Below are 106,366 nucleotides of genomic sequence, written 5' to 3' on the forward strand. Positions count from 1 at the left end.
GCACCGTGCTCGGTTACCTGCTGTCGTGGGGCCTCACCTTCGCCGCAACGACGTTCGGCCTGTTGAGCTCGATGGGCATGAGCACGGGGGACGGGACGACCTCCACGCTGGCGCCCCTCGTGTCGGTCGAGGCGATCGCCGCGGCGGCCGCACACCGGCCCCGCGATCCGCACTCGGCGGCGCACCGCGACTTCTGCCGCCGCATGCTGGAGCGCATCGCCGCCCTGCCCGGCGTGGATTTTCATGCCGAGGCGGAATATTTCAGACAATGTATCGAAATTAATTCGTAAATTTGCGGCCTGTTCATACGCACCATGAAGAAGAGAATCATCCTGCTCCTGCTGGCCGCCGCAACGGCCCTCACGGCTGCGGCCAAGCCGCGGCTGATCGTGCAGATCGTCGTCGGCTCGATGCGCGCCGGCGACCTGGAGCGCTACGCCGCGAATTTCGGCGACGGCGGGTTCCGACGCCTGACCGGGGGCGGCACGGTCTATGCCGACGCCCGCTACGACTGCATGCAGACCACGACGCCCGTGTCGCTCGCGACGCTCGCAACGGGAGCCCTGCCCTCGATGCACGGCATCATCGGCCTGACGTGGAAGGACTATACGTCGAACGAGACGGTCTTCCTGACCGAAGGCAAGCGCGGCCCCGGCGCCTACCGCTTCATCGCCCCGACGCTGGCCGAGACGTTGCGCGCGCAATGTCCCGAAAGCCGCACGGTGACCGTCGCCGCCGAAGCCGAATCGGCCGTCATCCTGGCCGGGAAGGGCGGCAACGCCTTCTGGCTCGACACGGAGCGGTGCGACTGGGTCACGTCGCCCTACTATGCGGAGGAGCTGCCCGACTGGGTGCGCCGCAGCAACCGCGAACGCTACAACCTCTCCTACCTCTCGGACGAGTGGCGCACGCTGCTCGACCGCAACCTTTACCGCAACACGCGGCACTGGGACATCACCCTCGCGGCCCGCAGCCGCAAGGAGAAGGATGATGCGGGCAAGGGGCGCCTGCGCCCGGCCGATGACCTGGAGCGGCTGCGCTGCACGCCCGCGGGCAACAGCGCCCTGCTCGGCTTCGCCAAGCAGGCCATCGCGCAGTACCGCCTCGGCGCGGACGAGGTGCCCGACCTGCTGACCGTCTGCCTCGACCCCGCGCGCCGCATCATGGAGACCTATGGGCCCGAATCGGTCGAGGTCGAGGACATGTACTACCGGCTGGACCGCGATCTGGCCGACTTCCTGACCTACCTCTTCGCACAGGTGCGCGACGGCGACGCCGTCGCGGTCCTCACCTCGGACCACGGCTCCAGCCCCTCGTTCGATGCGGGCCCCACGCCCGCCGAGCGCTTCAACAGTCGGCAGTTCGAGGTGATCGTCAACGGCTTCCTGAACGTCCGCTACGGCATGGGCAACTGGGTGCTCGGCTACGACGAACGGTGCGTATGGCTCAACCACAACCTCATCTACGAACGGGGGCTCGACCTCTCGGAGGTGCAGAACGAGGTGGCGACCTTCGCCATGCAGTTCGACGGCGTGTCGCATGCGCTCTCCTCGACGGCCATGCGCACGAGCTACTTCGGCAGCGGCTACGCCCGCCTGATGCAGAACGGATTTTTCCCGCGCCGCTCGGGCGACGTGGTGCTCAACCTCATGCCGGGATGGATCGAGGAGCGCGACGGCGTGGTCTCGGCCTCCGGGTCGATGTACGGCTACGACACGCACGTGCCGCTGATCTTCTACGGCAAGGGCATCGCGCCGCAGCGCGTGCGGCGGCAGGTCGGCATGACGGCCGTGGCCCCGACGCTCGCTCGCCTGGCGGGCATCGACGCCCCGACGGCCTCCGAAGGGGAAGTGCTCGCCGAGACGGCGGAATAGGCGGTTCAACAAGAATCAAAGAACGACAAGATATGGAAAAGGACAAGGTACAGGAGGAGATCATCGACGAGTTCTCGGTCTTCGACGACTGGCTCGACAAGTACGACTACCTGATCTCGCTGAGCGACCAGCTGCCGGCCATCGCGCCGGAGCACCGCACCGAGCAGTACGTCATTCAGGGCTGCCAGTCGCGCGTGTGGGTCGACGCCCGCCTCGAAGGGGGCCGCGTCCACTACTCGGCCGACAGCGACGCCATCATCACCAAGGGCATCATCTCGCTGCTGATCCGCGTGCTGAACGGACGCACGCCGCAGGAGATACTCTCCACGGAGCTCTACTTCGTCGACGCCATCGGTCTGGCGGCCAACCTCTCGCCCACGCGGGCCAACGGGCTGGTCGCCATGATCAAGCAGATGCGCCTCTATGCGCTGGCCTTCGAGGCCAGGGAAAAGGAACAGTCACACGAATGAACGGCAACATGACACCCGAAGAGATACTGCAGGTCGAAAAGGACATCGTAGCGACCCTGAAAAACATCTACGATCCCGAGATCCCGGTCAACGTCTACGACCTGGGACTCATCTACGAAATAGACTACACGCCCGACGGCACGGCCAACATCCGCATGACGCTCACGGCGCCCAACTGCCCGATGGCCGACATGCTCGTCGAGGACGTCAACCAGCAGGTGGCCAAGGTCAAGGGGGTGAAGGCCGTGAACGTCATCCTCACGTTCGATCCCGTCTGGGACAAGAGCATGATGTCCGAGGAGGCGCTGCTGGAGCTCAACCTGCTCTGACGATGGAGAACGCGCCCGCACGCAAGCTGCTCGACCGCCTCGTGGCGGGTGCCGCCACGTGCCCGTGCGGCGGATACCTCGCGGCACAGAGCGCCCTGCAGCGCGGCGAGGTCTTCACGTCGCTGCTCTTCGACCGCCTCGGCCGCAAGATGCGCACCGTCGAGGCGCTGCACCGCGAAGCTGCCGAAAACTGGAACCAGACCTTCTACCTGCTCTACTTCCGCACGCTGGGCGACCGGCAGAACCAGCAGGCCTTTCTCGAGCTGGCGCGCCGCGTGCCCTACAAGACGGTGTTGCGCGAGCGGCTGGTGCCGCACGCCGTCGAGGCGCTGCTGCTGGGCACCTCGGGGCTGCTCGAACTCTACCCGCACGACATCTACACGCTCGATCTGAAGCGCACGTTCGCCTACCTGGCCGCCAAGTACGAAATCGCGGCGATGGAGCCCGGGGCGTGGCAGCTGGCGAACATCCGCCCGGCGAACCACCCCGTGCTGCGCATCGCGCAGGCCGCGGAGTTCTTCTCGCAGGACGAATTCATCATGGAGCGCGCCATGGCCTGCCGCACGGAGGAGGATATCCGGCGGCTCTTCTGCATCGAGGCCTCGCCCTACTGGCGCACGCACCACACGCCGGGCGCCGAGCGCGACGAGTCGCCCAAACGCATCGGCCGCTTCAAAGCCAACATCATCGGCATCAACCTCGTCTGCGTGCTGCAGTTCGCCTACGGCAGCCATACGGGCCGCGAGGCGCTGCGCGACAGCGCCCTCACGCTGCTCGAGCGTCTGCCCGCCGAGGAGAACCGCTACACGCGCCTGTGGGCCACGGCGGGCGCCGCACCCCGCAACGCCTTCGAATCGCAGGCCCTGCTGCAGCTCGCCACGGAGTACTGTGCGGCGGAGCGTTGTGCGGAATGTCCCGTCGGACGGCGCATTTTGCAGAAAATCGCCGACGGAAGGGCATAAACGGCCCCTCTTCTTGCGTTTTTACCGGAAAATCATTACTTTTGTAGGATTTACCGCCCAAACACGCAAATAACAAAACGACAATATGGACGTATTAGCAGGATTAATCAAGTTCTTCTTCGGCTCGAAAGCCGACAAGGACCGCAAGGAGATCGAGCCTTATCTCCAGAAGATCAAGGCCGTATACCCCACTATCGAGGCACTCTCGAACGACGGGCTGCGCGCCCGGAGCGAAGCGCTGAAGCAGCAGATCGCCGACTTCATCGCACCGGACGAGGCCCGCATCGTCGAACTGAAGGCCACGCTGGAGAAGCCCGAGACGTCGCTCGAAGAGAAAGAGAAGGTCTCGAAGGAGATCGACGAGACGACGAAGCGCATCGACGAGAAGATCGAGCAGAAACTCGACGAGATTCTGCCCGAGGCCTTCGCCATCATGAAGGATACGGCGCGCCGCTTCGCACAGAACGACACGGTCGTCGTCACGGCCAACGACTTCGACCGCAACCTCGCGGCCTCGAAGGATTTTGTCACCATCGAGGGCGACAAGGCCGTCTACGCCACGCACTGGCTCGCGGGCGGCAACGACGTGAAGTGGGACATGATCCACTACGACGTGCAGCTCTTCGGCGGCGTCGTGCTCCACAAGGGCAAGATCGCCGAGATGGCCACGGGTGAGGGTAAGACGCTCGTCGCCACGCTGCCCGTGTTCCTCAACGCCCTGGCCCGCAAGGGCGTACACATGGTCACGGTGAACAACTACCTGGCCAAGCGAGACTCCGAGTGGATGGGCCCGATGTACGAGTTCCACGGACTGTCGGTCGCCTGCATCGACGACACGCAGCCCAACTCCGAGGCGCGCCGCCAGGCCTACCTGGCCGACATCACCTTCGGTACGAACAACGAGTACGGCTTCGACTACCTGCGCGACAACATGGCCTCGTCGCCCCGAGACCTCGTGCAGCGCAAGCACCACTTCGCCATCGTCGACGAGGTCGACTCGGTGCTCATCGACGACGCCCGCACGCCGCTCATCATCTCGGGCCCCGTGCCCAAGGGCGACGACCAGCTCTTCGAGCAGTACCGCCCGGCCATCGAGCACCTCTACAACCTGCAGAAGAACCTCGTGACGTCGCTGCTCGCCGAGGCGCGGCAGCTCATCTCCGAGGGCAGGAACGAGGAGGGCGGCGTGAAGCTCTACCGCACGCACAAGGGTCTGCCGAAGTACAAGCCGCTGATCAAGTACCTCTCGGAGACGGGTGTCAAGGCCCTGATGCAGAAGACCGAGAACATCTACATGCAGGACAACAACCGCCGCATGCCCGAGATCACCGACGACCTCTACTTCGTCATCGACGAGAAGCTCAACTCGGTGGAGCTCACCGACAAGGGGCACGAGGCGCTCTCGAAGTTCTTTAACGAGGACGGTTTCTTCGTGCTGCCCGACATCGGCGCCGAGGTGGCCGAGCTGGAGAAGAGCGGCCTTTCGCCCGAGGAGCGGGCGCAGAAGCGCGACGAGGTAATCAACGACTACGCCATCAAGTCCGAGCGCGTGCACACGGTACACCAGCTGCTGAAGGCCTATGCGATGTTCGAGAAGGACATCGAGTACGTCGTGATGGACAACAAGGTGAAGATCGTCGACGAGCAGACGGGCCGTATCCTCGAAGGACGCCGCTACTCGGACGGCCTGCACCAGGCCATCGAGGCCAAGGAGCACGTCAAGGTCGAGGCCGCGACGCAGACCTTCGCCACGATCACGCTGCAGAACTACTTCCGCATGTACCACAAGCTGGCCGGCATGACCGGTACGGCCGAAACGGAGGCATCGGAGTTCTGGAGCATCTACAAACTCGACGTCGTGGTGATCCCGACGAACCGCCCCGTGATCCGCGACGACCGGCAGGACCTCGTCTACAAGACCAAGCGCGAGAAGTACAACGCCGTCATCGAGGAGATCGTGCGGCTGGTCAAGGAGGGCCGTCCGGTGCTCGTCGGTACGACGTCGGTCGAGATTTCCGAGCTGTTGAGCCGCATGCTCAAGTTGCGCGGCATCAAGCATAACGTCCTGAACGCCAAGCAGCACCAGCTCGAGGCACAGGTCGTTGCCGAGGCCGGACGCTCGGGCCAGGTGACCATCGCCACAAACATGGCCGGCCGCGGTACCGACATCAAGCTCACGCCCGAGGTCAAGGCCGCGGGCGGTCTGGCGATCATCGGTACGGAGCGCCACGAGAGCCGCCGCGTCGACCGCCAGCTGCGCGGCCGTGCCGGACGTCAGGGCGACCCGGGATCGTCGCAGTTCTTCGTCTCGCTCGAGGACGACCTGCTGCGCCTGTTCGGCTCGAGCCGCATCGCCTCGATGATGGACCGCATGGGCCTGAAGGAGGGCGAGGTGATCCAGGCCGGCATGATGACGCGGGCCATCGAGCGCGCCCAGAAGAAGGTCGAGGAGAACAACTTTGGCATCCGCAAGCGGCTGCTCGAATACGACGACGTGATGAACTCGCAGCGCGAGGTGATCTACACGCGCCGCCGCCACGCCCTCTACGGCGAGCGGATCGAGATCGACCTGAACAACATCATGTACGACTTCGCCGAGAACTTCGTCGAGACGACGCGCGGCGTCGACTTCGAGGAGTTCCGCTTCGAGATGATCCGCGAGGTGGCCGTCGAGCCGACCTTCGACGAGGCGACCTACTCCGACGCCAAGCCCGGGGAGCTGGTCGAACTGATCGTCAAGGACCTGCGCGAGACCTATGCACGCCGCGCCAAGGCCGTGGCCGACACGGTGCGTCCGGTCATGCAGCGCATCTACGAGGACCGCAAGGACCAGCTCGAATCCAACATCTTCTTCCCGCTGACGGACGGACACCTCGGTTACAACGTGCCGGTGAACCTGCGCAAGTGCCAGGAAACGGACGGCGCCGAGATCTACAAGGTCTTCTCGAAGGTGGTGATGTTCACGACGATCGACGACGCCTGGCGCGAGCACCTGCGCGAGATGGACGACCTGCGCCAGAGCGTGCAGAACGCCACCTACGAGCAGAAGGACCCGCTGCTGATCTACAAGTTCGAATCGTTCGGGCTCTTCTCGAAGATGCTCATCAAGATCAACCGCGAGGTGCTGGCGATCCTCAACAGGGCCTACATCCCCGTGCGCGACCAGAATGCCGAGGCGATGCAGCAGCAGCGCCGCCAGCAGGAGCGCGCCAAGGTCGACGTCAACAAACTCCAGGCTTCGCGCATGCAGGCCGCCGCACAGGCCGGACAGGGCGAGAAACAGAAACCCATGCCCATCCACGTCGAGAAGAAGGTCGGACGCAACGATCCCTGCCCCTGCGGTTCGGGCAAGAAGTACAAGAACTGCCACGGCAAGGACCTCTGACCGGGACAGCCGTCCGGTAAAAAGAGGGGTGAAAGGCAAAGCGAGGGAGGGGGGGGGCGACCCGAGATGAAAACTCCCGCGCGACCTTTCACCTCCCGCTTTCCGGCTGCGGCCGAAACCCGCTACCCTTCCACTTTTCACCTTTTACCTTTCACTTTTCACCTTTTTTCCCGTGGGCTATCAGGAAGAAAAACAACGGCAACTGGACATGCGCTACCTGCGCATGGCCCGCATCTGGGCGGAGAACTCCTACTGCGTGCGCCGCAAGGTCGGGGCGCTGATCGTCAAGGACAAGATGATCATCTCGGACGGCTATAACGGCACGCCGTCGGGTTTCGAGAACATCTGCGAGGACGAGACGGGCCACACCAAAGCCTACGTGCTGCATGCCGAGGCCAACGCCATCACGAAGGTCGCCAAGTCGGCGAACAACTGCGACGGTTCGACCCTCTACATCACCGCCGCCCCCTGCATCGAGTGTTCGAAGCTCATCATCCAGGCGGGCATCAAGCGCGTGGTCTACTGGGAGGACTACCGCTCCGAGGAGGGGCTCGACCTGCTGCGCCGCGTCGGTATCGAGTGCGTGCAGTGCACCCCGGAAGAGGCGAAATAAGGCGGCAGAGGGGGGGGGCGATAGCGGCGATAACGGCGGTACAGACGGCAATTCCCCGGAAGCGGTGCGGCAGAGAGCCGGATGCCGGATGCGGCGGAACGAACGAACGGCCGCAACAGACCATAGAGAAAAAGGAGCCTTTGCGGGCTCCTTTTTTCGTACCGGCAGCGGAAGACGCGGCATCGGACTGCGGACGCGGATTTGCTTTTTCGGAATAAAACCCGTATATTTAGGTGTAAAACCAAACCACGGATCGCCATGAAACGCATCGTCATCGTAGGCGCCACGTCGGGCATCGGGCTCGAAGTGGCACGGCTCTGCATCCGCGAAGGATGGAAAATCGGTGCCGCGGGACGCCGGGAGGAGGCACTCGCCGACCTGAAAGCCCTCGCACCCGAACAGATCGTCACCGAGGCGCTGGACGTCACGCGCGACGACGCGCCCGAGCACCTCGCACGGCTCATCGCCAAACTCGGAGGCATGGACATCTACCTCCACTCGTCAGGCATCGGCAGCCGCAACACCGACCTGCGGCCCGACATCGAGATCGCCACGCTGCGCACCAACGGCGAAGGCTTCGTGCGCATGGTGACGGCTGCCTACGGCTACTTCCGGGCCCACGGCGGCGGACACCTGGCTGTCATCAGCTCGATTGCCGGAACGCGGGGTCTGGGCTCCGCACCCGCCTACTCGGCGACCAAGCGCATGCAGAACACCTACATCGACGCCCTGGCCCAGCTCTCGTGCATGGAGGGGTGCAACATCCGCTTCACGGACATCCGCCCGGGATTCGTCGCCACACCGCTGCTCAAGAAGGAGGACCACTACCCGATGCTCATGCAGGTCGACAAGGTCGCCGCGCGCATCATGCAGGCACTGCGTCGCAAGCGGCGCCGTATGGTCATCGACCGCCGCTATGCCCTCTTTGTCTTCTTCTGGCGGCTGATCCCGCAGTGCATCTGGGAGCGGCTGAAGATAAGGGAAAAGGCAGGAAAGGTGAAAGGTGAAAGGTAAAAAGTCAAAAGTAGAAAGTAAAGGCAGGAAAAACGCCTCCGTTCCGACGGAACGGAGGCGTTTGCTTTCATCGGCCCGAAGCCGTACAACGGAATGCCGGACCCGTCAGAACGGCAGGTCATCGGGATCGTCCGCCGGCATGGCCGGAGCCGCAGGCTGCGACGCCGCGGCGGGCTGCTGGTAACCGCCCTGCGCCGGCTGCTGCTGGTAACCGCCCTGCGCGGCCGGACGGCCGTAGGAGGACGGGGCACCCGAGCCGTAGCCCGACGCAGCACCCTGCTGACCGTAGCCGCCCGACGGGGCACTGTCCGACGCGGGGTTGTCCTGCCGACGTCCCAGCAGGTTCATCGTGTCGGCCAGAATCTCGGTCGTATAGCGTTTGTTGTTGTCCTTGTCCATCCACTCGCGCGTGCGCAGGCGCCCCTCGATGTAGAGCTGCGTGCCCTTGCGCACGTAGCGGTCCACCACGTCGGCCAGTCCGCGCCACAGCGTGATCGTGTGCCACTCGGTGTGCTCCTTCGTCTCGTTCGACGCCCGGTCGAACAGCCGTTCGGTCGTCGCCAGACGCACGCGGGCCACCTTGACGCCGCTCTCGGTCGTGCGCACTTCGGGGTCGAGGCCCACGTTGCCCACCAGAATCACCTTGTTTACCATATCGCTAAAGCTCTTTGATCATCCGTTCGAAAAGGCGCTGCATGTGCACCCCGGCCTTCTTGCCCTGACGCTGCACGTCCTCGTGGTCGCCCACCTCGTCCGACAGGCCGCAGTTCGTGATGACCGAGACGCCGAAGACAGGAATCGACATGTGGCGCGCCACGATCACCTCCGGTACGGTCGACATGCCCGCGGCATCGCCGCCGATGGCCTTGAAGTAGCGGTATTCGGCCTGCGTCTCGAATGTCGGGCCCGTACCGCCGACGTAGACGCCGTACTGGAGCTTGATGCCCTCCTCTTCGGCGATGCGCGTGGCGCGGGCGATGAGCTCCTTGTCGTAGCAGTTGTGCATGTCCGGGAAGCGGGGTCCCAGTTCGGCCATGTTGGGGCCGATGAGCGGGTTGGGCATCAGGTTGATGTGGTCCGTAATGACCATCAGGTCGCCCACACGGAACGACGTGTTGATGCCGCCCGAAGCATTCGACACGAAGAGATACTTGATCCCCAGCTGCTGCATCATCCGCACGGGGAAGGTCACCTGCTGCATGCCGTAGCCCTCGTAGTAGTGGAAGCGGCCCTGCATGGCCACGACCCTGTGCCCCTCGACACGGCCGAAGATCAGACGGCCCTTGTGCCCCTCGACCGTCGAGACGGGGAAGCCCGGGATCGTCTTGTAGTCGAGTGCGTATTCCGTCTCGATGCGGTCGGCGAAGTCGCCGAGGCCCGTACCGAGGATGATGCCCACTTCGGGCGAGAAATCGTGCGTCTGCGCCTTGATCCAGGCGGCGGTCTTCTTAATTTCCTCTAACATCTTCTTCTAATTTTTGCAGAAAATCCGTTGCCGAATCCTCTATGAATGAAATATTGATCGGTAGGTAGTACAACGTGCGCCGCACTTCGGCGGGCACCTTTGCACGGTTGGTCATCTTGACGACATCCTTCTCGGTCGTGACAATAACCGAGCCGGGATGTTTTGCGAGCAGCCCTGCGAGGGCATTCATGTCGCGGACCTTGTAGACGTGGTGGTCGTCGAGCGTCATCTCCGCGACGACGTCGTAGCGCTCGTGCAGCGTCTGCAGGAAGGGGCGCGGGTTTCCGATGCCCGACAGGGCAATGACCTTCGCCCCGGGCTTGAGCGGTTCGGGGCTCGCCTCGTCCGCATAGAGCGGCTGGGGCATGAAGCTCTCGAAGCGCGTGAAGTAGACCCGCTGGTAGGCGACCTGGATGAGCACCTTGCGCAGGATGCGGCGGTCGATGGGCGCCATGCGGTCGGGGCACTTCGTCACCACGAAGTAGTGGGCGCGGTGCAGCTCCTCGGGCAGGTCGCGCAGCGTGCCCTGCGGCAGCATCTTGTCGTGCTGAACGGGGCGCGTGGCGTCGATCATCACGATGTTGACCTTCGGCTCCACGTAGCGGTGCTGGAAGCCGTCGTCCATGATGATGAGGTCCACGTCGGGGTGGTCGGCCCGGATGCGGCGGATGCCGTCGGCCCGCTTTTCGCACACGGCGACCACGATGTCGGGGAACTTGAGCTTGATCTGCAGCGGTTCGTCGCCCACCATGCGGTAGTGCGAGTCGTACTGTACCTCCAGATAGCCCTTCGTGCGGCGTCCGTAGCCGCGCGAGAGCAGCGCCACGCGGTGCATCTGCGACATGTAGGAGATGATCATCTCGGCCATCGGGGTCTTGCCCGTGCCGCCGACGGTGATGTTGCCGATGCAGATGACCGGAATGTCTAAGCGCTCGCTTTTGAGAACGCCCCAGTCGAAGAGGCGGTGACGCAACGTCACCCCCGCCTTATAGAGGAGCGCAGCAGGCGCAAGCAGACACTTCCACATCTCTCTTTTCCGGTTCAATGCTCGATTTTTCAAAGGTAGCAATAAATCTCCGGACCGCAAAACGATCGTCCCAAAACTTCGCCCATGAGGCCTTATCACACGACAAAAAGCACAAAAAACGGGCGTTTCGCCCCCGATCTGGGGCGCTTTGCAGGAAAAGGACGGTGCAGGCTGTCGTTTTTTTATTAACTTTGCCGTTGCACTATGAAACGAATCCGGACAACGATATGCGTCCTGCTGCTTGTGGCGGCAGGCGCCTGCAACCGCGGCGGCAGCAGCTCCGCGGAGAACGACGAAGCGGCCGCGCCGCAGAACCTCCTCTACGGCATCAATGCCGACGACTACCGCACCGAGAGCGGCGAAATAGGCCGCGGCGAGACTCTCGGCCAGATACTCGGCTCCTACGGCGTCACGGCCCAGGCGATCGACCGGCTGGACCGCGCATCGAAGGAGGTCTTCCCGCTGCGCAACATCCGCGCCGGGCAGAAATACACGGTCTTCATCCACGAGGATTCGCTCTACGCCCCGCACCTGGACTACCTCGCCTACGAGGTCTCGCTCACCGACTACGTGGTCTTCGGCTTCCACGACGACTCGGTCTCGATCCGCCGCGACACGAAGCCCTACACGCTGCGCCGCACGAAGAAGAGCGCGACGATCAACTCGTCGCTCTGGGGTGCGATCATGGAGCAGGAGCTGCCCTACGCCCTGGCCGCCGAGATGGAGGACATCTACCAGTGGACGGTCGACTTTTTCGGCATCCAGAAGGGCGACAACTTCACCGTGATTTACGACGAGCGCTTCATCGACGACACGATCCCCGCGGGCATCGGCCGCATCTGGGGCGCGAAATTCGCCCAGAGCGGCAAGGAGTACTACGCCATCCCGTTCCGCCAGAACGGCAAGCTGCAATACTGGGAGGCCGACGGTGCGAGCCTGCGCAAGCAGATGCTCAAGGCGCCGCTGAAATATTCGCGCATCAGTTCGCGCTTCACCTACGCGCGCAAGCACCCCATCTACAAGGTCTACCGGCCCCACACGGGTGTCGACTACGCCGCACCGAAGGGTACGCCCGTACATGCCGTGGCCGACGGTGTGGTGATCTTCAAGGGCTGGGGCGGCGGTGGCGGCAACACGCTCAAGATCAAGCACCCGGGCAACCTCATGACGGGCTACCTCCACTTGAGCGGCTACGCCAAGGGCATCAACAAGGGCACACGCGTGTCGCAGGGTCAGCTGATCGGCTACGTCGGCTCGACGGGCGCCTCGACGGGCCCCCACCTCGACTACCGCGTCTGGCGCAACGGCACGCCGATCGACCCGCTGAAGATTCCGCAGGAGCCTGCCGAACCGATCTCGAAGGAGAACCGCGCGGTCTTCGAATACGTGCGTGACCGCATCATGGCCGAACTCAACGGCGAGGTGAAGGACGAGGAGCGCATCACGCAGCTCGACTCGCTGCCGCTGCCCGCATCGGCAACGGCCGACGCCCCGGCAGCGAAGAGCGGCAAGGAGAGCGGCAAATAAACCGAAACGAGCCGACGCATGGAACCTACCGGAGTACTTATCGTGGCAGGCGGCAGCGGCCGCCGCTGCGGCGGACAGCTGCCCAAGCAGTTCCGCCTGCTGGGCGGACAGCCCGTGCTGGCCCGCACGATCAACCTTTTCGCCGAGGCGCTGCCCGGCGCCCGGATCGTCGCGATCCTCCCGGCGGAGTACGCCGCCTTCTGGCGCGACCTTGCGGCCCGCTTCGACGTCGCCGCCCACACGGTAGCCGAAGGGGGCGCCGAACGCTTCCATTCGGTCCGCAACGGCCTGGCTGCCCTGCCTGCGGAGACGGAGCTCATCGCCGTACAGGACGGCGTGCGGCCGCTGGCCAGCATCGGGATGATCCGCCGCGTGGCGGAGGCGGCGGCTGCGGCCGGTGCCGCCATTCCCGTCGTGGAGCCCGTCGATTCGTTCCGCGAGACCGACGGCCCCGACACCCCGGCTGCTGCCGCAGAAGACCCGCAGACCCCCTCGCACATCGTCGACCGGCGGCGGCTGCGCATCGTGCAGACCCCGCAGATATTCCGCGCCGGGCTGCTCCGCGCGGCCTACGAAGCGCCCTACGACACGGCCTTCACCGACGATGCGTCGGTCGTCGAGCGCGCGGGCCATGCCGTGCGGCTCGTTGCGGGCGAACGCACGAACCTGAAGCTCACCACCCCCGAGGACTTCATCGTGGCCGAGGCGCTGCTTGCGGCCCGCGAGGAGAGCGAAAAGAGCGAACCCGATGCAGACCGTCTATAAATACCACTTCGGACGCCGCACAATCTACTGGACGCTGATTCACCTGGTGGTCTTCGTCCTGCTGGGCTGGCTGCTCTACCACCTCTACGAGGGGGGCTACCTCTCGGCGTGGTTCACGTCGTTCGTCGTGGCGCTCGTGGCGCTGATGTCGCTGTCGATTCCCCGCCGCATCGTCGTCACCGACGAGAAGGTCGAAATCCGCTGCCTGCTCGACATCACCGAAATCCGCCGCGAGGAGATTGCCTCGGTGCGCCGCGTCGAGAGGCGCCGCATGCGGTGGCTGATTCCTGTTTTCGGGGGCTGCGGCTTCTTCGGCTACTACGGCCACTTCATCGACCTGCGCCGCTTCGACCGCGTGCGGCTCTACGCCTCCGAGTGGAAGAATTTTGTCGAAATCACCGACATCTACGAGGAGCGGCTCTACGTCTCGTGCACCGAGGCCGACAGGCTGGTGGCACAGCTGACACCGCCCGGCGGCAACCGTCCCGAAGAGGACGACGACGAGGAGCCGGACGAAAACGCCCCCGCCGCAGAAGAGAACGGGCCCGGGGGCTCCTCCTCCGCCGGGACGGCACAGTCGCAGCGTGAAGAACGGGCATGAATTTTGCCCGCAACACCCCGACACTCCGGCCGGAGACATCAGCCGCCGCAAGGAGACCGAGGGGTCCGCAAACCGAAAAAAACAAGGTTTCAACAACCGCAAAATCCTTATCAACAAATTCCAAACCAACAAAAAAGATGAAAAAGTACCGTTGCACCGTTTGCGACTGGGTCTATGATCCGGCGCTGGGCGACCCCGAAGGAGGCATCGCCCCCGGAACCGCATTCGAAGAGATTCCCGACGACTGGGTATGCCCGCTCTGCGGCGTCGGCAAGGACCAGTTCGAAGAGGTCGCCGAATAAGGTTCCCGCGACCCGGACTCCGGGCCGAATTGGACGAAGGGATACTGCGCACGGAGTGTCCCTTTTTCTTCGGCCGGCGCAAGACCGGCCGCACTCCGGTCGCCACAAACACCGCATACCCCGGTCGGCGCAAAACGGCCCGCAGCCCAGCTGCCACAAAAAAAGTGCGCCCGACGACATCGGGCGCACTTCGTTCAGCCACACCGCGTGCGGCCGGGATCAGTTGACGTTCGGCAGGAACGAATACTCCTTCGAGTAGCGGAGCATCTGCTGCACGTAGTCGGCCGGATAGGAGATCTTCACGTCGACGACGCGGCCGTCCTGCTCGACGAGTTCGTACTCGGGATTGACAAAGCCGCCGTAGGGCTCGATGCCGAGCGCATAGTAGCGGTCGCGCACCTCGGCGTGGAGCTCGGGATCGACCGTAACGGCATACTTCTCGACCAGCTCGCGGCCCGCCTCATAGTCACCCTCGGACTTGATGCGCTGCACCTCGCGGAGCATCTCCCCGAAGAGCGCGCGCAGCTTCTCGAAGTCGTTGACCACGACATAGCGCTTGCCCTCCTGCTCGACCCACTCGATGACGTTGTCGGCCTTGCCGCGCTCGTAGCACCACTCGCAGATGAGCTTGCGGTTGCGCATGTGCGACTCCTCGACGTTCTTGCCCGGCTCGATGCGCGCCAGCTGCGTCATCATGCCGTTGAGAATGTACTTCGCATAGCCGGCCTTGGCCACGTCGAACGACGGCACGAGCCCCAGCTCGACCATCTTCGGGTCACCCAGGTAGTAGAGGCCAAACAGGTCGGCGCGCGTCTCCTCGAGCGTCGAGCCGTAGCTGCGCAGCTCGCCGCCCTTCACACCGGGAGCCAGCTGGCCCGAGCCGTGGCCCAGACACTCGTGCAGATCGGTATGCAGGTCGTCGGCCAGCTTGCCGTAGCGATCCATCCGCTCGCGGTCCTCGGCGCGCAGCACGAACTCCTCGTTGAAGCCGTTGCCGTGGGCCGCCATGTCGTAGGCATAGGTGATGTTGTCGATCGTCACGGACTTCGAGCCGTACTCCTTGCGGATCCAGTCGGCATTGGGCAGGTTGATGCCGATGGGCGTCGAGGGGTAGCAGTCGCCGCCCAGCATCGCCACGGTGATGACCTTGGCCGAGACGCCCTTGACCCGCTCCTTGCGGTAGGCCGGATCGACGGGCGAGTGGTCCTCGAACCACTGGGCATTCTCGGAGATCACCTCCGTGCGGTGGCAGGCCTCCTTGTCCATGAAGTTGACGATGGCCTCCCACGACGCCTTGCGGCCCAGCGGATCGCCGTAGTCCTCGATGAAGCCGTTGACGAAGTCGACGTTCGAGACGGTATCCTTCACCCAGTCGATGTTGTACTCGTCAAAGCGCTTCAGGTCGCCCGTGCGGTAGTACTCGATCAGGGCGCCGATGGTCGACTTCTGCGGCTCGGCAGCCACGGCCTGCGCCTTCTCGAGCCAGTAGACGATGCGCTCGATGGCCGGCGAGTACATGCCGCCGACCTTCCACACGCGCTCGTAGATGCGGCCCGTCTTCTCCTCCTTGACCAGCTGCGAGTTCAGACCGTAGGAAACCGGCTCGGGATTGCCCGCATCGGCGGCCGCCATGTCGGCGTAGAACTTCTCGGCCTCGGCCTGCCGCACGTTGCGGTAGTAGTTGCTCGACGAGGTCCAGAGCAGGTCCTCGCCCGCCGTCTGGTTGAGCCGCGTCGGATAGAGGTCGGGGTTGAAGATCGCCTCGCAGACCAGCTCGAACATCGGCTGCAGATCGCCGGGCAGAGCAGCGGGCAGCGACGCCGCCACCTCGCGGAAATAGGCCTCGGAGAACTCCGGCACGAACTTGTCGTTGGAATAGTGGTGGTGGATGCCGTTGGCGAACCATACCTTCTTGAGATACTTCTCGAGGGCCTTCCACTCCTCCGTCGTGCGGTCGCCCGCATAGTTTTCATAGATTGCCTCCAGCGTGCGGCGCACGGGCAGGTTCACGGCGCAGTTCTGGTCGTAGAGGATGTCGCGTCCGCACTTCGCCGCCTCCGAAAGGTAGTAGATCAGCTCCTTCTGCTCGAGCGGCAGCGCCTCGAAGCCCGGAACCTCGTAACGGATGACCTTGATGTCGTCGAAGCGGTCGACGATCCACGGAGCCTGCTCCTCGTGCGGGGCATTGCCGCACGACGCAAGGGCCAAAAGGGGAAATGTCATAAGAATGGTACTTTTCATAACGGTACTGTCTGGGTTAATCCGCACGAAGATAGCAAAAAAAGCAGTGAAAATTCCGTGCCCGGCAGCTTTTTTAATTTTTAATTTTTCATTCTTAATTATCTTTTCTACCTTTGCCCCCGCACAACCCGATCGAAAAGAGATGGAAGTATTTACAAGCGTCAAGGAACTCCGCGCCCGTCTGGACGGGGTGGAGCCGTCGGGAATCGGTTTCGTCCCGACAATGGGCGCCCTGCATGCAGGACACCGTTCCCTCGTGGAGCGCGCACGCAAGGAGAATGCCACGGTCGTCGTGAGCGTCTTCGTCAACCCCACGCAGTTCAACGACAAGAACGATCTGAAACACTATCCGCGCACGCCGGAGGCCGATGCCCGCGTGCTCGAAGAGGCCGGAGCCGACTTCGTGCTCATGCCCTCCGTCGAGGAGATCTACCCCGAGCCCGATACGCGGCAGTTCGACTTCGGACTCATTGACAAGGTCATGGAGGGCGCCACGCGCCCCGGACACTTCAACGGCGTGGCGCAGGTCGTCAGCCGCCTGTTCGACATCGTGCGGCCCCGCCGCGCCTACTTCGGCGAAAAGGACTTCCAGCAGATTGCCGTGATCCGCGCCATGGTCGAGCAGCTCGGTCTCGAGGTCGAAATCGTCGAGTGCCCGATTGTCCGCGGCGAGGACGGACTGGCCCTCTCGTCGCGCAACACGCTGCTCGACGCGCCGCACCGCGCCGCCGCACCCCACATCTACGCCACGTTGCGCGCCGCCGTCGAGGCTTCGCACCGCCTCACGCCCGCCGAGCTCAAGCGCTGGGTCACCGAGCAGGTCGAGCGCAACCCGCTGCTGCGGGTGATCTACTACCAGTCGGTCGACGCCCGCACCATGCAGGAGGTCACGACGTGGGACGACGCCCCTCGCATCCAGGGCTGCATCGCCGTGCAGGCGGGCGACATCCGTTTAATCGACAACATCCGCATCCGATAATGAAATTCCAGATTGAAGTAATAAAATCGAAGATCCACCGCGTGACCGTCACGCAGGCCGACCTGAATTACGTGGGCAGCATCACCATCGACGAGGCGCTGCTCGAAGCCGCCAACATCGTCGAGGGCGAGAAGGTCCAGATCATGGACATCAACAACGGCGAACGTTTCGAGACCTACACGATCAAGGGCGAGCGCAACAGCGGCTGCATCTGCCTGAACGGCGCCGCTGCCCGCAAGGTGCAGGTGGGCGACGTGGTCATCATCGCCTCCTATGCCCTGATGGACTTCGAGCAGGCCAAGCAGTTCCGCCCCTGGATTATCTTCCCCGACACGGCAACGAACCGGCTGGTCAAGTAACACCGGGGCACAACAACAAGCCCCGGGTCAGGCAGCACCGGGGCACGATCCCGCAGCCACACGGGCCGCACCGGACCCGAAATCGAGGCCCCGCGACATCGGCGAGGAGGTCGAAATACCTATTTTTAACAGAAAATCTCCCTTTCCGGGGAGATTTTCTGTTTTTAATCGTTATATTTGCGATTGGCGATTCCGCTGCAGGAGCCCGGCCACACCCCCGACGGCCGCCGGGACGCCCCCTCCGGCCCGATCACCTGAACTTAAACGACACGAGATGGACATCACGCTTTCCGTCGCAGCCTTTCTCTTCTCGATCATCGGCACGGCCGGCTGCATCATTCCGGTGCTGCCCGGTACGGTCATGAGCTACGCCGGACTGCTGTGCGCCTACTTCACCTCCTACTCGCACATATCGACCCCGGCCGTGTGGATCTGGCTGGCCGTCTCCGTCGCGGTCTGCGCCGCCGACTACTTCCTGCCCGCCTGGATGACCCGCCGCTTCGGCGGCTCGAAGGCCGGAGCCATCGGCGCCACCGTCGGCGTCATCGCGGGTTTCTTCCTCTTCCCGCCCTTCGGCGTCATCCTCGGCCCCTTCATGGGCGCCGTGCTGGGCGAGCTGCTCCACGACAAGAGCGACCCGGCCAAGGCCCTGCTCGTCGGCTTCGGCTCGTTCCTCTCGTTCATCGTCGGTACGGGGCTCAAGCTCGCCGCCTCGGTCGGCATGTTCATCCATGTCGCCACCGACACCTATCCCGTCGTGCGGGACTGGCTTGCAACGATTTTCTAACTCAATACCCATCGCGTATGAACATGAAACGGTTTCTGATTCTGGCGGTCGTCGTGCTGTCGATGCTCGCCACGGCTTGTAGCAAGTACAAGTACGAAACGGTCAAGGGTGATCCGATGAAGACCCGCATCTACACCCTGCCCAACGGCCTGAAAGTCTACATGAGCGTCAACAAGGAGGCGCCGCGTCTGCAGACGGCCATCGCCGTGAAGGTCGGCGGCAAGAACGACCCCGCCGAGACGACCGGTCTGGCCCACTACTTCGAGCACCTGATGTTCAAGGGCACGCCCAACTACGGCACTTCGGACTATGCCGCCGAGAAGCCCATGCTCGACGAGATCGAGCAGCTCTTCGAGGTCTACCGCCAGACGGAGGACGAGGTCGAGCGCGCGGCGATCTACCACCGCATCGACTCGATCAGCTACGAGGCGTCGAAACTCGCCATTCCGAACGAGTACGACAAACTCATGTCGGCCATCGGCGCCAACGGCACGAACGCCTTTACGTCGCAGGACATGACCGTCTACGTTGAGGACATCCCCTCGAACCAGATCGAGAACTGGGCCAAAATCCAGGCCGACCGCTTCCGGAACCCCGTGATCCGCGGCTTCCACACCGAGCTGGAGACCATCTACGAGGAGAAGAACATGTCGCTCACGCAGGACAGCCGCAAGGTCTGGGAGGCGATGGACGCCGCACTCTTCCCGCACCACCCCTACGGCACGCAGACCGTGCTGGGTACGCAGGAGCACCTGAAGAACCCCTCGATTACCAACGTCAAGAACTACCACAAGACCTACTACGTGCCCAACAACATGGCCGTGTGCGTGGCCGGTGATTTCGATCCCGACGAGATGATCGCCACGATCGACAAGTACTTCGGCGACATGCAGCCCAACGAGAACCTGCCGAAGCTGGAGTTCGAGCCCGAGGCCCCGATCACCGAGCCCATCGTGCGCGAGGTCTACGGTCTGGAGGCCGAGAACGTCACGCTGGGCTGGCGTCTGCCGGGCGCCACGGACAAGTCATGGGACGTGGCCAACATCGTGGGCAGCATCATCTATAACGGACAGGCCGGTCTGATCGACCTCGACCTCGTACAGCAGCAGAAGGTCCTGATGGCCTACGGCTACGCCTCGTCGCAGCCCGACTACGGACAGTTCATCGTCGCAGGCCGCCCGAAGGCCGGGCAGACGCTCGACGAGGTGCGCGACCTGCTGCTCGCGGAGGTGGCCAAGCTGCGCACGGGCGACTTCGACGAGAAGCTCATCCAGGCAACGGTCAACAACTACAAGATGCAGCTCATGCGGCAGACCGAGGACAACAACAGCCGCGCCCTCGCCTTCGCCTACTCGTTCATCTACGGCACCGACTGGGCCGACGAGGTGCACCAGCTCGACCGTATGTCGAAGATCACGAAGCAGGATGTCGTCGACTGGGCCAACAAGTACCTGGGCGAGCAGAGCTACGCCATCGTCTACAAGCGTGAGGGCGAGGACAAGAGCGTGCAGAAGATCGCCGCTCCGAAGATCACCCCGATCGTCACGAACCGCGACAAGCAGAGCGACTTCCTGACCTCGATCCAGCAGAGCACCGTGAAGCCCATCGAGCCCGTCTTCGTGAACTACGCGACCGACATGTCGCAGTTCGACGCCATGCCGGGCGTACACGTGCTCTACAAGCAGAACGAGATGAACGACATCTTCACGCTGATCTACGTCTTCAATACCGGCACGGAGAACGATCCCGAGCTGGGCATGGCCTTCGACTACGTGAGCTACCTCGGCACCGCGGAGATGAGCGCCGAGCAGATCGCCTCGGAGATGTACGACATCGCCTGCTCGTTCTCGATGCAGGCCGGCGCCAACCAGTCGTGGATCACGATCTCGGGCCTGAGCGAGAACATGCCCAAGGCGATGGAGATCGTCGAGGGGCTGCTCACCGGAGCACAGCCCGACGAGGCGATCCTCGCCAACATGAAGGAGGACACCATGAAGAGCCGCGCCGACGGCAAGCTCAGCCAGGGCCGCAACTTCGGCGCCCTGCAGCGCTACATGATGTACGGTCCGGAGTTCATCGCCCGCACGACGCTGTCGAACGACGCCCTGAAGGCGCTGACCTCCGAGCAGCTGCTCGCAAAGGTGCGCTCGCTCATGGGCAAGCAGCACGAGGTGCTCTACTACGGCCCGCAGCCGCAGAAGGAGCTGCAGGCGACGCTCGCCGAATACCACAAGGTCGAGGGTGAGCTCGCACCGCTGGAGAAGAAGTTTACCCAGCCGCTCCTGACCGACAAGAACGAGGTGCTGCTGGCCCAGTACGACGCCAAGCAGCTCTACTACCTCCAGTACTCGAACCGCGGCGAGAAGTTCGACCTCGCGGCCGATCCCGCCATCACGCTCTACAACGAGTATTTCGGCGGCAGCATGAATGCCATCGTCTTCCAGGAGATGCGCGAGGCACGCGGTCTGGCCTACTCCGCGTCGGCATGGCTCTCGACGCCGTCGTTTGCCGACGGCAGCTACAGCTACATGGCCTTCATCGCCACGCAGAACGACAAGATGCAGCAGGCCATCGAGGCATTCGACGAGATCATCAACGACATGCCCGAGTCGGAGGCCGCCTTCCAGATCGCCAAGGAGTCGCTCATCTCTCGCCTGCGCACCGAGCGCACGGTACGCGACCAGGTGCTGTGGTCGTACATCTCGTTGCGCGACATGGGGCTGACCGAAGATCGTGACAAGCAGATCTTCGAGAAGGTCCAGACGATGACGCTCGACGACGTGAAGGCCGCACAGGAGCAGTGGGTCAAGGACCGTCCCTATGTCTACGCCATTCTGGGCGACATCAAGGACCTCGACCTGAACTACCTCAAGACGCTCGGTCCGATCAAGACCCTCTCGCAGGAGGAGATCTTCGGATATTGATCCCTGCAAGCGAAACCCGGTGACGGGGCCAGCCGGCCCCGCCGCCGGATGACCAGGAGCGGGCTGCCGTTATACCGGCAGCCCGCTCTTTTCGTATGCCCCCGTTGCGTATGCGCACGGACAGTGAACCGGGACGGATGGCTCCCTGCTCCCCATCTTTCCTGCTCCACGTCACCCCTGCTCCGGCCCACACAAAAAGCGGCGGGGTCCGTCTTTCGCCGAACCCCGCCGATCCCGGACGCGGCCGCGCCCGTCAGTCAAGCTCTATATCGCGCACACAGCGGATTACGGATGCCTCAGCGGGTTTGACAATCGTAACATGGCCGTCCCTGCAGTACCAGGAGGATTCATAGGCCTCATACTGTTTTCCGTACTGGCCGAAAGAGTAGAACGTGCTGACAAAGGTATAATGCCCGCTCCACCAGTTGCTGTTCACATCCGCGGTAATATAGTTCGACATAAGGCTGGCCTCTCGGATATTGGGAACCCGGTAACCCTCGGGACACGGGGATTCGCCGTTCTCGAGCAGGGTCTTCAACGCCGGATAATTGCTCGCATAGCTGACCTCCGGGCCCGTTTCAAATGCCGAATAGGTCCGGGAGTTGGGTGAATATTCGTCACTGGGGTCCAATTCGCCTGAAACGTCAATACTGCGGATCGATTTTTTATTGATACGGGTGAGATTAAACCGATACACCGAATTCTTGTCGTTGGTTTCATTCACGGTCTCGAAAACGACGGAAAAATCGGGCATCTTATCGGCATCGTTCAGATTGGCGACAGCCTCCTGCTCGGTTGCCGGGTCCATACCGAGATTGCGTACACACCGCACGGCATAGCGTCCCGGTTTGACATTGGCATATTGCTGATAAGCACTCGTCGACAAGCCCTCCTCCGCCCACAACATCGTGGGATAATTGCTGTAGTTGCCATCCTTGCCCCACAGGGTGCTGCTGACCACATGCAGACGCCACAGTACGGCCCCGTTCGCATTCGTTTCGTTCACGCCGTAATTATTGTACCGGTCATACAGCCACGCATCCTCATGGATTCCGCCGTCTCCGATATAGAGGGCCGTCAGCTGCTGGATCGACGCAATGTACCAACGGATCTCCGAGGGGTCGATCAAGCCGTTCCCGTTGTTGTCGCGATTGCGCATGAGACAGGTGTAACGGGCTGTCGCCAGGTCATCCTCATCCCTGAGAAAGATCAGGTTATAATCATTTTCCCGGTCATAATCGAGGTAATCGGTCCAATACCTGTAATTGAACCTACCGTAGCCGTCCGTCAACTGCCACAACCGCGCCGTATTGTACAAGCCGTTCGATCGGGAATTGTTGCCGTAATTGGGACGATAGACTGCCCCGTCCGAATATCTTTCGTTGCGGTTGTAAAACCAGAGAGTTCCTTCCGACTCGTCGATCACCTCACAACCCCAGGCCGTGTTCAGGTCGGAACGGGTGACATCGTAAACGGACTGGATAGACCGCTGGCGGATCGTCACGACGCTGCCCGTCGCCGAGCTGTCGCCGTCGGCACTGAACTGCGTATCGCACAGGATGTGCATCATGCGGTTGTCCTGATTGACAAACTCCTTCCACAACGTGGGACGCACCTCCCCCGAGATGGGGTCGCGGTCGTAATAGAACTCGTCGACGAAGATGGTCACATAAATCCGGTAACGCCAGTAGATTTCGGGATGATCGGGATACTGCTGCTTGAGCTCGGGGTCCTCCTCCTTCCGAAAATCGTTCGGCAGGTTCTGGTCGAAAAGGGTCTTCTGCTCCCGCATATACTGGCAGAACTCCAGCACATCCATCACCTCGTCGGGATGGTACGACCGGTTTCTCTTGCTGTACTGCCCCGTACTGGTGTCGATCTCGTTCACGCGGAACCACACCCACTTGTAATCAAGTCCGTTGGGAATCTCCACGCCGTTGACACGTTCGGGCATGCCCTCGCGGCCGAAGGGGGTCTTGACATACCAGGTGACATCCTCCGGCGTGATGTTTTCCTGATCGAAGACGAACACACGCTGCCCGTAGTGCGCATCGAAGGTATAGACCGACTCCTTGGCGATGTAGACGTGGCCGGCCGCACCCGACTCGTTCTCCACATCGGTCGAGACCTCAACCTGGATGCTCTCCACGCCCTTGATCGTAATCGTATAGGTGTAGTGCGTATTGCGGTTCACGCTATAATCATCCATGTCATAATCATCCATGTCGGTACCGATGTCGCCCAGATGAATGCAGTACACCACATCGGCGTTGAGCGTCTGGGCCGGAGCACCCACACCCACATCGACATCCATCGCCACCTCGCCCTTGATAATCAGATAGGTCGCCGTCTCGGGAGCATACTCCCACAGGCCGTCGGTCGTGTCGTACACCCCAGCCGCATCCTTGATCCGCCTGTCACGCAGGTGGTAGTCTCCATTTACGGACTTCTTGGCCTCGGGACGGTTCTCGTACATGTAGAACGAAAAGCCATGCTCCGCGCCATCCTCTACCTGAACGGACTGGCCACTGCTGTTGACATAGGTGAAGGTCTTTAACGTCAGGCTCTCAAAGGCCACTGCATAAGTGTCGAAGAATCCCGCATCGGCATCATGGTTCCCGGTGCCGGCACTGCGTTCAAAGAGATAACTGCCGCGCGGCAGATTCACCACCTGCCACGACTCGGGCGTGAAGCTCTTGATGCGCTGCGTGGTCTCGCCGTCCGACGTCGTGACGGAGGACTCGTTGCCGACAGCCGCACGGACACGCACCTCGATCTTGGCATCGAGGCGCTTCAGCGGAACAGAGACCGTCCCGCCCGTCGACGAGGTGATACCGTTCTGCGTGATGGTAATTCCGTTCACATCGCCCGTCATGGGGAAACGGCCCGTGCGGTCCGTCGTGTCGTGGTTCAGCGTACCGACCATCTCCATCAGTTCGTCGCGGGTCTGGATGAAACCGAACATTTCGGACGAGATGCTGAAAATATCGGTATCGAGATTGGCCACGATACAAATCTCACCTCCGGTAAGTTGCGGGACCTTCATCCGGATGGTACCGGTAGTTTTGGGCTCCGTGCTGCTCAACTGATTGTCGACCATCCAACAGTTCACATTGGCCGAAATCACGCTACTATGCGAATCCCGTTTGTTGCTGTTGTCAAAGAAATGGCCGGCAACACGATTCCCGTTCTGATCGAAAAAGAACACATAAAGGTTCGAGACACGCGACTCGGCAACCTGTCCGAGCGTCGCACGCGTCGTGATCTGCACCTCGTCGAAATCGGTATGGCCGAAATCGAGATTCACCCATACTTCACCTTCGCCGATTTGCACCTGCGAGAGGTCCGGATCCTTGACACACCCCGCCATCAGCAGTCCGCAAAGGAAAAAGCAGTATATCAATCGTTTCATATGCATCCCTGTTATCAATTGAAAGTTATGTCACCGCCGCCGGTCTTCCAGTCTTCGACGACGAACTCGAAATTACCCCGATAGGGATTATAGGTCACACCGACCTGCACACGAATGAAATCATTGCGCTTGATCTCATGCACATCGTTCGCCACACCCGTCTCGGGATCGATCGTGCGAAGAACGATATCTTCCCGCATGGAGGTCTCATGCAGCTGCTCAACCGGGAAAAGCACGAATTGCGACCACGCACCAAAGCCATTCCATCCGACGACATTGTTATTGCGGACGTTGATATAGGCGTCACCCCAATAGGTGTTCGACTTGAACAGGAAATATCCGTTGTTCGTATCGGAAACACTCACGGTAAACGTATCCGCCCGGGTCTGATACTCCTCCCATCCGACCATCTGCAACCGCGCCGACTCGACCTCCGAATAGTTGGTCCGGATTCTCTCGATGTAGTCTTCTGTCTCCACGTTGCGGATATAGTAGGACGAGCCGCTTTTTACAAGTTGCCACACATAATTGTAATATCGCTCCTTCCTGCAATTCTCAAGCACCTGTTGCGGCGTATATCCATAATCCGGAGAGGCATATACCTTGTCATTCTCCACATAGAGGTACGAGTCCATCTCATAATTGTCCTCTCCGCGGCGTCGGATAAGGAAATAGGGGCCCTCGGAGTCTATCTCCGAAAGGTAGTGTATGCGCTGACCTCCGTTTTTCTGTTCGTAATAATGATAATTGATAACATCCGCGCCGAGTTCCAGGGAATAGACATAGTTGTTGTCCAAATCGCGGCTTTCGTAGATCAGGCCGTCGAAAATCGTTGTCACGCCCATGTCTTTCGGGATAATCTGGTCCGGAACAAACGGTGTTATCGCATTGGCGTGCGTGGCAATCGGAGCGCCCTTGCCGTGATGGCCGGTCGCAATGGCATAATTTTCGTCGCTGTTAAGCCGAGAAAAGAGATAACAGGTCGACTGAGTAAAGTTATTACTGAATGTCAGGTCATTGATCTTCAGATCAATGTCGCTGTAATTACGCACGTCGATCCGGATACGGGCACTGGTATATTCCAGCTTGACCGATGTTTTGTTGACTCCGGCCACCAAATTGATGTTCTTCGAACAACTCTGCGGAATCAGCACATCACTCGGGCGCAGATACGGGAAAGACTCTCCCGCAATTTCCGGAATGCGCAACTGGATATTGTAAAAGTCTGCACAGTCCGGATTAAAATTCGCGATACCGGAATCCCGGTCAAAAGTCTCGACCAGCGTCTTGATCTGTGCCGCAACACCCGTGTTTCCAAAGGCATCCGATTCGGAATAATTGGCCACGGCAAGCAGGACATAATTGCCTCTCGCCAACTTCTCGACATCTCCGTGCTTGGGGTTGTCATAATCGAACGTCACGCGCACAACGCGGCTTTGGCCGAGAGTCTCGTCAATGGTTCCGGCATCGTTGACAAAACCGTTGGAGGCGTCAACGTCATTGTACCCCTGCGGATAGGCCGAATTATTGGGATCGAAAATATTACGGTAGGCCACAAGCCGGTTCTCGGAATAATCGATCAGAAAGAGCGAGATATGATCGATCACATTCACGTCGGCCTTCGACGCACGGGTTTCGGTCGAAGCGACAAGCGCCGAGAGGTCTGCCGTCAGCACAAGACTGGCAGGCTCGCGCACCTCCGGCTCCTTCCGGTCGCCTTCGTTCCCGGGATCGGCCTTGCAGCACCCGCCGGAAAGCGAGAGCAGCAGGGAAACAATCAGAAATATGAATATCTTACGCATGATTCCTCCGGATTAATCATATCACAATTCGATATCGTAAGAGGAGTCGCGCACGTTCCAGTCAGCCGCAGTAATCGTCAACTCCACATCCGCTTCTGTAATCTTGACCGTGTAGGTATAGCGTTTTCCGGGCTGGTACTCCTCGGAAATCACCGCTCCGCTATCGTCATACTCCGTTCCTTTGGGAAGAGTCACCCGATAGATGCCTTCTTCGGCATAGCGTGTAGTGAAACAGAATTGCAGATTGCCCGAGGAGGCCTGCGGAAGGATCAGCAGCCAACCGTTGTTCTCCGTGAACAGTCCGCCGTCCGTCGTTCCGGTCTGCGTATAGGCGAGAGCCTGTTTGACAGTCCCGGCCTGCGTATCCGTTGAAAATTCGACACCGCTGTTGTTCCAGTAATAGATACGTTCCGTCGCGGGCGGATTGTAGCCCATGCTCCAGAAAAAATCGTCCGAGACCGTCTCGGTACCGTACACCAGAATGCCGATCGACGCGAAATCCTTTGTATCGGCATTCTGAAGATAACACGAAGTCAGATAATCGGTATTGTCGAAGCTCGCTTCCACACGGAAACGCACGGCAGCCAGCGCATGCTTGAAATTCAGCGTCACGGGCCGCGACAGATCGACCTGCGGATTGGTCGTATCGACTTCGTTGTAGGCGACAAGCAGGTCCTCCTGATAGTCCGAGGTCGAGTAGGTCATGGCGAATGTCGTGGCATCGGAGGTCGAGAGCACCTGGTCGCCGAGTTCCTGCGGGAAGTAGCCGCGGAACTTGTACCGTCCGCCGACAAACCAGTAAAGGTCCGTTCCTTCGTAATTCCAGCTGTCGTAGGGGTTGCCGCCCGCCTTGTCGGCATAGATCAGGCGCGTTCCCTCGAAAAGGTTTTTCACGGTTTTCTGCATACCGTCGGCATCCCTATACGTATAGTCCGCCCAAATACCGATCGCCTCGCCTTCCCCGCCGTTTCCGACCGGTGTGCAGGCCTGTTTGATCGAAATATCGCCCATATCGGTTTGGGAGCCGATGAGCGAACGGCTGGCGACGCCGTTTTTCTCCATATCGACACTCCACACGATGGGCACGGTCCCGGATTCGGGGACCCGGGGTATTTCCGCCGTGTGCTGTTTGCCGCAACCCGCAGCAGCGAGCAGCAGCAAAAGAGAATAGAGCGTAGTATGTCGTGCGTATGTTTTCATCATCCGAATATCATTTGATGCGGTCCTCGATGATCTGCAACAGGAAATCCACGCGATCGACGCCCACCGAAAGCGTGTAGGTATAATACCGGCCGGCCTCGAGCATCGTGCCGAGGGGTTCGGTCGAGATCGTCTGCGTGATGGTCTCACCCGAGGGGGCCGGAGCTTCGAACGTCACGCTGACGGGAGCCAGCAGCTGCTGCGGAAGCATGTACAGCGTAGCACCCACGGCCTGCGACGACGTGCGCAACAGGCACTCGCCCTCGAAAAAGAGGAAGGGCTCCGTCTTCTCCCTGTCGAGTGTCCACTCCGGTGCGGGCAGCGACCGGAAACTGCCCCCGTAGCAGGCCTCATCGAGCTCGATGCGACGCACCGTGAGGGGCACGTCTTCGCCCGTCAGGCTCTTGACCCGGAAATCGACCTGCGCGAAGACCGAACGGAACGGCAGTGTCACGATGCCGCCGTTATCGGTTTTCGAGAGGTCCGCCTGCGGGTCGGTATAGCAGAGCTCCTCGCCCACGGTCCTCACATCGACCCCGTCGAAACGAACGCCCGACGCGGCATTACAACCCGTCGCCGCGCCATAGGGAGCATACCCGATGGCTGTCAGCCGCTGCCCGTCCCCGGGCCACAGCAGCGCCGTCTGCGTGCTCCACACCCCGTCCGCATAGTCGACCCGTTCATCCGCAAGGTAGGACACGGCCTCCGATGCCGCCTCCCGCCACGACCGATCCGCGGGCAGCTGCCAGACATACACCCCGAAGGGGCGCACGTCGGGATACGCCGCGGCATCGGAGCGCACGGTCGTGTGGAGGGCCGGTTCGAAGACAAGCGCCACGGAGCGCTCCGTCTCTCCCGTGCTCTTCACACAACCCGCCGCCACGAAGAGCGGAATGGCAATCCAGATCAGCCGTTTCATGCGAAGGTCATTTTTTGAAATTGGTACCTGCGAAGGGTATCACCCCTTCGCAGATTAAGCTCGGGCGCCACGCGCCCGGAAAAGTCGGAATCGGAATTACTCGATCTCGCCAGTAACCGTAACATCATCCCAGTCGGTAACCGTCGGAGCGAAGTAGATGCGATCCAGACCGATGGTGATGTCATAGATATAACGCTTGCCCATCTCCCAGTCGTCATGAGTACTTGCGCCAGCACCAGCCTCATTAAGCGTCGACAGAGCAACCGTATGGGTCTGGGTCATCGTCGCAGCCGACTCGGTGTCGATCGTATAGGTGATCTTCACCTTCACGCCGCCGTTGTGATCGAATCCCTGCGGAACCATCAGCAGCACATCGCCCTGCTGCACGTAATCGGTCGTCAACGCAGCCGAAGCCAGATTCTGAACCTCCATCGTGGTAGGATCCTGGAAATCGCTCCAACCGGCGCTGTTGCTCGCATTGTTCGTGGTAAGGTCACCCTGGTTGTAGGCCTCCAGTACCTCGATCTTCGTCACCTTGATCTCGGCACCAGTGTAATTGTCCGCAGCCTGTGCACGGAATACCAGCGCCGAAAGAGCATGCTTGAAAGTCAGCTGAATACCGTAATACTGGGTGTAGTCTTGCTCATTGGTCTGCTTCTGATTAGCTACATAGTCGCTGTACATCAGGTCATAGGAGTTTGTCTGATTGGTTACGGCATTGAAATTGTCGAAGATGAAGCCGGAATCGTTAGCCCACGAAACCGATGCAAAAACATCATCAGTATCGGCTGCCGTCGGCGAGTAGGCGGCAAACGAGAGCGTTCCCTCCTTGGGCCAATAATAGTTGCCTACAGGAACCCACGACGATTTTCCCGTTGTACTCGGCGAAGTTGCCGAATACTTCGTCGTCACATTGTCCATGTAAAGCAGGTTCTCGCCCGTGTTGTCATTCTTGTACTGGGCATACACCGAGAAGGGCACATCCGTAGGATACTCCGTACCATCGATCAGCGCACGCGTCACCGAAGATACAACGGGGTTGTCAAAGACAATCCGGTTCGAATCGGACTTCACAGCAACCTCCGATTCGGTCTTCACGCAGCCGGTGAGCGCTACGCCCGCCATTGCTGCAAAAAGGAAAAACTTTTTCATAATGAGATAAATGGGTTTTGGTGAATAAATAAATTGTTGTTAGTTGTTAAACGTATATTTCACTTATCGACGGAAAACCGTTCCGTCAGATGATAATATCGGAATTGACATCCTCCCAGTCGTCGACACCGGGTTCGAAGCCGCCCCCGCTGCCCGGTTCGTCGGGCGGCTCGGGTATCTCGATCTCGTCGTCGAGCAACAGCCACTGGTGTTCGACGGCATCCGGTTCGGAGAACTTCGGCGTGATGTCGAACTCGTGCGACAGGGCGCGCCCGTCGCGCGTGAGGAAATCGAACGACACTTCGAGTTTGTTGTCCGCGTCGGGCAGCCGGCCGAACATGCCGAACGTGGTATAGATGACGGCCGTGTCGTCCGTGCGCGACGGATCGTCGCTGCGCCGCATTTCGAAATAGAGCGTCACGGGATCGTCTTCGTTGACACCTCCGTCGTGCAGGCGTGCCGAACCGGCGATGCCCGTGAGCAGCGACACGGCGGACGACACCCACTGGATGCCCTTGACCCGGATTTGCAGGTAGTAGGACTTCACGATGCTCTGCCCCGTGAAGTAGTCGCCCGACGCCGTGCGCAACGTATCTATATAGTCGCGCAGAGGAACATTGACCCCTTCGCAGCGTGCCACGATGAGGTGGTCGGGGTCGTAGACGATGCGCTCGTCGCCGCGGCTGCCGCGGCTGGGCAGGTTGTTGAGCAGGTGCGAGGCGATCTCGTTCGTATAGGCCTCGGCTCCTGCATAGGTATACTCGTTGCGCAGGATGGACGACGTCGTACCGAAGTTATAGGCCAGCAGATTGTACCGTCCGGGCTTCACGGAGATATACCCCTCGTAATAGTTGCCGCGTTCGTCGCTGCCCCGGTCGCGCAGGTAGCGTTCGGCGACGACCCGGTCGGTTGTCGGATCACTGAGCGTCACACGCAGGACATCGGGACTTTCATACTCCGGACGCGCATGGTTCTCGTTGTAGAATCCCGTCGTGACATTCTTCAACTCCTCGTCGATATAGACCCGGACATAGTGCAGGTCGGTAAGCTCGACCAGCGGACGGCGCTCGCAGCCCGCAAAGAGCGTACAGAGCAGCAGCGGAAGCAGGAGGGAGACAAGACGTTTCATCGCAGACCTCCTTTCTTCTTATTGATGAGCAGCGGCAGGACAAGCGATACCTCGACCTTCGTGGGGCCGAAATAGTGCCACGTGCCCGACTTCGCCCGGTCGCGGATCAGCAGTTCGTAGTCGTCCGTCGGGTTGTAGTGGCGGTGCGGGATGCGCGCATAGCCCGCCGAGATCGAAAATTCGATGTTGAGCCGTTTGCTCAGGGGCATGGCGTAACCGTAGGTCAGACCCACGCTGAAGAACTCGCCCTGGTAGCAGCCCGTGCGGTCGAACTGCAGGTCGAACTTGCCGCCCATGCCGTACAGGCCGAGGAACTGGCCCATGAGAGCGTCGCGCTGCACGCGCCGCGCGCTCGCGGGACGGGTCTCCGGGATGAACCACCAGCGGAACTCCCCGCCGAAGGAGAGGAACTGGAGGCAGTATTTGTTGTTGTCGCTCAACCACCACGGGCAATGGTGCTCGTAGAGAAGCGAGAACTTCTCGTTGAAGGGCACCTCGACGGCAAAGTTGACCGCCGTGGCGGCATCGTAGAGCAGGTTGGTCTTCAGCGCGACGATCGTGCGCTTGCCGGGTTCGGGAAGCGGGACGGCCGTCAGGGTCTCGGGACGGAAGGGCGTCGTGAAGCGGGGCTGGGGGTCGATCAGATCGGGGTCCGGAGCCTGCCACACGCAGATCCACGTCGCCAGACGCAGTCGCGGCATGTGTCGCCGTATAATATATTTATAGGTATAGCCGCCGTCGAGCTGTTCGAGACGCCACTTCTTCGTGTCGTTGCCCACCGGGGCATGCAGGATGGCGAGGACCTTTTCGCGGTCGTGACGGTGGTAGTTGGCCTGCAGTTCGGCTTCGAGACCCGCCCAGTTCTCCTCCATCGGGCGCAGCAGGATATTCTTCGGATCGAGCGCCGAACTGTCGGGCATGTGGGCGAGGATGTAGCCCTTGGCCGCCTCGGCACGCCGCTGCGAGAGCCACACGTTGCGGCGGTAGGCGCCCTCGGGCGAGGCGTAGGCGTAGATCGTGATGCTGTCGATGCGCGGCGAGCGGGCCAGGTAGTCGCAGATGCGCTTCATCTGCCAGCCGTTGTCGAGGTAGTTTTCGTCCAGGTCGATGCGGTCGCGCCAGTAGTAGAGCGCGAACGACTCCTGAATCACCTGGTTTCCCCGGTCATCGACTGTCCGCAACGAATCCGCATAGGCGGGGGGGGGAATTTCACCCTCTCCGCAGCGGTTCTCCGCCTGAACAAATGTCGGAAGCATCGCACATGTCAGCGCGATGACTGCCCAATGCAGCACTCCGTATCTTTTCTTTTCAACTCTCATATACATACTACGCATACGCATAGAGACGTCTCACCTTAGCGGCTTTCCTCCCGGAAATCCGCCCTGGCGCCTGAAAATACAATATCTGTTTTTACGATATGATGCAACAAAATTAATCAAAAAAGATCGAAAAACCAAATTTTTTATAACAAAAAATCCCCCCCCCTCACAAAAAACGCCCCTACAGCGCACTGTAGGGGCGTTTTTTGAAAAGCTATACGAAAACGGCCGCAGGTGGTACCGCAGTCGGACAGATCAATACCGGTAATGATCGGCCTTGTACGGACCCTCGACCGGCACGCCGATGTAGTCGGCCTGCTTGCGGGTCAGGTGCGTCAGTTCGACGCCGAGATTGTCCAGATGCAGCCGCGCGACCTCCTCGTCGAGGTGCTTCGGCAGGCGGTAGACACCCACCTCGAGGGGCTCCTGCCACAGCTCCATCTGAGCCAGGCACTGGTTCGTAAAGGAGTTCGACATAACGAACGACGGATGGCCCGTGGCGCAGCCGAGGTTCACCAGTCGGCCCTCGGCCAGCACGAAGATCGCATGTCCGTCGGGGAAGGTGTACTTGTCGACCTGCGGCTTGATGTTCGTCTTCACGGCGTCGGACTTCTCGAGCCGCGCCATCTGGATTTCGTTGTCGAAGTGGCCGATGTTGCAGACGATGGCCTGGTCGCGCATCCGCTGCATGTGCTCGAGCGTAATGATGTCGCAGTTGCCCGTGCACGTCACGTAGATGTTGCCCTCGGCGAGCGCACTCTCGACGGTCTTGACCTCGAAGCCCTCCATGGCTGCCTGCAGGGCGCAGATCGGGTCGATCTCCGTGACGATGACCCGCGCGCCGTAGGAGCGCATCGAGCGTGCGCATCCCTTGCCGACGTCGCCGTAGCCGCAGACGACGACCACCTTGCCGGCGATCATCACGTCCGTAGCCCGCTTGATGCCGTCGGCCAGCGATTCGCGGCAGCCGTAGAGGTTGTCGAACTTCGACTTCGTGCACGAATCGTTGACGTTGATTGCCGGGACGAGCAGCTCACCCGCCGCCTGCATCTGGTAGAGGCGGTGTACGCCCGTCGTGGTCTCCTCGCTCACGCCGCGCCACTCGGCCACTGTGCGGTGCCACTTGTCACCGTCCTCGGCCAGTATCTGCCTGAGCGTCGAGAGAATCACCTCCTCCTCGTAGGACGAGGGTTCGTAGTCGAGCGTCGAGGCGTCGTTCTCGGCCTTGTAGCCCTTGTGGATCAGCAGCGTGGCATCACCGCCGTCGTCGACGATCAGCTGCGGGCCCTTGCCGCCCGGGAACGACATCGCCATGGCCGTGCACCACCAGTACTCGGGCAGCGTCTCGCCCTTCCACGCGAAGACCGGCACCCCGGCGGCGGCGATGGCCGCGGCGGCGTGGTCCTGCGTCGAGAAGATGTTGCACGAGCACCAGCGCACGTCGGCACCCAGCTCGACGAGCGTCTCGATGAGGACGGCCGTCTGGATGGTCATGTGCAGCGAGCCCATCACCCGCACCCCCTTGAGGGGCTTCTTCGGGCCGTACTTGCGGCGCACGGCCATCAGACCGGGCATCTCGTGCTCGGAAATTTCGATCTCCTTGCGTCCCCACTCGGCCAGCGACATGTCGGCGACCTTGTAGGGAAGTGTCAAATCCAGAAACATAGTTTTACTTCTATTTGAAATTCATTTTGAGATTCATGATCTGCTCCTTGTCGCGCGCGATCTGTTCGCGCAGTTCCTCCACCGTATCGAAGCGGCGTTCGTCGCGCACCTTGCGCAGCAGGACGACCCGCACCTCACGACCGTAGAGCGAGCCCTCGAAGCCGAAAAGATGGGTTTCGAGGTGGCGCGGCGCCCCGCCGACCGAAGGGTTGCTGCCGAGGTTTGACATGGCGCGGTAACGCACCCCGCCGACCTCAACCACCGAGGCATAGACGCCGTCGGCCGCTTCGAGCCCCTCGTCGACGGCCAGGTTGGCCGTCGGGAAGCCCAGCTCGCGCCCCAGGCGCCGCCCGTGCTCGACAACGCCCCGGATCACCGCCACGGGAGCCGCATCGTCAGGCGCAATGTCAGGCGCGCTATCCGCATGCATCTCCCCAGCCGCGGGGCTGGCGGCCGCAGCGGCATTTCCGGCCGCCGTTTCGCAGCCGTCCGCCGCGGAAACTTCGGCTGCCGCGAAAACTTCGGCCTTCGCAGAAACCCCGTCCGCCGCGGACCTCCTGCTCGCCGCACCACGGCTCCCGGCATCGGGACATCCGGCGGCATCGAAACCGTCCCGCATGTCCTGCACACAACGGGATTCCTGCGCAGCGCTCCGTTCCATCAGATTTTCTCGGTGAGTTTGCGCACCAGCGTGAATTGCGAGAAGAACTCCTTGGCAAAGACGCGGATGACCGTATAGGAGGGGATGGCCAGCAGCATGCCGAGGATGCCGGCGAGCGACCCGGCGATGAGAATCACCAGAAAGACCTCCAGCGGGTGGGCCTTGACCCGCTCGGAGTAGAGCGTGGGCTGGACGACGAAGTCGTCGAGCCCCTTCAGAATCAGGAGCGACCCGGCGATGACGAAGGCCGTGTGGCCGACCGTCATACCCTCGATCGGGGTGATGATTCCCACAAAGACCGAGAAGATGCCGCCGATGAGCGGCCCGGCATAGGGCACGACATTCATCACGCCCATGACCAGCCCGATGAATGCGGCGTCGGCCGCCGTCATGCCGAAGGCCATCATCACCAGCGTGACGGCCACCATGAGCATCAGGCTCTCCGAGAGGATGCCCGTAAAGTAGCGCGACAGCAGCACCGTGACCGAATCGAGCGCGCGGGTGATGTTGTCGTGGTAACGCTCCGGGAAGACGGACGTGACCATCGTGTAGAACAGCCCGTCGTCCTTGAGGAAGAAGAAGGTGATGAACGAAATCGAGAAGAGGGCGATGACCGACGAGACCACGACGCCGACGACCGACGAGAAGAGCCGGTTGATCGAGTCCATGTCGACGACCTGACGGAAAAGGGAGGCCAGCTCGTCCGAGAGCGAGAAGCTGCTCTCGGAGAGGGCAAAGAGGGTCTGCAGGTCACGCTGCACACGGGCGATGGGTTCGCCGATGCTGTTGACGACCGATGCGAAGTCGACGGTCGAGAACTGGTTGATCTTGTTGAAGACCAGCGGCACGAAGAGCGAGCCGCAGAGCGCGAAGACGGCCCAGATGACCACGAGGGTCACCAGCGCCGCAAGCCAGCGCGGCACGCGCCATCCGCGCACATGCAGCGCCGCAAGGCGCTTGACCAGCGGACGCCCCATGACGGCCAGCACGGCCGAGACGAGGATGTAGACGACGATCGACGAGAAATACCACACCAGGAAGAGCACGGCCGCGGCAACGGCCGCGCCCGCGATGAACTTCAGGAAGGTCTGGGGTGTCGCTTTCATCGCCGCAGGATCAATTTTCCGCCGCTACCGGCTTGCGCAGGCGCGCGATGGGGGTCTGCGATCCGATGGTCGGGTCGCCGATCTCGACCAGCAGCTCGCTCTCCTTGGGGATGAGCACGTCGACCCGCGAGCCGAACTTGATGAAGCCGCAGACGCTGTTCTGCTCCACGGGCTCGCCCGGCTTCATGTAGGAGACGATGCGGCGGGCGATGAGCCCCGCGATCTGGCGGAAAAGCACCGGCTGCCCCGACGCCATGCGCACGACGGTCGTCGTGCGTTCGTTCTCCGTCGAGGACTTGGGATGCCACGCCACGAGGAAGCGCCCCGGATGGTATTTGAAGTACTCCACCTTGCCGCCCACGGGGACCCAGTTCATGTGGACGTTCGTGATGGACATGAAGATCGAAATCTGGAGCATCTCCTGCTTGAGGTACTCGTTCTCCATGACGACCTCCGTGACGACCACGCGGCCGTCGCACGGGGCGAAGACCAGGTCGGCATCGTGGATGCGCACGCGGCGCGGCTCGCGGAAGAAGGCCACGATGAAGAACCAGAAGAGCAGCAGGAATACCGTACCGCCCCACAGCAGCATGTTGGCGGCGTCGTTCAGGAGCAGGCGGTAGAAGCCCCACCAGATCAGCACGCAGACAACGCCCGAAATAAAGATGATCTTGTATCCTTCCTTATTGATTCTCATAACTCGACGGAGTTTGCGGTTTCAGATTCACATGACGGACCACAGGTAGACGACCACGAAGGGAGCCGAGAGCAGCATGGCGTCGAAGCGGTCCAGGATGCCTCCGTGGCCCGGGATGAGCGCGCCGGAATCCTTGACGCCGGCCGCACGCTTGAACATCGACTCCACCAGATCACCCAGCACACCCGTGACGGAAGCGACGAGCGCCAGCCCGGTCCAGATCCACCACGCCTCGCCCAGGCAGTGCGAAGCGACGTATCCCACGATGACGGCCCCGGCCACGCCGCCGAAGAACCCCTCCCAGGACTTCTTGGGCGAGAGGCGCTCGAAGAGGCGGTGCCGCCCGAAGGTCATGCCCACGAGGTAGGCGAAGACGTCGTTGGCCCAGATGATGAAGACGAAGAAGAGCATCGCCCACGGGTTCCATTCGTAGCGCCCCACGAAGGGGATGTAGCACATGAGCGTCAGCGGCAGGGCCACGTAGCAGACACCCAGCAGCGTCAGTCCGACATTCGCCGCGGGGTTCTCGCCCTTGCGGTAGAGCTCGCAGACGAGCATCAACGGCAGCAACAGCAGCAGGAAGGCCATGCATGCGGCCATCATCGGCCGCATGGTTCCCGTCACGTCGACACTTCCCGTGAGGAAGGCGAAGTTGACCAGGAAGAGCGCCACGCCGGCAACCAGACCGATCAGCCGCTGGGGACGGTCGCCCCGCGCCTCGGCCAGCGCGTAGAATTCGTGCATGCCGCCGACGAGCAGCACCAGCAGCAGTGCGCCGAAGCTCCACTGCGACCAGACGATGGCCCCGAGGACCACCGCCGCCAGTACGATTCCGCTCAACGTGCGGACCGCGAGATTCTTCATCTTGTCTGTCATTATCAGGCAATCAGGTTAGAGGGTTGTCGCTCTTACTTCTCCCCGGCCGAGGGTGCATCCTCCGCCCGGTCGGCCGCTCCGGAGCTCTTTCCGGACGTCGTCTCCGACGCAGCGGCCGGTGCGGCAGAGGCCGCATCACCCGCCGGGACATTATCCGGCCGGCGCTCCGCCTCGGCCGTCTTCGCAGCCTTCTCCGCCTCGCGGCGCTCGCGCTCGATATCCTTCCTGCGCTTGCCGAAGATGCGCTCGACATCCTCGGTGAAGACCACCTCGCGCTCGAGCAGCAGCTCGGCCAGCTGCTTCAGTCCGTCGGCATGCTCGCGCAGCACCTTCTCGGCCATGGCGTAGGCCTTGGCGATGAGCGCCTTGGCCTCGGCGTCGATCTGCTGCGCCGTCAGTTCCGAATAGGGTTTCGTGAAGGCCATGTCGCTCTGGCCCGTCGAGTCGTAGTACGAGAGCGTGCCGACGGCCTCGCTCATGCCGTAGTAGGCGACCATGGCGTAGGCCTGCTTCGTGACGCGCTCCAGGTCGTTGAGCGCCCCGGTCGACACCTGTCCGAAGGTCAGCTGCTCCGACACGCGCCCGCCGAGCGTGGCGGCCAGCTCGTCCATGATCTGCTCGCGCGTGGTGATCTGCCGCTCCTCGGGCAAGTACCAGGCGGCGCCCAGCGCCTTGCCGCGCGGGATGATCGTCACCTTGATGAGCGGATTGGCATTCTCGAGAATCCAGCTTACCGTGGCGTGGCCCGCCTCGTGGTAGGCGATCACGCGCTTCTCCTCGTCGGAGATGATCTTGTTCTTGCGCTCCAGACCGCCGACGATGCGGTCGATCGCCGCGAGGAAGTCCTCCTTCGAGATGAACTTCTTGTTGTGGCGGGCAGCGATGAGCGCCGCCTCGTTGCAGACGTTGGCGATGTCGGCGCCCGAGAAGCCGGGGGTCTGGCGCGCCAGGAACGTGCGGTCGAGCTCCGGATCGAGCTTCAGCGGCCGCAGGTGCACCTCGAAAATCTCCTCGCGCTCCTTGACGTCGGGCAGCCCCACCTCGATCTGCCGGTCGAAGCGGCCCGCACGCATGAGCGCCTTGTCGAGGATGTCGGCGCGGTTCGTCGCCGCCAGCACGATGACACCCGTATTGGTCTGGAAGCCGTCCATCTCCGTGAGGAGCTGGTTGAGCGTATTTTCGCGTTCGTCGTTGCCGGAGAAGCCCGCATTCTTGCCGCGCGCGCGGCCGATGGCGTCGATCTCGTCGATGAAGACGATGCACGGGGCCTTCTGCTTGGCCTGCTCGAAGAGGTCGCGCACGCGCGAGGCGCCCACGCCCACGAACATCTCCACGAAGTCCGAGCCCGAGATCGAGAGGAACGGCACGTTCGCCTCGCCCGCCACGGCCTTGGCCAGCAGCGTCTTGCCCGTACCCGGAGGGCCTACGAGCAGCGCGCCCTTCGGAATCTTGGCGCCCAGCTCGCGGTACTTGTCCGCCTTGCGGAGGAAGTCGACGATCTCCATGATCTCGACCTTGGCCTCCTCCAGACCGGCCACATCCTTGAAGGTCACGCGCTTGGAATTGTCCTTGTCGAAGACCTGCGCCTTGGCCTTGCCCACGTTCATGATGCCGCCGCCCGCACCGCCTCCGGCGCCGCGCGACATCGAGCGCATGATGAAGAACCACACGCCGATGATGAGCACCCACGGCAGCAGGTTGACCAGAATATTGGTCCAGTCGCTGGTCTTGTTCTCGTAGACGACCGGGACCTGGCGGCCCGACACCTGCTCGGCGGCCTTCAGGTCCTCGCGGAACGAATCCACCGAACCGATATTGAAGACCAGCTGCACGCCCTTTTCGGGCATGCGGCGGAAGCGCTTGTCATTCGCGTCGGTACGGTATTTCTTCACGGCCTCCTTCTTGAGGTAGACCTGCGCCTGGTCGCGGTTGACGACCTCGATCTTCTCCACCTCGCCGGCCTCGACCATCTGCCCGACGGTCATCCAGTCGCTCTGCAGGGGCGTGTCGTCCGACTGCCCGAAGAGCGCCCAGCCGATAATCAGGGCGCCGAGCACGCCGTAGACCCACATGAACGAGGGCCGCGGCATATTCACTTTGGGTTTGCTGTTATTTCCTTTCGTCATCATGTTCTTCTCCTATTCTTCGTATTCGTAACGCTGCATGGGGGCGTCGGCCCACAGCTCCTCCAGGCGGTAGAAGCTGCGCAGTTCGGTCTGGAAGATGTGCACCACGACATCCACATAGTCCATGGCGATCCACAGGGCGTTCTGCTGCCCCTCGATGCGCCAGACCTTCTCGCCGAGCACCTCGAGCACCTTCTCCTCGATGCCCGCGGCGATGGCGGCCACCTGCGTCGTGGAGTCCGCATTGCAGACCACGAACTTCGAACAGATGGCGCCGTCGAATCCCGAGAGGTCCAACGATACGATGTTCTTTCCCTTCTTATCTTCAATCGCGCTGACGATCGTTTCGATCAGTTTGTCCATAAAATTCCTTTCAATACGTGTCTATAACCTTGCAAAGGTACGAAATAGAATTAAGATTTGAAAATTACACGTCAAGAAATAGCACCAAATAGCACCCGCAGCGCCGAATCTGCAAAAAAAGCGGCGTCCCGGAGTACGAGGCGCCGCATGTCGGAAGAGCCTGCCGGCCGCGGTCAGACGCCCGCCGGCGCGGCATGCGCCATGATCGTATCGGTGAGGGCCTTGATGATCGACCCCTTGACGTAGGTGCGGCGCACGGCCACGGCGATCTTGCGCGACGTGGCACCCTTGGCCAGGGTCTTGAGCCGGTCGCGCCGGTCGGCGGGGATGTACTCGATGGCCATCTCGGGAATGATCGTCAGGCACGCCGTGCAGTCGACGATGCGCATGAGCGTGTCGAGCGACCCCGACTCGAAGGAGAAGTGCGACGGCATCTCGCGCTTGGCCTGGCACAACTCGATGATCTGGTCGCGCATGCAGTTGCCGGCGCTCAAAATCACGAGGTCCTTCAGGTCGATGTCCTCGATGCGGATGTTCTGCCGCTCGTAGAGCGGGTTCTCGGGCGAGACATAGGCGTAGAAGCGGTCGTTGAAGAGCTCCTGCTCCTGGATGCCCTCGCCGCACGTGCCGCTGGCCACGAGCGCCGCGTCGATGCGGTCGCGCTTGAGTGCCGAGACGATGTCGGAGGTGATCATCTCCGAAATCTCCAGCTCGACCTTCGGGTAGTCGCGCACGAAGGCCGGGATGAACTTGTGCAGCAGGTAGGGGGCGATTGTCGGGATGACCCCGAGGCGCAGCTTGCCGGCCGTCTCGCCCTTGAGTTCGGTCACCGCCTCGCGGATGCAGTTGTAGGCCTTGAGCGTCTCGCGGGCGCGGTCGAGCACCACGACGCCCGCCTCGGTCGGAATCACGGGTTTCTTCGAGCGGTCGAGCAGCACCACGCCCAGTTCCTCCTCGAGGGCCTTGACCTGCATGCTCAACGAGGGTTGCGTCACGAAGCAGTGTTCGGCCGCCAGCGAAAAACTGCCGCAGTTGGCCACGGCCAACAGGTATTCGAGCTGGATGATTGTCATAAAAGGTAACTATTTCGGCAGACGAAAATATAAAAAATACCGATAATCGACAACTTTTTCCGCAACCGTGGCGGGATTTTCGCATGTGTTTGTGCGATTTGTACTATATTTGCCGATTATCGGAACATATTTGCATTGTACAACACAACCACACCGCATACCATGAAAAAAATCATCCTCACCGGCGACCGCCCCACGGGACGCCTCCACCTGGGCCACTACGTGGGCTCGCTGCGCCGCCGCGTCGAGTTGCAGAACTCGGGCCAGTACGACAAGATATTCATCATGATTGCCGACGCACAGGCCCTTACGGACAATGCCGACAACCCCGAAAAGGTGCGCCAGAACATCATCGAGGTGGCCCTCGACTACCTCTCGGCCGGGCTCGACCCCGCGCGTTCGACGCTCTTCATCCAGTCGCAGGTGCCGGAGTTGTGCGAGCTGGCCTTCTACTACATGAACCTCGTGACCGTGCAGCGCCTGCAGCGCAACCCGACGGTCAAGGCCGAGATTCAGCTCCGCGGCTTCTCCGAGAGCGCGGCCGAGGGCGACACGACGCAGCGCCAGGGCATCCCCGTGGGCTTCTTCACCTACCCCATCAGCCAGGCGTCGGACATCACGGCCTTCAAGGCCACGACCGTCCCGGCGGGCGAGGACCAGGAGCCGATGATCGAGCAGACGCGCGAGATCGTCCACAAGTTCAACGCCGTCTACGGGCCGACGCTCGTCGAGCCGCAGATCCTGCTGCCCGAGAACGCCGTCTGCCTGCGTCTGCCGGGTACGGACGGCAAGGCCAAGATGTCGAAGTCGCTGGGCAACTGCATCTACCTCTCGGACACGGCCGACGAGGTCAAGAAGAAGGTCATGGGCATGTACACCGACCCGGACCACCTGCGCGTCGAGGACCCGGGCAAGGTCGAGGGCAACACGGTCTTCACCTACCTGGACGCCTTCTGCACGCCGGAGCACCTGGCCAAATACGCACCCGACTACGCCACGCTCGACGACCTGAAGACCCACTACCGCCGCGGCGGCCTGGGCGACGTGAAGGTCAAGCGGCTGCTCATCGCCGTGCTGAACGAGGTGCTCGACCCGATCCGCGAACGCCGCCATTACTACGAGGCGCGCATCGAGGAGGTCTACAAGGTGCTCGAGGAGGGCTCGGCCGTGGCCCGCGCCGCAGCGGCCGAGACGCTCGCCGAAGTACGCAACGCCATGCGCATCAACTACTTCGAGGACAAGGAGCTGATCGCCGAGCAGGCACGCCACTACGCCGCCCGCCAGTAACCGACAATCCGCAGCGACGATGAGATTTCCGCGTGCCGACCGGCTCTACGCCCTGTTCCTGCGCCTGACGCGGCGCCTGTCGAACAGCCAGATGATGATGCTTCTGGCCGTCGTGGTCGGCGTGCTCGCGGGGCTGGGCACCTACTTCTTCGAAATCCTGCTCTACGCCATCAAGAACGGACTGACGCGCTGGTTCCCTGTGGACAGCGCCCACTTCCTCTACCTGATCTACCCCGTCGTGGGCATCATCCTCGCGTCGCTCTTCGTCCGCTACATCGTCCGCGACAACATCTCCGAAGGGGTGACGCGCGTGCTCTACGCCATGTCGAGCCGCAACTCGCGCATCGCCCCCCACAACTGCTGGACCTCGGTCGTCGGCGGCGCCACGACCATCGGATTCGGCGGTTCGGTGGGTCCCGAGGCCCCGATCGTGCTGACGGGCGCCGCCATCGGCTCGAACATCGGCCGGCTCGCCCGCCTCAACTACAAGCACACGACGCTGATGCTCTGCTGCGGCGCCGGCGCGGCCCTCGCCGCGATCTTCAAGGCCCCGATCACAGGCGTGGTCTTCGTGCTGGAGATTCTCATGCTCGACATCACGGCCGGGTCGGTCATCCCGCTGCTGATCTCCTCGATCACCGCCACGACGATGGCCTTCATGCTGCGGGGCTTCGACCCGATCATCGCCGTGACGCTCGCCCCCGAGGACGCCTTCGAACTGTGGCAGATTCCGCTCTTCATCCTGCTGGGCGTCTGCTGCGGACTGATGGCCTGGTACTTCACCTCGATGAACACGCGCGTCATCAACTTCTTCGGACGCTTCGACAGGCCCTACAAGAAGTGGATCGTCGGCGGCACCGTGCTGGGCATCCTGATCTTCATCTTCCCGCCCCTCTACGGCGAGGGATACGAGGGCTTCACGTCGCTCATGCACGGCAACACGCAGCAACTCTTCGACAGTTCGCTCTTCTACCGCTTCCGCGACATCGACTGGGTGGTGATCCTCTTCGTCATCGCCACGATGTTCTTCAAGGTCATCGCCATGGCTTCGACCAACGCCGCGGGCGGCGTGGGCGGTACGTTCGCGCCGTCGCTCTTCGTCGGCGCCTTTACGGGCGCGACGCTGGCGCTCGTCTGCAACGCCCTCTTCCACTGGAACGTCCCCGTCGCGTCGTTCACGCTCGTGGGCATGGCGGGCGTCATGGCCGGGGTGATGAACGCACCGCTGACGTCGATCTTCCTGATCGCCGAACTCTCGAGCGGCTACGGGCTCTTCATCCCGCTGATGATCACCGCCTGCATCTCCTTCGCCGTGAACTACTACCTCGACCCCGACTCGATCTACACCAAAAAACTGCGCGAGAAGGGCGAGCTGCTGACCCACGACAAGGACCAGTCGGTCTTCGTCTTCCTGAAGCTCGAGGAGCTCATGGAGACCGACTTCCTGCGCATCCGCGAGAACTTCACGCTGGGCGACATCATCCACATCATCTCGACGGCGCGCCGCAACATCTTCCCCGTGATCGACAACTTCGGCCGGCTGATCGGCATCGTGCAGCTGGACGACCTGCGCAAGGACATGTTCAAGCGCGAGAAGTACGGACAGCCGATCTCGGACTACATGATCCAGCCGCCCGACCGCATCCTCGAGCACGAGTCGATCCAGAGCATCCTCCCGAAGTTCGAGGACAGCCACACGTGGATGCTGCCCGTCGTCGACAAGCAGAACCATTACCTGGGCTTCATCTCCAAGTCGCGCATCCTGAACGCCTACCGCGAGCAGCTGGTGCGCATCCAGCAGTAACCGCCGGCCGGATGCCGCGGGGAGGGGCGGAGCGGCAGCCGCCGCGCAACGCCCGCCCGCGAAGGACCGGCCCGAACCCTGTTCCAACCCGCAAAACCCGAACGCCATGAATGCTTCAGACCCGACCCGACACGACCTGCCCGACTGGTGCGACGAACTCGACTGCGCCGTCACGCGCTGCGACACCGAAGGCACGGTTCTCTACCAGAATGCCCGCTCGATCGCCGTGAACGGCGACGTAAGGGGCCGTTCGCTCCTCCCCTGCCACAACGGCCGCTCGCGGGAGATCATCCGCCGCCTGATCGAGACGGGCGGACGCAACGTCTACACGATCGAGAAGTGCGGCGTGCGCAAGCTCATCTACCAGACCGCATGGCGCGAGGAGGGCGTTGTGCGCGGCCTTGTCGAGTTCTCGATGGAGCTTCCCGACGCCATGCCCCACTACGTGCGGAGCTGATTTTTTGTCGCGTTTACTTGTAATTTTGTAAAGTTTATTTTACATTTGCAGCAGCAGACGGGAGCAGTGCGCACCTCCGGCAGTCTGCATGAACCGACAAAACACCATTCGCCATGAACAAAAACCTGCTGCTGCCCCACGCCTTCAAGAAGATCGGGTGGGTGCTGTTTCTGCCGACCCTGCTGCTCGGCCTGCTGATGGCCGTCGACGGCTTCAACGGCTTCAACGGCTTCCCTTCGTTTCTGCGGACCGGCCCCTACTCGGAGAGCGCCGCGCGCATCTGGAACAACATCGTCCTCGTGGGCATCCTCCTCGGGGTGCTCTTCATCTGCTGCTCGCGCGAGCGCGTGGAGGACGAGCTCATCGGCCGCATCCGCCTCAACGCGCTGCTCGCGGCACTCTACCTGACGACCGGCATCGCCGTTGTCAGCGCCCTGCTGCTCTACGACGTGGCCTACCTCTACTTCATGATCTTCAACCTGGCGCTGCTGCCCGTGCTCTTTCTGCTGATCGAGCGGGTCATGCTGTGGCGGTTGAGAAAGGAGGTCCCGCATGAAGAATAGCCTCCGTGTCGCCCGCGCCGAGGTGCGCATGACACAGCAGCAGCTGGCCGACGCCGTCGGGGTGAGCCGCCAGACGATCAACGCCATCGAGAGCGGGAAGTTCGTCCCCTCGACGGTGCTGGCGCTGAAGATCGCCCGCTGCTTCGGCAAGGCCGTCGAGGCCATTTTCCAGCTCGAGGAGGGCGAATAGGCCGCCCGGCCCGGCAACGGGGCGAGCCCTCTGCCCGGGCGCCGCACCGCCGCATCCGAAGGCCGCGGCACAGGACCATCCGCATGCCGGGCTGTAAAATCAAGCGTCCCCGCCGCAAATGTCGCGACGGGGACGCTCTCCATTATATATAGGTTTATTGGGGGCTGATTCGGGCAGAGCCGCCTGGAAGGCGTTACTCCACGAGCCACTCCGTGCCCTTCGGGCAGGAGCGGAAGATTGTCGTGCGGTCGGCATACGATGCCGCTTCATCCGCCGTCAAGGCATGGCAGTAGGCCGACGTCGAGGCGAAGGATGCGCCGTTGCGCACAAGGCCGTACTCGCGCCATCCGGCCGTGGCCGTTGCGGCCGAGGGGTTGGGAACCGGGCTGGAGTACCACCCCTGCGACGAGAGGTGGTCGCCGACGGTGCAGTCGACGAAGACGACGTTGTCGTAGTAGTCGGCGCTGCCGCTCGACCGGGCGAAGTAGACCGCGCTGCCGTTGCTGCCGTCGGCCTCGGTCAGGTCGCAGCCGAGGAAGACGAAGCCCTTGGCCGTGCGCTCCAGACAGCGGGCCTGCACGAGGTAGCCGCCGTTCACCGAGCGGATTTCGCACGCCTCGAAGAGCACCGTGGCGGGCGATCCCCAGATGAAATCGACGTCACCGGCCACCAGGCAGTCGTAGAACCAGCCGTATCCCTTCAGGTTGAGCGTATCCTGCGCCCCGAGGATGTCGCAGCCGACGAAGACCAGGCGGCCCGTGCCGTTGTTGTCGTTGTTGTAGAGCGCCTCGGCCTGGCTGCCCGAGCCGTGCGTATTCTCAAGCGTGAGGTTCTCGAAGCGCAGCATGTCGCAGTTCTCGACGAGCATCACGGCCCGGCCGCCCGACGCCCCGATCTCGGCGCCCAATGCAGGACGCGTCGAGGTGCCGCCGCCCACGCCCGAAGCGTAGAGCTCGCAGTTGTCGTAGCGGATGACGGTCCCCTCGCGGCTCTCGCCGCGCAGCGTCACGTTGTTGTTGTTGCGCAGGTAGAGCTGCTCCTCGTAGATGCCGTTGCGGATGTCGATCACGACGGCCTGGTCGCGGCCGCATTCGTAGGCATAGTCCAGCGCCGCCTGCACGGTGCGGAAGTCGCAGCCGCTTTCGCCCACCGTCACGGCCGAGCGCGACGCGGGGGCCGACTTGGTCGTGAAGTTCCACTCGCCGGCGGCCACCCCTTCGAAGCCTTTGGCCACGATGGCGTCGGCGTCGATCACGACCGTATAGGTCGCGTCGTACTCCAGCACGCCGTAATGGGGCTTGATCGTAACGCGGTTGCCCTCGATGCGCACGGGGTCATAATGGACGATGCGGTAGCGGCCCAGCGCCGGGGTGCCGATGGCATCCATCGCCGTCGTGAAGAGCGACGTCTTGACCAGCTGCGGCACGCCGTCCGCCACGGCTGCCACATCGGCCATGTCGATGCGGTCGACCTCCGCGCCATCGGCTCCGAAGATGCGGATCAGACCCGAGGTACCAAGCGAGGGCGTCGCTGTCCTGAACTCCAGCGTAAGATAGGTGTCGCGATAAGCGCCCGTGCCGGCGGGCGCAGCCGTATAGATTTCATTCTCGACGACGGGAGGCTCCGCGGGGAGCTCGACCTCGTTGTCATCCTCGTTGTCGTCCCCGCCCCCTCCGGGCGTTACGGGGTCGTCGCCTCCGCCACAGGCGAGACACAGCGCCGCAACCATCAGCAACGGCCATTTCCAAAGGTTCTCGATTTTCATATCGGTCAGCATGTGTTGGTTTTCTCGACGCAAAATTACGCACACCACGCCGCCCGGACATGGAAAAAACGTCAAAAGTCGGGGATTATCCGCCAAAACGGCCCCGCGGGAACAAGCGCACACAAAAAATCCGGACCGGCAGACTGCTGCCGGTCCGGAGATATCAGTCCCCCCGGGAGCGGATCAGAGCTTGATATCGTAAATCTGGATCACGCCCGCCAGTTTCCCGGCGTCGTCCGTTACGAGCAGCGAGGTGACCTTGTTGCGGGTCATCATCTTCTCGGCCTCGATCAGCTTGGCGCTTGCGGCGATGCTCTTCGGGTGCGGCGTGGCGATGTCGGCAGCCTTGATGTTGAAGAACTCCGCCCGGCGGCGCTCCATCGCGCGGCGCACGTCACCGTCCGTCACGATGCCTTCGATGCGGTCGCCCTCGCAGATGATGATAAGCCCCAGCCCGCCCTTCGAGATGGCGTGGATCATATCCGTGGCCGAGCAGTCGGGCGCCACGACGGGCAGGTCGTGCGAGCGCATGACGTTGCCCACGGTCATCAGCAGGCGGCGGCCCAGACTGCCGCCCGGATGCAGGCGCGCGAAGTCGACGCTCGTGAAGCCGCGCAGCTGCATGAGCGACACGGCCAGCGCATCGCCCATGGCGATTTGCGCCGTGGTCGACGAGGTGGGTGCCAGATGCAGGATGCAGGCCTCCTCGCGCACCGCCACGTCGAGGTGCACGTCCGAGTTCTTGGCCAGCGCCGAATCGGCATGTCCCGTCATCGAGATGAGCCGGTTGCCGTTCGAATGGATGAAGGGGACGATCTTCAGGATTTCGTCCGTTTCGCCCGAATAGGAGAGCGCCAGGACGACATCCTCCTTCGAGATCATGCCCAGGTCGCCGTGGAAGGCCTCGCCCGGGTGGAGGAAGAAGCTCGGAGTACCCGTCGAGGCGAGCGTCGCGGCGATCTTGCGGCCCACGAGGCCCGACTTGCCCATGCCCGTGACGATGCACTTCCCGCGGCAGGCGAGAATCAGCTCCACGGCGGCGACGAAGCTGTCGCCGAGCGTCTCTTCGAGGTGTTTGAGCGCCAGCATCTCGGTGTGCATGGCCTTGCGGGCCACGGCGAGAATCTGCGCCTTGTTCGTATCGGTCATGATATGAGGGTTTTGATGAGGTTCTCCAGATCGTCGAGCCGCAGCATGTTCGGGCCGTCGCTCAACGCGCGGTCCGGATCGGGGTGCACTTCGAAGAAGAAAGCGTTGGCCCCGAAGGCCCGTGCGGCGAGCGCCATCGCGGGGACGAACTCGCGGTTGCCGCCCGTCTTGCCGCCCGCGGCGCCGGGACGCTGCACCGAGTGCGTGCAGTCCATCACGACCGTCTGCGCGATGCGCAGCATGTCGGGGATGTTGCGGAAATCGACCACGAGGTTGTTGTAGCCGTAGATGTTGCCCCGCTCGGTGAGCCACACCTCCGCGGCACCGGCCTCGCGCGCCTTCTCGTAAGGGTACTGCATGTCGGCCCCCGAGAGGAACTGCGCCTTCTTGATGTTGACCGTGCGGCCGGTCTTCGCCGCGGCGACGAGCAGGTCGGTCTGCCGACAGAGGAAGGCCGGAATCTGGATGACGTCGACCACCTCGCCCACGGGCGCGGCCTGCCACGACTCGTGGATGTCGGTCAGCAGCCGCAGGCCCCACTTCGCCTTCACGTCGGCGAGCATCTGCAACCCCCGCTCGAGGCCGGGGCCGCGGAACGAGGCGATCGACGTGCGGTTGGCCTTGTCGAACGAGGCCTTGAAGATGATCTGCGTGCCGAGCGTGCGGTTGATCGCAACGAGGCGTTCGGCCACGGCGTCGAGCAGCTCGGCCGACTCGATGACACAGGGTCCGGCAATGAATTTCATGGTCGTCATAGGTTGTATTCGGGATGTTGTTCGAGGAACTTCTCGGCACGCACCAGGTCCTCGGGCGTGTCGATGCCGACGGTCTCGACGTCGGTCACGCCCACGCCGATGCGGTAGCCGTTCTCGAACCAGCGCAGCTGCTCGAGCGACTCGGCCAGCTCGAGCGGCGACTGCGGCAGCGCGGTCACGGCGCGCAGCACCTCGCGGCGGAAGGCGTAGAGTCCGATGTGCTTGTAGAAGGTATGGCGCGCGAGCCACTCCTCGCGGGGCACGCCCCGCAGGTAGGGGATGACCGAGCGCGAGAAGTAGAGCGCCCGCGATGCGGCATCGAGCACCACCTTCGGCGAGTTGGGATTCTCGAGCGCCGCGAGCCCGTCCGCCGCGGCGAAGGGCTTGACGAGCGTGGCGATGTCGGTCGCCGGGTCGTCGAAGCAGCGCTTCACCGTCTCGATCTGCGAGGCGCAGATGAAGGGTTCGTCGCCCTGCACGTTGACCACGACGTCGTAGTCGCGCCCCTGCCGGCAGTAGGCCTCCCAGCAGCGGTCCGTGCCGCTGCGGTGCGCCGGCGAGGTCATCTCGGCCCTGCCGCCGAAGGCCAGCACGGCGTCGCGGATGCGCTCGTCGTCCGTCGCGACGACGGCATCGTCCAGCACGTCCGCCACCTGCCTGTAGACCCGTTCGATGACGGTCCTGCCGCCTAGCCGCGCCAGCGGCTTGCCCGGGAAGCGCGTCGAGGCGTAACGCGCCGGAATGATCGCTATGAATTTCATCGGTTTCTCCTTTTTGCGGCCCGGAGCGTTACTCCAGCGCCAGTTTCAGCACCTCGTCGTTCGTGCGCACGTAGTGGAACGTCAGCCCCTCGATGTACTCGGGCTTGATCTCGGCGATGTCCTTGCGGTTCTCCTCCGAGAGGATCAGCTCCGTGATGCCGGCGCGCTTCGCCGCGAGAATCTTCTCCTTGACCCCGCCCACGGGCATGACGCGGCCGCGCAGCGTCGTCTCGCCCGTCATGGCGATGCGCTCTTTGACCTTGCGTCCCGTGTAGGTCGAGACAATCGACGTGACCATCGTGATGCCCGCCGACGGGCCGTCCTTCGGGATGGCACCCTCGGGCACGTGGATGTTGATGTCGTTCGTCTCGAAGAGCTTGGGGTCGATCCCCAGCTCGCGGTAGTGGGCCATGACCCACTCGTGGGCAATCGTCGCCGACTCCTTCATCACGTCGCCCAGGTTGCCCGTCAGGCTCACCTTGCCCTTGCCGGGCGTCAGGCACGACTCGATGTAGAGGATGTCGCCGCCGACCTCGGTCCAGGCCAGTCCCGTGACGACGCCCGTCATGCCGCCCACCTCGTACTCCTCCTTGAGGAACTTCGGCATGCCGAGGATCTTCTCCAGATCGGCGGGGAGAATCTCCGGCGTGAAGGCCTCGTCGAAGGCGATCTGACGCGCCCGGGCCCGGGCGATCTTCGCCAGGTGCTTGTCCAGCGAGCGGACACCCGCCTCGCGCGTGTAGCCGGAGATGATCTGCTCGACGACCTCCGGCGTGAGGGTCAGTTCGTGTTCCCTGATGCCGTGGGCCTCGCGCTGCTTGGGCAGCAGGTGGTCCAGGGCGATGCGTATCTTCTCCTCGAGCAGGTAGCCCGGGATGTTGATCATCTCCATGCGGTCGCGCAGCGCCGGGGCGATGTTCGCCACGTTGTTGGCCGTGGCGATGAAGAGCACCTTCGACAGGTCGTACTCCATGTCGATGTAGTTGTCGTGGAAGGTGGTGTTCTGCTCCGGGTCGAGCACCTCGAGCAGGGCGCTCGACGGGTCGCCGTGGTTCGAGACGGTCACCTTGTCGACCTCGTCGAGGATGATGACCGGGTTCGACGAGCCGCAGCGCTTGATCGTCTGGATGATGCGGCCCGGCATGGCGCCGATGTAGGTGCGGCGGTGTCCGCGGATCTCCGACTCGTCGTGCAGACCGCCCAGCGAGATGCGGCCGAACTTGCGGCCCAGCGCCGCGGCCACGGACTTGCCCAGCGAGGTCTTGCCCACGCCCGGAGGGCCGTAGAGGCAGAGGATCGGAGATTTCAGGTCGCCCTTGAGCTTGATGACGGCCAGGTGCTCCAGAATGCGGTCCTTGACCTCGTCGAGCCCGAAGTGGTCGCGGTCGAGCTGCTCGCGGGCGCAGCGCAGGTCGAGGTTGTCCTTCGTCACGTCGTTCCACGGCAGCTCGAGCAGCAGCTGCAGGTAGGTCATCTGCACCGAATATTCGGCCACGGCGGGGTTCAGCCGCTCGACCTTCTGCAACTCCTTCTCGAAGGTTTCGCCCACCTCCTTGGGCCAGTTCTTCTTTTTGGCCTGCTCGCGCATGCGCTCGATGTCGGCATCGACGCCGTCGCCCAGCTCGTCCTGGATCGTGCGCATCTGCTGCTGGAGGTAGTAGTCGCGCTGCTGCTTGTCGATCTCCTGCTTGACGCGCTCCTGAATCTGATTCTTGAGCTCGGCCAGCTGCTGCTCGCGGATCAGTATCTCGAGCAGCTTGCGCGCCCGGGCCAGCAGCCCCGGCGCCTCGAGCAGCGACTGACGGTCCTCGTCCGAGAGCTCCATGTTCGAGCAGATGAAGTTGATGATGCCCCGCTTCGAGTCGATGTTCTTGATGGCGAAGGCCGCCTCCTTGGGCATCGACGGCGAGACGTTGATGATGCCGAGCGCCACGTCGCGGATCGAATCCACGAGGGCCTCGAACTCGATGCTCTTCATGTCGGGCGAGGTGTCGCGCAGCGCCGTGACGCGGGCCTTGAAGTAGGGCTCCACGGAGACGTACTCGCGGATTTCGATCTTCTCCAGACCGTTGAGTATCACCGTCAGGTTGCCGTTCGGCATTTCGAGTATCTTGATGATGCGCGCCGCGGTGCCGACCTTGTACATGTCGTCCGGCGCGGGGTCCTCGACCTCGCTTTCGCGCTGCAGCACGGCGCCCAGGATGCCGCCTTCGGCGTTCACGGCCCGCACGAGCGAAATGCTCTTGTCGCGGCCCACCGTGATGGGCGTGATGGCGCCCGGGAAGAGCACCGACGAGCGCAGCGTGAGGATGGGTATGATTTCGGGGACTTCGACCTCCTCCACGGGTTCGTCCCCGCCCGTTACGATGGGGATGACGCGGTGTTTGCCGTCGAGCAGCTCGGGGACAAGGTTCATGTCGTCGACCTCGACGGTTTCGATCTTATCTTTCTCGTTCATATTCCTTGCTAATACGATATATAATGTCGCAAAGGTAACGATTTTTCACGGATTTTATTTTAACTTTGACAGAATGTTGATAACTTTGCATCCCTGAATTTCCTAAGCAAAACACTACGTCCTATGCAAATCGCAGACAAATACGCGCCGCAACAGATCGAGGCGAAATGGTACGACTACTGGGTCTCGCACCGGCTTTTCCACTCGGAACCCGATGAAAGAGAGCCTTATACGATCGTTATTCCGCCCCCCAACGTCACCGGCATCCTGCACATGGGACACATGCTCAACAACACGCTGCAGGACGTGCTGATCCGCCGCGCCCGCATGTCGGGCAAGAACGCCTGCTGGGTCCCCGGCATGGACCACGCCTCGATCGCCACGGAGGCCAAGGTCGTGGCGATGCTCCGCGAAAAGGGCATCGAGAAGTCGTCGCTCTCGCGCGAGGAGTTCCTCCGCTACGCCTGGGAGTGGAAGGAGAAGTACGGCGGCGTGATCCTCAAGCAGCTGCGCAAGCTGGGCGCCTCGTGCGACTGGGAGCGCACCTGCTTCACGATGGACGACGCCCGCACCGAAGGGGTCATCCAGGTCTTCTGCGACCTCTACGAGAAGGGGCGCATCTACCGCGGCGTGCGCATGGTCAACTGGGACCCCGCGGCACAGACCGCCCTCTCGGACGAGGAGGTCGTCTTCAAGGAGTCGCACGGCAAGCTCTACTACCTGCGCTACCTGGTCGAGGGCTCCGACCGCGCGATCATCGTCGCCACGACGCGTCCCGAGACCATTCTGGGCGATACGGCGCTCTGCGTCAACCCCGAGGACGAGCGCTACCAGTGGCTGCCCGCCGACGCCCGCGTCATCGTGCCGCTCGTCGGCCGCTCGATCCCGGTGATCCGCGACACCTATGTCGACATCGAGTTCGGTACGGGCGCCCTGAAGGTGACGCCGGCCCACGACGTGAACGACTACATGCTCGGCGAGAAATACGGGCTCGAGACGATCGACATCTTCAACGACGACGGCACGATCAACGACAAGGTCGGCATGTACGTCGGCGAGGACCGCTTCGACGTGCGCCGCAAGATCGAGGGCGACCTGGCCGCCGCCGGGCTGCTCGAGAAGACCGAGGAGTACACGAACAACGTCGGCTACTCGGAGCGCACGGGCGTGGCCATCGAGCCGAAGCTCTCGATGCAGTGGTTCCTCTCGATGAAGGAACTGGCCGAACCCGCCACGAAGGCCGTCATGGAGGAGGCGATCCGCTTCGTGCCGGAGAAGTACCGCAACATCTACCGCTACTGGATGGAGAACATCAAGGACTGGTGCATCTCGCGCCAGCTCTGGTGGGGGCAGCGCATCCCGGCCTACTACCTGCCCAAGGGCGGTTTCGTCGTGGCCCCGACGGCCGAGGAGGCGCTCGCGAAGGCCCGCGCCAGGAGCGGCGACGCCTCGCTGCAGCTCTCGGACCTGCGGCAGGACGAGGACGTGCTCGACACGTGGTTCTCGTCGTGGCTCTGGCCCATCTCGGTCTTCGACGGCATCCGCCATCCGCACAACCCCGAAATCGAATACTACTACCCGACCAACGACCTGGTGACGGCTCCCGACATCATCTTCTTCTGGGTCGCCCGCATGATCATGGCCGGATACGAATACCGCGGCGAAAAGCCCTTCTCGAACGTCTACTTCACGGGCATCGTGCGCGACAAGATCGGCCGCAAGATGTCCAAGCAGCTGGGCAACTCGCCCGACCCGCTGGAGCTGATCGCCCAGTACGGCGCCGACGGCATGCGCATGGCGATGCTCATCTCCTCGTCGGCCGGCAACGACGTGATGTTCGACGAGGCGCTCTGCGAGCAGGGGCGCAACTTCTGCAACAAGATATGGAATGCCTACCGCCTCGTCAACGGCTGGAGCGTCGACGCAAACCGCAGCCAGGGCGAGACCGAGCGTTCGGCCGTCGAATGGTTCGAGCAGGCGCTCGCCCGCTCGCTGCGCCAGATCGACGAGGAGTTCCGCTCGTACCGCATCTCGGAGGCCTTCAAGGAGGCCTACCGCCTCTTCTGGGACGACTTCAGCGGCCAGTACCTCGAGATGGTCAAGCCCGCCTACGGCGAGCCGGCCGATGCGGCGACGATGGCCTCCACGCGCGCCTTCTTCGACGCGCTGATGCGGCTGCTGCACCCCTTCATGCCCTTCGTCACGGAGGAAATCTGGCAGGCGCTCGCACCCCGCGGCGAGGGCGAGTCGATCTGCGTGGCCCCGATGCCGCAGCCCGCGGAGGAGAAGCCCGGCGTGCTGGCGCGCTTCGAACTGGCGCGCGAGGTCATCACGGCGGTGCGCAGCGTCCGCAACCAGAAGAACCTCCCGCAGAAGGAGACGCTCGTCCTCGAAGTGATCCGCGACGAGAACTACCCCGAGGAGTACGCCCCGCTGATGCGCAAGATGGCCAACCTCTCGTCGATCGACTTCATCACGGAGAAGGACCCCGCGGCCGCGGCCTTCCTCGTCAAGACGACGCAGTACTTCGTGCCGATGGCCGGCAAGATCGACACCGAGGCCGAGATCAAAAAGCTCTCGGACGACCTGGCCTACTACGAAGGCTTCCTCGCCTCGGTGATGAAGAAGCTCTCGAACGAGCGCTTCGTGCAGTCGGCGCCCGAGAAGGTCGTCGCCAACGAGCGGGCCAAGCAGGCCGATGCCGAAGCCAAGATCGCGGCGCTCAAGGAGCAGATCGCGGCACTGAAATAGACGACACCGGCGAATCGGCAGGAAGCGGGAAAGGTCCGGCTTCCTGCCGGTTTCGTGCAGAGACCGACGCAAGAATGCCGACAATCACCATATACACCGACGGCTCGGCGCTGGGCAACCCCGGGCCGGGCGGCTACGGCGTGGTGCTGCTCTCGGGGCCGCACCGCAAGGAGCTCTCGCAGGGCTTCCGCCTGACGACGAACAACCGCATGGAGCTCATGGCCGTCTGCGTGGCGCTCGAGGCGCTGCGCTTCGAGGGCTCGGACGTCACGATCTACTCCGACTCGAAATACGTCGTCGACGCCGTGACCCGGGGGTGGCTCTTCGGCTGGGAGAAGAAGGGCTTTGCCGGCAAGAAAAACCCCGACCTGTGGCGCCGCTTCCTCGATGTCTACCGCCGCCACCGGGTCCGCTTCGTCTGGGTCAAGGGCCATGCCGAGACCGTCGAGAACAACCGCTGCGACCGCCTCGCCGTCGCCGCGGCCAACGACACGGCCCACCTGGCCGAAGACCGCGGATATACGCCCGGCGAGGAGTAGGCGGCACGGCCCGGGACTCCGTTTCCTGCCCGTTATGCGACCATAATTCGCCGATATTTCGCCTATTATTCTCTTTTCGCGCGATTTATTCCTATCTTTGTGCCGTCATTGCGTTAACCAACCAAACACTCCGGAATGTTCAAGACATACCTGCGGCTGCTGGGCTTCGCCCGCCCGATCGAAAAATACGCCATCCCGTACTTCTTCTACTCGCTCCTCTACGCGCTGTTCAACTCGCTGACGTTCATGCTCATCATCCCGATCCTGAACACGATGTTCGACGAGGGGTTCACGCCGGAGCCCGTGGAGACGCTGCCGCCGCTCGAACTCAATCAGGAGTACCTGGCCTCGCTGTTCAACTACGCCTACTCGCACCTGTTCGACACCTACGACCGGCAGAACGTGCTGATCCTGCTGGCCTGCGTGGCCATCTGCATCAGCCTGTTGAGCAACTTCTTCCGCTACATGGGCGCCTGGACCGTCGAGAGCATGCGCGCCAAGACCCTCCAGCGCATGCGCAACGAGATGTTCTCGAAGGTCATGGACATGAACGTCGGCTACTTCTCCGAGCAGCGCAAGGGCGACATCATCTCGAAGATCACCTCCGATGTCGGCGTCGTGCAGTTCTGCATCACCAACACGCTGCAGGTGGCCTTCCGCGAGCCGTTCCTCATCATCGGCTACATCGTCATGATGCTCGCCATCTCGTGGGAGCTGTCGGCCTTCTCGGTGCTGTTCCTGCCCGTCGTGGCGCTCATCATCGGCAACATCGTCAAGCGCCTGCGCCACCCGGCCCGCACCAACCAGAAGCGCACCGGCGAAATGGTCGCCACGCTCGACGAATCGCTCGCCGGCATCAAGGTCATCAAGAGCTACAACGCCACGCAGTACGTCAAGCAGAAGTTCTACGAGATCAGCGCCGACCTAGCGCGCCTCACCCTCTCGATGGCGCGGCGCCAGCAGCTGGCCTCGCCCATGAGCGAATTCCTCGGCATCACGGCCGTCGGGGTGATTCTCGTCTTCGGCGGCTCGCTCGTGGCCAAGGGGTCGCTCGACCCGGGCGGCTTCATCGCCTTCGTGGCGATCTTCTCGCAGATCACCCGCCCCGTGCGCACCTTCATCGACCAGTTCGCCAACATCAACCAGGGCATCGCCGCCGGCGAGCGCATCTTCTCGGTGATCGACTCGCGGCCCGAGATCGAGGACCGGCCCGGGGCCCGCGTCCTGCAGGGGCTGAAAAAGAAGATCGAGTTCCGCGACGTGCACTTCTCCTACGACGGCACGCGCGAAGTCATCGACGGCATCTCGTTCGAGATTCTCCGCGGACAGACCGTGGCGCTCGTCGGACCGTCGGGCGGCGGCAAGTCGACGCTCAGCGAGCTGATCCCGCGCTTCTACGACCCCACTTCGGGCGACATCCTCATCGACGGCGTTTCGCTGCGCGACTACACGCAGGAGAGCCTGCGCGCCCACATGAGCGTCGTGGCGCAGGACACCGTGCTCTTCAACGACACGATCGAGGGCAACATCGCCATGGGCAAACCCTCGGCCACGCACGAGGAGATCGTCGAGGCGGCCCGCATCGCCAATGCCGACAGTTTCATCGCCGAATGCGAGAAGGGCTACCAGACCAACATCGGCGACCGCGGCGTGAAGCTCTCGGGCGGACAGCGGCAGCGTCTCTCGATCGCGCGCGCCGTGCTGAAGAACCCCGACATCCTGATCCTCGACGAGGCGACCTCGGCGCTCGACACCGAGAGCGAGAAACTCGTGCAGGAGGCCCTGAACAAGCTGCTCGTGGGCCGCACGTCGGTGGTCATCGCCCACCGGCTCTCGACGATCCACAACGCCGACAAGATCATCGTCGTGGACCACGGTCGCATCGCCGAGCAGGGCACGCACAACGAGCTGATGGCCCGCAACGGCATCTATGCCAAGCTCATCGAGATGCAGTCGTTCGACTGACGCCTTCCGGCGGGACGGCCCAAACGCCCCGCCGCGGCAGCCATCCGGTGCGCCCTCCCCTTTCAGGACAAACGGCCTCACGCGCCACCTCCGCCTCCGGACAAGCGTCCGCGCACGGCACACCCGGCCTCAACAACGACTCACGGCACGCCCCCGCGGCGTGCCGTTTTGCATCGGGCGGCGCCGAAAGCGCTGTTTTTTGCAATTTTTCCAATCTTTTTTCCTATCTTTGCTGCTTGTCAGAAAACCGGCAAATAACAACCACACATACCTATGAAGTTCAAGGAGTATAAAGGTCTCGACCTGGCAGGTCTGGCCGCCAACGTGCTCGCCGAATGGGACGCGCACGACACCTTCCACAAAAGCATCACCACCCGCGAGGGACACCCCACGTTCGTCTTCTACGAGGGTCCCCCCTCGGCCAACGGCATGCCGGGCATCCACCACGTCATGGCCCGCACGATCAAGGACGTCTTCTGCCGCTACAAGACCCAGCGCGGCTACCTCGTGCACCGCAAGGCCGGATGGGACACCCACGGCCTGCCCGTGGAGCTGGGCGTCGAGAAGAAGCTCGGCATCACGAAGGAGGACATCGGCCGCCGCATCTCCATCGAGGAGTACAACCGCACGTGCCGCGAGGCCGTCATGGAGTTCACGGGCGTGTGGGAGGATCTTACGCGCAAGATGGGCTACTGGGTCAACATGGACGACCCCTACATCACCTACGACAACAAGTACATCGAGACGCTGTGGTGGCTGCTCAAGCAGCTCTACGACAAGGGGCTGCTCTACAAGGGCTATACGATCCAGCCCTACTCGCCGGCCGCCGGCACGGGCCTCTCGACCCACGAGCTGAACCAGCCGGGCTGCTACCGCGACGTCAAGGACACGACCGTCGTCGGGCAGTTCCGCATCCGCGACCCGAAGCCCGAAATGACGGGCTGGGGCACGCCCTGCTTCCTGGCCTGGACCACGACGCCGTGGACCCTGCCCTCGAACACGGCGCTCTGCGTCGGCCCGAAGATCGACTACGTGGCCGTGCGCTCGTACAACCCCTACACGGGTGAGAAGGTCACCGCCGTGCTGGCCAAGGCACTGCTCTACAACCACTTCAACAAGAAGGCCGAGGGTCTCTCGCTCGACGCCTACAAGCCGGGCGACAAGCTCGTGCCGTTCGAGGTCGTTGCCGAATACAAGGGCCCCGAACTCGAAGGCATGCACTACGAGCAGCTGCTGCCGTGGGTCAAGCCCGTGGAGACGGATGCCGACGGCAACTGGCACGACGCCTCGCAAAAGGCCTTCCGCGTAATCCTCGGCGACTACGTCACCACGGAGGACGGTACGGGCATCGTCCACATCGCCCCGACGTTCGGCGCCGACGACGCCTTCGTGGCGCGCGCCGCGGGCATCCCGTCGCTCTTCATGATCAACAAGCGCGGCGAGACCCGCCCGATGGTCGACCTCACGGGCAAGTTCTACCTGCTCGACGAGCTCGACGAGCGCTTCGTCGCCGAATGCGTCGACGTCGACCGCTACCGCGAATACGCCGGCCGCTGGGTCAAGAACGCCTACGACCCGCAGTTCACCGTCGACGGCCGCTACGACGAGCAGGCCGCGCAGGCTGCCGAGTCGCTCGACATCTACATCTGCATGAAGATGAAGGCCGCCTCGCAGGCCTTCCGCATCGAGAAGCACGTCCACAACTACCCCCACTGCTGGCGCACGGACAAACCCGTGCTCTACTACCCGCTCGACTCGTGGTTCATCCGCTCGACGGCCGCCAAGGAGCGCATGATCGAGCTCAACCGCACGATCCGCTGGAAACCCGAGTCGACCGGCACGGGACGCTTCGGCAAGTGGCTCGAGAACCTCAACGACTGGAACCTCTCGCGTTCGCGCTTCTGGGGCACGCCCCTGCCGATCTGGGCCACGGAGGACCGCTCGGAGATGAAGTGCATCGGTTCGGTCGGGGAGCTCATGGCCGAGATCGAAAAGGCGGTCGCCGCGGGCGTGATGAAGGAAAACCCCTTCCCGAAGTTCCGCGTGGGCGACATGTCGAAGGAGAACTACTCGACCGACCGCATCGACCTGCACCGCCCCTATGTCGACCAGATCGTCCTCGTCTCGTCGAAGGGCGAGCCGATGCGCCGCGAACCCGACCTGATCGACGTGTGGTTCGATTCGGGAGCCATGCCCTACGCCCAGGTACACTACCCCTTCGAGCACAAGGAGGGATTCAACGAGGTCTACCCCGCCGACTTCATCGCCGAGGGCGTCGACCAGACGCGCGGCTGGTTCTTCACGCTGCACGCCATCGCCACGATGCTCTTCGACTCGGTGGCCTTCCGCAACATCATCTCCAACGGACTGGTGCTGGACAAGAACGGCAACAAGATGTCGAAGCGCCTGGGCAACGCCGTCGACCCGTTCGAGGTGCTCGCAACCTACGGACCCGACGCCACGCGCTGGTACATGATCTCCAACTCGCAGCCGTGGGACAACCTCAAGTTCGACCGCGACGGCGTCGACGAGGTGCGCCGCAAGTTCTTCGGCACGCTCTACAACACCTACTCGTTCTTCGCCCTCTACGCCAACGTCGACGGATTCACGGGCCGCGAGGCGGAGATTCCCGTCGAAAAGCGTCCCGAGATCGACCGCTGGATCATCTCGCTGCTCAACACGCTCGTGCGTGAGGTGACGCGCTCGCTCGAGGACTACGACCCGACGCCCGCGGCCCGCGCCATTCAGGAGTTCGTCGGCGAGAACCTCTCGAACTGGTACGTGCGCCTGAACCGCAAGCGCTTCTGGGGCGGCGGCATGTCCGAGGACAAGCTCGCGGCCTACCAGACGCTCTACACCTGTCTGGAGACCGTCTCGATGCTGGCGGCACCCTTCGCCCCCTTCATCTCGGACCGCATCTTCACCGACCTGAACGCCGTGAGCGGACGACACGGCGACGAGTCCGTGCACCTGTCGACCTTCCCCGAGGCCGACGAGCGGCTCATCGACCCCGACCTCGAGGAGATGATGTCGCTCGCGCAGCGCGTCTCGTCGATGGTCCTGGCCCTGCGCCGCAAGGTCTCGATCAAGGTGCGCCAGCCGCTGACGAAGATTATCATCCCGGTGCTCGACCCCGCGATGGCGGCCCACATCTCGGCCGTGAAGAACCTCATCCTTTCGGAGGTCAACGTCAAGCAGGTGGAGCTCATCGAGGATACCACGGGCATCATCACCAAGCGCATCAAGCCCAACTTCAAGACCCTCGGCCCGCGCTACGGCAAGTACATGAAGCAGATCGCCGCCATGACCGCGGAGTTCTCGCAGGAGCGCATCGCCCAGATCGAGGCCGCACCCGAAACGGTGCTCGACCTCGGCGGAGAGCGGATCACCGTCACGCCGGCCGACTTCGAGATCACCTCGGAGGACATGCCCGGATGGCTCGTGGCATCGGAGGGCAAGCTCACCGTGGCGCTCGACATCACCGTGACGGACGAACTGCGCGCCGAGGGTGTGGCCCGCGAGCTGATCAACCGCATCCAGAACATCCGCAAGGAGTCGGGATTCGAGGTCACGGACAAGATACGCGTGGAGATCGAGGCAAAACCCGCCGTCGAGCAGGCCCTCGCCAAGTTCTCGGACTACATCGCGTCGCAGACGCTGGCCGTCGGGGTGAAGGCCGCGGCGGCTCCGTCCGGCGCCGTCGTCGTGGATTCCGATCTGGACGACGAGCCGCTGAAGATCGCCGTAACGCGGATTTAAGGTCCGCACACAATACGGAGGGGCCGGCGCACGTTATTCCCGTAAAATTTGGTATTTTCAGAATTAATACTTAATTTTACATAAAACCAAAAAAGAGAGTACCGACTATGGCAGACGAAAGAACCCGATACAGCGATGCCGAACTCGAAGAGTTCAAGCAGCTTATCCTGAAAAAGCTTGAGAACGCACGTGCGGACTACGAGCTGCTGCGCGCCACGATTACCCATACGGCAGACAACGATACGGAAGATACCTCGCCGACATTCAAGGTGCTCGAAGAGGGTGCGACGACCCTCTCCAAGGAGGAGAGCGGACGCCTGGCGGCCCATCAGATGAAGTTCATCCGCAACCTCGAGATGGCGCTCGTGCGCATCGAGAACAAGACCTACGGCATCTGCAAGACCACGGGCAAGCTCATCCCCAAGGAGCGGCTGATGAAGGTGCCCCACGCCACGGAGTGCATCGAGGCCAAGGAGCGCCGCAAGTAACCCGAAACCGGGGGGGGGAACGCCCGATCCTCCGGCTCGGGACGGGAGACAAATCCCTTCCGACGCAACCGATATGAAAAAAAGGTTCGCATGATGCGGACCTTTTTTTGTATGCAGCGTGATTCGCACAGCGTTTTTTGATACTTTTTGTCGTGAAAATGCGTTATCTTTGACGTATGTTCGCCCGAATCTGCATACTGTTCCTGCTGCTGACGACGGTCTTCCCCGCCGCCGCGCTTCCCGTGGGACCGAAAGTGCACAAACCCGAACATTTCACCCCCGACAGCGCCGGACGCTTCAACCCCGGGCGCGGCGTCAACAACCAGCGGCTCTACGACAGCATCCGCTCGAAAAGCTCGCGCCGCAAGGTGTCCAGCCTGCTCTACCGCATGATCTTCGTGCGCCCCGTGCTCGACACCACGGCGACCGGACAGGCCTTCGACGAAAGCGTGCTGCTCGAACCCTTCGCCGGCAAGACGATCGGCGAAATCGCCATCGAACGCCGGCAGGTCTTCGACCCCGACGGCAACTGGCTCGAACGCACGGCCAACAAGACGCACGCCCTGACGCGCGAACGGGTCATCCGCCGCGACCTCTTCTTCCGCAGCGGCGAAAAGCTCGACCCGCAGACGATCATCCGCAACAAACAGCTGCTGCGCTCGCGCTCCTACATCTCCGACGTCGACATCAACGTCGTGCCCGACCCCGAGGACACGACCCGCGTGAACATCGTCATCGCCACGCGCGACAGCTGGACCATCAGTGTCGACGGCGGCCTCTACTCCGAAGGGCGCACGATGGTGGGGCTCTACGACGCCAACATCTTCGGCACGGGCAACCTCCTGCGCCTGAAGACCAACTTCAACCGCGAGGACTTCTCCTACGGCGGCAACATGGTCGAATACGAGATACCCAACGTGATGGGGACCTTCTGCACGGCCGACTTCGCCGCCGGGCGCGACTTCTACAACTCGACGCTCAGCCTCGGGCTCCGCAAGGAGTTCCTCCGTCCGACGGACTACGAGATCGGACTTACCTACGGCGACATCCGCGAAAAACTCTACATGATCGAGCAGGACACGTCGCGGCTCGTCAAGCAGCGCAACCTCGACGCCTGGGGCGGCTATTCCCACCTCCTGCCCGGGATCCGGTCGAGCATCTACATCACGGGGCGCTACAACTACCGCCGCGAGAGCGAACGCCCCGCCGTGAGCCCCGACTACAACCCCATCCTGCACGACCAGGATGCCCTGCTGGCCGGCATAGGCCTCTACCGAGAACGCTTCTACACGGCCAACATGGTCTACGGATTCGGACTGCGCGAGTACCTCGCCACGGGATACAAGGCCGAGGTGGTCAGCGGCTATGTCTGGGGGGAATTCCGCGATGCGATGTACCTGGGCATCAGCGGACAGGCGGGCGGATTCCACTCCATAGGCTACCTCATGGGCGGGCTGACGCTCGGCAGTTACATCGACGCCACGAACGGCATGTGGCGTCAGAGCGCCGTGGATGTGGACCTGCGGTGGTTCTCCAACCTCTTCATGCTGCGCCGCAGCCGCATCCGCCAGTTCCTCTCGCTCAACTACACGCAGGGCTGGAACCGCCTCGCGGGGAGCGACGAAAGCATCCGCTTCACGAGCGAAAACGGCCTTCAGGCACTCAAGGAGTACGCCATCGGCACGAACCGCATGATCCTCAACACCGAGACGGTGCTCTTCTCGCCCTACCATCCGCTGGGCTTCCGCATCGCCTTCTTCGGCTTTGCGGACTTCGGGCTGATCGGCTATTCGCCCAACATCTTCAAGAACGAATTTTACACCTCGCTGGGCATCGGCGTGCGGCTGCGCAACGAGCGGCTGGTCTTCAACACAATCCAGATACGGCTCGGCATCGCCTTCGGCAAGCAGGGCCTTGTCGAGAGCGAGTATTTCCGGCTGTCGAACTCCACGCGCCTGGAGCAGGTCCGCTACCGCCCGACAAGACCCGAGATCGTCTCGTTCGAGTAAACGGACAGCCAGCCGGCTTCCTGCTTCGGGGTCCCGACTTCCGGCCTCCGGCCCCCGCCTTCGGACACCAAAAAGGAGCGGAGCGCCCGCAACAGGACACTCCGCTCCGATGAACTTTTTATCTTTTGCTTACGGATTCGTTCACTGCCCGCCGCCGGCCTGCCTCGTGGTGATTTCGATGGCTCCGTTGCGGCCCCGGCGGCCGTACTTCCGCCCGGCGCTTTCACTATTCAATACATTGATCTCCTCGATCGTCGAGACATCCAGCGCCGAGAATTTCCGGTAGGAGACCCGCTTGCCGTCAACCACGTAAAGCAGGTCCGCCTTTTTCATCTTGCCGGTGCCGACTACCACAATATCGTGCTCGCGCACGGCTGCAGCCTGCTCCGCCGTCGCGGCAGCATCCGCGGACGACGCGGAATCGGGCCCCTGCCACCCCTTCTCCAGGCTGCGCTGCGCCTCGCGCCACTCGTCACTGTCGAAATAGTCGCTCATGGCCGCCAGCTGCTCCTGCGCCACCAGCCACTCGGGGCTTTTGAAGTAATCGACCGTCGCCGCCACCTTCCGCTGCGCCTCGCGCCACTCGGCGCTCTTGAAATAGTCGCCCACGGCAGCCAGCTTCTCCTGCGCGGCCTTCCATTCCGGGCTCCGGAAATAGTCGGGAGACTCATTCATCTTCCGCTGCACCTCGGCCCACTCTTCACTCTGGAAGTAGCCGTTCGCACCGTCCAGCCTCTGCTGCACGGCCTTCCACTCCGGGCTCCGGAAATAGGCCGTCGCCTCCTCCGCCCGGCGCTGCGCCTCGCGCAACGCGATGCTGTCGGGCAGGGCTGCGCGCGTCGAGATCACCACCACCCCGTTGCGGGCCGCATCCCCGTAGCGGGCCGTGAAGGTCGAATCCTTGAGTACGGAGACCGCAGCGATCCGCTCGGCTTGAAGCCGCTGCACGCGGGCGGGGTCCGCCACCTCACCGTCGACAATATAGAGCGATGCAGGCTTCGCGTCCGGTGCGGAGAGCGCCTTACTGCCCTTCTCCGGCGCCGAAACAATCGTGCTCGAAGAGGATTCGAGCGAGGCCTCGCGCACGGAGTCCGTTCCGGACATCGTGGCCGGGAGCAGCGCCGTATCGGGCGCCTTCACGGTCGGGATTTGCAGCGTGCGGGCAAAAGCCCCCAGCGCCAGCGCCGTAAGCGGCAGGATGAGCAGCGTGCGGGCCGCCGCCCAGCGGGATGATCTTTTTTTCAGCATCATGGCAATACGTTTTTGAAGTTTACTGTGGTTGAAATTGTTGGCTGCGACAAAGGCCTGCGCGCCGACCGCCCGGCGGACCAGCAGCAGCTGGTAGGTGCGGGCATCGGCCCCGGCCTCGAGCACCGCACGGTCGGCCTCGTATTCGTGGATGGCGCACAACTCGCGCCGCAGCAGCCACATCGCCGGATTGAACCATTGCAGACAGCCGGCCATATCGGCCAAAAGCAGGTCCCACGTATGGCGCAGCCGCACATGGGCCCGTTCGTGGAGCAGGATCGCCGCGGTATCCGCCGCATCCTCCCGCTCGCCGAGCACGATCCAGCGGCCCCAGCTGAAGGGCGTAACCGGCTGCGGCGTGCGGACCAGCACCGCCCCGTCCGCAAGGCGTTCGCGGTGCCCGCTGCGGATCACCCGCACGACGGATGCAAGCGACCAACCCGTGCGGAGCAGGGCCGCGAGCACACCGGCCAGATAAAGCCCGCCCACAAGCGCCGCCCACGGGAAAGGCGCCGCAACCGAAGCCGGGACGGCAGCCGGCCGCATCTCCGCTGCACGGACCCATATTTCATAGGGTACGGGCACCTCGCGGCAGACGGTGATGACACAGAGGGGCAGGAGGAACGAGAGCGCCAGCAGCGCCAGCACGACAAGGCGGTTCAGCCGGTGAAACGTCTCGCGCCCGAGCAGCAGCCGGAAAAAGAGCCACGCCACGGCCAGGCAGGCCGCCACGCGCCACGTATAGGTCAGCAGGGCTTCCATGGTCAGCGGGTTTGGTCGGTCCGGTTCCTTTCGATGCGTTCGATCAGGGCGCGCAACTCCTCGACCGAGATTTTCTCCTCCTCGACCAGCGCCGAAACGGCCCCGAGGTAGGAATTTTCGAAATAGCGGCTGATGACGTTGCCCAGCGTGCGGCGCGAGAACTCCTCCTCGCTCACGGCGGCATGGTAGCGGTAGGTGCTGCCGTAATCCTCATGCGCGACGTAGCCTTTGGCTTCGAGCGAGCGCACCATCGTCGAAATCGTGTTGAAATGGGGCTTCGGGTCGGGGAACAGCGCCACCAACTCCCGCACGAACATCGGTCCGTGCTCCCAGAAGCGGTGCATCAGCTCCTCTTCGCGGCGTGTCAGCCGCTCCAGTGTCGTCTTGTTCTCCATGGCAGTCCGTTTTTTGGCTCCTCCATTGCGGTTCGCAGGCTTGCCGTCCGACTGGCGCTGCGATCCGGCAGGGAGGAGTGTTCACCGCAAAGGTAACTAAAAAATTTAATTGTACAACTATTTTTTATAGTTGTATCAAAAAAAAGCCCGGTCAGGGGGCGGAAAGCAAGGTCGCCGCACCCGCAAAAAGGCAGGCGCCCCCCGAAAAGAAAAAAGGAGATGCGGAACAACCCCATTCGCCGAAAAATTCCTAATTTTGGAACATGAAATGCCGGGAATCGCCAACGGGGCATCCCGTTGCACGGCAACCGACACGAACCAACCCGACACACGGAGATGGCACTCTTTTCCGAACGCGAAATCAGAGCACTGGCGGTCTTCCTGCCGCTGGCCGGACTTTTGATCCTGGGACTGACGCTGGCCCGGCCGAAGGCCGACCCCGAGGCGGCCCGCCGCGTCGAGCTCGCCATGGAACAGCGCACCGACACGGTCCGCATGCGGCCGTTCGATCCGAACACGGCCGACCGCGACGAGCTGCTCGCCCTCGGGCTGACAAACTACGAGGCGGTCAGCCTGCTGAAATACCGCGCGGCGGGCAAGGTCTTCCGCATCCCGGAGGATGTCTCGCTCTGCTACGGCATCAGCGACTCGACCTACCGGCAGCTGGAGCCCTACATCCGCATCGGACGCAAATACGCCATGGCCCCGCACGAATACCGCACCGGACGCCCGCTTCCGGAGCCGATGGCCCCCGCACCCTTCCGCATCGACACCGTCGGCGCCCAATACCTGCGCGCCATCGGGGCGCTGACGAAACGGCAGGCCGACGTGTTCATTCGCTGGCGCGACCTGCACGGCATCTACGACATGGAGGAGCTGCGCGACTGCTACGTCGTGAGCGACTCGGTGGCCGCGGCGCTCGAGCCCTATGTCATCTTCCCGGAGCGGACGCCCCACCCTATCGAGCAGCCCGTCAACCTCAACACGGCCGACTCGGCGACGCTGCGCCGCGTATGGGGCATCGGCGAGAAGACCGTCATGCGGATCATCGAATACCGCGAACGGCTCGGCGGCTTCGTCCGCACGGAGCAACTCGCAGAGATTCCGGGCATCACGGAGCGCAACTACGAGAAAATTTTGAAACAAATTTACTGCGACAGTTGTGAAATTCGGAAAATTGATATTAACTTTGCAAGCCCGAAAGAGTTGGGGCGGCATCCGTACATGGCGCCGGCAACGCTGAGGAGACTTTTGAAAGTACGCCAGTTGAAAGGAGGTTGGAGCACCGCGGAAGAGTTGATCGAACAGGACATAATGACCCGGGAGGAGGCAGCACGGCTGGCTCCGTATCTGGTGTTCGGCAAACAGAGCGGACCCGACGACGAGTAAACGGAACGAAAGGGTGAGCGGCGACGGAAGACGCAGGCTCCCGCAACAGAGGGAAGGGATATACGATTCCTCCGAAAAAAGGGACAGAACGGCAAAAGGCCAATGTCCCGCAACACGAAAGAAAACGAAAACAATAACAATAAAAAAGACAAGACCATGATTATCATGCCGGTAAAAGAGGGCGAGAACATCGAGCGCGCCCTGAAGAAGTTTAAGCGTAAATACGAGCGCACGGGCGTTCTGAAGGAGCTGCGCCGCCGCCAGTACTTCACGAAGCCCTCGATCGCCAAGCGCGAGGCCATGCAGCACGCCATTTACGTGGAGCACATGTACCGCGACGAGGAGTAATCCCCTCGCTGCGACAAGCCAAGGGCCGCATCCAGCAGGATGCGGCCCTTGCCACATAAATACACCCGATCCAGAACAGCAGGAGAAATCCGGAAAAAAGACGGGCCTGACGCACATGCGTCAGGCCCGTCTTTCCTATGCGGACAGGCAGTTGCCGCGACACGGCCGGAGCCTGCCGACCAGCCACCCTTATCGGATGAAGAGCAGCTCGCGGTACTTCGGCAGCGGCCAGATCTGGTCGTCGACGATCTCCTCCAGCTTGTCGATGTGGCGGCGGATTTCGTCGAAGCAGACGGCCACCGTGTCGTGGTAGGCAATGGCCTTTTCGCGCTGGTCCTCGATGCGGTTCGCATGCTTGCGCGCGTCGATCATCTCACCCGTCAGGCGCTGGATTGCTGCCGTGTGGTCCTGAATCTTCTTGATCAGCTCGATATCCGACGAGGCGTTCAGCCCCGGAATCTGCGACATCTTGTAGACCTTGTCCAGCAGCATCGCCTCGTACTTCGACGCGATGGGGACGATGTGGTTCATGGCCAGGTCGCCCAGCACGCGGCCCTCGATCTGAATCTTCTTCGTGTAGGTCTCCCACTTGACCTCCGTGCGGGCCTCGAGCTCCACCTTCGTGAAGACACCCATCTCGTCGAACATCCGCAGCGACGACTCGTCGAGGTACCGGTCGAAGATCAGCGGCGTGGAGGTCTCGCAGTCCAGTCCGCGGCGCTTCGCCTCGGCCTTCCACTCGTCCGAGTAGCCGTTGCCGTCGAAATGGATCGCCTTGCACTCCTTGATCATCTTCTTGAGCACCTCGTAGATGGCCTTCTCCTTCTTGACGCCGGCCTCGATCTTCGCATCCACGGCCTTGCGGAAGGCCGTCAGCTCGCTCGCCACGGCCGTATTGAGCGTAATCATCGCCTCGGCGCAGTTGTCCGACGAGCCCACGGCGCGGAACTCGAAGCGGTTGCCCGTGAAGGCGAAAGGCGAGGTGCGGTTGCGGTCCGTGTTGTCGAGCAGCAGCGTCGGGATGTGCGAGATACCGCTCATCTTGAAGACGTTTTTGGCATCGAAGCGGATCACGCCGTCGCCCTTCGAGGCGGCCAGCTTGTCCAGCACGGCCGAGACCTGCGTCCCGAGGAAAGTCGAGATAATGGCCGGGGGCGCCTCGTTGGCACCCAGACGGTGGGCGTTCGTGGCGCTCATGATCGACGCCTTGAGCAGTCCGTTGTGCTTGTAGACGGCCGACATGACGTTCACCAGGAAGGTGATGAACTGCAGGTTCTCCGACGCCGTCTTGCCCGGGCCGAGCAGGTTCACGCCCGTATCGGTGCCGAGCGACCAGTTGTTGTGCTTGCCCGAGCCGTTGATCCCCTTGAAGGGCTTTTCGTGCAGCAGCACACGGAACTTGTGGCGCCGCGCGATCTTGTCCATGACGGTCATCAGCAGCTGGTTGTGGTCGTTGGCCAGATTGGCCTCCTCGAAGACGGGAGCCAGCTCGTACTGGTTGGGCGCCACCTCGTTGTGGCGCGTCTTGACGGGAATGCCCAGCTTCAGGCACTCGTACTCGAGGTCCTTCATGAAGGCCATCACGCGCGTCGGGATCGCACCGAAATAGTGGTCCTCCAGCTGCTGGTTCTTGGCCGACTCGTGACCCATGAGTGTACGGCCCGTCAGCATCAGGTCGGGACGCACGGCCCAGAGGCTTTCGTCCACGAGGAAATACTCCTGTTCCCAACCCAGGTAGGCAAAGACGCGCTGCACGTTCTTGTCGAAGTAGCGGCACACCTCCGTGGCGGCCTTGTCCACAGCCGCAAGCGACCGCAGCAGGGGCACCTTGTAGTCGAGTGCCTCACCCGTATAGGCGATGAAGACGGTCGGGATACAGAGCGTCGTGTCGACGATGAAGGCCGGCGACGTGGGATCCCAGGCCGAATAGCCGCGCGCCTCGAACGTATTGCGGATACCGCCGTTGGGGAACGACGAGGCGTCGGGCTCCTGCTGCAGGAGCAGCTTGCCGGAGAACTCCTCCAGCACGCCGCCGTGGCCGTCGGGCTCGGCAAAGGCATCGTGCTTCTCGGCCGTACCGCCCGTCAGGGGCTGGAACCAGTGCGTGTAGTGGTCGGCGCCGTGCTCGAGCGCCCACTGGCGCATGCCCGCAGCGATCGAGTCGGCAACCTCACGCGTCAGCGGCGTGCGGTTCTCCATCGTATCGAGCAGCGCGGCGTAGGTCTTCTTGTCGAGGTACTTGCGCATGGCCGCACGGCCGAAGACCTTTTCGCCGAAATAATCCGACGGACGGCCCTCGGGCGCCTGCGCCTCGACGGCCGTGTGGTTGATGGCCGCATCGACCATCTTGAATCTGAGTAAGGATGACATAAAACTCCGTTATTGGATGACATGTTGCCGAGAAACGAAAACCGCGCGGGAAGGAGCCCGTATCTGCATCCTAACCTAACCTGAAACCCGGGGGCGGAGGGGCGTTTGCCACGCCGTCGTCCGATCCCGCGGAGCCGTGGCCCCTTCCCGGTGCGGTCCGTAATCTCTTTCGGCTGCAAATGTAATTATTTTCCCGATACGTTGTCAATTCAAATTTTGCATTTTTCCGGAAAACACCCGATTTTTTTCGCCGTTTTCCGAAAATAGGGCCTGTTTTTTCGGTATACCGCTGTTTTTTCAAGCCATTTTCCAAAAAACAGACCCGTTTTTTCACCGAAATGCAGAAAAACACCAATTTGCGCTTTTCATTATTTTAGAGAAAATAACATCCAATATTGTCCTTTTTATCCCCGACAAACAGCGTCGTTTCCATCTGCCTGCATGCCCGACCGCCCGGCCGCCCGGCCCCGTGCAGGAAAAGAAGCCGCGCACGAAGTGTTATTTTGTTAACAATTTCTTGCTGCAATCGACAATTATTTTGTAACTTTACGTGCCAATTTGAACAAAAGGAACACAACACTCATACTAATCTCTAAATAGTTATGGCAAATACCAATCGTGAAAAGCTGTTCACGGAATTCCCTCCGGTCCCGACCGAGAAGTGGGAGGAAGTGATTACGGCCGACCTGAAGGGTGCCGACTACGAGCGTAAACTCGTATGGCGCACGGGCGAAGGATTCAACGTCCGCCCCTACTACCGCGCCGAGAACCTCGAAGGCATCCAGTTCCTGAGCTCGCAGGCCGGCGAGTTCCCCTATGTAAGAGGTACGCGCGCGCACAACCGCTGGCGCGTACACCAGACCGTGACGGTCGCCTGCCCGAAGGAGGCCAACGCCGAGGCGCTCAAGCTCCTCAACTCGGGTGTCGACTCGCTCGGTTTCTCGATCGCCTCGGAGAACTTCTCGGCCGAGGAGCTCGACCAGCTGCTCGACGGAATCTCGATCCCCGCCATCGACATCGTCTTCTGCGGCGCGAAGGTGGGCCATCTGGCCGATCTCTTCCTCGCCAAGGTCGAGAAGGAGGGTATCGCCAGGGAGGAGGTGCACGCCGCCTTCTCGATCGACCCGCTCGTGCGCAACCTCTCCTCGAAGGGAGACTTCTGCTCGCCCAACGGTGAAAAGTGTTTCGCCCGCATCGCCGAGCTGATCCGCAAGACCGCCGAGTACAAGCACGTGCGCATCGTGACGGTCAACGCCCAGATCTTCGGCAATTCGGGTTCGACGATCGTCGAGGAGCTCGCATTCGCCCTTTCGGCCGGCCACGACTACCTCGTGCGGCTGATGGACGAGGGACTGACCATCGACCAGGCCGCCCGCAAGCTGCGCTTCACGTTCTCGGTTACGTCCAACTACTTCATGGAGATCGCCAAGCTGCGCGCCGCCCGCATGCTGTGGGCCAACATCGTCAAGGGCTACAACCCCGAGAAGAACTGCGCCGGCAAGATGCTGATCCACGCCGAGACTTCGCGCTGGAACCAGACCGTCTACGACCCCTACGTGAACATGCTCCGCGGCACGACCGAAGCCATGTCGGCCGCCATCGGCGGTGTCTACTCGCTCGAGGTGACGCCGTTCGACCGCGCCTTCGAGGCCCCCACGGAGTTTGCCAAGCGCATCGCCCGCAACGTCGAGCTGCTGCTCAAGCACGAGTCGCACTTCGACCAGGTCGTTGACCCGGCCGGCGGTTCGTACTATATCGAAAACCTCACGCAGTCGATCGCTGCCGAGGCGTGGAAGCTCTTTCTCGAGATCGAGCAGAAGGGCGGCTACACCGAGGCCTACAAGGCCGGCATGATCGTCGAGCGCGTGAAGGCTTCGGCCGCCGCCAAGGACAAGAACATCGCCACGCGCCGTCAGGTGCTGCTCGGCGCCAACCAGTACCCCAACTTCACGGAGGTCGCCGGCAAGGAGATCACCGCCGATGCCGTGACGCGCACGACGGCCGAGGGCAACATCCTCACGCCCTACCGCGGCGCCATGGCCTTCGAGGAGATGCGCCTGCACGTCGACCGCTCGGGCAAGAGCCCCAAGGCCTTCATGCTCACCTGCGGCAGCCTGGCCATGGCCCGCGCCCGCGCCCAGTTCTCGTGCAACTTCTTCGCCTGCGCCGGCATCCGCGTCATCGACAACACCTTCTTCAAGTCGATCGAGGAGGGCGTCGAGGCAGCCATCGCCTCGAAAGCCGAGATCGTGGTGGTCTGCTCGAGCGACGACGACTACGCAGAGGTGGCTCCGAAGGTCAAGGAGCTGCTCGCCGGCCGCGCAATCCTCGTGGTTGCCGGAGCTCCGGCCTGCACGCCCGAACTGGAGGCACAGGGCATCACGAACTTCATCAACGTGAAGTCGAACGTGCTCGAAACACTGAAGTTCTACCTTAAAGAGATGGGAATCTAATCATGAGAGCGAAATTTTCAGAACTGAAATACGATGCAGGCGCGCAGAAGAGCTGCTGCGCCTCGAAAGGCTGCGGCGAGGTGGAACCGTGGCTCACGGCCGAGCGCATTCCCGTCAAGGGCGCCTATACGGCCGAAGACCTCGAAGGCATGGAGCACCTGAACTATGCGGCAGGTATCGCCCCGTTCCTGCGCGGCCCCTACTCCACGATGTACGTCATGCGTCCGTGGACGATCCGCCAGTATGCCGGCTTCTCGACCGCCGAGGAGTCCAACGCCTTCTACCGCCGCAACCTCGCTGCCGGACAGAAGGGTCTGTCGGTGGCCTTCGACCTGGCGACGCACCGCGGCTATGACGCCGACCACCCGCGCGTGGTGGGCGACGTGGGCAAGGCCGGTGTCTCGATCTGCTCGGTCGAGGACATGAAGGTCCTCTTCAACGGCATTCCGCTCGACCGCATGTCGGTGTCGATGACCATGAACGGCGCCGTGCTGCCCGTGCTGGCCTTCTACATCGTCACGGGTCTGGAGCAGGGCTGCACGCTCGACCATCTCTCGGGTACGATCCAGAACGACATCCTCAAGGAGTTCATGGTGCGCAACACCTACATCTACCCGCCCGAGTTCTCGATGCGCATCATCGCCGACATCTTCGAGTACACGTCGAAGAACATGCCCAAGTTCAACTCGATCTCGATTTCGGGTTACCACATGCAGGAGGCGGGCGCCACGGCCGACATCGAGCTGGCCTACACGCTGGCCGACGGTCTGGAGTACCTGCGCGCAGGTATCAACGCCGGCATGTCGATCGACGCTTTCGCACCGCGTCTGTCGTTTTTCTGGGCCATCGGCATGAACCACTTTATGGAGATTGCCAAGATGCGTGCCGCCCGCATGCTGTGGGCGAAGATCGTCAAGCAGTTCAACCCGAAGAACCCCAAGTCGCTGGCACTGCGCACCCACTCGCAGACGTCGGGCTGGTCGCTCACGGAGCAGGACCCGTTCAACAACGTGGCCCGCACGGCGATCGAGGCCATGGGCGCCGCCCTCGGCCACACGCAGTCGCTGCACACCAACGCACTGGACGAGGCCATCGCCCTGCCGACGGACTTCTCGGCGCGTATTGCGCGTAACACGCAGATCTACATCCAGGAGGAGACCTCCGTATGCCGCGAGGTCGACCCGTGGGCAGGGTCCTACTACGTGGAGTCGCTGACCAACGAGATCGCACACAAGGCCTGGGAGCACATCCAGGAGATCGAGAAGCTGGGCGGCATGGCCAAGGCCATCGAGACCGGTATTCCGAAGATGCGTATCGAGGAGGCTTCGGCCCGCAAGCAGGCGCGTATCGACTCGGGCGTCGAGAAGATCATCGGCGTGAACGAGTACCGCCTGGAGAAGGAGGCGCCGATCGACATCCTCGCCGTCGACAACACGGCCGTCCGCGAGAGCCAGATCAAGCGTCTGAAGGAGCTGCGCGCCTCGCGCGACGAGGCCGCCGTGAAGAAGGCCCTCGCCGCCATCACCGAGTGTGTGAAGACCAAGCAGGGCAACCTGCTCGAGCTGGCCGTCGAGGCTGCGAAGGTCCGCGCCACGCTGGGTGAGATTTCCGACGCCTGCGAGGTGGTCGTAGGCCGCTACAAAGCCGTCATCCGTTCAATTTCAGGTGTATACAGTTCAGAAGTGAAAAACGACAAGTCTTTCGAGCACGCCAAGGAGCTGTGCGCCGAATTTGCCAAGAAGGAGGGCCGCCAACCGCGCATCATGATCGCCAAGATGGGTCAGGACGGCCACGACCGCGGTGCCAAGGTCGTAGCGACGGGTTACGCCGATATCGGCTTCGACGTCGACATGGGCCCGCTGTTCCAGACGCCGGAGGAGGCTGCCAAGCAGGCTGTCGAGAACGACGTGCACGTGGTGGGCGTATCGTCGCTGGCCGCCGGTCACCTGACGCTCGTGCCGCAGCTGATCGCCGAGCTGAAGAAGCTGGGCCGCGAGGACATCGTTGTCATCGTGGGCGGTGTGATTCCGGCTCAGGACTACGATGAGCTCTACCGCGACGGTGCCGCCGCCATCTTCGGCCCCGGCACGCCGATTGCCACGGCCGCCATCAAGATTCTCGAAATCCTGATGGCCGAGTAACGCCGAGCGTTACCGACTATGTTCGATTCCCTCCGACCCGTGTGGTCGGAGGGAATTTTTTTTGCAGTCCGGCAGCGCAGGACACCCCATCGAATCGTCCCCGGCAGTGAGCCGCTCCCGCAACGGACGACAGGGTGCGCTGCGGAGATGCGCTGCGAGCCATCCTTTCAGCCCCACCCCACCCTGACACATTGGCTGCCGCCGCAAGAGCACAAAAAAGCCGGATACCCCGCCCCGAAGGTCGGAATATCCGGCAAAAAAAATGCTTCGCGAAAGCGCCTACAGGCAGGCCTCGAGGATGCGACGCGCCATGGCACCATCGACGTTGTGCGCCTCGCCGTGATGCACGCCCGAGGCGTTGAAGCGGCGCTCCACCTCGGCAATCGAGGCCTCGCCGATTCCCTCCTCCGAGAGGTGCGTCGAGAGCCCCAGCGAGCGGAAGAAGGCCTCCGTGCGGGCAATCGCCGCGTCGATGCGCTCCTCCTCCGAACCTTCGGTGATGCCCCAGATGCGCTCGCCGTACTGCAGCAGCTTGCCGTGCTTCTGCTCGCGCAGCGTGCGCAGCGTGCCGTTGATGACGATGGCCAGCGTCGCGCCGTGCGTCAGGCCGTGCAGCGCCGTCAGTTCGTGTCCGATCATGTGCGTCGCCCAGTCCTGCGTCACACCCATGGCAATCATGTCGTTAAGCGCCAGCGTGGCCGAAAGCATGTACTCCGACATCGTGTCGTAGTCGCGCTCCTCGCCCAATGCCTTCGGGGCCACCTCGATCACCGTATGGAGGATACCTTCGGCCCAGCGGTCCATCAGGCGCGACTGTCCGGGCGTAGTCATGTACTGCTCGAGCACGTGCACGTAGGTGTCGGCCAGGCCGCAGGCGATCTGCCGCCCGGGCAGCGTGAAGAGCGTCTCGGGATCGAGCACCGAGAAGACGGGATAGTTGCCGTAGAAGGCGTACTTCTCCTGCGTTTCGTAACGCGAAATGACGGCTCCGGAATTCATCTCCGAACCCGTGGCGGCCATCGTGAGCACCGAGGCGAAGGGTACGCCGCAGGCGGCGCGGCCCTTGAGAACAATCTCCCACGGATCACCGTCATAGAGCAGGCCCGCGGCAATAAGCTTCGTGCCGTCGATCACCGAACCGCCGCCCACGGCCAGCAGGAAATCGACACCCTGCTCCTTGCCCTGCGCCACGGCCTTGCGCAGCGTCTCGACCGAGGGGTTGGGCTCGATGCCCCAGAACTCGGTCCAGGTACGCCCTTCGAGGGCGCGGACAACCTGGTCGTAAACCCCGTTGCGGCGCGCGCTGCCGCCGCCGAAGGTAATCATGATGTGTTTGTCGGCCGGAATCAGCTCGCCGAGCCGGACAATCTGTCCCTTTCCGAAGACGAGCTTCGTCGGGTTGCAATAGATAAAGTTGTTCATACGAAGAGGTATTGAAACAGTCGGTAAAATTCAATGGACTGGTCAAATTTAATAAAAAAGGGGCGTATACGCAACTGTCACGACCGTCGGGAAGAGGAAATCGGCTGACAAAACGCCCCAGAACCGTCCGAACCGTCCCGAGCCGAAAGCGAAACGGGAATCGAAGCGAACGGCGCTGTGTACGGGCTATACGGGACGTTGGAAAAAAACGATGAAGCTGCCCGAAGCAACTCCATCGTTTTTGTCAACCGGCCATCGCGGACCGTTAGAAATACTTGCCGCGCAGGTCCTGAATGTTGGCCATCTGCTGTACGGCCTGCAGGGCGTACTGCTGCGTCATGCCCTCCAGCATGGCCTGTGCACGCACCTTCTCGCCCTCGGCGGTCTGCTTGTCGGCGGTCTGGATGTCATCCACCTGGAAGACATAGACGCCCGACAACCCCTTCACGGGACCCGAAACGACACCCTGCTCGGTCGTCGAGGCGATTGCGCCGACCAGACGCGGCTCGACACCCGGGCCGTTGATATAGAAGGATGCGGCGGTCACGCCCTCGAAATCGGCCACCTCGGAACCGAGGCTTGCGGCCTTCTCGTCGAGCGTCGAACCCGAAAGGTTCTTGACGATGTATTCATACTTCTTGTCGCGCACGACCTGCGAACGCACCTGCGTCATCACCTTGTTCAGCGATGCGTAGTCGTCATCGTCGATGCCGGTCAGGATGGCGATCACATAGTCGTTGCCGACAGTGAAAATCTCCGAAACGTCGCCCACTTCGGCGCCGTAAGCCCAGCGGGCCACCTCACGCGAATCCTCCAGACCGCGGATCGTCCGCTCGCCCCGCGTCAGCGTAGCCACGCGCGGCGTGATGGCCGCAGCGGAAGCCGCCTCGGCAAAAGCCTCCGACGAACCCTTGGCATTCACCGAGAAGCTGCCGGCCTGGTTGTGCACACTGCGGCGCGTAGCCTCCGATGCACGTACCGGATAGGTAATCGAAGCCACCTGCACATGCTTCGAGGGTTTCGTTGTACGGTATACCTGCATGAGCTGAATGGCGTCACCCGAAGCGATCTTCACGATATCGCCCTGCTTGGCACCGGCCAGTGCGGAGGCGAACTCGCCCGTGAAGGCCGAGAAGGGCAGCACGCCCACTTCGCCGCCGTTGGCGGCCGTTGCATCGTAAACCGAGTACTGCGAAGCGGCCTGCGCAAAGTCACCGCCCTTGCGGAGCGCCGTCAGCAGGCTGTCCGCCAGCGCCTCTTCCGTATAGGGAAGCACAATGTGGCGGATACCCAGCGAATCGGGAACCGTCTTCGTGTCGAGCACGCGCGACATCGTCCACTCGTTGTTCTTCAGCACGGGGCCGTAGGCACGTCCGGCCATCAGCGCCGCCGACTCCTCGTCCGTAAGCTGGGCGGCCGAGACGTAGTTCTCGGCGATATGGCCGTTTCGGTTCGCACGCACGAAGGCACGCAGGTCCTCGGCCGCCACAAACCCTTCGCCGACCTCACGCGCCTGCTTCTCCAGAGCGAGCATGTCGTCGTCCGTGGGCGACACCTCGAAGACCACATACGACAGCGAACGCGACGGCGTCTGCCTGAACTGGTCCTTGTGGCTCCCGTAGTAGGCCTTCAGGTCGCTCTCCGACACGGAAACGAGCGAATCGGGCACCGAGGTGTACTTCTTGCCGGCCCACTTGCCCGCAAAGGTTTCGTTCGCCGACTTCACGCCGTTGGCCACCTCCAGCGAGTTGACATAGGCGCCGCCGCGCACCAGTCCGGCATACTTCTGCAGCAGGCGCTCCAGCCGGGCCTGCTCGTTGAGCTGCGCCCAGGCCTGCTGCGCCTCGCCCGTCGTGGCCTGCGCGAGGAACTCGCTGACGGCAGCCACGTCATACTGGCCCGTGCGGGGATCGGCAAAGGCGTTGTAGAAAGCCTGCGACATGTGCTCGCCGCTGATCATGGCCACGCGCTCGGGGTCCGTGACGCGAAGGCCTATCTTCTCGAAGCCGGGCTCCAGCACATGCTTGGCAATAAGCGACTGCCACGCGGCATTGGCCAGCATGGCCGACTGCTGCTCGTCGCTCTCCTGCGCACCGCTCTGCGCCTTGACCAGTTCGTACTGCTCGTAATACTCCGAATAGTTGATCTTGTCACCGTCGATGACACCGACCTTCGGATCGTTGCCCGAGAATCCCATCTCGGTCTTCAGAGAGAGGATGAATGCCAAGAGGGCCAGTGCGATGATAATCGACAGCACCACGCCGAACTTGGTTCGTAAAGTGTTTAAACTTGCCATATAAAAGTGAATTATTCGTATAGTTTCGAATTAGCAGTCAAAGGTAGTAAATTATTCGGAATAGACCTTATCTTGCGCACAAAAATTCTCACACCTTCCGGACGCGGGCCAGCTCGATGCGCGAGCGCGTCGTGCGGAGGATTTTCAGTTGCAGGTTTCCGATGCTGACCGTCTCGCCGGCCGTCGGAATGCCCTGGTAGTGGTAGATGATGAATCCGGCCAGCGTGTCGTACTCGCGGCTCTCCTCGATATCCAGTCCGTACTTCTCGTTCAGGTACTTCACCTCGAGGCGGCACGAAAGGACATATTCGTCCTCGCCCACCCGCTTCTCAGTCAGGTCGTCGACGTCGTGTTCGTCCTCGATTTCGCCGAAAATCTGCTCCAGCACGTCCTCGAGCGAGATGATGCCCGCCGTGCCGCCGAACTCGTCAATCACGACGGCGATGTTCGAACGGTGCTTGATGAAGTTCTCCAGCACGGCCTGCAGCGGCATGGTCTCCGCCACGTAGTTGACCTCCATCAGGACATCGGCTATCTGCTGCGGCCGGCGGAAGAGGCTCTTCGAGTTGACATACCCGATGATGTTGTCGATGTTGTTGCGCCAGACGAAGATGCGCGAGAACTTCGAATCCACGAAGCGCGCCGTGAGCTGTTCGATCGACGTGGAGTCGATGTCCACGGCTTCGACGTCGACACGCGGGACCATGCAGTCGCGCACGCGCAGGTCGGCGAAGTCCAGCGCATTCTGAAAGAGCTTCAGCTCGTTTTCGGTCTCCTGCCCCGCATCCGCATTCGACGTGTCGAGCAGCGCCGCAAGGTCATCGCGGCTGAAGTTCGGCGCGAGGTTACGCACCTCGACCCGGCGGCCGATCAGGCGCAGGATGCCGTGCGAGAGCAGCGTCGTGAAGCGCGCGACGGGATAGAGCAGCAGGTAGAAGAAGTAGATGACCGGCGCCAGCGTCCGGTAGTAGAAGTTGGGATCGCTGCGGAAGATCGACTTGGGCAGGAACTCCGCGACGAAGATGATGATGACGGTCGAAACCGCCGTATCGAGCGCCACGGAGCCGTCGCCGGCCAGGCTCTCCCACCCCAGCGCCTCGTAGACCGAACGCAACAGCAGCGACATCGAGAGCGAATAGACCACCAGCGCGATGTTGTTGCCCACGAGAATCGTCGTAAGGTACTGCCCAGGGTTGCGCGAGAAGGTCTCCGCAATGGAGTCGAACATGCGGCTCTGCTTGCGGTCGATCTCCAGCTTGAGGCGGTTCTTGCTCGTGAAGGCGATCTCCATGCCCGAAAAGAAGGCGGACAGGAGCAGCATCACGACAATCAGTATGATCGAAGTCAGCATGGTTATTCTTGAGATTGGGAGCTTTCGGTCTCCGCTTTGCGGGGTTCAGCCGCGGACTGCAAGGTCTGCATCGGCGTCATCGGCTCCATTTTCTGGGTTTTCTGCAGCTGCTGCATCTTCTGCACCTCGGAACGGGCATTTCCCGCCCGCACACCGGCCTCCTGCGGCACGGCGGCACGCCCGGCACGCATCCCGTCGGGACGAGTGTCGCTGACCGACGGTCTCACCGCCGCAGACGGCGGGACGGCACCGCGTTCTGCCCGGGCGTCGGTCTCGCGCGTACCACGCGCGGAGGGCGAATCGTGCGGAACGGACGGCACCGGATCGGCAGCTGCCGCACGGCGTCCGGAATCGGGCGGCACGGGACGCTCCCGGCGTGCCGACGCCGTCGAATCGGACGGTCCCGAGGGTTGGACATCGACCTCGAAGCGTCCCTTCGAACGGCGGAAGCGCCAGTCGGTGAGCTCCTCGTCCGACTCGAAACCCTCCCCGACGGCATCCCCGCGCCCGCCGCGCTGCACGATCTTCGAATCGACGTTCGAATAGATCCGCCGCGTCCGGGCGTTCCAGAAGAGCTGCTGCGTGTAGAGTCTCGTGCCGTCGGACTTTTCGACCACGACGTTGCCCTTGGCCTCCCAAAGCTCGAGCTTTTCGTAATAGATGGCGTAGTTGGCCGTCAGCACGGAATTGACCGTCGAGAGCGAATCATCCTTGAACGTAGTGATCTTCACTCCCTTCCGGAACTCGCGATAGGGCTCCCGGGCCTGCGTATAGCCCTCCAGCAGCGGCGTATCGAAGATGTAGGAACGACTGCCGTTCTGGGACATCACGACCGAGAGGTTCTCGCAGTACTCGGTCATCAGCGTCTCGTTCTGCGACGACGAGGTCCTGACGGCGGGATCCTCGCAGGAGAATAGCAAGATAGCACTCCCCGCAAGGGAGAGTGCTACCATAGCGTATCGGGCTACGAGTCTTTTCATGTCCGGATGCGGAAGTTGGAACTACCGCGGACGCACGACGGTCTGGATGCCGGCGGCCGTACCGCAGGTTACCGTATAGCGGCTTCCCTCCTGCAGCTCGTTGAAGAAGCACTCCTCCGAGGTCGGGAAACGGTTGCGGTAAGCGCTGAGCAGCTGCTTGGCCGAAGGCAGGTAGGTGTCGCTGTCGGGGTTGTTCGGGAGCAGCTCGACGGCCTTGGCCATGGCGTCGTAGGCAGCCCAGAAGGTTGCCTGTCCGGCAAAGCCCTCGCATGCGGCAGCCGAAGCGGCATAGCTCTGACCCAGCACGAGGTAGGGCACACCGTCCTCGGGATTCAGGTTGCGGGCCTCGCGTGCGGCGGCAGCGGCAGCCGTCGTGTTGTTGGCAACCATCTGGACAAGTGCGATGCGGACATAGAGTTTCTGACGCTGTGCGGGGTCCTGCTCGACGGCCAGCGCCTCGTTCAGATACTGGATCGCCTTGGCATAGTCGCCCTTGTTCTGGAAGGCCTGGGCAAGCGACAGTGCGGCGGCCGACGACGGGTTGACGGTATAGTACTTCTCGCTGATGGCCAAGTAGAAGTCGCTGTCGCAGTTGCCGCGCGACATCAGGGCCACGGCCTGGGCCAGCAGGGCCTCGTCCTCGGGTGCGGCCTCAAGTTTCGCCTTGAAGAGCTTTTCGAGGTTCTCGCAGCTGGCAGCGCCGCTCGTGCCGAAGAACGTATCGACCTGCTTGCGGTACTCCGAAGCCTCGGGATTCTTGTCGAAGATGGCGGCCAGGCGCTCGTACTCGGCAATCACCTCGTCGGGCATCACCTCGTCGGTGCTCTTGTAGTCATCGCAGAGGTTCGAGAAGTAGGCGACGAGCGTCTCGGGATCGGTGTTGTCACCGCCGGCAGCGATGGCCTCCTGGAAAGCCTTGCGGATGGCCGCACGGTCCGACGGCATGTAGTTGAGCACCTCGCGGGCCTTCTGGTCGAGGATGTAGGCGCGGCCGCGCTTCGGGTGGTCGCCGAAATACTGTACGCGCAGGTCGTACATGAGCAGCAGCGAGTCAACGTAAACCTTTCTCTCCTCGGCGCTCTTGGCCCGGTTGATCTTGTTCTTGTAGATGATGGCGCCACGCTGGTAGATGGACTCCTGCACGGCGGGGCAGTGGTCGATCAGCTCCTTGAGGTAGTGTGCGGCGGCGTTGTAGTCACGGTTGTCGCACGACTCCTTGAGGAAGTTGCTGTTGAGGATGTTGCGCTCCCTCTCTTCGGGAGTGTCGCCCCACTTTGCGAACTGCGGGGAGCTGAAGTCCTGAGCCATCGTTGCGGCTGCGAAGAGTGCGAAAGCCGCGGAAAGCAGAAATTTAACGTTTTTCATCGGTCAGATTAATTTTTGTTATGTTTTGTTGTAGCAGTCTGCATGCGGTTAATCGTACTTGGGGCGGGTGAACCAGTATTCGTTGTTCTCCGCAGCGCCGGCAAAGAGCGAGAAGCCCACAGCGAACTTGAAATACTGCTGGCGGACCAGCCCCAGCCGGTCGGCGATGTTGTATCCGCGCCGGCCGTACTCTACCCCCACGTCGATGGACGAGACGGCAAAGAACTTCACCGGAATGCCGATACCGGCCGTCACGGCATACTGGGCGAGCTTGTGCCCGTTGTACATCTGGTTGTAGTTGCCGTAGCGGAAGCCGGCGCGGTAGGACCAGCGCTTCAGCACGCGGCGCACGTCGTAGCGGTTGGGCGTGAACTCCACGCCGACCTTCACCGTACTCGTATTCGTATAACCCACCGTGAAGTAGGAGCCCTCCGCACCGCTCATGCCCGTGCGGACGACCGAGCTGTTGCGCCCGCCCCAGTTCTGGTAGACGTAATCCACGCCGACGGCCCACTTGGCCGTGCGGTAGAAGACGCCCGCGGCGAGCTGGTGCGGCAGCACGAGCGCCAGCTGCGTCGTATCGGAACGCACGGTCGTGTAGTTCAGGTCGGAGTTGTAGATCCGGCTCGTCACGTCGGGGCGCAGGTCGCCGCCGAAGTCGAACGCCGCACCGACGGTCAGCAGGCGTTTCTGGTTGAGGATCGGGCTCCACAGCACGCCCACCTGCCCCTTGATGCTCGAGATGCTGTAGTTGTCGGCACCGATCGTCGAGCCGTAGCTTCCGTCGCCCACGATCGACGTCGGCGTCATGACGTAGCTGCGGTCGATGCCGCCCCAGAAGTACTGTGCGGCCACGCCGACCGAGAAGTTCTTGAAGACCTCCCAGCCCAGACCGAGCTTGACCTCCGTCACGTCGCCCTCCCCCTGATAGGTGTACTGCACGGGGCCCACGTCGCCCATGATCGGGTCGTTGAAGTCCTGATAGAACTTCGTGCGGTAGCCCACCGAGCTGTAGGGCGTGAGGCTGAATCCCAGGCCGAGTTTCTTGGCCACGGGCATCTGAAAGGCGATGTCGTGGAAGTTGAACGTATTGTAGACCGAGCGTTTGGCGATGCCTTCGGCCGTCTGCGAATTGTAGTAGTTCTGGCCTTCGAGCCCGAAGCTGAACAGAAAGGTCTTCTGCGGAGTCACGCTGTACGAGGCGGGATTGAGCAGGTTGACGACGCCGGCATTGCGCACGGCCACGCCCACACCGCCCATCGAACGCATCGCGAGCGTCCCGGGCGTGTTCTGCTCCCCGATACCGTACATCGTATAGGGCGAGAACGCGTTGATGCTGCTTGTCTGTGCCGCGACCGTCACGGGAACAAGGGCCGCAGCCACGACAAGAAGTCTAATCAGGGTATTCTTCACTTGCATTGTACTCCAAAATTCTGTCCAGTCCGCAAAAGACCAGATTACAATTTGCAAATATCGTATTTTTAATTCTTTTCACAAAGTATTTCGCGTCTCCACCCGTAAAAATTACGCACAAATCGTCTATTTGCGCCCTCATCCGGCGGATATAGCCCTCGATTTCGAACGCCACGGAGTTCATCACGCCCCGTGAGACCGCCTCCTCGGTCGTAAGCCCCTGCAGGGATTCGTCGTCCGTCGGGCCGCAGAGCGGCAGCGACGCCGTATAGTCGTGCAGGGCCCGGAAACGGGTCCGCACGCCGGGCGAGATGCAGCCGCCGCGGTAGGTGGCGTCGGCCGTCACCAGATCGACGGTCACGGCCGTGCCGAAATCGACGATCAGCACGTTGCGCCCCGGGTAGAGGACCGTGGCCCCCACGGCCGCGGCCAAGCGGTCGCGTCCGAGCGTCGCGGGCGTGCGGTAGGCATTGCGGATCGGCACGGGCGTCTGCGGCGTGAAGTGCAGCAGGCTCCCGACACGCTGACGCAACATGGCGGCCGCATCGGCCGCATCGCCGCGCGTGGAGGAGAGGATCGCACGCCGGACCGGGAACTCCGCAACCAGGGCATCGACCGCCGCGGGCAGCAGCCGCTCGGCACTCCGTTCGGCCACCGGGCGCCCCGCATCGAAAACAGCCAGTTTGACCAGCGTATTGCCTATGTCGACGATCAGATTCAAATCAGAGTTCCTTGAGTGTTTTCCAAGCCTGTTCGACGTCTTTGATATTCCTAACGGTCATGGCGAGCCGATTATTGTGCTGTTTGAGCACAAATCTGTCGGGATGCTGCGTAACATGCCGCAGCATCGTCATGAAGACGTCGCTTTTATAAAAAGGAGAGTTATCCTCGCCGACGAAGTGGACGATCATCAGCCCGTTCTTGACCTTGACGCGCTCCATGCCCAGGCGGATGGCCTCCCAGCGCAGGCGCACGACGTTGAGCAGTTCTTTCGCGGCGCGCGGCAGCGGGCCGAAGCGGTCCGCAAGGCGGCTTTCGAAGGCTTCGAGGGTCTGTTCGTCCTTCGTCGAGTCGAGTTCGCGGTAGAGCTTCAGGCGCTCGGCCTGCTGCGCGACATAGCTGTCCGGGAGCGAGGCCTCGACCTCGAGTTCGATGTGCGAATCGTCGATGAAGTTCATCTGTCCGACGACCTGCTGCGCCCCCTCGTCGAGCCCGGCGACCTCCAGCCCCTCGGCGCGCAGCTCGGCGATCGCCTCGTTCATGATCTTCTGGTAGGTCTCGAAGCCGATGTCGGCGATGAAGCCGCTCTGCTCGGCGCCCAGCAGGTTGCCCGCGCCGCGGATGTCGAGGTCCTGCATGGCGATATTGAAGCCCGACCCGAGGTCCGAGAACTCCTCGATGGCACGCAGGCGCCGCCGCGCATCGGGCGAGAGCAGCTCGTCGGGCGGCGAGAGCAGGTAGCAGTAGCCCTTCTGGTTCGAGCGCCCGACGCGGCCGCGCAGCTGGTGCAGGTCGCTCAGGCCGAAATTCTGGGCGTTGTCGACGATAATCGTATTGGCGTTCGGGATGTCGATGCCGTTCTCGACGATTGTCGTCGAGAGCAGCACGTCGAACTCCCCGTAGATGAAGTCCATGATGAGTTTCTCGAGCTGCTCGGCGGGCATCTTGCCGTGCCCCACCCCCACGCGGGCCTTCGGGCAGAGGCGCGTAATCATCCCCTGGAGCGTCGGCAGGTCCTCGACGCGGTTGTGGATGAAGTAGACCTGCCCGCCGCGCGCCAGCTCCGCCTCGATGGCGTCGCGCACGATCTCCTCCGAGAAGACGTGCGACTCGGTGAGAATCGGCTGCCGGTTGGGCGGGGGCGTCGAGATGACCGAGAGGTCGCGCGAGCCCATGAGCGAGAATTGCAGCGTCCGCGGGATGGGCGTCGCCGTGAGCGTCAGCGTATCGACCGAGACGCTCATCTCGGTGAGCTTCTCCTTGGCCGCGACGCCGAACTTCTGCTCCTCGTCGATGATGAGCAGCCCCAGGTCGCGGAAGCGTATCTGCTTGCCCAGCATCTTGTGCGTGCCGATGAGGATGTCGATGCGCCCGGCGGCCAGCTCCTCGCGGATCTGCGCCACCTCGCGGGCCGTCTTCGTGCGGTTGAGGTACTCGACCCGCACGGGGAAGTCGCGCAGCCGCTCGGTGAAGGAGCGGTAGTGCTGCAACGCGAGAATCGTCGTCGGCACAAGCACGGCGACCTGCTTGCCGTCGACCGCCGCCTTGAAGGCCGCACGGATTGCCACCTCGGTCTTGCCGAAGCCCACGTCGCCGCAGACGAGCCGGTCCATCGGCTGGTCGGACTCCATGTCGCGCTTCACGGCCTGCGTCGCGGCCTGTTGGTCGGGCGTATCCTCCCAGCGGAACGACGCCTCGAGCTCGTGCTGGAGGTAGCTGTCCGGCGAGAAGGCGTAGCCCTTCGAGGCCTTGCGCTTGGCGTAGAGGGCGATGAGCTGGCGCGAGATGTCCTTGACGGCCTTCTTCGTGGCGTTCTTGAGCTTCTGCCAGGCCCCGGTGCCGAGCTTGTAGACCTTCGGCGGCTCGCCGTCGCCCGACTTGTAGCGCGAGATGCGGTGCAGCGAGTGGACGTTGACGAAGAGCACGTCGCCGTCCTTGTAGACGAGTTTGATCGCCTCGTGCGTCTTGCCGTTCTCGTTGATCTTCACCAGCCCGTCGAAGCGGCCGACCCCGTGGTCGATGTGCACGACGTAGTCGCCCGGGCGCAGCTGGTTGAGCTCCGCGACGGTCATCTGCTCGTCGCGCCGGATTTCGCCGTTGATGCGGTAGCGCTGGTAGCGGTCGAAGATCTGGTGGTCGGTATAGAGACAAATTTTCAGGTCGTTGTCGACGAATCCCTCGTGCAGCGTGACGGAGAGCGGACGGATCACGGCCTGCCCGCGTCCGATCTGGTGGAAAATGTTTTCGAGACGCTCCGTCTGCGCCTTGTTCTCCGAGAGGATGCGTGTCTCGTAGCCGCGCAGCGAGTTGCGGATCATGTCGTCGGCCAGCATCTCGAAGTTCTTGTTGAACCTGGGCTGGGGCGCCGTCGAGAAGCGCACCTTCGTGTCGGCGGGCCGCTCCGCAAGGTTGTCGCGCAGCAGGAAGAGCCGGCAGGGGGCCATGTCGGCGAGCAGGCCGTTGCGCGAGGTCATCAGCCCGTCGATCGTCTCGGGCTGCTCCATGTCCTGCAACGTGCGGCGCCGCAGGTCGTTCACGCGCCGCAGCACGTAGTCGGCGTCGTAGAACCAGCAGGCGAGCTCCGCCCCGGCGAACTGCACGAGCGAGACCCGCGCGGCGGCGGCCTGCGCGCCGTTCAGGTCGGGGATGATCTCCACGCCCTCGAGCCGATCGGCCGAGAGCTGGCTCGAGATGTTGAAGCGGCGGATCGAGTCGACCTCGTCGCCGAAGAAGTCCAGACGGTAGGGTTTGCTTTCCGAATAGGAGAAGACGTCGACGATGCCGCCGCGCACGGAGTACTGGCCGGGCTCGTAGACGAAGTCGACGCGCGTGAAGCCCGCATCGACGAGCGACCCTTCGAGCACCTCGATCGAGATGCGGTCGCCCACGCGCACCGGGATCGTCCCCCGGCGCATGGCCTCGGCGTCGGCAACCCGTTCGGCCAGCGCCTCGGGGTAGGTGCAGACGATGAGGTAGTCGCCCTTCGCGCCGCCGAACGCCCGCACGGCGCGCATCGTCGCCGTGCGCTGCACGACCCCCTGCGCATCCTCGGCGCCGTAGGCCGCCGAGCGCTTGTAGGCCGAAGGGAAGAAGCAGACGCGCGTCTCGTCGAGCAGGTTGTAGAAGTCGTTGAGCAGGTAGGCCGCGGCGTCGCGGTCCTCGGCGACGAAGAGGTGGATGCCGCCCACACGGGCCACGGCCGCGGCGGCATAGAACGAAAGGGCCCCGCCGACCAACTCTTCGAGATGGACGGTCGCCGTGTGTTTCCCGTATGCGCGGCACAGCTGCCCGAGGGGTTTCGACCCGGCGGCATACTGCGCCAGCTGTTCGCGTGCAGTCATTGTCTGCTATCGGATAAGTCCGCGTCGCCGCCGATGAGCAGCGCCGCACCGCGCGGAAGGCCGCCGGAGTCGCACACGCTCCGCGCGCTGCGCACTCTCCGCTTCCACCTCCTCCCGGCGTGCGACGCCCGCACCTGCGGCCGCGGCGTCACTTCTGGATCAGGTCGTTGTCCTTGCGGTCGTGGTAGTGCACCTCGACGATGCCGATGCTCTGGTCCTCGGCGATGCGGATGCGCACCTTGTATTTCCACTCCCAGCGGCGGCGCAGCGACCACAGCCCCTTCTTGAGGTACGAGGCCACGTAGGGGCTGACCACCAGCTTGATGTATTTGTGTCCGCGGTCCTGCGTGAGGAACGATATCTGGTTCTCAATCTTCTTGTCGAGCAGCACCGTGGGTTCGATCTTGCCCGTGCCGTTGCACGTGGGGCAGACGTCCGAGACGCTCTCCACGGCCACGGGGCGCACGCGCTGGCGCGTGATCTGCATCAGGCCGAACTTCGTGAGCGGCAGCACCGTGTGCTTGGCCTTGTCGGTGGCCATCAGGCGGACCATCTCGTCGTAGAGCGCCTGCTTGTTCTGCGCCTTGTGCAGGTCGATGAAGTCGATGATGACGATGCCGCCCAGGTCGCGCAGGCGCAACTGCCGCGCGATCTCCTTCGCCGCGGCGAGGTTCACATCCATGGCCGTCTGCTCCTGGTTGTCCTCGGCCTTCGTGCGGTTGCCCGAGTTGACGTCGATGACGTTCATGGCCTCCGTATGCTCGATGATGAGGTAGGCGCCGCGCTTGAGCGAGACGTATTTGGCGAACAACGACTTGATCTGCTTCGAGATGTCGAAGTTATCGAAGATCGGCACGTTGCCCTTGTAGAGCTTGACGATCTTCTCCTTCTCGGGTTCGATCTCCCGGATGTAGTTGCGTATCTCGTTGAACATCGCCTCGTCGTCGACGGCGATCTGCGAGAACGACCCGTTGAGCGAGTCGCGGATGATCGTGTTCGCACGGTTCATCTCGCTCATGAGCTGTGCGGGCACCGCGGCGACGTTTTTCTTGATTGCCGCGCAGGTCTTGCGCCAGCGGTCGATCTGTGTCTGGATGTCGTGTTCGATGTCCTCGTCCTTGGCCTCCATGGCCGCCGTGCGGATGATGACGCCGAAGTTCTTGGGCAGCACGGCCGCCGCAATGCGCTTCAGGCGCTTCTTCTCGTCCGCCGAGCGGATTTTCTGCGAGAGAAAGACCTTCGACGAGAAGGGTACAAGCACCACGTTGCGGCCGGCCAGCGAGATGTCGGCCGTCAGGCGGGGCCCCTTGGTCGAGATGGCCTCCTTGGCCACCTGCACCATGATCTGCTGCCCGACCTGGAGGTAGTCCCCGATCTTGCCGTTCTTCTCGACGGGCTGCTCGAGCTTCATGCTCTCGACGCGCAGGCCCCGTTTGCCGGGCTGCTGCGAGGCGACGAGCTTCTGCAGCGACGGGAACTGCGTTCCCAGATCGAGGTAGTGGATAAAGGCATCCTTTTCGTGCCCTATGTTGACGAATGCCGCGTTCAGACCCGGCATGATCTTGCGCACCTTCCCGAGGTAGATGTCCCCCACGGCGAATCCCGTCTGGCAGCGCTCCTTGTTGAGCTCGACGAGCACCTTGTCCTCGCACAGCGCGATGGATATCTCGGTCGGGTTGACGTTTACGATTAGTTCTCTGTTCATTGTATATTGCGTGTCGCACGCCGCACGGGCGCTGCGATCCTACGAAAAAAGGTTTGGGGCCGCATGTTGGGATGGAGTGGCGGCGAACTCCAATGTTTGGATGAAACGTGCCTGCGCGGGAGGCTCCGGGCACGGCGGCGGGAGGGGCGGGCGGCACCCGGCGGCTCCCGGAATCGAAAATCTTTAATAAATAGGTAAAGCTAAAAGAGCTCCGAGCCCCTTTAGCTTTACCTGTCGTTCAGCACGAAAGTGCCACCCTACTTTTTCTTGTGACGGTTCTTGCGAAGACGTTTCTTACGCTTGTGGGTAGCCATCTTGTGACGCTTATGCTTCTTTCCGTTTGGCATAATCCTTAAAATTTTAGAGGTTCTTGACTTATTTTACTTCACCTTCGCAGCAAAGCTCTTCGCGGGCTTGAAAGCGGGGATGTTGTGTTCGGGAATCGTGATGGTCGTATTCTTCGAGATGTTGCGGGCCACCTTCTTGGCGCGCTTCTTCACGATGAAGCTGCCGAAGCCGCGGAGATACACGTTGTTGTTATTGGTCAGCGACGTCTTGATGCTCTCCATGAAAGCCTCGACGATGGCCTGAACCTGCACCTTCTCGACGCCGGTGCTTTTAGCGATTTCGCTTACGATATCTGCCTTTGTCATGTCTTTATTGTATTAAAAATTAAACTCATCCACCCACTTGGGACTGCAAATATACGTTTTATTTGAATTTCCGCCAACAAACCGCAATTTTTTTTCGCGTTTTTTGGCCGGGGCCCTACGGCACAGTCACACAATGCGATAACAAATATCGGGCAAAAGCCGACCGAAAAACGCCGGATTCGCACCGCGGCGGACAGGGCCGTCCGCCGCGGCCTGCCGGTGCGGCACGCCATTGCGCTGTGGGGCAACGCCTTGCGCATTCCGCCGCAAGATATTCGCCCCGCAATCCAATAAACAGCCCGGTTTTTGCGTTTGACAATAAAAACACTATTTTTGCAAACGCTAAATCCGACAGTATGGTCAAGATACTCTGGGTCGACGACGAAGTCGAACTGCTGAAGCCCCACGTGCTGTTCCTCACGCAGAAGGGTTACGAAGTCGATACCTGCAACAACGGGTACGACGCCATCGACATGGTCTCCGGCGAGGCCTACGACCTGATTATCCTCGACGAGATGATGCCCGGCATGACGGGGCTCGAGACGCTCCCCAAGATCAAGGAGATACGTCCCACGACCCCGGTCATCATGGTCACCAAGAGCGAGGAGGAGAACATCATGAACAAGGCCATCGGTTCGAAGATCGCCGACTACCTCATCAAGCCCGTGAACCCCAACCAGGTGCTGCTCTCGATCAAGAAGAACGTCCATTCGCAGCAGCTCGTCACCGAGCAGACGACGGCCGACTACCGTTCGGAGTTCGGGCGCATCTCGGCGTCGCTGCAGATGGCCGAGACGTTCCAGGACTGGTGCTCGCTCTACCGCCGCCTGACGGCCTGGGAGATCGAGCTCGAGGACTCCACGGACCAGAGCATCAAGGAGGTGCTCGCCTACCAGAAGACCGAGGCCAACCAGGAGTTCTGCAAGTTCGTGCGCCGCAACTACTACCACTGGATCAACCGCCGTGCGGACGACACGCCCGTCATGTCGCACACGCTCATGCGGTCGAAGATCTTTCCCGTGGCGGACGAGAACCGCAAGACCACGCTGCTGCTCATCGACAACTTCCGCTACGACCAGTGGCGGTCGATCTCGTCGCTGCTGCGCGGCTACTACGACGTCGTGCAGGACGACTTCTACTGCGCCATCCTGCCCACGGCCACGCAGTACGCCCGCAACGCCATCTTCGCGGGGCTGATGCCGCTGTCGATCGACCGGCTGATGCCGGGCAAGTGGCTCAACGACAACGAGGAGGGCGGCAAGAACCAGTACGAGGAGGAGTTCCTGCGGCGGCTGTTGACCCAGAGCGGCCGGCAGTGGAAGTTCTCCTTCGACAAGCTCGTGCGCCCGGAGCAGGGCCGCAGGCTCGTGGACAACATCCAGAAGGTCTACGACGCCGACTTCTCGGTCATCGTCTACAACTTTCTGGACATCCTCTCGCACGCCCGCACCGAGACCGACATCATCCGCGAGCTGACCGAGGACGAGGCGGCCTTCCGCTCGCTCACGCGCTCGTGGTTCGAGCATTCGGACCTCTACACGATCCTCAAGCTGCTCTCCGAGCGCGGCCACACGGTGGTCATCACCTCGGACCACGGCACGATCCGCGTGGACAACCCCGTGAAGGTCACCGGCGACCGCGAGACCTCGTCGAACCTGCGCTACAAGACGGGCCGCAACCTCGCCTACAACTCGCGCGAGGTCTACGAGGTGCTCAAGCCCGAGGACATCCAGCTGCCGTCGAGCAACCTCACGTCGAGCTACATCTTCGCCTACAATTCGGACTTTCTGGTCTACAACAACGACGCCAACCGCCACATCCGCTACTACCGCAACACGTTCCAGCACGGCGGCATCTCGATGGAGGAGATGATCGTGCCGTACATCGTGCTCAAACCCAAACAGTGACAACCGAAAACACAAACCTATGAAAACCATCCATATCACCGATCAGGACGAACTGCCGCAGGTGGCCGAGGCCGTGATCGCGGCGCTGGGGCGCCGCACGGTCGTCGCCTTCCGCGGGGAGATGGGCGCGGGCAAGACCACGCTCATCCGTGAAATCGCCGCACAGCTCGGCGCCACGGACACCGTGACGAGCCCGACATTCGCCATCGTCAACCAGTACAAGGGTTCGGGCAACCGCCGCATCCACCATTTCGACTTCTACCGCATCGACGACCTGCGCGAGGCCTACGACTTCGGCTACGAGGAGTATTTCTACTCGGGCGACCTCTGCCTGGTGGAGTGGCCCGAGAAGATCGAGCCGCTGCTGCCCGAGGAGACGATGAACGTGCGCATCACGGTCGACAGCGAGACGGCCCGCACCTTCGAGATTGACTGACGCGCCGACGCCGGTAAACGGACGGGAGAGTTTCCGTATCGGAGGCTCTCCCGTCGGTTTGCATCCGGCATTGCGCCGGCCTGCGCCCTCTTCACGAAAGCGGAAGGCAACCCGCGGCGCTTCCCTTTCCGAAAACGGCATTTTCATTTGCCGCGGCACGCGACATTTCGTATCTTTGCCGCCGGGTTCCGGAGGTTCCTCCCTGCGGCCGGCCGGCGTGCGGACTTCGGACGACGGGCGTTTCTGGGCAGCACCCGAGCCCCTCACCATAGAATAAACAACTTACCTCACACCAATATGCAGGAATACATCTCCAAACAGCATCAGATTCTCCGCCCCGCGGAGCAGATTTACGCCGTCATCAGCCGCTTCGACAACCTGACGCCCGCCCTGGCGGACCGCGTCGAGGAGTGGCAGGCCACCGAGGACCGCTGCTCGTTCAAGGCCAAGGGCTTCACCGTGAAGCTCCGCATGGAGGAGCGCATCGCCCCCAAGCACGTGAAGATCGTGGGCGACGAAGGGGGCGTCCCGATGGATTTCGCCTTCTGGATCCAGCTGCACAAGGTCTCCGACACGGACACGCGCCTGCGGCTGGTGCTGCACATCGAACTGAACATGATGATGCGGATGATGATCGGCTCGAAACTGCAGGGGGCCGTCGACCAGATCGCCGAGGGCATCGCCCGGGCGATGAATGCCGCCCCGCAGTACTGATCCGCCACGCTTTCAGCCGGTCACTCCCCGACCGGAACACAAAAAAAGTGACCCGCCGCAATGACGGGTCGCTTCTTTTTTGCGGAATACGCGGCACTACGGTCCGGTGAGGGGCCGAATGCCGCCCGGGGCGCTACTCCCGCATGGCGCGGGCGACGCAGCGGATCGTCGGGAAGGCTTCGCGCACGTGCTCCGCAGCCTCGTCGGGCGTGCACCACACGACCTGCTCGATCCCCTCCTCGGTCTGGGGCCGCAGCGACGACGTCGCCTCCGTGCGCAGCTCGAACCAGTGGGTGCGCTTCAGTTCCCAGCGCGCCGTCTTCGGGAACCAGTAGGCATGCAGCGTCGCGCACAGCGGCCGCACGACGTGCGCCGCAACGCCCGTCTCCTCGGCAATCTCGCGCTCGGCGCACGTCTCAAGGCTCTCGCCCGGCTCGACATGTCCTTTGGGCAGGTCCCAGCGTCCGTTGCGGTGGATCATCAGCCAGGCGCCCCGCGCATCGACCACCACGCCGCCGGCCGCCTCCACGGCCGTGAACTCCGCGGCAAAGGCCGCAAAGGCCGCGTCGGGATCGTCCGAGACCACGGCGACGGTGTTGTTCGTTTCGAGAATTTTCCCTATCTTCGTCCGGCCGACGGGGCCGTCGGAGGCCGGGTCGACGACACGGTCGGTCCCGGCAGGTGCAGTCCGCGTGAAGATCACGGACTTGTCGGCAAAATAGACGGTATGCTCCATACCCGGAAAAATTTTGGAACAAAATTACGAATAAATGGGAAAACCTCAACGAAAATGAAAAAAATCCTCCTGATGATGGCTATTGCAGCTGTGGGACTCGGAGCCTGCGACGAGCGGCCCAAGCCCCTTACGATCGACAACGCCCTGACGTCCGAGGAGATCGCCGCCGGGCGCCTGACACCCGAAGTGATGTGGAAAATGGGCCGTGCGGGCTCGTCGTCGCTCTCGGCAGACGGCAGCCGCCTGCTCTACACCGTGACGCACTACAACATGGCCGAGAACCGCGGCGTGACGGCCGTCTACGTGCAGGAGCTGGCCTCGGGCGCCGTGCACCAGCTCACCGACTTCGCGTCGAACAACTCGTCGCCCGCCTGGTCGGCAGACGGCAGCCGCATCTACTTCCTCTCGGACCGCAGCGGCTCGTCGCAGGTCTGGGTGATGGATGCCGACGGCGGCAACGCCACGCTCGTGACGGGCAAGGGCGGCAGCGAGGGCATCCCCGACGTCGAGGGCTTCGGCGTGAGCCCCGACGGCAAGCACATCTGGTGGGTGCAGGGCGTGCAGCCGGCCGGTGTCGCCATCCGCTCGTCGGACGTCTACAAGGACATGGACAAGTCGAAGGCCCGCATCTACGATGACCTGATGGTCCGCCACTGGGACTACTGGGACGAGGGGACCTACCGCCACATCTTCGTCGGAGAACTGGGCAAGGGGCTCGTCACCTCGGGCCGCGACATCATGCCCGATGCGGCATGGGACGCCCCGCTGGCCCCCTACTTCGACATGGCCGAGATCGCCTGGAACCACGCCGGCACGCAGCTGGCCTACACCTGCAAGCCGCTGACCGGCACGGCCTATGCCGTATCGACCGACTCGGACATCTTCATCTACGACCTGGCCACGGGCCGGACGCAGAACATCTGCAAGCCGGCAAACCGACCGGCGGGTGAGACGGCCGCCGCCGGCGACATGCCCGGCTACGACAAGTATCCCGTCTGGTCGCCCGACGACTCGAAAATCGCCTTCCGCTCGATGCGCCGCGCGGGCAACGAGTCGGACAAGGAGCGGCTGTTCGTCTACGACTGCCGCACGGGCCGCATGGAGGACCTGACGGCCGAGTTCGACTACAACGCCATGAACGTCGTCTGGGAGGGCAACGACCGCCTGTGGTTCATCGCCCCGATCGAGGCCACGCACCAGATATGCCGCGTGCAGGTGCCCTCGGCGACGGCCGAGCACCCGGCGGCCGAAGTCGAGGTCCTCACCTCGGGCGACCACGACATCAACGCCTTCACGATGGGCGGCGGACGCATCGTCGCCGAGATGACCAAAATCTCGATGGCCACGGAGTTCTTCGACGTGAACCCCGAAGACGGCCGTCTGACGCAGATTTCGGCCATCAACAAGCCCATCTACGACCACATCCGCATGGGTGAGGTGCAGAAGCGCTGGGTCAGGACCACCGACGGCAAGCAGATGCTCACGTGGGTCGTGCTGCCGCCCGATTTCGATCCCGCGAAGAAGTACCCCGTGCTGCTCTACTGCCAGGGCGGCCCGCAGAGCGTCGTCTCGCAGTTCTGGAGCTACCGCTGGAACCTCGAGCTGATCGCCTCGGGCGGCTACGTCGTCGTGGCGCCCAACCGCCGCGGCCTGCCCTCGTTCGGGCAGGAGTGGCTCGACCAGATTTCGGGCGACTACTCGGGCCAGAACATCCGCGACTACCTCTCGGCCATCGACGACGTGGCGGCCGAACCGTGGGCCGACCGCGACCGCATGGGGTGCGTGGGTGCCTCCTACGGCGGCTATTCGGTCTACTTCCTGGCCGGCTGCCACGACAAGCGCTTCAAGGCCTTCATCGCCCACTGCGGCATCTTCGACTTCGACTCGATGTACGGCGAAACGGAAGAGCTGTGGTTCGTCAACAACGACTACGGAGGCCCCTATTGGGACAAGACGAACGCCACGGCCCAGCGCTCCTACGCCAACTCGCCGCACCGCTTCGTCGACCGGTGGGACACGCCGATCCTGATCGTCACCGGCGAGAAGGACTACCGCATTCCCTACACGCAGTCGCTCGAGGCCTTCACGGCAGCGCGCGTGCGCGGCATCCCGGCGCGTCTGGTCTCGTTCCAGGACGAGGCCCATCAGGTCTTCCGCCCGCAGAACTCGCTCGTCTGGAACCGCGAGTTCTTCGGCTGGCTCGACAAGTACGTCAAGCAGTAGCCGCCCTGCACTCCGGCCATCCCGCGGCCGTCCGGAACCGATCCGGACGGCCGCGGTCGTTTCCACCCTCCCCGACCGGCATGCCGCACACCCCGCAAAGGGTCCTACACGCGTGTCTACGAGGCATGTCCGAACCGTCGGAAAACACGCCGCCGGGGCCGCGACACCGCCGTTTTCGTGATAAAAAACACGGTGTTCGTTGAATTTATTTTCCCGAAACGGCCGGTATACCTATTTTTGCAGACATTCGGACAACAGCATTCAACCCTATTCCCGATATATGAAACTCTGGACAACTCTGTTCGCACTGCCCCTGCTGGCCGCCTCGTGCTCCGAAAACCCGGAGCCCGCGCCGCAACCGGAGGCAGGCACCATCCGTGTGACCGTGGGTTCCGGTCCCCGGATCGACATCTCCGCCGACACGCGCACCGCACTCGGCGACGACGGCGTGACGGTCCGCTGGACCGACGGAGACGAAATCGCCCTGTGGGGCCTCGACGCCGGAGGCGGCGAGCGCTTCTCCGCCGCACCCTTCGCGCTGTGGCACTACAACGCCTCGTTCGGCGAAGCCCGCTTCCGCGGCGACATTCCGCAGCTCGAAGCCGGGGAGTACACCTACCTGGCCGTCTCGCCCCGCCCCACAGCGGTCGAGGGAACGCGCGCCACGTATGAGATTCCGGCCGAGCAGTCCGGCGCCTTCGACGGCGCGTGCGACGTCATGGTCGCCGCGCCCGTCACGGCCGCAGCCCTCACCGAGGGCGACAACAGCGACGCCGTGCGCTTCGACTTCGCGCACAAGATGCACGTGCTGAAGATCCGCCTCGCCGAGAACCGGCTTTCCGAGCCCGTCACACGGCTCGAGATCGCCTTTCCGCAGCCCGTCACGGGCCGTCTGACGGTCGACGCCGCGGATGCGGAGGCCGCACCCGAGCTGACCGGCGGCAGCAACGTGCTGACGCTGCGCTTCCCCGAACCTTTAGAGGTCACGCCCGAAAACGAACCGGTCGTCTACGCCGTGATTGCCCCGGTCGACATCCCGGCCGAGGAGCAGATCACCCTGACGGCCTTCGGCACGGGCGAGCAGTCGAAGCCCGCGACGCTGGACGGCAAGTTCTTCGCCGAGGGCCACACGACGCCCCTTGCGCTGCACATTCCCGAAAAGGCGAAGGTCAACACGACGCTGCGTCTGCACCTGGCCGACACGGGCGAGGAGACGCTCGGCGAGCGCATCGACGCATTCACCCTCACGACCGACATCGAAGGGGTGCTCTTCGACAACGGCACGCAGAGCCGCACCTTCGCCGTCACGGGCGCGGGCGACTACGACCTGATCTTCGAGGAGTTCCCCGAGGCGCTGCAGGGACAAAACATCACCGTGGCCTACGAATCCGAGAACGCCGTGCTCTACCGCACCGTCGCGCTGCCCGCCACCCTGAACAAGGGCCAGGTCAACGAGGTGGCCACACCGCTCTCGGTGCCCTACCTGCTCGAGGAGACCTTCGACAACGTGCCGGGCTTCGACTACAACGCCGGCAACAGCACGTCGACAACCTCCAGCGGCAGCAACACCGCCAAGCAGCTCTCCGAATACGGCATGGCCGAGGGGTGGAGCGGCGCCCGCTGCGGCGTCGAGGCCGGCAAGGCGATGCGCATCTGCTGCCGCAACGAATACGCCGGATCGCTGTTCGTCTACGTCCACGGCACCTACCACGGCCGCGTCGACTCGCCGGCCCTGACGGGCATCCGCGACGGCAAGAGCCCGAACATCCGCATCACGTTCAACTACTCCTTCAACCGCGAGTGCAACACCGGCGGCACGAACCAGCCCTACCTGGCCTTCAGCATCACCGACGACGCGAACCTCAACACGGTCGGCACGTCGAGCCCCGGCAGCGAGTACTATACGTGGAACATCCCCGGTGCGCTGCTCACCGATCTGACGGGCGAGCTCTCGGGATCGTTCGACAACATTCCGCTCGGCGGCGAGAGCGCCCCGGTGCGCATCGAGGGGGCGGTCAACACGCAGCGCCTGGTCTGGGAGGTCTACATGAAGGACAAGGAGACGGGCAGCGGCTTCACCCGCAACACGATGAGCAACAACTGGGTCTACATCGACAACATCCGCGTCTCCATCGACAAATAAACGAGCAGCCATGAAACGATATTTCGCATACATCATCGCCGCGGCGGCACTCGCCGCCGGGTGCGCCGAAAAGGAGGAGGGCGCCGCAGGCAGGGGCTTCGGACGTCTCGAGATCGAGACGTCGGCCGACACGCAGATCGTCACGCGGAGCGTCCCGACGCCCCCGGCCGGCGAGTTCTCCCTGACACTCACGGGCGACGGCTACGAGGGACGCTGGGAGAGCGTCGACGCCTTCGCACAGTGCGACACGATCTTCCGCGAAGGGAACTACACGGCCCGCATCGCGTGGGGCGACTCCGCGGCCGAAGGGGCCGACAAGGTCTGCTACGCCGGTGAGCGGCAGTTCACGCTGCAGGCCCGCCGCACCAACACGGTTTCGGTCACGGCCACGGTCGCCAACTCGCAGACGCGCGTCCGCACCACGGAGCAGTTCCGCAACTACTTCCACGACGCAAGTTTCACCGTCCGCACCGGTGCGGGCAACACGTTCGATTTCGCGGCCGAGGGCGGCGAGGTGGTCTTCGTGCAGGCAGGGACGACGCTCAAGGTGAGCGGCACGGCCCGCCGCCAGAGCCAGACCGGCACGGACGAGGGACCGGAAGTGACCTTCTCGGCCACGCTCGAGGGCGTGACGAAGGCCCGCACGTGCCACACCTTCACCTTCGACGCCTCGCAGGCGGGCAGCGCGACGGTCACGATCCTGCTCGACGAGGGCGAGCAAATCATCGCACCCGTCGAGATCGAACTCAACGACGAAGCCACCGACAACGAATAATAAACACACGACGATATGAAAATCTTTACCAAGATTCTGGCAGCCATGACCATCGCGGCGATGCTCGCGACGGGCTGCGTCAAGGAGGAGCCGAACTACAGGCAAAACGGGCAGAACGGCGGACAGGGGACGGCCGAAGCCGTGGGATACCTCTCGCTGGAGGGGCTCTCGATGCGCGTCATCTACGACGCCGATACCGAAATCCGTCCGGACGACACCGGGGACGAGACGCAGCGTCCGGCCTCACGCGCCGACGGGGCGCAGCCCGCGGTGGACGACTTCCTCGTGGAGATCGCCGACGCCTCGGGCAAACCGGTGCTCACGCAGAGCTACGGCGAGCTGAAGGCCTCGTTCGCCGGAGCCGACAAGCGGCTGGAGCTGCCTGTGGGCAGCTATACGATGAAGGTGCGCTCGGAGGAGGAGACCGCCACGCCCGCCGTCGGATGGGAACACCCCGTCTACGGCACGACGGTCGACTTCGCGATCCGCAAGAACGAGGCGACGTCCGTGGGCGAGGTGGTCTGCAAGCTGCAGAGCATCAAGGTCACGGTGATGTGCTCGGCGGACCTGGCGGCCAAGCTGACCGACGACACGGCATCGACCGTCTCGCTGGGCGACGTCTCCACGGTCTTTGCACTCGATGAGACCCGCGCGGCCTACTTCCTGCCGCAGGCGGAGACCAACACGCTCGAATTCAAGCTGACGGGCAAGTTCGCCGACACGCAGGAGCCCACCGACTTCTCGAAGACCATCACGGGCGTGAAGGCCGGGCAGTGGCGCAAGATCGCGCTGGTGATCTCCCACGCCGACAAGGGCGACATCCAGCTCGACATCACCGTGGACAACTTCGTCGAGGACGAGGAGATCGTCGTCGACGGCACGGAAGATACCGAAGAACCGGGCATCGAGGAGCCCGGCACCGATCCGGAACCCGGCAACGAGGCCTCGATCGTCTGGAAAGGCTACGACATCGACAGCCAGCAGACCGTAACGGCCGACATGCAGATCGAGCTCGACGTCACCGTGCCGAAGGGCATCCGTTCGTTCGTCGTCACCATCGAATCCGCAACGCTGACGCCCCTGCTGCCGACCATCGGACTGCCGGCGCAGTTCGACCTCTGCAACATCGAGGACGAGAAGCTGCAGGCGCTGCTCGGCAATTCGATCGAAGAGGGCGGTCTGGGCTTCCCGATCAACGAGGAGGTCCGCGATCAGACCTACGTCCCCTTCTCGATCACCTATTTCGTGCAGATGCTGGTGAACATCCCCGGCGAGCACAATTTCAAACTCGACGTCACGGACAACGAGGGCGCCACGATCACCAAGACCGTGCAGCTGCTCACGCCGGCACAATAAACCCCCGCACGCCATGAAACACGCATTTTCATACGCCGCCGCGCTGTGCTGCCTGCTCGCCGCCGCTTCCTGCTCGAAGTCGGAGACCGACGATGCCGCCCGCGGCACGTGCGGCACGATGGAGCTGACCGTCGCGGGCACGCGCAGCGACGCGCAAGGCGGGGAGTACGACCCGCTGGAGCACCTGACCGTCAGCATCTACGACGACGCGGAGCAGCTGCTGCGCCGCTACACGTCGCAGGACGGCATCCCCGAACGGTACGAACTGCTGGCGGGCAGCTACCGCATCGCCGTCGAGGCGGGCGAAGAGGCGGCCGCCTCGTTCACGCTCCGCCGCTACACGGGCGAGGAGCGCTTCGCGGTCTCGTGCGGCGCCACGACCCCCGTCGAGGTGACGTGCCGCCGCACGAGCGTCGCGGCACAGGTCGCATTCGACAAAAGTGTCCCGGAGTCCTTCGGCCAGAACTATGCCGTCTGGATCGCACCGGGCGATGCGGCCGACGAGACGCAGATCGCCCAGGGCAGCCAGGCCGGACTGGAGTTCACGGCCGACGCCACGGGCTACTTCACCCTGCCCGAGGGGGTCTCGACCCTTGCCTGGAAATTCCGCGGCGAGCACGCCTCGCGCGGCGAGGTGGTCAAGGAGGGGACGCTCGACGTGAAGGCGGGCGACAACTGCACGCTGAAGTTCCGCTTCAGCCCCGACCTGCCGGGATTCATCGAGTGCTTCACGATCACGGTGGACGACTCGACAGACGACCGCGACGACACCTTCGTCTGGGCCGACATCACGATCGAGGGCGACGGCTTCGACATGGACCAGACGCAGGAGTACACCCCCGGCACGCCGAAGAGCTACCTGATCGGCAGCGCCGCATCCATCGCCACGGCGACGCTCGCCGTCGGTGAAGAGGTCCACGACCTGCTCAACGCCGCACCCGCGGGCGTCGAGGCCGTGCGGACCGACGAACGCCACCTCACGGTGACGCTCGGCGACGAGTTCTTTGCGGGACGCCCCGCCGGCGTGCTGGCGCTGACGTTCCGCGTCACGGACGCCAACGGCGGCGAACTGGAGCGCAACGCATCGTTCCAACTCCAGGGCCTGCTGCCGATCGAAAAGGGTGACTGGAGCCTGTGGAGCCGCACGCTCACGCTCCGCGCCTCGGCGGCCGATCCCGAAGCCGAAGTGCTCTTCACGCTCCGCACGACGGAGGGCGAGGAGCAGCTGCCGGGCGTGCGCGGCGAAGACGGCATCCACACGGCGACCTTCGCCCCCGGATGGACAAGCTCCGAGAACGAGAACGGCCTGACGTGCCATACGCCCGACGAAAAGGGCCTCCGCGTCGGCACGCACTACACGTGTGTGGCCACGATCAACGGCGTGGAGTATACGGCGACGCTCGACACCCCTGCGGGCGACGCGATCTCCAACGCCGGCATGGACGACTGGTCAACCTACGTCGTCGCGGGATGGTCCGTTTTGAGCGGCGAGGTGCCCTACCCGAACGCCGACAGCGGGACCGTCTTCTGGGTCGGCGGCAACAACAAGCAGACCAACGCCCTCTGCACCGGTGCGGAGATCGAGGGCAGCAACGGCCTCTGCGCCCAGCTCAAACCGATGGAGGCGGCGGGTGTCTTCGCCGCGGGCAACCTCTTCACCGGCACGTTCGAGGGAGGTCCGAACTTCCTCGACATGTACGGCCTGGCCCATTTCGGCGCGGTCTACGACTTCACGGCCCGCCCCACGGCGCTGCGCCTGCGCTACAACGCCACGATCACCAACGTGACCAACACGGGCAAGAGTTCGCTCACCACCGGGGACCTCGACCAGGGCCGCATCTTCGTCTGCATCACCGACTGGACGGCGCGCCATACCGTCAAGTCGGGCTCGAGCTTCGACGAGACGACCTTCTGGGACCCCGCCGCCACGACATCGCTCCCCGAAGGCCCGATCCTCGGCTACGGATCGCAGATGCTCACCGAGTCGACCGACGGCTGGCAGACGCTGACGATCCCCATCCTGTGGTACGACCGCAACGCCGCTCCCGCGGCCGGGAACTTCTCGCTGTCGATCTCCTGCGCCACAAGCTACAAGGGCGACTACGTGGCCGGCAGCACGAACAACCTGCTCTACGTCGAGGATTTCGAATGGGTATACTAACGATAAACCGCACGACCATGCGCAACAGAATACTTACAACGCTCGTCTCCGCGCTGTGCCTCGCCGGCACGGCCGGGACGGCACAGGCACAACAGACGGCGGAGCAGCCGGCAGCCGCGACGGCGGAATATGCCGCCGTGACCGATGCCGGAACCGCACCGGCAACCGCCTCACCGGCCCGGCGGCCCATGACCATCAACGAGATGCGCATGCGCCGCGGCCTGACCGACCGCCATACCCTCTTCGTCCCCAAGGGACAGTGGATCTTCGGCGGTACGGCCTCCTACTCGACCCACACCAACGACCGCTACCAGCTGCTCATCATCGAGGACATCAACTCCACGGGCTACACCTTCCGCGTCAGCCCGATGATAGCCTACGCCCTGCGCGACAACATGGCCATCGGTGCGCGCTTCGCCTACTCGAGGTCGCTGCTCAAGCTCGACAACGCCTCGCTGAAGTTCGGCGACGACGTCGACGCCACGGAGTTCCGCGCCCGGGACTTCTACACGCTCACGCACAGCTATACGGCCTCGGTGATCTGGCGGCAGTACATCCCGCTGGGCAACAGCAAGCGCTTCGCGCTCTTCAACGAGATGCAGCTCTCGGGCAGCGGCTCGCAGGCCAAGTTCGCGAACGACTCGCCCGTCAAGGGCACCTACCAGACCGGTTACAGCATCTCGCTTGGCTTCTCGCCCGGCATCGTGGCCTTCGCGACGAACAACATGGCCGTGGAGGTCAACGTCGGCGTGATGGGCATCTCGTACAACCACATCGACCAGGTCCACAACCAGGTGCGCGAGGGCAAGCTCGACACGAGCATGATGAACTTCAAGGTCAATATCTTCTCGATCGGCCTCGGCATGGCCTTCTACCTCTAAAACCGGTACGCACATGAAACGAATTATCCTTCTACTTCTGACGACCTGCACCGTGGCTGCGGCCCGTGCGGAGAAGCCCCGGTTTGCGGACCAGAGACAGGCGACGCCGACCACGGCCGTGACTACCGTCACGACGACCGCGACAACCGCAGCGGAGAGCGGCTCCCAGCAGCTCGACCGCGCGCGCGCCGAGCTGCGCAAGCAGCGCTTCCTGCCCACGCGCCGGCGCATGGACCGCGAGATCAACCGGCTCAAGTTCGCCTACAAGGGCGAGGTCATCATCGGACTGACGGCCTCCTACGGTACGCTCTCGAGCGACAACGCCGACGTGCTGACCATCCTGTCGAGCCTCTCGGCCGACGGCGCCATCGCCACCATCAAACCCTCGGTCGGCTATTTCTACCGCGACAACCGCTGCCTCGGCGTCCGCTTCGGCTACAACCACATGAGCGGCACGCTCGACGGCGACTACGACTTCGGCGAGAGCAACGACTTCTCGGGGTCGCTGCCCTACCTCGACATCTCGAGCAACAACTACTCGTTCGGCATCTTCCACCGCTCCTACGCCGGGCTCGATCTCCGCGGACGCTTCGGGCTCTTCGCCGAATTCGAGCTCTCGGTCTCGACCGGCTCGTCGAACGACGCCCACAAGCGCGACGGCGAAATCAAACGCATCTACGGGGACAATACGAAGCTCAAACTCGCGTTTAATCCCGGAGCGGCCGTCTACATCTTCCCGAACGTCTGCGCCACGCTCTCGTTCGGACTGGGCGGCATACAGTACACCTCGGTCACGCAGCGGGATGCCGACGGCAACAAGATCGGTACGCGCAAGGCTTCGAACATGCGCTTCCGGCTGAACATCGCCGCCATCAACTTCGGCATGACCATCCACCTGTGGGACAAGAAAAAGCAGTAAGACCATGAAGATCGCACATATCAGAACCTTTCTCGCCTGCGCGGCGGCACTCGCGCTCTCGGCCTGCATCAGGAACGACGTGCCCTACCCCGTCGTGGAGCTGCAGATCACCGACGTGCGGGGCGAAGGCTTCACCGTCGGCAAGGTGGACCTCGGCAACCGCCAGGTGACGCTCCAGCTCGACGAACAGACCGACATCCGCAACGTGCGGATCGACGACGTGACGCTCGACGCCAAAATCCACAGCGTTACGCTCGACAAGGAGCAGCTTCTCGGCAAGGTGCAGACCTCGCAGCCCCTCACGGGCACGTTCGACCTGCGCACGCCGCTCTATGTCACCCTCTCGCTCTATCAGGACTACGACTGGACAATCACGGCCGAGCAGACCATCGAACGCCGCTTCGCCGTCGAGGGGCAGATCGGCGCCACGACCTTCGATGCGGAGAACCGCATTGCCACGGCCACCGTGGGCAAGGAGACCGACCTCGCGGCGCTCACCGTCACGGAGCTGAAACTCGGACCGGCCGACATCACCACCTACTCGCCCACGCTTGAGGAGCTGTCGGGATCGAACTTCGAAACGGTGCGTTTCGTCGACGTCACCTGCCACGGCCGCACCGAGCAGTGGACGCTCGACGTGCAGCGCACGGACCAGAGCGTCACTCTGCGGCAGGCCGACGCCTGGACCCGCGTCATCTGGCTCTACGGCGAAGGCATCGCCGGCTCGACGATGGGCTTCAGCTACCGCAAGGCCGGCGACGAGCAGTGGACACGCATCGCCAGCGACGATGCCGACTCGCCCGTCGAGGTGACGGGCGGCAGCTTCACGCTCCGCCTGACCGTCGAGCCGCTGACCACCTACGAGGTCAAGGCCTTCTGCGGTGACGAGGAGAGCGCCGTCCGCACGCTCACGACCGAAGGGGAACAGCAGCTGCCCAACTGCGACCTGGAGACCTGGTCGAAGCCCAAGAACCCCTGGCTGCCCTTCGCCTCGGACGACAGCGGCAACCCGATTGACCCCTTCTGGGGCTCGGGCAACAACGGCGCCACGGTCATCAGCAGCAGCGACAACCTCACCACGCCCGTCACGGACCTCCACCCGGAAGCAACGGGCAAATACTCCGCACGGCTCGAATCGCGCTACGTCGTGATGAAGCTCGCCGCCGGCAACCTCTTCACCGGAGAGTTCGTCGGCATCCGCAGCCTCTCGCACGGCATCGTGAACTTCGGGCGTCCCTTCACGCTGCGGCCCACGGCCCTGCGGCTGTGGATGAAATACACCTGCGGCCAAATCGACAACGCCAAGGATATCGGCAGCGTACCCGTGGGCGAGAGCATCCAGGTGGGCGACTACGACACCGGCAGCATCTACATCGCACTGGGCACCTGGACCAAGGAGGAGTACGGCTACGGCAAGGACCACGAGCTCTTCGGCACGGACGAAAGCCCCGTGAGCATCGACACGCGCGACGCCTCGACCTTCTTCGACCCCAACGGCAAGGATGTCATCGGCTACGGCGGACGGTACTTCCACGAAAGTGTCGACGAGTGGACGCAGATCACCATTCCGATCGAATACAGCGCGACGGACAAGCGTCCGACGCACATCGTCGTCGTCTGCTCGGCCTCGCGCCTGGGCGACTACTTCACCGGCAGCCGCAACAGCCGCATGTGGATCGACGACATCGAACTGCTCTACGACTGATTCCCTGTCAGCAGGAGCCGGTCCCTGTACGAGAGCGGGCGGAGGTGCTGCGGCACTTCCGCCCGCTTTTGTACAAAGTGAAAAGTGAAAGGTAAAAAAGGTAATGATGCCAAAATTGGTTGGAGATATAAAATGTAACCGACTTAATATTTGGCAGTTAGGAGGATAAAACAGAGATTAGTAGAAACCGGTTTCTACTAATCTCTGTTTTTATGTCAAAAAAACGAAAAAAAC

79 protein-coding genes and 1 pseudogene are annotated in these 106,366 nt (G+C 62.7%); 42 read left to right on the forward strand and 38 right to left on the reverse strand.

Features of this window, described 5'->3' with window-relative positions; translation table 11 throughout:
* From Q1Y33_RS05560 to Q1Y33_RS05595, 8 genes and pseudogenes are all read left to right on the forward strand, one after another.
* Nucleotides 1–290 (forward strand): annotated as a pseudogene (locus tag Q1Y33_RS05560) (hypothetical protein); the annotation flags it as partial.
* 24 nt (nucleotides 291–314) lie between these two features.
* Complete coding sequence (locus Q1Y33_RS05565) at nucleotides 315–1,874, forward strand: alkaline phosphatase family protein (protein ID WP_300798754.1); 1,560 nt, start codon at nucleotides 315–317, stop codon at nucleotides 1,872–1,874.
* Between the two features lie 32 nt (nucleotides 1,875–1,906).
* Complete coding sequence (locus Q1Y33_RS05570) at nucleotides 1,907–2,344, forward strand: SufE family protein (RefSeq protein ID WP_300798755.1); 438 nt, start codon at nucleotides 1,907–1,909, stop codon at nucleotides 2,342–2,344.
* Nucleotides 2,345–2,352: 8 nt separating this feature from the next.
* On the forward strand, nucleotides 2,353–2,673 hold the full coding sequence (locus tag Q1Y33_RS05575; RefSeq protein WP_300798828.1) for an iron-sulfur cluster assembly protein: 321 nt from the start codon (nucleotides 2,353–2,355) through the stop codon (nucleotides 2,671–2,673).
* Nucleotides 2,674–2,675: 2 nt separating this feature from the next.
* A complete protein-coding gene (locus tag Q1Y33_RS05580; protein WP_300798756.1) occupies nucleotides 2,676–3,635 on the forward strand; it encodes a DUF2851 family protein in 960 nt (319 codons plus the stop codon).
* Between the two features lie 85 nt (nucleotides 3,636–3,720).
* A complete protein-coding gene (gene secA, locus Q1Y33_RS05585; RefSeq protein WP_300798757.1) occupies nucleotides 3,721–7,020 on the forward strand; it encodes a preprotein translocase subunit SecA in 3,300 nt (1,099 codons plus the stop codon).
* A 172-nt stretch (nucleotides 7,021–7,192) separates the two neighbouring features.
* Entirely contained in the window at nucleotides 7,193–7,633 is a 441-nt protein-coding gene (locus Q1Y33_RS05590) for a dCMP deaminase family protein (protein WP_300798758.1), read from the forward strand.
* 258 nt (nucleotides 7,634–7,891) lie between these two features.
* Nucleotides 7,892–8,647 carry an SDR family NAD(P)-dependent oxidoreductase gene (locus tag Q1Y33_RS05595; protein ID WP_300798759.1) on the forward strand — a complete coding sequence of 252 codons (756 nt, stop codon included), beginning with the start codon at nucleotides 7,892–7,894 and terminating at the stop codon, nucleotides 8,645–8,647.
* 105 nt (nucleotides 8,648–8,752) lie between these two features.
* Here Q1Y33_RS05595 and ssb read toward each other — a convergent pair whose 3' ends face one another.
* Genes ssb through lpxK form a run of 3 tightly spaced genes read right to left on the reverse strand, consistent with a single transcriptional unit; the run spans nucleotide 8,753 to nucleotide 11,139 of the window.
* A complete protein-coding gene (ssb, locus tag Q1Y33_RS05600) occupies nucleotides 8,753–9,301 on the reverse strand; it encodes a single-stranded DNA-binding protein (protein ID WP_300798760.1) in 549 nt (182 codons plus the stop codon).
* A 4-nt stretch (nucleotides 9,302–9,305) separates the two neighbouring features.
* The gene (locus tag Q1Y33_RS05605; protein WP_300798761.1) at nucleotides 9,306–10,112 is read right to left on the reverse strand and encodes a purine-nucleoside phosphorylase; all 807 of its coding nucleotides are present in this window, start codon (nucleotides 10,110–10,112) and stop codon (nucleotides 9,306–9,308) included.
* Complete coding sequence (gene lpxK / locus Q1Y33_RS05610) at nucleotides 10,096–11,139, reverse strand: tetraacyldisaccharide 4'-kinase (protein ID WP_300798762.1); 1,044 nt, start codon at nucleotides 11,137–11,139, stop codon at nucleotides 10,096–10,098. Before lpxK ends, Q1Y33_RS05605 begins: the two co-directional genes overlap by 17 nt.
* Nucleotides 11,140–11,343: 204 nt before the next feature.
* On the opposite strand from lpxK, the gene Q1Y33_RS05615 reads away from it, so the two are divergent.
* From Q1Y33_RS05615 to rd, 4 genes are all read left to right on the forward strand, one after another.
* Nucleotides 11,344–12,666 carry a peptidoglycan DD-metalloendopeptidase family protein gene (locus tag Q1Y33_RS05615; protein WP_300798763.1) on the forward strand — a complete coding sequence of 441 codons (1,323 nt, stop codon included), beginning with the start codon at nucleotides 11,344–11,346 and terminating at the stop codon, nucleotides 12,664–12,666.
* An 18-nt stretch (nucleotides 12,667–12,684) separates the two neighbouring features.
* Complete coding sequence (locus Q1Y33_RS05620; protein WP_300798765.1) at nucleotides 12,685–13,431, forward strand: 2-C-methyl-D-erythritol 4-phosphate cytidylyltransferase; 747 nt, start codon at nucleotides 12,685–12,687, stop codon at nucleotides 13,429–13,431.
* On the forward strand, nucleotides 13,415–14,032 hold the full coding sequence (locus Q1Y33_RS05625) for a PH domain-containing protein (protein ID WP_300798767.1): 618 nt from the start codon (nucleotides 13,415–13,417) through the stop codon (nucleotides 14,030–14,032). Before Q1Y33_RS05620 ends, Q1Y33_RS05625 begins: the two co-directional genes overlap by 17 nt.
* Nucleotides 14,033–14,169: 137 nt before the next feature.
* Complete coding sequence (gene rd / locus Q1Y33_RS05630; RefSeq protein ID WP_300798768.1) at nucleotides 14,170–14,334, forward strand: rubredoxin; 165 nt, start codon at nucleotides 14,170–14,172, stop codon at nucleotides 14,332–14,334.
* A gap of 219 nt (nucleotides 14,335–14,553) precedes the next feature.
* On the opposite strand, the gene Q1Y33_RS05635 is transcribed toward rd, so the two are convergent.
* Nucleotides 14,554–16,557 (reverse strand): dihydrofolate reductase, encoded by a 2,004-nt coding sequence (locus Q1Y33_RS05635; RefSeq protein ID WP_300798769.1) that lies wholly within the window; start codon nucleotides 16,555–16,557, stop codon nucleotides 14,554–14,556.
* Nucleotides 16,558–16,717: 160 nt separating this feature from the next.
* Between Q1Y33_RS05635 and panC the strand changes: the two genes are divergently transcribed.
* The 4 genes from panC to Q1Y33_RS05655 all read left to right on the forward strand — a co-directional run bounded on the left by panC (nucleotide 16,718) and on the right by Q1Y33_RS05655 (nucleotide 21,624).
* Nucleotides 16,718–17,554, forward strand: a complete 837-nt coding sequence (gene panC, locus Q1Y33_RS05640; protein ID WP_300798770.1) for a pantoate--beta-alanine ligase — start codon at nucleotides 16,718–16,720, stop codon at nucleotides 17,552–17,554.
* On the forward strand, nucleotides 17,554–17,913 hold the full coding sequence (gene panD, locus Q1Y33_RS05645) for an aspartate 1-decarboxylase (protein WP_295907098.1): 360 nt from the start codon (nucleotides 17,554–17,556) through the stop codon (nucleotides 17,911–17,913). Before panC ends, panD begins: the two co-directional genes overlap by 1 nt.
* 274 nt (nucleotides 17,914–18,187) lie before the next feature.
* Nucleotides 18,188–18,700 carry a DUF456 domain-containing protein gene (locus Q1Y33_RS05650; RefSeq protein ID WP_300798771.1) on the forward strand — a complete coding sequence of 171 codons (513 nt, stop codon included), beginning with the start codon at nucleotides 18,188–18,190 and terminating at the stop codon, nucleotides 18,698–18,700.
* A 23-nt stretch (nucleotides 18,701–18,723) separates the two neighbouring features.
* Nucleotides 18,724–21,624, forward strand: coding sequence for an insulinase family protein (locus tag Q1Y33_RS05655; RefSeq protein WP_300798772.1), 2,901 nt, complete (start codon nucleotides 18,724–18,726; stop codon nucleotides 21,622–21,624).
* Between the two features lie 253 nt (nucleotides 21,625–21,877).
* On the opposite strand, the gene Q1Y33_RS05660 is transcribed toward Q1Y33_RS05655, so the two are convergent.
* The 15 genes from Q1Y33_RS05660 to Q1Y33_RS05730 form a co-directional block, all read right to left on the reverse strand.
* Complete coding sequence (locus Q1Y33_RS05660) at nucleotides 21,878–25,036, reverse strand: hypothetical protein (RefSeq protein ID WP_300798773.1); 3,159 nt, start codon at nucleotides 25,034–25,036, stop codon at nucleotides 21,878–21,880.
* Nucleotides 25,037–25,050: 14 nt separating this feature from the next.
* On the reverse strand, nucleotides 25,051–26,838 hold the full coding sequence (locus Q1Y33_RS05665) for a hypothetical protein (protein ID WP_300798774.1): 1,788 nt from the start codon (nucleotides 26,836–26,838) through the stop codon (nucleotides 25,051–25,053).
* A gap of 21 nt (nucleotides 26,839–26,859) precedes the next feature.
* Complete coding sequence (locus Q1Y33_RS05670) at nucleotides 26,860–27,732, reverse strand: fimbrillin family protein (protein ID WP_363322797.1); 873 nt, start codon at nucleotides 27,730–27,732, stop codon at nucleotides 26,860–26,862.
* 316 nt (nucleotides 27,733–28,048) lie between these two features.
* Nucleotides 28,049–28,957: a fimbrillin family protein gene (locus Q1Y33_RS05675; RefSeq protein WP_300798776.1), complete on the reverse strand. Its 909-nt coding sequence runs from the start codon at nucleotides 28,955–28,957 to the stop codon at nucleotides 28,049–28,051.
* 96 nt (nucleotides 28,958–29,053) lie between these two features.
* Nucleotides 29,054–30,109 carry a fimbrillin family protein gene (locus Q1Y33_RS05680; RefSeq protein ID WP_300798777.1) on the reverse strand — a complete coding sequence of 352 codons (1,056 nt, stop codon included), beginning with the start codon at nucleotides 30,107–30,109 and terminating at the stop codon, nucleotides 29,054–29,056.
* Between the two features lie 85 nt (nucleotides 30,110–30,194).
* Nucleotides 30,195–31,238, reverse strand: coding sequence for a DUF5119 domain-containing protein (locus Q1Y33_RS05685; RefSeq protein ID WP_300798778.1), 1,044 nt, complete (start codon nucleotides 31,236–31,238; stop codon nucleotides 30,195–30,197).
* Nucleotides 31,235–32,389 (reverse strand): DUF3575 domain-containing protein, encoded by a 1,155-nt coding sequence (locus Q1Y33_RS05690; protein ID WP_300798779.1) that lies wholly within the window; start codon nucleotides 32,387–32,389, stop codon nucleotides 31,235–31,237. The genes Q1Y33_RS05685 and Q1Y33_RS05690 overlap by 4 nt, the downstream gene beginning before the upstream one ends.
* A 423-nt stretch (nucleotides 32,390–32,812) precedes the next feature.
* On the reverse strand, nucleotides 32,813–34,222 hold the full coding sequence (gene ahcY, locus Q1Y33_RS05695; protein WP_300798780.1) for an adenosylhomocysteinase: 1,410 nt from the start codon (nucleotides 34,220–34,222) through the stop codon (nucleotides 32,813–32,815).
* 10 nt (nucleotides 34,223–34,232) lie between these two features.
* Complete coding sequence (locus Q1Y33_RS05700; RefSeq protein WP_300798781.1) at nucleotides 34,233–34,652, reverse strand: riboflavin kinase; 420 nt, start codon at nucleotides 34,650–34,652, stop codon at nucleotides 34,233–34,235.
* Nucleotides 34,653–34,882: 230 nt separating this feature from the next.
* A complete protein-coding gene (locus tag Q1Y33_RS05705; protein WP_300798782.1) occupies nucleotides 34,883–35,989 on the reverse strand; it encodes an AI-2E family transporter in 1,107 nt (368 codons plus the stop codon).
* Nucleotides 35,990–35,999: 10 nt separating this feature from the next.
* Complete coding sequence (locus tag Q1Y33_RS05710) at nucleotides 36,000–36,686, reverse strand: phosphatidylserine decarboxylase family protein (RefSeq protein WP_300798783.1); 687 nt, start codon at nucleotides 36,684–36,686, stop codon at nucleotides 36,000–36,002.
* Between the two features lie 27 nt (nucleotides 36,687–36,713).
* Nucleotides 36,714–37,550 (reverse strand): phosphatidate cytidylyltransferase, encoded by an 837-nt coding sequence (locus tag Q1Y33_RS05715; protein WP_300798784.1) that lies wholly within the window; start codon nucleotides 37,548–37,550, stop codon nucleotides 36,714–36,716.
* 44 nt (nucleotides 37,551–37,594) lie between these two features.
* Nucleotides 37,595–39,688 (reverse strand): ATP-dependent zinc metalloprotease FtsH, encoded by a 2,094-nt coding sequence (ftsH, locus tag Q1Y33_RS05720; protein ID WP_300798830.1) that lies wholly within the window; start codon nucleotides 39,686–39,688, stop codon nucleotides 37,595–37,597.
* A 12-nt stretch (nucleotides 39,689–39,700) separates the two neighbouring features.
* Complete coding sequence (rsfS, locus tag Q1Y33_RS05725; RefSeq protein ID WP_300798785.1) at nucleotides 39,701–40,051, reverse strand: ribosome silencing factor; 351 nt, start codon at nucleotides 40,049–40,051, stop codon at nucleotides 39,701–39,703.
* Nucleotides 40,052–40,224: 173 nt separating this feature from the next.
* Nucleotides 40,225–41,124, reverse strand: a complete 900-nt coding sequence (locus Q1Y33_RS05730; RefSeq protein ID WP_300798786.1) for a hydrogen peroxide-inducible genes activator — start codon at nucleotides 41,122–41,124, stop codon at nucleotides 40,225–40,227.
* A gap of 162 nt (nucleotides 41,125–41,286) precedes the next feature.
* On the opposite strand from Q1Y33_RS05730, the gene trpS reads away from it, so the two are divergent.
* The 5 genes from trpS to Q1Y33_RS05755 all read left to right on the forward strand — a co-directional run bounded on the left by trpS (nucleotide 41,287) and on the right by Q1Y33_RS05755 (nucleotide 45,425).
* A complete protein-coding gene (gene trpS, locus Q1Y33_RS05735) occupies nucleotides 41,287–42,411 on the forward strand; it encodes a tryptophan--tRNA ligase (protein WP_300798787.1) in 1,125 nt (374 codons plus the stop codon).
* A gap of 19 nt (nucleotides 42,412–42,430) precedes the next feature.
* Entirely contained in the window at nucleotides 42,431–44,215 is a 1,785-nt protein-coding gene (locus Q1Y33_RS05740; RefSeq protein ID WP_300798788.1) for a chloride channel protein, read from the forward strand.
* A gap of 106 nt (nucleotides 44,216–44,321) precedes the next feature.
* On the forward strand, nucleotides 44,322–44,672 hold the full coding sequence (locus Q1Y33_RS05745) for a PAS sensor protein (protein WP_300798789.1): 351 nt from the start codon (nucleotides 44,322–44,324) through the stop codon (nucleotides 44,670–44,672).
* A 113-nt stretch (nucleotides 44,673–44,785) separates the two neighbouring features.
* Nucleotides 44,786–45,235 (forward strand): hypothetical protein, encoded by a 450-nt coding sequence (locus Q1Y33_RS05750; protein WP_300798790.1) that lies wholly within the window; start codon nucleotides 44,786–44,788, stop codon nucleotides 45,233–45,235.
* The gene (locus Q1Y33_RS05755; RefSeq protein WP_300798791.1) at nucleotides 45,225–45,425 is read left to right on the forward strand and encodes a helix-turn-helix transcriptional regulator; all 201 of its coding nucleotides are present in this window, start codon (nucleotides 45,225–45,227) and stop codon (nucleotides 45,423–45,425) included. Before Q1Y33_RS05750 ends, Q1Y33_RS05755 begins: the two co-directional genes overlap by 11 nt.
* Nucleotides 45,426–45,618: 193 nt before the next feature.
* On the opposite strand, the gene Q1Y33_RS05760 is transcribed toward Q1Y33_RS05755, so the two are convergent.
* The 5 genes from Q1Y33_RS05760 to lon all read right to left on the reverse strand — a co-directional run bounded on the left by Q1Y33_RS05760 (nucleotide 45,619) and on the right by lon (nucleotide 52,313).
* The gene (locus Q1Y33_RS05760) at nucleotides 45,619–47,190 is read right to left on the reverse strand and encodes a pectinesterase family protein (RefSeq protein ID WP_300798792.1); all 1,572 of its coding nucleotides are present in this window, start codon (nucleotides 47,188–47,190) and stop codon (nucleotides 45,619–45,621) included.
* Between the two features lie 183 nt (nucleotides 47,191–47,373).
* Nucleotides 47,374–48,339 (reverse strand): KpsF/GutQ family sugar-phosphate isomerase, encoded by a 966-nt coding sequence (locus Q1Y33_RS05765; RefSeq protein ID WP_300798793.1) that lies wholly within the window; start codon nucleotides 48,337–48,339, stop codon nucleotides 47,374–47,376.
* Nucleotides 48,336–49,085 carry a 3-deoxy-8-phosphooctulonate synthase gene (gene kdsA / locus Q1Y33_RS05770; RefSeq protein WP_300798794.1) on the reverse strand — a complete coding sequence of 250 codons (750 nt, stop codon included), beginning with the start codon at nucleotides 49,083–49,085 and terminating at the stop codon, nucleotides 48,336–48,338. The genes Q1Y33_RS05765 and kdsA overlap by 4 nt, the downstream gene beginning before the upstream one ends.
* A 5-nt stretch (nucleotides 49,086–49,090) precedes the next feature.
* Nucleotides 49,091–49,855, reverse strand: a complete 765-nt coding sequence (gene kdsB / locus Q1Y33_RS05775; RefSeq protein WP_300798795.1) for a 3-deoxy-manno-octulosonate cytidylyltransferase — start codon at nucleotides 49,853–49,855, stop codon at nucleotides 49,091–49,093.
* Between the two features lie 28 nt (nucleotides 49,856–49,883).
* Nucleotides 49,884–52,313 (reverse strand): endopeptidase La, encoded by a 2,430-nt coding sequence (gene lon / locus Q1Y33_RS05780; RefSeq protein WP_300798796.1) that lies wholly within the window; start codon nucleotides 52,311–52,313, stop codon nucleotides 49,884–49,886.
* A 123-nt stretch (nucleotides 52,314–52,436) separates the two neighbouring features.
* Here lon and Q1Y33_RS05785 point away from each other — a divergent pair, with 123 nt between their 5' ends.
* The 6 genes from Q1Y33_RS05785 to Q1Y33_RS05810 all read left to right on the forward strand — a co-directional run bounded on the left by Q1Y33_RS05785 (nucleotide 52,437) and on the right by Q1Y33_RS05810 (nucleotide 63,824).
* Nucleotides 52,437–55,064, forward strand: coding sequence for a valine--tRNA ligase (locus tag Q1Y33_RS05785; protein ID WP_300798797.1), 2,628 nt, complete (start codon nucleotides 52,437–52,439; stop codon nucleotides 55,062–55,064).
* Nucleotides 55,065–55,138: 74 nt separating this feature from the next.
* Complete coding sequence (rnhA, locus tag Q1Y33_RS05790) at nucleotides 55,139–55,603, forward strand: ribonuclease HI (RefSeq protein WP_300798798.1); 465 nt, start codon at nucleotides 55,139–55,141, stop codon at nucleotides 55,601–55,603.
* Nucleotides 55,604–55,738: 135 nt separating this feature from the next.
* Nucleotides 55,739–57,568: an ABC transporter ATP-binding protein gene (locus Q1Y33_RS05795; protein ID WP_300798799.1), complete on the forward strand. Its 1,830-nt coding sequence runs from the start codon at nucleotides 55,739–55,741 to the stop codon at nucleotides 57,566–57,568.
* Nucleotides 57,569–57,835: 267 nt separating this feature from the next.
* A complete protein-coding gene (ileS, locus tag Q1Y33_RS05800) occupies nucleotides 57,836–61,327 on the forward strand; it encodes an isoleucine--tRNA ligase (protein WP_300798831.1) in 3,492 nt (1,163 codons plus the stop codon).
* Between the two features lie 107 nt (nucleotides 61,328–61,434).
* Entirely contained in the window at nucleotides 61,435–61,815 is a 381-nt protein-coding gene (locus tag Q1Y33_RS05805; protein ID WP_087403686.1) for a TraR/DksA C4-type zinc finger protein, read from the forward strand.
* Nucleotides 61,816–61,991: 176 nt separating this feature from the next.
* A complete protein-coding gene (locus tag Q1Y33_RS05810; RefSeq protein ID WP_300798800.1) occupies nucleotides 61,992–63,824 on the forward strand; it encodes a hypothetical protein in 1,833 nt (610 codons plus the stop codon).
* A gap of 141 nt (nucleotides 63,825–63,965) precedes the next feature.
* Here Q1Y33_RS05810 and Q1Y33_RS05815 read toward each other — a convergent pair whose 3' ends face one another.
* Both Q1Y33_RS05815 and Q1Y33_RS05820 read right to left on the reverse strand, forming a co-directional pair.
* A complete protein-coding gene (locus Q1Y33_RS05815; RefSeq protein WP_300798801.1) occupies nucleotides 63,966–65,834 on the reverse strand; it encodes a M56 family metallopeptidase in 1,869 nt (622 codons plus the stop codon).
* Nucleotides 65,835–65,836: 2 nt separating this feature from the next.
* Complete coding sequence (locus Q1Y33_RS05820; RefSeq protein WP_300798832.1) at nucleotides 65,837–66,211, reverse strand: BlaI/MecI/CopY family transcriptional regulator; 375 nt, start codon at nucleotides 66,209–66,211, stop codon at nucleotides 65,837–65,839.
* A gap of 354 nt (nucleotides 66,212–66,565) precedes the next feature.
* On the opposite strand from Q1Y33_RS05820, the gene Q1Y33_RS05825 reads away from it, so the two are divergent.
* Together Q1Y33_RS05825 and rpsU are read left to right on the forward strand one after the other, a co-directional pair.
* Complete coding sequence (locus tag Q1Y33_RS05825; RefSeq protein ID WP_300798802.1) at nucleotides 66,566–67,618, forward strand: helix-hairpin-helix domain-containing protein; 1,053 nt, start codon at nucleotides 66,566–66,568, stop codon at nucleotides 67,616–67,618.
* Nucleotides 67,619–67,774: 156 nt separating this feature from the next.
* A complete protein-coding gene (rpsU, locus tag Q1Y33_RS05830) occupies nucleotides 67,775–67,966 on the forward strand; it encodes a 30S ribosomal protein S21 (protein WP_019149684.1) in 192 nt (63 codons plus the stop codon).
* A gap of 189 nt (nucleotides 67,967–68,155) precedes the next feature.
* Here rpsU and Q1Y33_RS05835 read toward each other — a convergent pair whose 3' ends face one another.
* Nucleotides 68,156–70,312 (reverse strand): glutamine synthetase III, encoded by a 2,157-nt coding sequence (locus Q1Y33_RS05835; RefSeq protein ID WP_300798833.1) that lies wholly within the window; start codon nucleotides 70,310–70,312, stop codon nucleotides 68,156–68,158.
* A 626-nt stretch (nucleotides 70,313–70,938) separates the two neighbouring features.
* Between Q1Y33_RS05835 and Q1Y33_RS05840 the strand changes: the two genes are divergently transcribed.
* Complete coding sequence (locus tag Q1Y33_RS05840) at nucleotides 70,939–72,789, forward strand: methylmalonyl-CoA mutase family protein (RefSeq protein WP_300798803.1); 1,851 nt, start codon at nucleotides 70,939–70,941, stop codon at nucleotides 72,787–72,789.
* Nucleotides 72,790–72,791: 2 nt separating this feature from the next.
* Nucleotides 72,792–74,930: a methylmalonyl-CoA mutase gene (gene scpA, locus Q1Y33_RS05845; protein WP_300798804.1), complete on the forward strand. Its 2,139-nt coding sequence runs from the start codon at nucleotides 72,792–72,794 to the stop codon at nucleotides 74,928–74,930.
* 279 nt (nucleotides 74,931–75,209) lie between these two features.
* Here the strand turns inward: scpA and Q1Y33_RS05850 are convergent, their stop codons facing one another.
* The 10 genes from Q1Y33_RS05850 to Q1Y33_RS05895 form a co-directional block, all read right to left on the reverse strand.
* Nucleotides 75,210–76,352, reverse strand: a complete 1,143-nt coding sequence (locus tag Q1Y33_RS05850) for an iron-containing alcohol dehydrogenase (RefSeq protein WP_300798805.1) — start codon at nucleotides 76,350–76,352, stop codon at nucleotides 75,210–75,212.
* Between the two features lie 265 nt (nucleotides 76,353–76,617).
* Nucleotides 76,618–78,648: a peptidylprolyl isomerase gene (locus tag Q1Y33_RS05855; RefSeq protein ID WP_300798806.1), complete on the reverse strand. Its 2,031-nt coding sequence runs from the start codon at nucleotides 78,646–78,648 to the stop codon at nucleotides 76,618–76,620.
* Between the two features lie 88 nt (nucleotides 78,649–78,736).
* Nucleotides 78,737–79,999, reverse strand: a complete 1,263-nt coding sequence (locus Q1Y33_RS05860) for a hemolysin family protein (protein WP_300798807.1) — start codon at nucleotides 79,997–79,999, stop codon at nucleotides 78,737–78,739.
* 2 nt (nucleotides 80,000–80,001) lie between these two features.
* The gene (gene lptC / locus Q1Y33_RS05865; RefSeq protein ID WP_300798808.1) at nucleotides 80,002–80,979 is read right to left on the reverse strand and encodes an LPS export ABC transporter periplasmic protein LptC; all 978 of its coding nucleotides are present in this window, start codon (nucleotides 80,977–80,979) and stop codon (nucleotides 80,002–80,004) included.
* A gap of 21 nt (nucleotides 80,980–81,000) precedes the next feature.
* On the reverse strand, nucleotides 81,001–82,344 hold the full coding sequence (locus tag Q1Y33_RS05870) for an enzyme of heme biosynthesis (RefSeq protein ID WP_300798809.1): 1,344 nt from the start codon (nucleotides 82,342–82,344) through the stop codon (nucleotides 81,001–81,003).
* 48 nt (nucleotides 82,345–82,392) lie between these two features.
* The gene (locus Q1Y33_RS05875; RefSeq protein ID WP_300798810.1) at nucleotides 82,393–83,763 is read right to left on the reverse strand and encodes a hypothetical protein; all 1,371 of its coding nucleotides are present in this window, start codon (nucleotides 83,761–83,763) and stop codon (nucleotides 82,393–82,395) included.
* On the reverse strand, nucleotides 83,738–84,478 hold the full coding sequence (locus tag Q1Y33_RS05880; protein WP_300798811.1) for a type III pantothenate kinase: 741 nt from the start codon (nucleotides 84,476–84,478) through the stop codon (nucleotides 83,738–83,740). Before Q1Y33_RS05880 ends, Q1Y33_RS05875 begins: the two co-directional genes overlap by 26 nt.
* A gap of 1 nt (nucleotide 84,479) precedes the next feature.
* Complete coding sequence (gene mfd, locus Q1Y33_RS05885) at nucleotides 84,480–87,818, reverse strand: transcription-repair coupling factor (protein ID WP_300798812.1); 3,339 nt, start codon at nucleotides 87,816–87,818, stop codon at nucleotides 84,480–84,482.
* A 148-nt stretch (nucleotides 87,819–87,966) separates the two neighbouring features.
* A complete protein-coding gene (locus tag Q1Y33_RS05890; protein ID WP_300798813.1) occupies nucleotides 87,967–89,523 on the reverse strand; it encodes an Rne/Rng family ribonuclease in 1,557 nt (518 codons plus the stop codon).
* 380 nt (nucleotides 89,524–89,903) lie between these two features.
* The gene (locus Q1Y33_RS05895; protein ID WP_295907704.1) at nucleotides 89,904–90,176 is read right to left on the reverse strand and encodes an HU family DNA-binding protein; all 273 of its coding nucleotides are present in this window, start codon (nucleotides 90,174–90,176) and stop codon (nucleotides 89,904–89,906) included.
* A gap of 356 nt (nucleotides 90,177–90,532) precedes the next feature.
* Between Q1Y33_RS05895 and Q1Y33_RS05900 the strand changes: the two genes are divergently transcribed.
* From Q1Y33_RS05900 to Q1Y33_RS05910, 3 genes are all read left to right on the forward strand, one after another.
* On the forward strand, nucleotides 90,533–92,083 hold the full coding sequence (locus Q1Y33_RS05900; RefSeq protein ID WP_300798814.1) for a response regulator: 1,551 nt from the start codon (nucleotides 90,533–90,535) through the stop codon (nucleotides 92,081–92,083).
* Nucleotides 92,084–92,102: 19 nt separating this feature from the next.
* Complete coding sequence (tsaE, locus tag Q1Y33_RS05905; RefSeq protein ID WP_300798815.1) at nucleotides 92,103–92,519, forward strand: tRNA (adenosine(37)-N6)-threonylcarbamoyltransferase complex ATPase subunit type 1 TsaE; 417 nt, start codon at nucleotides 92,103–92,105, stop codon at nucleotides 92,517–92,519.
* A 297-nt stretch (nucleotides 92,520–92,816) separates the two neighbouring features.
* Complete coding sequence (locus Q1Y33_RS05910) at nucleotides 92,817–93,233, forward strand: SRPBCC domain-containing protein (RefSeq protein WP_300798816.1); 417 nt, start codon at nucleotides 92,817–92,819, stop codon at nucleotides 93,231–93,233.
* A 133-nt stretch (nucleotides 93,234–93,366) separates the two neighbouring features.
* Here the strand turns inward: Q1Y33_RS05910 and Q1Y33_RS05915 are convergent, their stop codons facing one another.
* Nucleotides 93,367–93,969 carry an NUDIX hydrolase gene (locus tag Q1Y33_RS05915; protein WP_300798817.1) on the reverse strand — a complete coding sequence of 201 codons (603 nt, stop codon included), beginning with the start codon at nucleotides 93,967–93,969 and terminating at the stop codon, nucleotides 93,367–93,369.
* Nucleotides 93,970–94,023: 54 nt separating this feature from the next.
* Here Q1Y33_RS05915 and Q1Y33_RS05920 point away from each other — a divergent pair, with 54 nt between their 5' ends.
* The 8 genes from Q1Y33_RS05920 to Q1Y33_RS05955 all read left to right on the forward strand — a co-directional run bounded on the left by Q1Y33_RS05920 (nucleotide 94,024) and on the right by Q1Y33_RS05955 (nucleotide 106,132).
* Nucleotides 94,024–96,192 (forward strand): S9 family peptidase, encoded by a 2,169-nt coding sequence (locus Q1Y33_RS05920; RefSeq protein WP_300798818.1) that lies wholly within the window; start codon nucleotides 94,024–94,026, stop codon nucleotides 96,190–96,192.
* A 280-nt stretch (nucleotides 96,193–96,472) separates the two neighbouring features.
* Complete coding sequence (locus Q1Y33_RS05925) at nucleotides 96,473–98,335, forward strand: fimbrillin family protein (RefSeq protein WP_300798819.1); 1,863 nt, start codon at nucleotides 96,473–96,475, stop codon at nucleotides 98,333–98,335.
* Nucleotides 98,336–98,345: 10 nt separating this feature from the next.
* Nucleotides 98,346–99,110, forward strand: a complete 765-nt coding sequence (locus tag Q1Y33_RS05930; protein WP_300798820.1) for a DUF4493 domain-containing protein — start codon at nucleotides 98,346–98,348, stop codon at nucleotides 99,108–99,110.
* A gap of 15 nt (nucleotides 99,111–99,125) precedes the next feature.
* Nucleotides 99,126–100,466 carry a DUF4493 domain-containing protein gene (locus Q1Y33_RS05935; protein WP_300798822.1) on the forward strand — a complete coding sequence of 447 codons (1,341 nt, stop codon included), beginning with the start codon at nucleotides 99,126–99,128 and terminating at the stop codon, nucleotides 100,464–100,466.
* A gap of 13 nt (nucleotides 100,467–100,479) precedes the next feature.
* Nucleotides 100,480–102,627, forward strand: coding sequence for a DUF4493 domain-containing protein (locus tag Q1Y33_RS05940; protein WP_300798824.1), 2,148 nt, complete (start codon nucleotides 100,480–100,482; stop codon nucleotides 102,625–102,627).
* A gap of 17 nt (nucleotides 102,628–102,644) precedes the next feature.
* Nucleotides 102,645–103,508 carry a hypothetical protein gene (locus Q1Y33_RS05945; RefSeq protein ID WP_300798825.1) on the forward strand — a complete coding sequence of 288 codons (864 nt, stop codon included), beginning with the start codon at nucleotides 102,645–102,647 and terminating at the stop codon, nucleotides 103,506–103,508.
* A 13-nt stretch (nucleotides 103,509–103,521) separates the two neighbouring features.
* Nucleotides 103,522–104,427, forward strand: a complete 906-nt coding sequence (locus Q1Y33_RS05950; protein ID WP_300798826.1) for a hypothetical protein — start codon at nucleotides 103,522–103,524, stop codon at nucleotides 104,425–104,427.
* A gap of 4 nt (nucleotides 104,428–104,431) precedes the next feature.
* Complete coding sequence (locus Q1Y33_RS05955) at nucleotides 104,432–106,132, forward strand: PCMD domain-containing protein (RefSeq protein WP_300798827.1); 1,701 nt, start codon at nucleotides 104,432–104,434, stop codon at nucleotides 106,130–106,132.
* Nucleotides 106,133–106,366 lie beyond the last annotated feature (234 nt).

This window comes from uncultured Alistipes sp. (assembly GCF_949296715.1).
Taxonomy (GTDB): Bacteria; Bacteroidota; Bacteroidia; order Bacteroidales; family Rikenellaceae; genus Alistipes.

Coding starts and splice junctions, on each gene's coding strand:
- Q1Y33_RS05565 (WP_300798754.1), top strand. CDS start 315: ATGAAGAAGAGAATCATCCTGCTCCTGCTGGCCGCCGCAACGGCCCTC.
- Q1Y33_RS05570 (WP_300798755.1), top strand. CDS start 1,907: ATGGAAAAGGACAAGGTACAGGAGGAGATCATCGACGAGTTCTCGGTC.
- Q1Y33_RS05575 (WP_300798828.1), top strand. CDS start 2,353: ATGACACCCGAAGAGATACTGCAGGTCGAAAAGGACATCGTAGCGACC.
- Q1Y33_RS05580 (WP_300798756.1), top strand. CDS start 2,676: ATGGAGAACGCGCCCGCACGCAAGCTGCTCGACCGCCTCGTGGCGGGT.
- secA (WP_300798757.1), top strand. CDS start 3,721: ATGGACGTATTAGCAGGATTAATCAAGTTCTTCTTCGGCTCGAAAGCC.
- Q1Y33_RS05595 (WP_300798759.1), top strand. CDS start 7,892: ATGAAACGCATCGTCATCGTAGGCGCCACGTCGGGCATCGGGCTCGAA.
- ssb (WP_300798760.1), bottom strand. CDS start 9,301: ATGGTAAACAAGGTGATTCTGGTGGGCAACGTGGGCCTCGACCCCGAA.
- Q1Y33_RS05605 (WP_300798761.1), bottom strand. CDS start 10,112: ATGTTAGAGGAAATTAAGAAGACCGCCGCCTGGATCAAGGCGCAGACG.
- lpxK (WP_300798762.1), bottom strand. CDS start 11,139: ATGTGGAAGTGTCTGCTTGCGCCTGCTGCGCTCCTCTATAAGGCGGGG.
- Q1Y33_RS05615 (WP_300798763.1), top strand. CDS start 11,344: ATGAAACGAATCCGGACAACGATATGCGTCCTGCTGCTTGTGGCGGCA.
- Q1Y33_RS05620 (WP_300798765.1), top strand. CDS start 12,685: ATGGAACCTACCGGAGTACTTATCGTGGCAGGCGGCAGCGGCCGCCGC.
- Q1Y33_RS05625 (WP_300798767.1), top strand. CDS start 13,415: ATGCAGACCGTCTATAAATACCACTTCGGACGCCGCACAATCTACTGG.
- rd (WP_300798768.1), top strand. CDS start 14,170: ATGAAAAAGTACCGTTGCACCGTTTGCGACTGGGTCTATGATCCGGCG.
- Q1Y33_RS05635 (WP_300798769.1), bottom strand. CDS start 16,557: ATGACATTTCCCCTTTTGGCCCTTGCGTCGTGCGGCAATGCCCCGCAC.
- panC (WP_300798770.1), top strand. CDS start 16,718: ATGGAAGTATTTACAAGCGTCAAGGAACTCCGCGCCCGTCTGGACGGG.
- panD (WP_295907098.1), top strand. CDS start 17,554: ATGAAATTCCAGATTGAAGTAATAAAATCGAAGATCCACCGCGTGACC.
- Q1Y33_RS05650 (WP_300798771.1), top strand. CDS start 18,188: ATGGACATCACGCTTTCCGTCGCAGCCTTTCTCTTCTCGATCATCGGC.
- Q1Y33_RS05655 (WP_300798772.1), top strand. CDS start 18,724: ATGAAACGGTTTCTGATTCTGGCGGTCGTCGTGCTGTCGATGCTCGCC.
- Q1Y33_RS05660 (WP_300798773.1), bottom strand. CDS start 25,036: ATGAAACGATTGATATACTGCTTTTTCCTTTGCGGACTGCTGATGGCG.
- Q1Y33_RS05665 (WP_300798774.1), bottom strand. CDS start 26,838: ATGCGTAAGATATTCATATTTCTGATTGTTTCCCTGCTGCTCTCGCTT.
- Q1Y33_RS05675 (WP_300798776.1), bottom strand. CDS start 28,957: ATGAAACGGCTGATCTGGATTGCCATTCCGCTCTTCGTGGCGGCGGGT.
- Q1Y33_RS05680 (WP_300798777.1), bottom strand. CDS start 30,109: ATGAAAAAGTTTTTCCTTTTTGCAGCAATGGCGGGCGTAGCGCTCACC.
- Q1Y33_RS05685 (WP_300798778.1), bottom strand. CDS start 31,238: ATGAAACGTCTTGTCTCCCTCCTGCTTCCGCTGCTGCTCTGTACGCTC.
- ahcY (WP_300798780.1), bottom strand. CDS start 34,222: ATGTTTCTGGATTTGACACTTCCCTACAAGGTCGCCGACATGTCGCTG.
- Q1Y33_RS05700 (WP_300798781.1), bottom strand. CDS start 34,652: ATGCATGCGGATAGCGCGCCTGACATTGCGCCTGACGATGCGGCTCCC.
- Q1Y33_RS05705 (WP_300798782.1), bottom strand. CDS start 35,989: ATGAAAGCGACACCCCAGACCTTCCTGAAGTTCATCGCGGGCGCGGCC.
- Q1Y33_RS05710 (WP_300798783.1), bottom strand. CDS start 36,686: ATGAGAATCAATAAGGAAGGATACAAGATCATCTTTATTTCGGGCGTT.
- Q1Y33_RS05715 (WP_300798784.1), bottom strand. CDS start 37,550: ATGAAGAATCTCGCGGTCCGCACGTTGAGCGGAATCGTACTGGCGGCG.
- ftsH (WP_300798830.1), bottom strand. CDS start 39,688: ATGACGAAAGGAAATAACAGCAAACCCAAAGTGAATATGCCGCGGCCC.
- rsfS (WP_300798785.1), bottom strand. CDS start 40,051: ATGGACAAACTGATCGAAACGATCGTCAGCGCGATTGAAGATAAGAAG.
- Q1Y33_RS05730 (WP_300798786.1), bottom strand. CDS start 41,124: ATGACAATCATCCAGCTCGAATACCTGTTGGCCGTGGCCAACTGCGGC.
- trpS (WP_300798787.1), top strand. CDS start 41,287: ATGAAAAAAATCATCCTCACCGGCGACCGCCCCACGGGACGCCTCCAC.
- Q1Y33_RS05740 (WP_300798788.1), top strand. CDS start 42,431: ATGAGATTTCCGCGTGCCGACCGGCTCTACGCCCTGTTCCTGCGCCTG.
- Q1Y33_RS05745 (WP_300798789.1), top strand. CDS start 44,322: ATGAATGCTTCAGACCCGACCCGACACGACCTGCCCGACTGGTGCGAC.
- Q1Y33_RS05750 (WP_300798790.1), top strand. CDS start 44,786: ATGAACAAAAACCTGCTGCTGCCCCACGCCTTCAAGAAGATCGGGTGG.
- Q1Y33_RS05755 (WP_300798791.1), top strand. CDS start 45,225: ATGAAGAATAGCCTCCGTGTCGCCCGCGCCGAGGTGCGCATGACACAG.
- Q1Y33_RS05760 (WP_300798792.1), bottom strand. CDS start 47,190: ATGAAAATCGAGAACCTTTGGAAATGGCCGTTGCTGATGGTTGCGGCG.
- Q1Y33_RS05765 (WP_300798793.1), bottom strand. CDS start 48,339: ATGACCGATACGAACAAGGCGCAGATTCTCGCCGTGGCCCGCAAGGCC.
- kdsA (WP_300798794.1), bottom strand. CDS start 49,085: ATGAAATTCATTGCCGGACCCTGTGTCATCGAGTCGGCCGAGCTGCTC.
- kdsB (WP_300798795.1), bottom strand. CDS start 49,855: ATGAAATTCATAGCGATCATTCCGGCGCGTTACGCCTCGACGCGCTTC.
- lon (WP_300798796.1), bottom strand. CDS start 52,313: ATGAACGAGAAAGATAAGATCGAAACCGTCGAGGTCGACGACATGAAC.
- Q1Y33_RS05785 (WP_300798797.1), top strand. CDS start 52,437: ATGCAAATCGCAGACAAATACGCGCCGCAACAGATCGAGGCGAAATGG.
- rnhA (WP_300798798.1), top strand. CDS start 55,139: ATGCCGACAATCACCATATACACCGACGGCTCGGCGCTGGGCAACCCC.
- Q1Y33_RS05795 (WP_300798799.1), top strand. CDS start 55,739: ATGTTCAAGACATACCTGCGGCTGCTGGGCTTCGCCCGCCCGATCGAA.
- Q1Y33_RS05805 (WP_087403686.1), top strand. CDS start 61,435: ATGGCAGACGAAAGAACCCGATACAGCGATGCCGAACTCGAAGAGTTC.
- Q1Y33_RS05810 (WP_300798800.1), top strand. CDS start 61,992: ATGTTCGCCCGAATCTGCATACTGTTCCTGCTGCTGACGACGGTCTTC.
- Q1Y33_RS05815 (WP_300798801.1), bottom strand. CDS start 65,834: ATGGAAGCCCTGCTGACCTATACGTGGCGCGTGGCGGCCTGCCTGGCC.
- Q1Y33_RS05825 (WP_300798802.1), top strand. CDS start 66,566: ATGGCACTCTTTTCCGAACGCGAAATCAGAGCACTGGCGGTCTTCCTG.
- rpsU (WP_019149684.1), top strand. CDS start 67,775: ATGATTATCATGCCGGTAAAAGAGGGCGAGAACATCGAGCGCGCCCTG.
- Q1Y33_RS05835 (WP_300798833.1), bottom strand. CDS start 70,312: ATGGTCGATGCGGCCATCAACCACACGGCCGTCGAGGCGCAGGCGCCC.
- Q1Y33_RS05840 (WP_300798803.1), top strand. CDS start 70,939: ATGGCAAATACCAATCGTGAAAAGCTGTTCACGGAATTCCCTCCGGTC.
- scpA (WP_300798804.1), top strand. CDS start 72,792: ATGAGAGCGAAATTTTCAGAACTGAAATACGATGCAGGCGCGCAGAAG.
- Q1Y33_RS05850 (WP_300798805.1), bottom strand. CDS start 76,352: ATGAACAACTTTATCTATTGCAACCCGACGAAGCTCGTCTTCGGAAAG.
- Q1Y33_RS05855 (WP_300798806.1), bottom strand. CDS start 78,648: ATGGCAAGTTTAAACACTTTACGAACCAAGTTCGGCGTGGTGCTGTCG.
- Q1Y33_RS05860 (WP_300798807.1), bottom strand. CDS start 79,999: ATGCTGACTTCGATCATACTGATTGTCGTGATGCTGCTCCTGTCCGCC.
- lptC (WP_300798808.1), bottom strand. CDS start 80,979: ATGAAAAGACTCGTAGCCCGATACGCTATGGTAGCACTCTCCCTTGCG.
- Q1Y33_RS05870 (WP_300798809.1), bottom strand. CDS start 82,344: ATGAAAAACGTTAAATTTCTGCTTTCCGCGGCTTTCGCACTCTTCGCA.
- Q1Y33_RS05875 (WP_300798810.1), bottom strand. CDS start 83,763: ATGCAAGTGAAGAATACCCTGATTAGACTTCTTGTCGTGGCTGCGGCC.
- mfd (WP_300798812.1), bottom strand. CDS start 87,818: ATGACTGCACGCGAACAGCTGGCGCAGTATGCCGCCGGGTCGAAACCC.
- Q1Y33_RS05890 (WP_300798813.1), bottom strand. CDS start 89,523: ATGAACAGAGAACTAATCGTAAACGTCAACCCGACCGAGATATCCATC.
- Q1Y33_RS05895 (WP_295907704.1), bottom strand. CDS start 90,176: ATGACAAAGGCAGATATCGTAAGCGAAATCGCTAAAAGCACCGGCGTC.
- Q1Y33_RS05900 (WP_300798814.1), top strand. CDS start 90,533: ATGGTCAAGATACTCTGGGTCGACGACGAAGTCGAACTGCTGAAGCCC.
- tsaE (WP_300798815.1), top strand. CDS start 92,103: ATGAAAACCATCCATATCACCGATCAGGACGAACTGCCGCAGGTGGCC.
- Q1Y33_RS05910 (WP_300798816.1), top strand. CDS start 92,817: ATGCAGGAATACATCTCCAAACAGCATCAGATTCTCCGCCCCGCGGAG.
- Q1Y33_RS05915 (WP_300798817.1), bottom strand. CDS start 93,969: ATGGAGCATACCGTCTATTTTGCCGACAAGTCCGTGATCTTCACGCGG.
- Q1Y33_RS05920 (WP_300798818.1), top strand. CDS start 94,024: ATGAAAAAAATCCTCCTGATGATGGCTATTGCAGCTGTGGGACTCGGA.
- Q1Y33_RS05925 (WP_300798819.1), top strand. CDS start 96,473: ATGAAACTCTGGACAACTCTGTTCGCACTGCCCCTGCTGGCCGCCTCG.
- Q1Y33_RS05930 (WP_300798820.1), top strand. CDS start 98,346: ATGAAACGATATTTCGCATACATCATCGCCGCGGCGGCACTCGCCGCC.
- Q1Y33_RS05935 (WP_300798822.1), top strand. CDS start 99,126: ATGAAAATCTTTACCAAGATTCTGGCAGCCATGACCATCGCGGCGATG.
- Q1Y33_RS05940 (WP_300798824.1), top strand. CDS start 100,480: ATGAAACACGCATTTTCATACGCCGCCGCGCTGTGCTGCCTGCTCGCC.
- Q1Y33_RS05945 (WP_300798825.1), top strand. CDS start 102,645: ATGCGCAACAGAATACTTACAACGCTCGTCTCCGCGCTGTGCCTCGCC.
- Q1Y33_RS05950 (WP_300798826.1), top strand. CDS start 103,522: ATGAAACGAATTATCCTTCTACTTCTGACGACCTGCACCGTGGCTGCG.
- Q1Y33_RS05955 (WP_300798827.1), top strand. CDS start 104,432: ATGAAGATCGCACATATCAGAACCTTTCTCGCCTGCGCGGCGGCACTC.